This is a genomic window from Shimia abyssi (genome assembly GCF_003014475.1).
Lineage (GTDB): Bacteria > Pseudomonadota > Alphaproteobacteria > Rhodobacterales > Rhodobacteraceae > Shimia > Shimia abyssi.
The window spans coordinates 1-111,085 of the sequence record NZ_PYGJ01000003.1; the positions used below are offsets into that span (position 1 = coordinate 1).

Here is a 111,085-nt window from a genome sequence, read left to right on the forward strand (position 1 = left end):
GACCCTCGATAAATTGCGTCATCAACAACCTCCGTACCAAATACAGAAATTATACCATCAGTCCGGTCAGAATGGGGGAGTTTTCACACAGCCTCTCCGCCTAATAGTCTTCTGTGACAAGTGCGACGAATGGCAGGACTGAGCGCATAATGACGGATGCTGTAAAGCGCACTAATTGGCAGCTGTGGGCGGACAGCAGACCTCCGGTGCAATCTGACTGAATGGCCAAGTGCATCCTTGTTGGTCGCCAACATCCAAGCCTAAACTCTCACAGTAATCTTGAAGGATAGAATGGCTATTCACCGCTGATCCGCATCGTTGTTGATGGCAACTCTCCGAACATATTGTGGTAGTCTTGAGCGAATTGTCCTAGGTGCCAAAAACCCCAGCGGTTGGCGATGTCGGAAATATTGTAGTGATTGGCTTTATGGATCAGATCGGAGCGCACCCGATTTAGGCGTAATCGATGGTAGTATTTCTTTGGTCCGATACCAAACTTTTCGAGAAAGGAACGATCTAAAGTGCGCCATGAAACACCGACCTCCTTGCAAATTTTGCTGATCGGAACATTTTCGCCCAAGAGCGCAAGCATCAATTCTGTAGTCTTCGACACGGTCCGAGACCGGATCAAAGGTGTGCTTTTGTCTTCGTGTTGATCATATGAATTTGCTACCAATAGGAGGTTAGCAACAATCTCCTCTTGGACGTTTTCAGTCATTGGCTGATCGTGACCGTCCGTAAGCTGTTCAGAGAGTTGCCGTATTGCAGCCAGACGTTTGTGATGCACATAAATTGCGGGCGTCGCGGAAGTGCGCAAGCTTTCGGGTATGTTCAGGCCCAACGCGTCAGCCAAATGCTCGATATCGTGCTCTCTGATGGAAACTGTTGTTCCGCAAAAGCGCGTGGCGCTCACGCCGTCAAACGGATCAGAACTACCAAAAGACAGCAGTTCTGATGCCGATGTGTCCTGGCCTTGCCAGACTTGAACTTCGTTTCGCCGAATGATCCCAAACGTAAGCAACCCCTTTGGCGAAACACCGGTTTGATGTACTGCGCGGGACATTGAAATGTTCAACAGTGTTAGGATGCTTCCGGCCCTGACTGTTACCTTGGTTTCCATTGGACCAGCCTCGATCTGTCGGAAATCGATTTCCCACGGAGAGAAGCTGTTTATGTCATTTGGCTCAGGCAACATCATCACAACCGGTGGTTCAGACCCGGGCAAGTTTGGCGAATTTTTGATGTGGTCCATTTCCGGCCTCAAGTAGTTTGCTGGCAATGTTAACCCCCAGATGAGTGTCTGAGCAAGTTGACCCTCGTGGCACGAAGAGAATGTAAATCGGCTTCAACGGGACACCCGCCGCTCCCAAAGGGCGAACAACGTTCAGAACGCATAGGCACGCTTCTGACGCAGGAAGAACGTTTAGAACTGGCTCAGCCGCCTGTCGCTACTTCTCAATCACTATCTGCTTAGATCCATCGGCTGATCTCTGATGGCCTGAAGAACCAAACCGACTCAAACAAGGAAGCCAGACCATGAAACAACAACGAACGGCGGGCGCAATTGCGACCCTTGCGGCGCTCGCGACAAGTGCAATTTCGCAGGAAAACACAATCGTTCATGATGCCGAGTATTACATTCTGGAAGCGCAGTACGGTAAGGTCTGGGCCGTTGAGGACGGCGAGTTGGATGGGAAGCTGGCGGCCCTGAGAGAGCAATACGATGCGCCTCCAAATATCGTTCATTATATGTGGGATGACCAGCCCCCAATGGCTTTCGGTGATCCGATTTATCAGCAAATACGAGGCTATTCGACACCGAATCTGAACCGGCTTGCCGAAGAAGGAATGCAGTTTTCGCGCATGTATACCGAGCCAGGATGTACACCAAGCCGTGCCGCTGTGCTAACAGGCCAGAACGCAATCCGCACAGGTACTTGGGAAATCGGGTTTCCAATTGAATATACTGGACTGGCTGCCGAAAATGTAACCTTGGCCGAAGTGCTGTCTGCCCAAGGCTATGCAACCGGGTTCTTCGGAAAGCAGCATCTGGGGGATACGGAGGAATCCTATCCGATCAACCAGGGTTTTGATGTAGCGTTCTGGGCGCTCTACAATCAGGTCACAAGCCTATACAATGCAACGGGCGAGGGTGCCAACGCGATTGTTGGGATGAAAGAGGAGCTGCTTGCTGACAATCCCTATCAGCGCGACCACAGTTTCGTTCAGGACGAAGGGTTTGTCTTTTACATGGAAGGCAACAAAGGGGAACAGGCAGCCGAATGGCGCAACGGCTCACAAGAGGTTCAGGACTACAATGATTTCGACATTGAGAGCCGGAAGCGTGCGATCGACTTCATTCGCCAAAGCGCCGAAGCGGACAAGCCATTCTACGTCGCATGGTGGCCGCTCTGGATGTCTTTCATTCCTAATCCTCAGAAAGTGACCTTGCAGCGCGGCATGGTGGGCGAAAGTTATCAGCGCGTCATTGAACCTGACATAGCCCTTCTTCGGGAAACTCTGGCAGAATTGGGAATTGCAGAAAACACGCTGATTGTTGCCATGGCCGACAATGGCCCGATGACACACAACCCACCTGCCGGTGCCGGCCTGGGTGAAGGCTTGTTTCGTGGTGGCAAAGGTGACTTTACAGAAGGTGGTGTTCGGGTGCCTGCAGCAGCTCTTTGGCCGGGTGTGATAGAGCCAGGCACTTATGCTGCTGATATGATCCACGAAACCGATCTGTTCACGACATTTGCACGGTTGGCAGGAGCCACCCAACATATTCCCACCGACCGTATCATCGACGGCATTGATCAAACGGCGCTGCTGCTTAACGGGGATACCCATGGTCGGCGCGACCATGTGTTCATCTATCAAGGGCCTGACCTGGCAGCTACAGTCAAAGATCACTACAAAATCCACTGGACATCAGATGATCCGGGGCAAGCCAAGTCCGGGCTTACTGCGGTCTATGACCTTTACAACGACCATCGTGAAGCCAATCCAATCGTCGTCGGTGGTTTCCACTTCAAAGAGCCGTTCAAGCGGATGCGTGCTCGGCATGAATTGTGGAAGCAGAAATATCCGGATCGCGAACACAACCGTGGGCGAGCATATACAAACCTGTCCAATGCACGAACGGCCACCTTGGCCATCTCAAACCCGCCAGCAGATTTTGATGATCTTCCGTTTGATCCACTGGAATTCATAGAGCATCTCGATCAATTGCCGTACGAATTGGGTGAACCGGGATACGGTGAATAGCGGTATCTGAGAATTGCCGTCCCGGCGGCGGTTCTCCTACTATATCACGACGACCAGCTGAAACGGATTGTTTGAAGTCCGGCTAACTTGACCGGTCTTTCGCTGCAATGGCGGTGATTGACCGGTTTGGTGCGCAAAATCGCCGGGCAGGATCGCGACCGGGTCTGGACGATGGCAATGGGATGAGTCGCAAAATTTCTTTTCGAAAAATAGCGTCCCTTCCGGAACTGACCTTTGATGCTAAGGACCGCAAAACCAGCCTTAGAATCGATCAGATTGACGCTTACAATTGTAAGACTGACGGTGTTTCAGATCGGAAGAATAACAAAATTCTACTTTTTAGCGTTTTCAAAATTTGCAGCGCATCCACTTTGCGACACGACCCTAAATTTTGTTGAGCCTGTGCTTTTCCAGCAGGCCAACAATCAGTTTCTTGGCGTTTTGGCGGTGCCTTTTGTGAATCAAGGACGCACGCTCACCGTCACCTGATTTGATGGCTTCAAAGACTTGTCTGTGATCTTCATTAGATTTCAAAGGCAGGGGGCGCATAAAAAGTGTGATAGAGCGCGCGCGGCGGACCTGATCATTCATCATCGAGACAATGGACTTAATGCGTGAATTTCCAGCCAGATTGACCAGTTCCTGATGAAAAAGATCATCAGCATTGGCCCAGTCTTCCAATGCGCCCGAGACAAGTGCATTTTCCATGTCTTCAATCGATTTGGCCAATGGTGTCAGGGCGATCGAATTCAGGTTTCTTTCTGCGGCGCGCCGGGCTGAAAGACTCTCCAGTTCCGTAAGTACGTCGTATATTTCGACCATATCCTCGACTGAGACCGGCAAGATCCGGACACCTTTTCGCGGGCGCAGTTCCAGTAATCCCTGGCCCTCAAGTGTGAGGGCCGCTTCACGAATGGGGGTGCGGGACATGTTCAGGCGCGTCGCTAACTCACTTTCCAAGTGATCCGAACCTGCCGGCAAATCTCCGGAGAAAATCAGTTCGCGCAACTCATGAATGGCGCGTTGCGTGTTTGAAAGAGGCTTGGCGGTCTGATGTTTCAAAGCTACTCCAAAGATACTTTTTGTCCCGTTGCCGCCGAGGAATATATCGCGTCTTCGATATCAATCACTCTTAAGTACTCCCGCGCGGAGTTTTCTAGTGGCGTATTGTCCAAAAGGCCCGAAATTACATGCTTTTGCAACCCATGGACACAGTCGCCACCAAACCCGTTCCAGGTATCCGGCGCCAACAGGTTGGTTTCTTCGGTTGCCCCGAATTGCCTGAGCCGGAGTGAACCATCGCCACGCAGGGTAATTGTTCCGCTTGTACCTTCCACCAGTGCTTCGCCCATTGTGCGGCGGTGATTGTCCGAGGCGTGATCCAGGTGGCGGTTTCCATCAAAAACTGATCGCCTCCCGTTGGCGTGATCAAACAGAATATATCCGGCGTCTTCACCCGAAATCACCGGATTCATTTTGCGAAGGTCTGCATATACGGCGATGGGGTTCCCCAGCAAATACCGAAATGTATCCACCCAATGCACGGCGGTTTCATGCACCAAGAACCGATCCATCTTTTGAAAATAGGGCTGCCGGTCAAGATAGGCATCTGGTCCCTGGCCGTCTCCGGGGCGCAATCGGAACGTCAGCTGGTGCACATCCCCAATCCGCTGCGCCTCTATTGCGGACTTCAGGGCCCTGTACCATGGCTGGAAGCGAAAGTTTTCATGAACAATGATCCGGGCGCCCGCAGCTTCCGCCTCGGTAGTCACGGCCTCGGCCTCGGCCTTGTTCTGGCAAAAGGGTTTTTGGCAGATTAGTGTCTTGATGCCCGCATCCAAGGCGACTCGGATCATCTGTGCATGCACAATTGGCGGCAGAATGATGTCCAACAAGTCGGGCTGTGTATGTTCGATCATCTTGCGCAGGTCATCAAAGGCGGGCAGGCCAGTCGCCTGCGCTCTGCTGATATCGCGATTGCAGGACCCGACAAGCTCTACACGTTCAATACGTGACCAGCTTTCATAGTGAAACTGGCTGAAATATCCCGCCCCAACACAGGCGACCCGAACCAGAGAGGTCATAGGGTTTCCAATGCCTTTGCGACAGCCTCTGCTGCCTGGGCTGTTCCGGCGCGCCCGCCAAGATCCTGTGTGAGGACGCGGCCCTCGGAAACAACGGTTTCGACGGCGTGTCGCAAGCGCGCTCCGTCCGCCGCCAGGGCGTCATTGCCGTGTTTGATACCCAGCCAGTCAAGCATCATCGCGGCTGAGAGGATCATTGCAAACGGGTTGGCAATACCTTGTCCGGCGATGTCCGGTGCAGAGCCGTGACAGGGTTGGAACACGGCATGCTCAAGCCCGATGTCCGCAGAGGGCGCGAGCCCCAGCCCGCCCATCAGCCCCGCGCCGAGGTCTGAGAGAATGTCGCCAAACATATTCTCGGTGACCAAAACATCAAACTCCCACGGTTTCTGCACCATCAAAAGTGCAGCCGCGTCGACATAGGCGTGATCCGCCGTCAGGTCGGGGTGTTTTTTTGCTTCTGCGTCGAAAATCTCGCGGAAAAAGGCAAATGCCCGGAACACATTGGCCTTGTCGACACAGGTGACCTGCCCCGGGCCACGTTTGGACTTCTTTCGATTGGCGGCCAGCTCAAAGGTGAACCGAAACAGCTTTTCAGAGATTTCGCGCGTAATCAGAAGAGTTTCGCGGGCCTCATCCTTTGTCAGCTCACCGCACCCTTGCGTATGAAACAACCCTTCGGTGCTTTCCCGTATCAGAACAAAGTCGATTTCTTTGCCCGCCGGAATTTTTAAGGGGCTTTCCTGGCCCGCGCGGACCGTGACAGGGCGTACGCCGGCAAAGAGTGTAAGGGCTTTTCGCAGATCAATTTGCGGCGAAATTTCGGTCCCGTCGGCGTAACGAACATCTGGCAATCCCATCGCAGATAACAGAATCGCATCCGCGTTTCGGGCAATTTCCATGGAGCTGGGGGGTAGGGCTTCGCCCGTGCTTGCGTAATGGGCGGCACCGGCTGGAGCAACACCAAATGAGAGTGCGTACTCGTCTGAGGCCGAAGACAGGCTCTGTAGGATTTTCAACGTTGGATCAGTGATTTCCGGCCCGATGCCATCCCCTCCAAACACCGCAATATTAAGATTCAGCGTCATTTCCGGTGCCCCTTTCGCGTTTCTTTGATGGCATGTTCTGTCCCGCTCTGCAGTAAAAATGTTGACAATGCATTCATTAATGCATACGCAAATAAATGCAACAATAAACGCACAGTCTGGGAGGACGACACAAAATGAAATTTGGCATTGCAAAACTTGCAGGCGCCGCAGTGGTGATCACAGGATTGGCAACCAGCGCGTTCGCGCAGGAGTATCCATACCGCGACATCACAACCGCTGTTGTGTGGGGCGCTGGTGGAGGAACAGATTCGATCAACCGCATGATTATGGCCGAAATGGAAAAGCATCTGCCGGTGTCCATCAACGTGACCAACCAGACTGGTGGTGTCGCGGGGTCCAACGGCATGGTTTACGTGATGAATCAGCCAGATGACGGTTACACGCTTGTTGGATTGTCGGAATCCAATGTGACCGCAGCGGTTCAGGGTGGTTGGGACAAAAAATTCGACTATTGGTACCCGTTTATCGTGGGTGGCTCGCCGGATCTGATCTCGGTGCCGGCCAACAGCCCATACAATTCCCTGCAAGACCTCGTAGATGCGGCCAAAGCAGCGCCGGGCACCATTCCGGCGGCGGCATCAGGCGCGGGTTCTATCCATCACCTCAACCTTCTAGCCATTCAAAACGGGGCAGGGGCCGAGTTTAAGTTTATCCCTTACAAAGGCTCTGCCCCCGGACAGGAGGCCGCCATCGCCGGTGAAGTCGCTCTTGTCGTGACCTCTCTGGCTGAACAAGCCGCACTTATCGAAGGTGGTATGCTCAAACCTCTGGCCATGCTGACACCGGATGCGGTTGAGATTGGTGGCAACGCTGTGCCATCTGCGTTTTCGATTTATGATGGTCTGGACAAGTATCTGCCGCTCAAACAGGCGATTGGCTTTGCGGTGCACAACTCGGCATCCGACGATGTGAAAGCAGCCCTTGGCGGTGCCTTTGAAAAAGCGATTGCTTCGGACATCGTGGCCGAATGGGCGACGGCCAATAACTATGATGTCGGCGGCCAGTATGGCGTTGAGGCACAGGCGTTGTTCGCAACTCTGGAAAGCACCTTTGCCTACACGCTGAAAGAACTTGGCGCGACAACGGTTGATCCGATTTCGCTGGGTATCGAAAAGCCCTGATCCGCAATTTCAGATAAACCTGAAGGGCGCGAGAGGTTCGCGCTCTTTGACTGCATGGTGGAGAGTTCACAGTGAACAATTCTGACGAGCTGGTCATTCTGAGGGCCCGTGATTTCTGGACCTCACTGGTCCTGATGGCCGCATCGGTGTTTTTCATCTGGCGCAGCTCATTCATTCCTTTGTTTGGTGGAAATCGAGCAGGTGTCAGTGGCGCAGACTGGTACAATTCCGCAGCCATTGTCCCGCTTGGGATATTCGGCTGCCTTTTAGTTCTGTCATTTGTGTTGTTGTTCATTGCCGTGCGTTCCGGAGGAGCGAAAACAGCGTTGTCCGCCGCAGGTGTCGGCTGGAACAGGGCCGAGGCACGGCGGTTCTCAACCATCGGGGTAATCTTGTTTTTCTATGTCGCGGGCCTGGTGCCACGCGTGGACTTTGTCATTTGTTCCGGCCTGCTGATCACTGCCTTGATCTATGGGTTTCATCTGGGCAAACCGCAGCGGATGTTGTTGTCAGCCGCAATTGTGGCCGTTGCTGGCGCCTATGCGATGGCGGCGCACCTGCCACGATCAGAGTGGGCGCAGCATGATGATGATCTGCTGGCGCTGGTCCTTTGGATTTCATTTACGGTCTGGGTGGTTCTACAAAACCGTGGCACCCGTCTGGCCTGGGTTATTCCCACAATTGCGCTGACCGCGCCATTGGTTCTGGTCTGCGCGATGGCCTTTGGCTTTCGCCAGAACGTACCGAACCGTGGTGGGCTGATCTTTAAGCAGATCGAATACCACTATTTCGTCTCGTTAAAGCCGCTCTGGAGCCGCTGACATGGAATTCGTTTTTTCCCAACTTTCCGGCTTTGGCGAGGCCTTTGTCGCGCTGGTCGTTGATCCGCTGACCTATGTCTATCTGATCACTTCGGTCTTTCTGGGCATCACTTTCGGCGCGCTGCCAGGGCTGACGGCCACTCTGGCGGTGACCATCCTGACCGGGTTTTTTGGCAATAAGATCCCGCTGGATTACTCGCTCATTGCGCTGCTCGGAGCTTACGTTGGTGCCATTTACGGCGGCTCTTATCCTTCGATCCTCCTCAACATCCCCGGCACCGCGGCAAGTGCGGCGACCGCGATGGATGGCTATCCGTTGGCCAGGTCCGGCCGCGGCGGCGAGGCCTTGGGCCTTACAACAACTGCCAGCTTTATTGGCACGCTGATTGGCACCGTTGCGTTGCTGATTTTTGTCTGGGTGCTGTTGCTGATCTCCAAAAATATTGCCAGCCCGGAAAAGGCGCTGTTGGCGCTCTTTGGGATTCTCCTGTCCGGTACTCTGATGAGCGAGGATCTGGTGATTAAAGGCTGGATCGCCGGGCTGATCGGACTGGCTATGGCGATGGTCGGCATGGATCCCCTGTTGTCTGAGCCACGCTACACCTTTGGCTGGTCTTACATGCTGTCCGGCTTTCAGGTGGTTCCGGTGCTGATGGGGGCCTTTGCGGTGCCGCAGATCATCGAAGGGCTGCGCCATGTTGAGGCTGCCAAAATGCTGAAGCTTCAGGGTCGGATATTGCCAAACATGATAGCCATCCGGCGTCACATGCCAACAATCACACGATCCGGTGTCATTGGCACAGGCGTCGGTGCTTTGCCAGGCGTTGGCGAAGACGTGGCCGGTTGGGTCAGCTACGGTGTTGGAAAATCCGTCTCTAAAGACGGCAAAAACTTTGGCAAAGGCTCAATCGAAGGGCTGCTGTCGTCGGAAACCGCCAACAACGCCTGTATTGGTGGCGCGCTCATTCCGCTGCTGGTTCTGGGGATTCCGGGCTCACCCCCTGCGGCGGCACTGATGGGGGCGTTCAAGATCAACAATGTTATTCCCGGGCCAACGATTGATCCGGAAATCATTCTGCGTGTCGTCGCCATCATGGTGCTGGCATCCTTCACCATGTTCGTCCTTGGCCTGTTCACCGCCAGGGTCTTCATCCACATTCTGCGCATTCCACAGACTGTCTTTCTGCCCGTTGTCATGGTTCTGACCACCATTGGATCCTTCAGCGTCGGGGGCGGTATCAACGATCTCTATCTGATGTTGGGTGTGGGGTTCGTCGCCTATTTCATGACATTGCTGAAGTATCCGATTGCTCCGCTTGTCATTGGTGTCATTCTGGGCGGGTTGTTCGACGAAACCTTCCGTCGTTCGTTGCTGATTTCGGATGGTGATCTTTCGGTCTTTGTTTCCCGCCCCGGCGCTGCCATTCTGCTGACGTTGAATGTGACACTGATCCTTGCGCAGGTGCCGGCTGTTCGCCGGACTTTCCAGGCTCTGAAACAGAGAGTTATCTGATGTATGCCGTAACCGTAACTTTTGTGGTCAAGCCAGAAATGATGCCGTCCTTCCTGCCGCTGATGGCCCGGAATGCGCGCATTTCGCGCAAGGTTGAAACGGGCTGTCAGCATTTCGATGTGTGCCGGGATGGAGACATCGTATTTCTCTACGAGGTCTACGATGATCGCACGGCCTTTGATGCACATCTGGCCAGCGCCCATTTTCAAGAATTCGATGCCGCCGTGTCCAGTATGATCCAGGAAAAACAGGTCCGGCTTTTTAACGAGGTGATCCGATGAGCGACTGGGAAGTTCATGCGGTCAAATACGCGGATCGCAATGCGCGTACACGCGCGGACAGTTTTATCTTTGACGACAATCACGACGCCCCGCATGCCATGGATTATTACATGTGGTTGCTGCGAAATGGCGATCGGGTCATTCTGGTTGACACTGGATATGATGAGGACGAGGCCAGCTCTCGCGGACGCCCTATTCGTCTTAATCCGGTTGAAGCGCTTGCGCCGCTGGGGCTCACTCCAGAAAATGTGACCGAGGTGATCGTGACCCACCTCCACTATGACCACGCTGGTGGACTGGCCTTGTTCCCGAGTGCTCACCTGCATCTACAGGCTGCTGAATTGGCTTTTGCCACGGGGCCATGCATGTGTCACGACACACTTCGGATGCCGTTTACGGCGGGCCATGTCTGTGAAGCGATCAAACGGCTCTATCAGGGCAAATTGACGTTTCATGACGGCGATGCCGAGATTGCGGATGGTGTGACAGTGCACTGCATTGGCGGACACTCGCGGGGCCTCCAGGCTGTTCGTATTCGAACGCAGGCAGGGTGGATGGTTCTGGCCTCGGATGCGGCACATTTCTATGAAAACCTGTGGTTGCGAAAACCCTTTCCAATCGTGGTCGATCTGGAGAACATGTTGACGGGATTTGATCGTCTTGAAACGTTAGCCACGCGGCGCGAGTTAATTGTGCCAGGTCACGACCCGATTGTGCGTCGCGCATTTGCCCAAGGGGCTTCGGATCACATTTTCAGGCTGGATACCGGCCCCATTGCAGAGATCAACTTATGAAAATTGGTGTCATCGCGGATGATTTTACCGGGGCTTCAGATATTGCCCTGACGTTGGCCGAAGGCGGAATGTCCGTCGCGCAGTTTATAGGCGTTCCGGACCGTCCGGCTGACGCCACGCTTGAGGCGGGTGTTGTTGCGTTGAAATCCCGGACGGCGCGGGTTGGTCAGGCCGTTCACGACAGTCTGGCGGCCTGTGACTGGTTATTGGCGCAGGGCGCGGAACAGATCGTTTTCAAAGTGTGCTCGACGTTTGATAGCACTGCCGAGGGCAATATCGGCCCCGTTTTGGAGGCCTTGGCCGCCAAACTTGGCGCGCAGCACGTGATCACTTGCCCTGCATTTCCTGAGAATGGCCGCAGCGTGTATCAGGGGCATCTTTTTGTCTCAGACAGGCTGCTGAACGAAAGCGGTATGCAAAACCATCCGCTGACACCGATGACCGACCCCGACCTGCGGCGGGTTCTGGGTGAGCAGACCAGCTGGCCGGTGTCGCACATAAACGCCCAGACAGTGACCCATGGGCCAGACGCCGTGCGTGCCGCCTTACCAGACGGTCCCGCCATGGTGATCGTTGACGCCATTCACGACGCCGATCTTTTGACGATTGGCCAAGCGGCGAAAGGGGAGGTTCTTTTGTGCGGCGGCTCCGGGATTGCGATTGGCTTGCCCGCAAATTTTGGTGCGCAGGCGGCAACACCCCATTGGGAATCTGTTACAGGAAGGGCCGTGGTCATTTCCGGGTCCTGTTCAATTGCAACTCGGGGGCAGGTGGATCAATATCGTAAGATCGCCCCGTCGAAAGAGATTTCGGCTGAAGACGCTGTTTCCGGGGCCGTTACGGCCAGTACTTTGGCTGACTGGGTTCAGGCCCAACCGGGCAGCCCGTTGGTTTTTTCGTCCGCCGATCCGAAAGTCGTTCAAGAAGCCCAGCTCAGATTCGGCCGCGATACAGCTGCAAGGGCCATTGAAACCTTGTTTTCTGATCTGGCTGCTTGTCTTGTCCAACGCGGCTTTGCGCGGTTCGTCATTGCCGGTGGCGAAACGTCTGGGTCGGTGGTGTCGGGTCTGAAGGCGACGGAACTCACCATCGGGCCGCGGATTGCACCGGGTGTTCCTGTGGTGCGCATTGGCGGTACAGATGTGGGATTGGCCCTGAAGTCGGGTAATTTTGGCGACCGGGATTTCTTTGAAACATCCCTGAAAGTGATGGAGACGAGTTCTTGAGTGAGCAGGCCCGGGCGCGAGAGGATATCTGCAGAATCGCGAAATCCATGTTTGACCGTGGACTGACCTGTGGCGCATCCGGCAACATCTCGGTGCGCTTGTCTGATGGTACTTTGCTGGTGACCCCAACAGGCAGCTCGATGGGGTTCCTTGATCCGGCAAAGATCAGTCAGCTGGATCAAAACCTGCGACATTTAAGCGGCGACAAGCCCACCAAAGAAATCCCGCTTCACAGTGCGTTCTATGACACCCGTGCCCAAACCGGCGCTGTCGTTCATTTGCATTCCACACATTCTGTTGCCCTGTCGATGCTGCCTGATACGGACCCTGAGAATATCCTTCCAAATCTGACACCCTATTCGATCATGCGACTGGGGCGCGTTAAACTGCTGCCTTTCTTTCTCCCTGGCGATGCGGGCATGAGCACAGCTGTCCGGGGTTTAGCCGGCAAAAGGTCTGCTGTTTTGCTTGCAAATCATGGACCTGTCGTGGCTGGTAAGGATGTGTGGGCCGCGACCTATGCTATTGAGGAATTAGAAGAAACAGCAAAGCTAGCACTGCTGACCCGTGGGATGTCTCCGACAGCGTTATCGCCTGAACAGGTCCAAAGTATCATCAGAACATTTGATGTGGACTGGTAGCAACCTGGGTGGCGAAGGCAAAGGTTAGTCCGCGAAGATTTTGATTTGCTTGTTGTGGGTTGCGACAATGCGCAATGTGATCCTTGCCGATAAATCGAGTGCGTTTCAGATCGATTTCCTTCAAAAGTAGCCAAATTCCTAAGGATATTACTTTGCACGCCATGTATTTCTATTTGCGTTATGGCGTTTTCTTACGCGATCTAGAAGAAATTTTGGCTGAATGAGGTGTCGTTGTTTACCACGCGGCATTGAACAGGTGGGGCGTCAAACACTCACCTCAGGTCGCGTTGAGAGCGCAACCATCCAAATGCACGTCGAACCGATGGTGGCGTTTGGATGAGACTTATAGCCGCGACCGCACAGGCCGCTTTGTCCCGCAATGTGTGAACTAGTTCGACGTGCCGCGAAGGTCTGAAGAGCGGGACGATACGGACATTCGCTACGTGAGGTTCCAATGACCACTTTGCGGTCGTTCGCTGTGCCGTGCCTGGATGACCGCTCTGCAGAACAGAGCGACCACTTAGAAAGCCATCAGGTCAGCGCGAAAAGCCGCTGATCTGAGGAAAATACGTTGGTGAGAACGGTGCTAGCCCTTCCTTCAGATCGTCGCCTGCCGGCCCATAAACCACGACTGACGTTATAGTGAAGGTTCCGAGGAACTCTTCAGCGAAATTAGCACCAAAATTCCCCATGTGCGTCATCGCCGCAGCGTTGTCAGCATAGCGTTCGTAAATGTGCACTTGGTCGCCTTCACCCATGTAATCGTAGGTTAATGCGCCCGGCTCGTTGGCCTGCGTAGCGGAGACCATCCGGTCTAGAAGCGGTTTAACTGCATCTGCCTTCCCGGAGTTGACTGTCATCGTAATGTGCCAGTGGACATCATCTGCGCTATGACCGTCAGCCAGGGCGGATCCTGCGAAAAGAAAGGTGGCTCCAATAAGTTGCAAATATTTCATGGTTTTAATCTCCTGTTAGAATTTACATCTGCTCAAGCTAGCACAATCTCGTCTTCGACATTGAATTTTCTGAAGCCAAGTATGTCCCTGCTAACCTAACAGTGCATGGGAAGTCCTGAGAAATGGATCAACGTGAGCATTTCCAAATTCTTTTCCACCATTACCAATGCTGAGGCCTTGACGATGTCTGCTTCGGGCTCCGACCCGTCATACGCCGCAGGGCTCTTAAAGGTCTGCTATGGGCTCGTTCCAGCCGTTCGCCGTAATTTGAACTAAGGTCCGTTGAGCGGGACCGAACTGTCATTGGTGACCGCTTGGCAGATGGCCGCCTCCGGCAGCTATCTGCACTGCGGATGATTTTTGGGAAGCGGTCCATGGGGTCCTGTATCATCAACGTTATTGGCGACGAACATATTTAGTCACCGGTGGTCCCGACGACTTCTAAAAACCTTTCAATAGCGGCAGAGTTTCCGGTTTTCCGAAATGCAACGTACAAGTCGATTGGGTTGCTGCATGGTTCAAATGGAACGAAGGTGACCCCTGGGGGAGCAATGTTCCGGACCCAAGCTGGTGCCAGTGCGATCCCGAGCTCTTGAGCTACGAATTGCAATAGTGTGGACTTGTCGATGATCTCGCAAACAATGTTCGGCTGTGCACCAATCTGTCGGAAACCGCTCCAAAGTACCTCATGCAAAATTGGTCGCGCGTGTTTTGGATAACCTACGATCGGTTGGTTTGCGATTTCAGATGCGGAAAGGGACGCAGAACCAGAAAGAGGGTTGGTATCGGCAAGGACCACCACGACAGGCTGACTGTGCAGCAGCTTACTGGTTATAAAGTTTTCTTCCAGAGGCGTTCGTACGAAAGCCACATCGGTGCGATGGCTGATCAACTCTTGAGCATGCTGCTCGGAGGACGAAATTTCCAGAACCTGGACATGGACGTTTGGATCGGTTTCGCGGAATGAGAGTAGCACTTTGGGCAACAGCATCGAGATCGCCTCATCAACACCGCTCACGCGAATGTGGCGCAGGTCGGACTCGGCGGTGTGGCGAACATTGGAGACCGACCTTTCGATATCGGCAAGAATCCTTTTGGCATCCTGAGGGAACTCCGACCCGGCTTGGGTCATGCTGACTTGTCGGGTCGTCCTGAAGAACAGCCGGACTCCAAGTTCGTGCTCCAACGCCGCAATCCGTTCAGAGAGGGCGGATTGGCTCAGCCCCAAACGTTCGCCCGCGCGTCGGAAGTGAAGTTCTTCCGCGACGGCGACGAAGCATTCCAGTTGTCTGATGTTCAATCCGTATTCCTTTGATCGTTTACTTGATGACGCTAATTCGCATTCCATCGCTTAATCCGGCCTCGAAATCGCGGATTGCGCCTGCATATTCGAGCGAGTCCAACGTATCATCGCGGCCTCGGATCAGCGATGTTCGTGTGGCATCGTCCATCTCGAAAGGTACGGAGGTTTCGCCCGCCGTTATTGTACGGCTATTTAGGTCAATCGATATCTCGGCGCCGCTAGGGTTGCTGGCGAATTGCAAGAGGGCGTCCCGTGCTGCGGGGGAAACAACCGGCAGTGCAAGACCATTTTTCCGGGCATTGTCGTAGAAAATCCCGGCAAAACCTGTCCCGATGCAGGCGCTGATCCCCAACTGCCTCATACCCCAGACAGCATGTTCCCGGCTAGACCCACACCCAAAATTGTCGCCGACAACCAATATCGTCGCTTTAGTCCAAGGCGCTTGGTTCAGAGTGAATTCCGGGCGGTGTTGCCCCGCGTTGTCAAAGCGCAGATCGGCAAAAGTACCGTCTGCCAACCCTTCGCGGGTGATCGTGATCAAAAATCGTTTGGGCATGATCACATCGGTATCGACATTGGCCAGCGGCAAGGGGGCGGCGATCCCTTTGATCGTCTTGGTCATCAGTTTGCCTTTCATTTGAAATCACGCACGTCAACGAGGTGCCCAGACACGGCGGCTGCCGCGACCATTGCAGGGGACATTAAATGGGTGCGCGCGCCACGGCCCTGACGTCCTTCGAAATTTCTGTTGGTTGATGAAGCGACCCGCTCGCCATCCATGGCAATGTCGTCATTCATCGCCAGACACATCGAACAACCAGCTTCAGGCCGCCATTCAAATCCGGCGGTCTCGAAGATTGCGCGAAGGCCTTCGGCTTCGGCCTTAAGACGTGTCATGGCAGAGCCGGGCACTACGATTGCTTCGACGCCTGTCGCCACATGCCGACCTTCCAGTATTTTGGCCGCCTCTCGTAAATCTTCGATACGGCTATTCGTACAAGAGCCGATGAATGCTGTGTCGATTTCTATCGACTGGGCTGATTGCCCCTCGGACAATCCCATGTACTGCAATGAACGTTCCAAAGCCGCCTTGGCCTTGGGAGAGACGTAGTCTGCCGCGACCGGCACATTTGCAGTGATTGGTATGGATTGATCCGGGCTGGTACCCCAGGTGATCAAGGGTTCGATGTCGGCGCCTGAGATCACAAATTCCTTGTCAAATTCGGCTTCGGGGTCGCTGACCCAGCTTTCACCTTTGAATTCAAAACGACCACTATGAGGGTGCCCCAGCAACGCGGCATCGGTGATGTCATCTGCCGCAATCAATGCTGCACGAGCGCCCAGCTCGACCGCCATATTGCAGACGGTCATACGTCCGGCCATATCAAGCCCGCGAATGGCAGAGCCAGAAAATTCTACGGCATGCCCATTCGCACCACCCGCCCCGACGACCTGCACGATCTTCATGATAATGTCCTTTGCTGTCACGCCGGGGGCAGTGCCGCCTTCGACGGTGACGCGCATGGTTTTCATACGCTTGTAGCGCAGCGTCTGGGTGGCCAGCACATGTTCCACCTCCGAAGTGCCGATGCCAAACCCTAACGCGCCAAAGGCGCCATAGGTGGTGGTATGGCTGTCACCGCAAGCGATCAGCATGCCGGGCGCGACCAACCCCTGTTCCGGCACCACGACGTGTTCGATGCCCTGCCGTGGGTCGCCCAAACCATAAAACGCGATACCGTGTTTGGTGCAGTTTGCCTCTAGATTGTCGATAAGCAGTTTTGATGCTGCATCATGCGGCTCGCTGCTTCGGGTTGCGTTCACATGGTCGACCACCGCCAAATGCGCCTCGGGTCGCCAAACGCCCAATTGCTTTGTATCGAGCCCGGAAAAGGCCTGCGGGCTGGTGTATTCGTTCATGATGTGGAAATCGACATAGATAAGCATGTCGCCATCGGGCAGATCGCAGACCTTATGGGCGTCGACCAACTTGTCATAAAGGGTCCGGTTCATTTGGATGCCTCTGCGTGGATAGGGTTGCGGGCAAAGTAACCGGACATACGCGCGGCTATTTTGTTGGGGATTTCTTCAGCCATGTAATGCGTCGCATCAAGCGCTTCACCTTCGACCATTTCGGCACGCTGGCGCCAAAGCGAAAGTGCATCGAAACAGGTCTCGATCACACCATGTTTGGCCCAAAGGACCTGGACCGGCACGGGCAGCTTGCGACCTTGATCAGCGTCATCATGCTCAATGTCGATGGTGGCGGCGGCGCGGTAGTCTTCACAACTTGCGTGAATGGCGTCGGGGCACGAAAAGGCATTCAGGTATTCGTCCAGCGCCGCATCGGCAAACGGATTGTCACCACGGGCTTGATTGAAGCACTTCAATTTCCAGAACCCTTCGGGGTCGGCACCGATCAAATGTTCAGGCAACGGGTACTTCTGGATCAGAAAAAACCAATGCCAATACATCTCGGCAAATCTGGCAGATGTATTGGCATACATCTCTCGCGTCGGCGCGATATCCAGCAAAGACATGGCGGCAACATGTTTCGGATGATCAAGCCCCAGACGATGCGCTACGCGAGCGCCCCGATCATGGGCACCGACCAGATACCGGTCATGCCCGAGCCGCGCCATCACCGCGTGGATATCCCTTGCCATTGACCGCTTGGAATACGGGAAATGCGAAACGCTGGAGGGCGGTTTGTCGGATCGCCCATAGCCCCGCAGGTCCGGGCAAATCACCTGAAAGTCCCGTGCCAGAACCGGCGCCACCCTATGCCACATGGCCGAGGTCTGCGGGTAGCCGTGTATCAGAACGACCGGTGGCGCGCCCACAGGACCTGCGCGACGGACAAACAAGGTTGCACCATCTCCTTCGATCCGTTCCTCCACGAATTCCTCAAACATTTCGACCTCCTCGGGAAGTTTTCTTTCCCTCGTTATCTCAGATTAATTGGGAATTACTAATCGGAAAAACTAATTAGTTTTGCCAACTAATTCTCCCTCAAATCGTCTCTATGGTCGAACGCCATGAGGGGCGCTTGGGTGAAGGAGATCCGGACACAGGGCCCTGCAAATCAATGGAGGATACAATGAAATTTCTGCTGAGCACTGCTTTTACAATGACCATGGCCTTGGGTGCATCTACTGCAATCGCGGCCTGTGATGACGGAGAGGTCGTTATTAAATTCAGCCATGTCACTAACACGGACAAACACCCAAAAGGCATCGCTGCAACCTTGTTGGCCAACCGTGTGAACGACGAGATGAACGGCAAAGCCTGCATGGAAGTCTTCCCGAACTCGACACTATACAATGACAACAAGGTTCTGGAAGCCATGTTGCAGGGTGACGTGCATCTGGCGGCACCTTCGCTGTCGAAATTCGAGAAGTTTACCAAGCAATTCCGTATCTTCGACCTGCCATTCATGTTTGAGGATATCGAGGCCGTCGACGCCTTTCAGGCCTCTGATTCTGGCCAGGCCCTGCTCGACAGCATGCAGCGTCGTGGTCTTCAAGGGCTGACATTCTGGCACAATGGCATGAAGCAGATGTCAGCTAATGTGCCGTTAATGTCACCTGCGGACGCTGAAGGGCTGAAATTCCGAGTGATGTCTTCTGACGTGCTGGTGGCGCAAATGGAGGCGATCGGGGGCACCCCACAGAAGATGGCTTTCTCTGAAGTATATGGCGCATTACAGCAAGGCGTGGTCGACGGTCAGGAAAACGTTTGGTCCAATATTTACGGCAAGAAATTCTTCGAAGTGCAGGACGGCATCACCGAGACCAACCACGGGGTGATCGACTATCTGGTCGTAACATCAGTTGACTGGCTCGACAGCCTGGATGCCGATGTGCGCGATCAGTTCCTGACCATCCTTGGCGAGGTCACTGCGCTTCGGAACTCCGAATCCTTTGCCGTCAACCAGGCCAACCGTCAGGCCATCATCGACGCCGGTGCCGAGGTGCGCACGCTGACGACTGACGAGCGACAAGCCTGGGTAGACGCCATGAAACCGGTTTGGGATCAGTTCTCTGACGATGTTGGTCAGGACATGATCGACGCAGCACAAGCGATCAACGAAGGCAGCTAATCGCCTGAGGCTATTTAGAGAAACACGCGCGGGTCATTACACGAATGGCCCGCCCGTTTTCTTAAGCGGTGAAAACACCGCAGGAGGGAACAATGCAAACGAAGCATAGCTTTGTGGACCAGATCGAGGAGACGCTGATTGCGCTTCTCTTGGGGCTGATGACGGTGGTGACCTTTGCCAACGTGATTGCCCGGTTCGGGTTCAACTCTAATATTTTATGGGCGCTGGAACTGACAGTGTTCATGTTTGGCTGGCTGGTGCTGCTTGGCGCCTCTTATGCGGTCAAGAAACACAGCCATCTGGGGGTCGATGCGATCCTGAACATGGTGTCACCGGGCGCGGCGCGGGTGATGGGGATCATCTCGGTCGGGTGCTGTCTGGTGTTTTCGCTGCTGCTGCTGAAGGGCGCGTATGATTACTGGGCGGTGTTTGCCGATCTGCCGCCCACATCGGGGCGCTGGTTCCCGACCGGATTTGCCGACAAGTTCCGCAGCCAGAGTTTCTATGAGGTACAGGATGTGCCGATGGTTGGTTTTTTGCGGTTTTTGGAAGACCTGATCAACTACGGAGACGAATACGAGAAGCTGCCCAAGGTGGTGCCATATCTGGTGTTGCCGGTGTCGATGCTGTTGCTGGTATTGCGCTTTGCGCAGGCGGCGATGCAGATCTGGCGCGGTGAAACCGACCGTCTGGTGGCCAGCCACGAGGTGGAAGACGAGATCGAAGAAGTACGTGCACAGCAGGGGGAGCAGGGCTGATGGAAGTTGTTCTTCTCTTTGCGATGGTGATTGGTTTGTTGCTGATCGGGGTGCCGATTGCAGTGTCTCTGGGCCTCAGTTCAATCATGTTCCTGCTGTTGTTCTCGGACGCCACGCTGGCGTCGGTCGCGGGCACATTGTTCGAGGCCTTTGAGGGGCATTTCACCCTTTTGGCGATCCCGTTCTTTATCCTTGCGTCGTCGTTCATGACAACGGGTGGTGTGGCGCGGCGGATTATCCGGTTCTCGATTGCTTGCGTGGGGCATTTGCCCGGTGGTCTGGCAATTGCCGGTGTGTTTGCCTGTATGATGTTTGCGGCCCTGTCCGGGTCGTCGCCTGCGACGGTTGTGGCGATTGGGTCTATCGTGATCGCGGGCATGCGTCAGGTAGGGTATTCCAAGGAATTTGCCGCTGGTGTGATCTGTAACGCGGGCACGCTGGGTATTCTCATTCCGCCCTCAATTGTGATGGTGGTCTATGCCGCCGCTGTTGAGGTGTCGGTTGGTCGTATGTTCCTTGCCGGGGTCATTCCGGGCCTGATGGCGGGCATCATGTTGATGGTGACGATCTATGTCATGGCCAAGGTTAAGAACCTGCCCAAAGGCGACTGGCAGGGGTGGGGAGAGATCTTTACCGCCGGGCGCGAAGCCGGGTGGGGCCTGTTCCTGATCGTGATCATTCTGGGCGGGATTTATGGGGGTATCTTTACCCCAACCGAAGCCGCCGCTGTGGCCGCTGTCTATTCGTTCCTGATTGCGTCGTTCATCTACAAGGACATGGGGCCACTCTCGGAGGAGGCCAATGGCGGCACCAAGAGCAGCCTGTTGAAAAAGCCTCTGTCGATTGTGACGGCGTTCTTTCACGGTGATACCAAACACACGTTGTTTGAGGCCGGTAAGCTAACGGTCACACTGTTGTTTGTGATCGCCAATGCGTTGATCCTGAAGCATGTTTTGACGGAACAGCAGGTGCCACAGCATATCGCAGGCGCAATGCTGGATGCCGGGTTTGGTCCGATCATGTTCCTGGTGGTGGTCAATGTGATCCTGTTGATCGGTGGTCAGTTCATGGAGCCATCGGGCCTGTTGGTGATTGTTGCACCGCTGGTGTTCCCAATTGCTATTCAGCTGGGTATTGATCCGATCCATCTGGGCATCATCATGGTGGTGAACATGGAAATCGGGATGATCACGCCGCCTGTGGGTCTCAACCTGTTTGTGACTTCGGGCGTGGCCGGAATGCCGATGATGAGCGTCGTGCGCGCGGCGCTGCCGTTCCTCGCGGTGCTGTTCGTGTTCCTGATCATGATTACCTATATTCCGGCAATTTCAACCTTCTTGCCCAATACATTTATGGGGCCGGAGATCATTACAAATTGATCCGAGTGAATTGAGAAAAAACGGCCCCGTACCAAGGTGCGGGGCCGTTTTGCGTTTCTGATATGAGTCAATGTGTGAGTTTGGAGTGAATGGTAAAACGTTCCGAATTGAAATCTTGCCGCTCGCCTGGTTGGCCCCAGATATATCGACGGCCATTCTGGAAGGTCGCCCGCCAGAGCATCTTACGGCAAAGCTTCTTCGTAACCTTCCAGAGCTGCCACTGGATTGGGAACAACAGCGGGAGGTTCTTGGGTTCCAACAGACCTGAAGCCACCGTTAGGCCTCAAGACCTCACGCGAACCTTGCTCACTGAGACTTTCTCCGAAAACACCCGCAAAATGCTCTGATCGGAACTAAAACTTGAGGCCTCTGATGTCTGAATTGCCTGTAAACTATTGAAATTAAATCGCTATTGGTTGCGCTTGGAATAGTTCAGGTTCGAGGGAAAGAAAGTGGTGGGCGACCCTGGAATCGAACCAGGCGTGCGTCTCCGCGAGGGAGTTACAGTCCCCTGCCACACCTTGCGGCCTGTCGCCCACTTTCCTCGGTCATTCGACCGTGGTGTGAGGCGCTGATTACTGTGCCTTGTCTGGGGCGTCAACAAGAAAATCTCTTGCACCTCGTGCTTTGGCGGCGCATTGGTAAACCCTCGTGAATTCGTGGGGTTCGAAGATGAAAAAGCCCAAGTGGGTCGTTGAAAAAGAACAGGCTAAACGCAAGGCTGCTGCGGAAACGTTGTGGTTGTTTGGTTTGCACGCTGTACGCGATGCGCTGGACAATCCGGCGCGCGAAAAACTGCGGCTGATGGTGACAAAAAACGCCGCTGACAAGCTGTCGGAAGCCATTGATATGTCTGATATCGAGCCTGAAATCATTGACCCACGCAAATTCAACCCACCGATTGATTCTCAGTCTGTGCATCAGGGCGCAGCCCTTGAAGTGAAGCCGTTGAACTGGGGGCGCCTTGAGGATTGCGCGTTGGGTGACGGCGAACGACCGCCGCGCCTGTTGTTGCTTGATAAGGTGACGGACCCACATAACGTCGGTGCGATTTTGCGCTCGGCTGAGGTGTTTGGTGCGCAAGCGGTGATTGGCACGCGCCACGGATCAGCACCCGAAACCGGGGCGCTGGCCAAGACAGCCAGCGGAGCCTTAGAACGCCAACCGTATCTGCGTGAACGCAATTTGGCTGACACCATCGTCGCGTTGCAGGGCATGGGGTATATCGTGCTGGGGCTGGATGGCGAGGCAGACGAGACCATCGAAACAGTGCTGGACGGCAAACGCGATCGCGCCGTGGCACTGGTTTTGGGGGCCGAGGGGCCGGGGCTGCGCCAAAAAACCAAAGAGACGGTGGACCACCTGGTGAAGATCGATTTTGCTGGCGCCTTTGGTTCACTCAATGTCTCAAATGCCGCTGCGGTGGCGCTTTACGCATCCCAGCTGCGCTGACACTTCTTCATTTCGCCAAAAATACTTCCGCCGGAGGCTCCCGAAGTTGGGTCATGCGCCCTACATTACAGGCTAGATCCAGTCAGACCGGAGCAGACCAATTCCACAGACGTCAAAAATTGCCACGTGTTGTTACTGCGGCACCCGCGCCGCGCTGATTTTGCGCGGCCGCGAACGCCACGAGTTGGCCTGTTCCTCCTGTGGTGCTCCGCTGCATAATCTTAAACACATGCCGGTTGACGCCAAACGATCAGATCGGCGCGTTCAGGATCGCCCGAGGGCGACAGGGTATATTCCCGAGGTACACGGGAAACCCAGAAAGTCGCACAAGAAAAAACGCAAATCCAAGCGCAAGGATTGGTTTGAGGACATCTTTGAAGTGATTGAAGATATCTTTGATTGACCACGGCGGGCTGATCGCGCGGTTGTAACGTGGTGTTCACATGTTTTTGACATCCTCTTTTATTATGGTGGTGCATAACTACATCAATCGGGCAAGCACGGAGCTGGAACTTCTGTGTTTGACTTCACTGTCCCTCGTTCCGTACCTGGCGCCCAAGATTTCTTGGGCGCTTTTTTCTTGGATACGATCAGGGGTGTTCAAGAGGGGCAATATCAGTAGCGTGTCGGTATGAGCTATTCAGACGATGTCTTAAAAACGATTCTGCGCCGTACCAAGGTGGTTGCCGTCGTGGGTGTTTCGATGAACCCGGTACGTCCCAGTTATTACGTGGCGCGCTATTTAAACCTCAAAGGGTATCAGGTGATTCCGGTCAATCCGGGCCATGCGGGCAAGACGTTATTTGGGGAAACGGTTCGGGCCGATTTGAGTGAAATCGACGTTCCTGTTGATATGGTGGATGTTTTTCGCCGCTCCGAGGCTGTGCCGCCGATCGTAGAAGCGGCACTGGCGCAGTTTCCAAAGCTCCAGACGATCTGGATGCAGATTGGGGTGGAGCACGCAGAGGCTGCGGCAAAAGCTGAGGCGCGCGGCGTAGATGTGATTATGAACCGTTGTCCCAAAATCGAATACCAGCGCCTGTTTGGCGAACTACGCATGGGTGGGTTTGCGACTGGAGTGATTTCATCAAAGCTCTAGCTGCATTCGCCTAGGCTTAGCGGTTTTGCCGCTGACGTCGCTCTTCAAAAACCGTTTGGCGCGCGACCCAGTCATAGCGCTCGTCCTGCAATGTCGGGGACCAGAATAGGTAGCCGCCATAGCGCCAAGGATCGAGTACGACGCCGTCATTCATCCCTTTGCCCTTGGCAGCAATAATGACGGTTGAGTGTTGGATGCGGATATTGGTGGCGTTGGCGATGGCGCGGTGAAAGGTAAGGGTCTGAAAGTTTTCCTGCCAGAGTCGCGCCTCGAGGTCATCGGCCCAGTGCCAGCACAGCCCTCGCGGGCGCAGGCCCTGATTAACCTTGGCATTGTGAACCAGCGGGGAGTCGGTGACGTTGTAGGTGCGTTTCAGCTCGAGCGGATACGTGTAAGCTATACGCGCCGCGCGCGCGGCTTCCTCTGGGTCGACATCAGGATTGAGCGCCGTGATCTGGGCTGTGAGGCCGGGAACATCGGCGCGCGTGACCTCTTCGGGAACGCTGGCGCAGGCGGCGAGTGTGAGGGCCGTGAAGACGGCGGCGAGAAAGCGCAACATGAAAACTCCGGTGCCGGTGGGCAAATCGGGTTTACTATAGGCATTGCGACGGGCAGGAAAAGGCGGATTTGTTAACCTTATCGCGAGGCTTTTTCGGCAATGCCGCTGGTGCCTTGGCGGCGGTCAAGTTCGGCCAGCACATCATCGAGCGCGACGCCACGCGATTGCAGCATGACCAGCAAGTGAAACAGCACATCTGCCGCCTCGTAGGTGAGCTGTTCGCGGTCGCCCTTGACCGCTTCTATCACGGCCTCGATCGCTTCTTCGCCGAATTTTTCGGCACATTTCTCAGGGCCTTTGGCGAGCAGTTTTGCCGTCCAGCTGCTGTCGGGATCAGCGCTGGCACGCATGGCAATGGTAGAGGCGAGAGTGGAAAGCGTGGTCATACGATCCTCATGGGGATACCTGCGGCGATCATGTGTTGCTTGGCTTCCTGCACAGTGAATTCGCCAAAATGGAAGATCGAGGCGGCGAGCACAGCGCTGGCGCCGCCTTTGGTGACGCCTTCGACGAGGTGGTCAAGTGTGCCGACCCCGCCTGATGCGATCACCGGAACGTCGACCGCATCCGAGATGGCGCGGGTGAGCGGCAGGTTAAAGCCGGATTTGGTGCCGTCGCGGTCCATCGAGGTAAGCAGGATTTCACCAGCACCTTTGGCGACAACCAGTTTGGCAAACTCGACCGCGTCGATGCCGGTGGATTTGCGCCCGCCATGAGTGAAGATTTCCCATTTGCCGGGTGAGACGGTTTTGGCGTCGATGGCGACCACGATACACTGGCTGCCAAACTGGGCGGACGCCTCTGCCACGACGTCGGGGTTGGCCACGGCGGCGGAATTGAACGAAACCTTATCGGCACCGGCAAGCAGCAAGCGGCGCACATCGTGCACGGTACGCACACCACCGCCAACAGTGAGTGGGACAAAACATTGCTCGGCGCACCGGCGCACCATGTCGATCATCACGCCGCGATTGTCATGGGTCGCATGGATGTCGAGGAAACAGATTTCGTCAGCGCCCGCTGCATCATAAGCGCGGGCAGCCTCAACCGGGTCGCCCGCATCGCGCAGGCCGACAAAGTTGACACCTTTGACCACGCGGCCATCGGCGACATCGAGACAGGGGATCAGGCGGGTTTTTAACATGGGCGTGTTATGGGCTTTTTTGTTGGGTTGGGGAAGGGGGCTTTGCCCCCTCTTGGCCGATGGCCAATTCACCCCCAGGATATTTTGAGCGAAAGGAAAATCAGGATTTCAGGACCGTAAGCGCGTCTGTCAGATTGATGGCCCCGTCATAAAGCGCGCGGCCAGAGATGGCGCCATTGAGCGGTGCGCCGCAGGATTTGAGCGCCTTGAGGTCGTCAATCGAAGAGACGCCGCCCGAGGCAATGACGGGGATGGAAACAGCGTTGGCAAGATCGGCGGTGGCGGTCACATTGGGCCCCTTCATCGCGCCGTCGCGCAGGATGTCGGTGTAGATAATGGCGGCAACACCGACATCTTCGAAGGATTTAGCGAGATCGGTGACACGCACGTCGGTCTCTTCGGCCCAGCCCTTGGTGGCGACAAAGCCGTTACGGGCGTCAATCCCTACGGCGACCTTGCCGGGAAAGGCGCGGGCGGCGTCGCGTACGAGATCGGGGTTTTCCACGGCAACGGTGCCAAGGATCACACGGGCGAGCCCCTTGTCGATCCAGCGTTCAATGGTAGCCATGTCACGGATACCGCCGCCGAGCTGAGCAGGGACGTTGGTTTGTTTGAGAATTTCTTCAACTGGGGCGGCGTTTACGGGTTCACCTGCAAAGGCGCCGTTGAGGTCAACGAGGTGCAACCATTCGCACCCAGCATGGACGAACTCCATCGCCTGAGCGGCGGGGTTTTCATTGAACACGGTTTCCTGGTCCATGTCGCCATGCACGAGGCGCACGGCGTTGCCGTCCTTGAGGTCGATGGCGGGATAGAGGATCATGGGCGGCACCTGCGGCAAAGGGAATTTTGAGCGCGGTTTGGCATGACGCCCGGTGAATTGCAACGTTACGGGGGGTCATTCTTGATTGCTTAAGGTTGCTGGCTCAGTCTTGGGCGCAACAGAAGATCAGGGAGGATTTGGTATGAAACAGATGATGATGGCAGCGGCGATGGTTTTGGCGGGCGGTGCCGCGATGGCCGATCCCGCAGAGGGCGTATGGAAGACAGCGCCAGGTGACAGCGGCGGATATCTGCATGTGGCGATTTCTGCCTGTGGTGCAGCACTGTGTGGAACCATAAAGGAGGCGATTGCCGCGGATGGCGCGAACACCGGCGACTATGAGCACCTCGGCAAAAAGATGCTGTGGGACATGAAGGCCAATGGCGGTGGGAAATATAGCGGCGGCAAAATCTGGGCGCCGGATACAGACAAGACCTATAAGTCGAAAATGACGCTGAACGGCAATACGTTAAGTGTTCGCGGGTTTGTGGGTGTTTCGGCCTTTGGGAGAAGTCAGGATTGGACCCGCATTCAATAGCCTTTTTGGCGCCCCGCTTGAGCAGGGCGCCTGACGTCTCAGACCGCGCCGGTATATTCGCCGCGCGCCGGGTAGCTGTTGGCAATCGCAAAATCAAGCGCTCCCACCAGTTCCGAGAAATGTGGGCGGACAAACGGCATGGTCTGGACCGAGCCGTAATAGAGTGACTGGTCCGGGCTAACCATAAATAGGCCGGGTTCTGAGAACAGAGCGGGTTCTTCGATGCCAATGGACGTCTTGCCACGCGAGGTTGAGATATAGAGACCCCATTCCTTGGCAACGGCCAGTGGCAGATCATAGCCAAACCGAAGGCTTTTGGCTTCGATCTTGTCCGCCATGGCCCGAGTGCGCTCTTCTCCGTCCGAGGATATGGCGATGCAGTTCACGCCGCGCTCGGCAAAATCGGCAACGCGCTTTTCCAGCTCTTTGAGGTAGTTAGCGCAGATCGGGCAGTGCAGGCCGCGATAGAAACAGATGACGGTGCCGCGCTCAGAGGTCTCAGAGGCGAGATCAAAGGGGCCATTGTCCAAGGTGGAGACCGAGAGGTTCGGAGTTTTTTGACGGGGAATCAGCATTGCATGTCCTTTCAATTGTGCTTGATTGCACTGATACAGGGGTTTAATGTCAAATAATTCCGATTAACCATGCAGAAAGACCGATTTCCCATGGATCGCCTCACGACGCTTGTTGAACGTTTTCGCTTGGAAGTGCGCCTAGCTAAACAGGATGATGCGAACCTTTTGGTTTTGGGGGGCGTGAATTTGCCGGAAAAAGTGCTGTTTTTCACACGCGGTCAAGGTGTGCAGGAGCAGGCCGGCGCGTTGCTTTTGGTGCATGTATCGTGGGCGGGACAGAATAATCCGTTGCTTGCCGCTTTGCCGGACGTGGTAGATTTCGATTTGGCGGGACAGGCCGATACTCAGGCACTGGTCAGAGTGATGCTGGCCGAAGTTCGGGGCAATCGCTGTGGCGCGCAATCTGTGGCAAACCGGTTGGGCGAAGCGCTGATGGTGCGGTTGCTGCGGGACCAGATCGAGCGTGGCGCAACCGAGGCCGGTCTGTTGGCGGGCATGGCCGATCCGCGCATCAGCCGAGCGATTGTGTCGATGCATGACCATCCGGGGCGGGTTTGGAAAAATTCAGATCTGGCAATGGTTGCCGGGTTGTCGCTGTCGCGGTTTGTGGAACTGTTCGGCACAATCGTAGGTGAAACGCCAATGGGTTATCTCAGGCGCTGGCGGTTAATTCTCGCACGGCAGGACGCCGAACAGGGCGACCGGATCGACGCCATCGCGCGCCGATATGCCTATGGCAGCACCGAGAGCTTTACCCGTGCCTTTCGCCGCGCACATGGTGTAGCACCATCCTCGCTACGCACGCCCTGATCTTCATCTTGCCAAAAATACTTTGGGGGAATCGCAGCTTAGCTGTGAAGGGGGCAAAGCCCCCCTCTGCTCAGGGTCGCCAGCGCAGGAAATTGCCAATCATGCGCAACCCAACGTCCTGGCTTTTCTCAGGGTGGAACTGCATCCCCAGCATTGTATCGCGCCCAATGATGGCCGTTACATCTCCGGCATAATCGACATGGGCGATGCGTTCGGCTGGGTTTGTCACGTGGAATTGATAGGAGTGCACAAAATAGGTGTGATCGCCGGTCTGCACACCGTCCAGCACCGGGTGAGGGTGGTCGATGACAAGGTCATTCCATCCCATGTGCGGCACTTTCAGAACGGGATCAGTCGGGGTGATCTTCTCTACATCGCCAGCGATCCAGTTGAGACCAGCGGTCTCTTGGTATTCGTGGCCGGTTGTGGCCATAAGCTGCATGCCAACACAAATTCCGAGAAAGGGACGGCCCCTTTGCTCGACCGCTTCGACCATGGCGTCATAGATGCCTTTGTGGCCACGCAATTCGCTTGCACAAGCAGGAAATGCACCGTCACCGGGTAAAACGAGACGGTCCGCGCAAGCCACTATTTCAGCGTCATAGGTGACAACCACCTCGCCGCCGTCAACTTCGCGGGCCATGCGCTGAAACGCCTTTTCGGCGGAGTGAAGATTGCCGGATTCGTAGTCTATAATGGCGGTCAACATTGGAGCGTCCTGAAACAGCGGTGTTCTGGTCCAGTTCAAGTGGCCTTAATTGCGCACGGGGTCAAGAGGATGACGTGTCGCCGATCCGATCGAGAAGTGCCATGACCTGATCAAAGGGGCCATCCCCAAGGTTTTTTGGATGCAGACAGCCAAGTCGCCCGGAGACAAAGAGCATGGTGTAGCCATGCACAAGGGACCAGACTTGAAATTCGATGACTTCTTTTTGGGTGTCGGGCGGCACAAACGGCGCACAGGTGTCGCGCAGGATTTGGTAAGCATCGGAATCGCCCGGATCAATCCGCTCGCGCAGCAAGCTTTCTGCGTCCAAGCCAAACATGGTTTCCAAGAGCGCGCGGTGGGTAAGGCCGAATTGAACATAGCCCCGGCAGATACCACGCAAACGGTCACGTGGTGACGGGCCTTCCGCGTTTGCGGCATCCATCATGTGGCGCGAAAACAATCGGAACGCCTCTTGGGCGACGGCGCTCTTGAGACCAGCCAGCCCGTCGAAATGATGCGCAGGAGCGGCGTGGGAGACTCCGGCGCGTGCGGCGCATTTGCGCAGTGTAAGGGCGGCAATGCCACCTTCATCAAGCAGGGAAATTCCTGCCTTTATCAACGCGTTGCGCAAATCGCCGTGATGATGGGCGGGTTTGGTCGGAGTTTGGGTCATGCAGGGATGATCCAATGGTATCTTGACAGTGTCAAGAAGCGCCCTATGTTGCTTGCAACTTTACAGTGTCAAGTTCGATGATGAAGGAGTGACATGGCTGCGATTGCATGGAGAATTTGGATTTGGGTTTTTTGGGTTCTGAGCGTTAGCGTTGCGCTGGTATCGCTACGCTTTATGCCGCTGGGTGTGGCGGAGTCGATGACATTCATGTTGCATCATGCGCTCGAACGCGAGGTTGCCTTTTACGCGCATGTGACACTTGCACCCCTAGCGCTATTGCTGTCCCCATTTCAGTTCAGTGCCAGGTTGCGCAGCGCGCGGCCGGGTTTGCATCGCTGGATGGGACGATTCTATGTGGTGTCGATCCTGCTGTCCGGGCTCGCCGGGCTGAAACTTGCGTTGAATTCTGACGCGGGTCCTGTGGCGGCTTGGGGGTTTGGACTTCTTGCTGTGATTTGGATTGGTGTAACGGCCTATGCGGTGGCGTTGGCCATGCGCGGAGAGATCGCACATCATCGGCTTTGGATGATCCGCAGCGCGGCGCTGACTTGGGCGGCCGTGACCTTGAGGCTCGAGTTGCCAATACTTACGGCTATGCTTGGCTTTGAAACAGGCTATCCGCTGGTTGCGTGGACATGTTGGGTGCCCAACCTGCTAATCGCGGAGTGGCTTGTGCGCCGCCGGGCCATGCCAGCGGCGCAAGTCGCTTAGAGCGCGCCTTTTGTGGATGGGATCGCGTCAGCTTTGCGCGGGTCGGTTTCGATTGCTTCGCGCAGTGCGCGGGCCACGGCCTTAAAGGTGGCCTCGGCGATGTGGTGGCTGTTAAACCCGTGCAGCTGATCCACATGCAGGGTGATGCCGCCATGTGTTGCAAAGCCCTGAAAGAACTCGCGCACCAGTTCTGTGTCAAATGTGCCAATTTTCTGGGTGGGCATGTCCACGTTCCAGATCAGATAGGGGCGTGCGGAAAGATCCAGTGCGGCGCGCACCTGTGCATCATCCATGGGCAAGTGACAGGAGGCGTAACGGCGGATGCCCTTTTTGTCGCCAAGGGCCTGCGTGAGTGCCTGACCCAGCGAGATGCCGGTGTCTTCGACTGTGTGGTGATCATCGATATGATAGTCACCTTTGGCGCGGATGGTCATATCGATTAGCGAATGGCGCGACAGTTGGTCCAGCATGTGGTCAAAGAATCCGACGCCCGTCTGGTTGTCGTAGATACCTGTGCCATCGAGGTTGATCTCGACGGTGATTTCGGTCTCGGCGGTTTGCCGCGTGATGGTTGCCGTGCGCATGGGGGCTGGTCCTTTGCCTCTGATTGCGAGCTCCTTATAGGGAGCGGTGGGGCGAGGGGGAAGGGGCGGGTTTTTGAGATTGTGTCTCGGGTGGCTTTTGTGCCAGCTTTGGATGGCATATTGTGAGGGCAACCATGACCACCTGCGTCTTTATCCAGATCCGCTGCAAACCCGGCACCACCTATCGCGTAGCCGAAGAAATTGCGCTGAAAGAAATCCATTCGGAGCTGCATTCGACAAGTGGCGAATATGATCTGTTGATGAAGCTCTATGTGCCGTCGGGCGAGGATGTGGGTAAGTATATTAATGACCGATTGCTGGATATTCCCGAGATTGAACGCACGTTGACGACGCTGACGTTCAAGGCGTTTTGAGGGGTTTGACCTGATGGCGCACGCCTTCGGTGCGCACAGGATATCTCGGGTTTGGCTGATGGCCAAACCTTCGGGATTTGCGCCTGCGGCGCGGGTATTTGGAGAACATTGAGATGCAGGAATGGCCAGCTGGATATGGACGGCGCGTGTTGGCTGAGGTGGACAGTACCAATGCAGAAGCTGCGCGGATTGCGCCTGAGCTACCAGGGCCTGAGTGGATATTGGGATTGCGCCAGACGGCGGGGCGTGGGCGCCGCGGCCGAGCATGGGCTGATCCGGAGGGGAATTTTGCCGCAACTTTGATAATGCGTCCGACCGAGAGCCCGGACAGGGTGGCGCTGCGGTCGTTTGTGGCTGCATTGGCGTTGTTTGAGGCGTTTGTCGCGGTGACCGGGCGGTCGCAGGGGTTGTCCTTGAAGTGGCCAAATGACGTGTTGCTGAATGGCGGCAAAGTTGCGGGTATTTTGCTGGAAAGCGCGGGTATGGTTGGTGGCGGTGTGAGCCATATTGCCATTGGTATTGGTGTGAACCTGCGCCATGCGCCGGGAGTGGAGCAGGTTGAAGAGGGGGCAATGCGGCCTGTTTCGCTTTTGTCGGAGACGGGCGCGTTGGTCACGCCTGAGGAGTTTCTGGACGCGCTGGCGGCGGCCTATGCGCAGGCTGAGGCGCAGTTTACCGCCTATGGGTTCGAACCGATCCGCACGGCATGGTTGGACCGGGCGGCGCGGCTGGGGCAAGTGATCACGGCGCGTACGGCGCGTCACGAGACCACGGGCACGTTTGAAACGGTGGACTTACAGGGCAATCTGGTGTTGAAGACCGCGAAGGGCCGTGTCGCCATCCCGGCGGCAGATATCTTTTTCTGAACCAGCCGGGGGGGGACCTCTCATGCTATTGGCAATTGATTGCGGGAACACTAACACTGTGTTCTCGATCTGGGACGGTAAAACGTTCCTGTGCACGCTACGCACGTCGACCCATCATGCACGCACGGCGGATGCGTATTTTACGTGGTTTTCGACGTTGATCCAGCATTATCAGATCGAACTGAACATAACGGACGTGATCATCAGCTCGACTGTGCCGCGGGTTGTCTTCAATTTGCGGGTCTTCGCGGATCGCTTTTTTGGCTGTCGCCCTTTGGTCGTGGGCAAGCCTGACTGTCGCTTGCCGACTGATGCGCGGGTGGATGAGGGCACAAGCGTGGGGCCCGACCGGCTTGTCAATGCGGCGGGCGCGTTTGATCGCCATGGTGGTGACCTGATTGTTGTGGATTTTGGCACGGCGACAACATTTGATGTTGTCGCGCCGGATGGGGCCTATATTGGTGGGGTTATTGCGCCGGGCGTGAACCTGAGCCTTGAGGCGCTGCACAATGCAGCCGCCGCGTTGCCGCATGTGGATGTTGCAAAGCCGCAAGGGGTTATCGGAACGAATACAGTGGCTTGTATCCAGTCGGGCGTGTTTTGGGGCTATGTCGGATTGGTGCGCGAGATATGCGCACGCATCAAGGCAGAGCGGGATCGGCCAATGAAGATAATTTCAACGGGCGGACTTGCCCCGTTGTTCCAGCAATCCGGACAGCTGTTTGATGTGTTCGAAGACGATCTGACGATGCACGGGTTGACCGTGATTCATGAATTTAACAAGGATAATGCCGCGTGAGCCGTGAGAGATTGATTTACCTGCCATTGGGCGGGTCAGGTGAAATTGGCATGAACGCCTATGTCTATGGATATGGGCCGGAGGATCGCGAACGTTTGATTCTGGTCGATCTGGGTGTCGCGTTTTCGGATATGGACACCAGTCCGGGTGTGGATCTGATTTTTGCCGATATCAGCTGGCTGGCTGAGAATAAGGATCGACTAGAAGCGGTGTTTATCACCCATGGTCACGAGGACCACGTCGGCGCGGTTGGGCATTATTGGGAGCGTCTTGGCGTGCCGGTTTACGCACGCACATTTACTGCGAACCTGGCTCGGCACAAGATGGCCGATCGGGGTCAACCCGAAGAAATGGTGCGCACGGTTTCCGCTTGGCCAGAGATGACCGAAGCGGGGCCATTCAAAGTGGGGTTCTTGCCGGTGAGCCACTCGATCCCGGAGAGTGCGGCACTGGTGATCGACAGCCCGGCAGGGCGGGTGATCCATTCGGGCGATTTCAAACTGGATGAGACCCCGTTGGTGGGGGAACCGTTTGATCCGGAGCTTTGGACGGATGTGTCCAAGGACGGTGTGCAGGCGCTGATCTGTGACAGTACAAACGTGTTCTCGCCACATGCCGGACGGTCGGAAGCCAGCGTTGGCCCGGAGATCGAAGCGCTGGTGAGTGGGGCGCCCAATATGGTTGTCGCCACGACATTTGCGTCCAACGTGGCACGGGTCAAGACACTGGCGGAGGCGGGCGAGCGCGCTGGCCGCTCGATCTGCCTGATGGGGCGGGCCATGCGCCGGATGGTCGAAGCGGCCACAACGACAGGTGTGTTGACCAGCTTTCCCAAGGTGGTGAGCCCGGAAGAAGCAGCCATGATACCGCGTGAAAACCTGATGTTGCTGGTAACGGGCAGTCAGGGAGAGCGGCGTGCGGCCAGTGCGCAGCTGGCAAATGGCAAATATAACGGCATAACCCTCAAGGAAGGGGATATGTTCCTGTTTTCCTCAAAGACCATTCCGGGTAACGAGCGTGGCGTGATCCGGATTATCAACCAGTTCTCGGAAATGGGCGTGGATGTAGTGGATGACAGCACCGGCAAATATCACGTGTCTGGCCACGCGAACCGACCTGATTTGCAACGGTTGCATGAGATTGTGAACCCGGCGATGGTCATCCCAAATCATGGCGAACATCGGCATTTGCGCGAGCATGCAAAGCTGGCAGGCGAGAGCGGGCGGGCGTCTATTGTGGCTGTCAACGGAACGATGCTGGACTTGAGTGGCAAAGCCCCGCGCGTGGTGCAGCATGTGGAAACCGGGCGCACGTATCTTGATGGATCCGTGCAGATTGGCGCGCTTGACGGTATCGTGCGTGATCGGATTCGCATGGCGCTGAATGGTAAGGTCGTGGTGACGGTGATCCTGGACGAAGATGACGAACCGCTGGGTGAAGCATGGTGCGAGACCATGGGTTTGCCCGAACTTGGGCGGTCGGATGCGCCGCTGTTGGATGTCATCGAAGAGGATCTGACACAGTTTCTGCGGCGTGCCGGTGCCAAGACGTTGGCCAATGACGACAAGCTGGAAAACGAGCTGCGCCGGATTGCGCGCAATACTTGCCGCGAAGAAATTGGCAAGAAACCGGAAACGACAGTGATTATTAGTCGTTTGCGCTAAGGGTTTCAGACATTTGGGCAAAAAAAGGGTCGGACAATTTTGTCCGACCTACTTTTTTGCGTAAGCGAGCGCTGTTAGCTGGCTTTACGTTCTTCGAAGCTGAGCGCGATGAACGAGGGCATGTGATCGCCCATGCCAACAACTTTCTTGTCGTCGCGACCATAGTCCCGTCCGGAATTGCGCCCACGCGAACGGCCACGGTTACCAGATTTTTCAGACGGCCGGTTGGGTGTCTCTTTTTCCGGAGCGACAAATGGCGCGGGTTCTGGTGCTGCCTCGGTCTTGGCGCGGCGGTCTTTGCGCTCAGAAGATTTGGACTGTGAGGATTTGGTCTCTGATTGTTTGCGTTCTTCGGGTTTGGAAGGGTATTCGACGCGCGTGATCTCTTTCTGGATCAGCTTTTCGACCGCATCAAATGCCTTTTCGTCCCGCGGTGTGCAGATGGTAAACGCTTTGCCCTCGCGGCCCGCACGCCCGGTGCGGCCAATACGGTGCACGTAATCTTCGGCATGGCCGGGGACGTCAAAGTTGAACACGTGGCTGACAGAGGGCACATCAAGGCCGCGTGCCGCTACATCCGAAGCCACAAGAATGCGCAGCTCGTTATTGCGGAACGATTCCAAAGTGCGCGTGCGCTGGGACTGATCCAGATCGCCGTGGATTGGTGCAGCGTCGTAGCCGTATTTCTTAAGCGATTTCGCGGTAATATCCACATCCGTCTTGCGGTTGCAGAAGATGATCGCGTTGGTGCAGGCGTCGCCCTCGCTGTCGATGATCGCGCGCAGGACACGGCGTTTTTCACTGCCTTCGCGGTCGCGGCGCGATGCTTTGAACATGACAACGCCTTGCTCAATGGTTTCGGACGCAGTGGCCTGACGGGCCACTTCGACACGGGCCGGAGCGGAGAGGAATTCGGATGTGATCCGTTCGATCTCGGGTGCCATCGTTGCAGAGAAGAAGAAAGTCTGACGCGTAAAGGGCGTAAGTTTGAAGATGCGCTCGATATCGGGGATGAAACCCATGTCGAGCATCCGGTCAGCCTCGTCCACAACCATGACCTGAACGCCGGTCAGCAACAGCTTGCCGCGCTCGAAATGGTCGAGCAGGCGACCCGGTGTGGCAATCAGCACGTCGACGCCACGGTCAATCAGGATGTCCTGTTCCTTGAAGCTGACGCCACCGATCAAAAGCGCCTTGGTCAGTTTCAGATGTTTGGAATAGGTGTCGAAATTCTCGGCCACCTGTGCCGCCAATTCGCGGGTTGGGCAGAGCACAAGGCTGCGCGGCATACGTGCGCGGGCACGGCCTCGGGCCAGAAGCGACAGCATCGGCAGCGTAAAACTGGCCGTTTTGCCGGTGCCGGTCTGAGCGATGCCCAACACGTCACGCCCCTCGAGCGCTGGAGGAATGGCTCCTGCCTGAATCGGTGTTGGTGTTTCATAGCCCGCTTCGCTGATCGCTTTCAGCACCTTCGGGTTGAGGTTCAAATCGGAAAATTTGGTCATGTGTATCCGTTGCTTACGGACACTTTCCCGGCCCGTACATATGGTGTGGTGTCAGGCCCGTTTGGCCTCGCTTGGCAGCGTGAGAGCGACCCACGCGCGCCTTGTATCTGAAGGTGGCGTTCGGGTCAACAAAGGCGCCTTGGGCGCCTAAGATTGTTGCTTACTCTACCACAATTTACGAAAATTCGGGGAAATGTTTCCGTCTTTTTGTGTCAAGATCGAGATGAAAGACGCTAAGCAGGTCGTGGTGGCGCAACTGTTTGATTAGCTCAGGGCGCGCGAGGCAAACTTCTTCGAAGAAGTTGCGCAAGGCAGCTTCGCCGCCATCGTCGATCAGAAATGTGAAAAGGTCATGCAGCGACATGCCACCAAGTCCGAGTTTGCGATCGGACTTAAGCGAGCTGCGGTACGACCCTTTGGTCAAGCGATAGTCGAAGATCTTTTGCCAGTCGTCCCAGCTTTTGATGTGCATGTGACAAAGTTCGATGTGTTCAAGGACTTGGCGGGGCCCGATTTCGACGTTGTCCTGTGTGCCGCGATGTATGCGAAAACGCAGATTGGGCAGGCCAGCGCGGATAAAGATTTTGCCGACACTATGGCTGACAAAGCCGCTGCGGCGGATACCGCCAAAATTTGGATAGAAGGTGCGCTCAAGCTCGATACGACTGTGTTCGGTGCCGATCCAGCGCTTGCAATATGTGGCAGTTGGGTCCAGTCCGTCGACTCCGTCGGTGCTCAGCGCCTCGGCTGGGCGCACGCGTGCACAGACGACATCCGTTGGCAAGGCACTCAGAAGGTCGCGGACGGGTTGGGTTGGGCAGAGATATTCGTCGACATCTATGTGCGCCAGCCAATCGAGACCATGATCCAAAGCATAGGCATGGCTGGCGTTGATGGTTTGGCGGGGTTGATGGGCGTCGGGTTTCTTTTTGCCGATACTGCGCCAATAATCGCCATTTGTGCGTGTGACGGTGACTTGAGGGTGGTCGCGTAAGGCACTGAGGGCCTTTTTGTTTTCGTTGTCGAGATAGATGAAAATGTGGTCCGCGCCCAGATCGAGGTGATAGGCGACAAAGGCGAGGACGTCGCGGGCGGGTGCCTTGATGGTTGAAGCAATGCCCCAGCGCGTCATTTATCGGCCCGTCGGCGTTCGAGTTTATCGCGCATAATCTTGAGCCGACGGAACACACCGCCGCTTTCGCTATTGAGTTCGTTCAAAAGATGGCAGGCCAGCGGTCCGACAACTGGTTCCTGTTCCGCCATTTCCCAAATCGGTGCAATAAGATTGATGTCTAAGCCCCCGTTTCGCAACGCAAATGGCTGCATATCAAGTGGCAAGCGGGCTTTAGTGCGGCCCCCAAGGCCAAAGTCCTTGCCTGGCTTGTGGCCACTATAGGTGCGTTCGAATTCGTAGAGCTTCATAACGCCAAACAACATGCGCAGGGCGTGGCCAATTTCGCGTTGTTGGAGAGTGTCGCCATGATCGGCAAAGGTTTGAACGGACGAAACGAGCCAGCGCAAGTTTAGATTCGGGATCAGATGATTGGCTTCTTCGGCCCAGAGGCGCCGGAACAGCGCTGGGGTTTGGCGCGGGAAGTCGCGTTTGCGCAGGTTAGAAATCAGCTGCGCGTTGAGAAAGGTGAGCTCTGTATTGCCGACAAATTCGCGCGCGATTTCGCGGCGTTTCCTTGACCATGACGTATTAGGCTCGCCCTTTTGTCTTTCTGTTGCGCTCTCAGAGACTTGGGAGTCCTTCATCATGTGAAGATCGCAGTCGAGCGCTGGGAGATCCTCTGGGCCGAAATCGAAAGGTGCGCGCCGCCCTTCGTAGCGGTCCAATAGGGCTGGCAAGCCGCCGGGATAGGTCAGGTTCTGGTTCGTCATGGGCGCATGATTGCATGGGGGTCTACCCCATGCAATTGCTGTTCTGATCAGACCATCATTTCCTTGGTTGCGGTGAGTTTTACGTCCGGGTAATCCCGGTCGACCCGGTCGATGTCCCATTGCAAGCGGGTAAGGAACACAACGTCGCCGTCATGGTCGTACGAGATATGCTGTTTGTTGGTATTCACAAACTTATCAATGGCTTGCTGGTCGCCGTTCACCCATCGTGCCGAGGTGAATTGCGACTGCTCAAAGCGCACAGGCAGACCGTATTCCATCTCGATCCGGCTGGCGAGCACCTCGAACTGAAGCTGGCCGACAACGCCGACGATAAAGCCAGACCCGATCATCGGTTTGAACACCTTGGCCGCGCCTTCTTCGGCGAATTGCATCAGCGCTTTTTCGAGGTGCTTAGCCTTCATCGGATCACCTGCGCGGATGCCTTGCAGCAATTCGGGCGCAAAGCTGGGGATGCCTGAGACGCGCAGGGCCTCGCCTTCGGTCAATGTGTCACCGATGCGCAATTGCCCATGGTTGGGAATGCCGATGATATCGCCCGCCCAGGCCTCTTCTGCCAGTTCGCGATCAGACGCGAGGAAGAGGACAGGGTTGGAGATGGCCATGGGTTTCTTGGTGCGTACATGGGTCAGCTTCATGCCGCGTTTGAAATGCCCTGACGCCATACGCACAAAGGCAACTCGATCGCGGTGTTTCGGATCCATGTTCGCCTGAACCTTGAAGACAAAGCCGGAAACTTTTGTTTCCTCTGGTGAAATCTCGCGTGGCAGGGCCTTTTGCACCTGTGGTTCCGGGCCGAAATCGCCGATGCCGTCCATCAACTCCTTGACGCCAAACGAGTTGATCGCTGAGCCGAACCAGATTGGGGTCATGTGCCCTTCGAGTACGGATTGCGTGTTGAGCGTTGGCAAAAGCTCGCGGGCCATCTCGATCTCTTCGAGCAGTTTCTCGAGCAGATGCTCGGGGACGTGCTCGGCCAGCTTGGGATCGTCAAGGCCCTGAATTTGCACGGTTTCTGCTATGACGTTCCGATCGGCACGATCCATCAGTTCAAGGCGGTCGTTCAATAGGTCGTAGCACCCCATGAATTCGCGCCCGACACCGATGGGCCAACTGGCGGGGGTGACATCAATGGCGAGGTTTTCTTGGATTTCGTCAATGATATCAAATGTGTCCCGACTCTCGCGGTCCATTTTGTTACAGAAAGTCAGAATCGGAAGGTCGCGTAGGCGGCAGACTTCGAACAGTTTCTGGGTTTGGCTTTCCACACCTTTGGCGCCGTCGATCACCATGACAGCTGCATCAACTGCGGTCAGCGTGCGATAGGTATCCTCGGAAAAATCCGAGTGGCCCGGCGTGTCGACCAGATTGTAGCGAAATTTGCCAAAATCAAAGGACATGGCGGAGGCTGAGACCGAGATACCGCGATCTTTTTCCATCTGCATGAAATCTGAGCGGGTGCGGCGGGCTTCGCCTTTGGCGCGCACCTGACCGGCCATCTGAATGGCACCGCCATAAAGAAGGAATTTTTCGGTCAATGTCGTCTTGCCAGCGTCGGGGTGCGAAATGATCGCAAAGGTCCGGCGACGGGCGATTTCAGGCGGCAATTCCGGGCGGTTTGATGCAGTGTCCAACATGAGCGCGCGTATAGGGTGCGGAACGCGAATTCGCAAGGAAAAGCGGGTCAGGTGATTGGACGCAATTGCACCGAGAATTGCCAGTTGCCGTTCGGTTCGCTTATTTGGAGGAGGCCCGCTTGAGCAATGCGGCGGCGTCTGGTCGATCAAGCAGGCTCTTGTGCACTTCGTATTCATGGTGACGACGGCGTTGATGACCGGGCATGGGCTCTGACATTCTTTTCTGAAGATCTGCTGGCAAGACGGCCTGTGTGCGCATGTCAATTTGCATGGTTTCGGCAGAGATACCTTCGGCAAAAATAATCTGGTGACTGTCAAACATCAGCTGGAAATAATCGACAAAGCCGCCGTCTTGCACTTGGACGGTGTCGTCATTCACAAGGTGGCGCGCCTTGACCATCAGCTCAGAGCGCCCTGCACCGATGTGATCGTGGCGTTGGTAGATGAACAGGCGGTGGTCCGGGCTGACCATAAGGTCGCCCGCATTGTTCAGGGTTCCGGCGGAGATCCGGATGGGGGCAAACACACCTACGGCGCGTTGGGTCGACGTACCAATCCAACGAATTTCCTGTGGTCCGTCATCACGGGTCAGGACAAGATCACCGGCAGAAAGGGACTCGACCGGCTTTTGTTCACCGGTTGCCATCGTGATACAGGTGCCGCGTGTAAAGCTGACGCAGGCCAGTTGCGCCAGCCGGTGCTTAGCGGTTTGTTGATCAGTGCCAACAAGGACGTAGTTGGTTTTTGGATAAAGCGGGGCCAGCGGGGCGCCGAAGATATTGGCAACATTGCCGTCCTCGTCCACCTCGACCAGAATAAGCACTTCGATTGTGTCGCCAGACGGGGGCATAAAGGTTGCCACGCAATCCAGAAACACCCGTGCGCCGGGTGTTCCTACTGCCGACTCGCTGGCGGTGTGAAGCTGGCCATTTTTGTCGGCGCTAAAGGAAAATGGCACGACATCCGCATCGACTGTCAGTGAATAAATGTCGTCAGGGACCATATCGTCTGCAAAGGAAAGCTCATCACCCAGGTTGGCGCCATCGGTCACTTTGAGCATCGACGCCGGATATACCGGTAGGCTCTGGGAGGGATTTGAATTGGTTTGTTGCGTAGACATTTGAATAAGCTCTCTTGCTCGTATCAAGTATGCAAGACCTAGCACCAGAATATGGCAGCATCGCGCCCGCTCACAGGCAATATGCTGGCATCGGATGTGGTTTTCGGGTTTTGTTCGAGCAAGGAAAAGGGGAATCGCATGGATTTTGGAATCAAAGGTAAGCGCGCGCTGGTTTGCGCCTCGTCCAAGGGGCTTGGATTGGGATGCGCACGGGCGCTAGCGGGTGAGGGCGTAGATCTGGTAATGAACGCTCGTGGTACAGACGCGCTTGAGGCCAGTGCTGCGGCTATTCGGGACGAGTTTGGTGTAAACGTGACGACTGTGGCCTGTGATGGAACCTCGCCCGAGGGGCAGAATAAGTTGATCGAGGCGGCGCAGGGCGTTGATATCCTTGTGAATAATGCTGGGGGGCCGCCTCCAGGCATGTGGACTGATTGGGAGCGGGATGATTTTATCAAGGCGCTGGATGCCAATATGTTGACGCCCATTGCGCTGATCAAAGCGCTGGTGCCGGATATGATGGACCGCGGTTGGGGTCGCGTGGTTAACATCACATCGCAATCTGTAAAAGCACCGATTGCCATTTTGGGCCTGTCCAATTCGGCGCGGGCGGGTTTGACCGGCTATGTCGCGGGCACGTCGCGGCAGGTGGCTGGGTCTGGCGTGACCATCAACAACCTGCTGCCGGGCATTCACGCCACTGATCGTGCGATTGCACTGGACACAGGCGTGGCGACGCAAAATGATATCTCTCTGGAAGAGGCACGTGATCGGCGGTTTGCCACAATCCCGGCAGGGCGGTACGGCACCATTGACGAATTTGGCGCGGCCTGCGCATTTTTGTGCTCGCAATACGCCGGGTTTATCGTGGGTCAGAACCTGTTGCTGGATGGCGGCGGGATCAACGCGACGATGTAGCGCATGAGCTCATTTTCACTGAAGGATCAGCTGTTTAACGCAGATAGTTTGGGTGACTTGGCGGCGGAATTTGCTGCTGGGGTGCCTGATTTTGACGGCGCGGATTTTCTGGCCGAAGTGGTGCCGGGACTGCAAGGGCGCGAGTTGCTGGAGCGGCTTGAATGGATTGCGGATTGCGTTGCCGCGCGGCTGTCTGGCGATTTTGCCCAGATGGCGGATCAGATTGAGGCGGTGATGCCCGCGCCGCTGGACCCGTCGCTGCGGGACGATGATTTTGGCCGGTTCATTCACGCGGTTCCGGGTATTCTAGCGGTGCGGCATGGCTTGGAGGATCACCGCGAGCGGGCGCTGGATTTGCTGTATGAAGCCACGCAACGTTTCTCGATGGAGTTTTACATTCGCCCGTTCCTGAACCGATGGCCCCAAGAGACATTTGCGCGGCTTGAGACATGGGCGGGCGATGAGAATTACCATGTGCGCCGCTTGGTCAGCGAGGGCACACGGCCAAAACTACCCTGGGCCAAGAAGGTGGAGATTGATCCGCTTTCACCATTGCCGCTATTGGACCGGTTGCACGGCGACAAGACACGTTATGTCACTCGGTCGGTGGCAAACCACCTGAATGACATTGCCAAAATTGCTCCGGACGTGGTCACGGATCGGTTGCAGGCATGGCATGGCGCAGGCGTTCAGGCGGCGAAAGAGCTGGACTGGATGACGCGCCATTCCTTGCGCACATTGGTCAAGACTGGCGATGCGAAGGCGCTGGCGTTACTGGGGTTTCACGCGGATGCGCCGGTGACTTTGGCCAGTTTGTCGGTAGTTTCGCCGCAAGTGGCGATTGGCGATGCACTGGAGTTTGACGTGATCTTGGAAACGGACGCTAATGCAGATGTGCCTGTTGTGGTGGATTACGTTTTAACATTTGCGCGACCGGGTGGGCGCTCCGGTCAAAAGGTATTCAAGCTGAAACAGGCCAAGGTGCCTGTTGGCGGGCGATTGGCGTTGCAGAAGCGGCATGTGTTGAAGGCGAATGCCACAACGTTCACCTGGCATCCCGGCGCGCATCGGGTGGCGGTGCAGGTCAATGGACGCGTTTTAGGTGATGTCGAGGTTGAGGTGGTCGCGGGCTGAGCAGCTGTTGCAAAGCTTTGACATTCCTTCACGATTGCGTTGAGCGCGTGGTGCGTGCGCTCAACTATTGCTAACCCCGTGAGACAGATTTTGCATCTTGGGGACAGTTATGCAGACAACCGTTGTAATTGCGGCATTCGCGTTGATTGTGGCGCTGAGCGTTGCCGTGGCACCACGTCGGGGTACCGTTGAAGGGTTTTTTGGCGGGACGGGCGAGAGCGGCGGTCAACCGGGTTTGTGGACGCTGATCCTTAGCCAGGTGACGACGTGGATTTTTGCCCGCTCGCTGATGAACGCGGCAATTCTGGGGTTCTATTATGGGATCGCGGGTGTTCTGGCCTATGCAGCCTATTACGGGTCGTTTCTGACTGGCGGTTATATCGTCGGGCGAATGCGTGCGGATGGCGCGATGTCGGTGCAGGACTGGCTGGGCGCGCGGTTCGGGGCGGTTGGCAACACTTGTTACAATGTGGTGATCGGGTTGCGGCTGCTGTCAGAAGTGTTTGCCAATCTGCTGGTTGTGGGCCTGATCTTTGCCGCCGCCTTACCTGAGTTCGGTATGGCGCGAGAGGCGTCAATCCTATTGGTGGGTTCGCTGGCGCTGGCCTATTCGGCGTGGGGTGGGCTGTCGGCAGCACTGCGTACGGATGTGGCGCAGATGCTGGTGTTTCTGGCGGTGTTTGGCGTTGCCTTTGTCGCCCTGTTGACACGGCCCGGATTTGATTTGGGCGCGGTGCTGACGGCCGGGGGTGCGTCGGGGGCGTATAATGGTTGGGTTTTATTGATCGTCGCATTTTTGCAGGTGTTTTCCTATCCAGTGCATGATCCAGTAATGATGGATCGCGGGTTCCTGAGTGACCGGGATACAACGCGCAAAAGCTTTCTCCACGCGTTCTGGATTTCTAGTCTGTGCATTATCGGGTTTGGGTTCTTCGGCATTCAGGCGGCCTTGGAAGGCGCGGCTGTCGAAGGTCAGTTGATTGGGACATGGGCGGCGATGCTGCCCGGTTGGGTCTATGTCGCGTTGTTGTTGTCGCTGTTGGTGTCCGCGCTGTCGACGCTGGATTCGGCGTTGAGTTCGTCAGCGAGGCTGGCTGTTGAAGAGCTGGAGCTGGCGCCGCGCACGTTGGCGGGGGGGCGATTGGCAATGCTAGTCTTTGCATTGGCGGGCGGGGCTTTGACGCTTTGGGGGAACCAAACGCTTTTTGACGCGGTGGCCGTGTCGGGAACGGCATCGATGTTCCTGACACCTGTGCTGGTGGCGGGGTTGATTGGGCGGCGTAAAGTGCCGTTGTGGGTGTTTCTGGCGAGCTTTGTGGCCGCAATTACTGGCGCGGCGGTTTATGCGTTGCGGGATCACGCGATATTCAAGGCGGTGCTTTTCGAGGGGCACAAATACGAGCAGCTGTTGCAGATCTGTATTTTGGTGCTGTTGGTCGGCTTTGCCGCTGTCTGGATTGGAACACGCAGGGTTGAAGAGGTGCGGGGGGGCTGATACATCTCGGCGAAATCCGATGGTTTCTCTCGGAGATTGCAAGAGGCTTAGGTGCAGTCGCAGACCATAGACATTCCCACGCCGCGTTTGGAAATCCGCAACATGCGTCGCAGTTTTGGCGATAGGCGGGTGGTGGACGACGTTTCGTTGACGATCCAGCCCGGTCAGGTGCTGTGCCTGCTGGGGCCGTCGGGCTGCGGCAAGTCGACGACATTGCGCATGATTGCGGGCGTGGACATGCAGGACAGCGGCGAGATCTATGTCGATGGCGCCCTGATTTGTGACACGGTGTTTCGCATCCCGCCAGAACGTCGCCAGATCGGGTTGATGTTTCAGGATTTTGCGCTGTTTCCGCATCTGAGTGTGGCTGACAATGTGGCCTTTGGCCTGAAGGGCAGCAAGGACGAAAAGCGTGCGCGAGTGGTCGAATTGCTGGACAAGGTGAACTTGTCCTGGGCGATTGACCAATTTCCGCATCGATTGTCCGGCGGTGAGCAGCAACGGATCGCACTTGCGCGTGCCCTTGCGCCGAGGCCACGGATCATGCTGATGGATGAGCCGTTTTCGGGGTTGGACAACCGGTTGCGCGACGAGATTCGCGACCATACGCTGAGCTTGCTTAAGGAAGAAGATACAGCTGTGATGCTGGTCACGCATGAACCGGAAGAGGCCATGCGGATGGCCGATGAAATTGCGCTCATGCGCGATGGCCGCATTGTGCAACAGGGCGCGCCTTATAATGTTTATAACAAGCCGGTTGACCGAGAGGCCGTGGCGTTTTTCAGCGACGTCAACGTGATCAAGGGCGTCAGCAACGGTGCGCTGACGGACACGCCTTTCGGACAGTTTCTGACGCCGGGATTGGCGGATGGCGCAGCGGTGGATATCGTGATCCGCCCACAGCATCTGAAACTGGATTTTGACCGAAAGGGCAAGGGACCACTGCCCACGGCCAGCGATGGCGTGGCGGCACGAGGCCGGGTCAAACGAGCGCGTTTTATGGGCAATGAGAGCCTTGTTGAATTTGTCATGTATTATGACGGGTCAGAGCTGAAGGTGACAGTTCCAAACGTGTTCTTGCCCAAAGAAGGCACGACCTTGTGGCTGACCATGCGACGGGATCGGTGTTTCGTTTTTCCGGCAAAAGGGTAAGCCTAAGCTGTTTTTTTGGAAGAGAATTCAGGCTATTTTCCAGCATTTTAATCCCGGTTCTTAAAGTCCTTTAGCCGCTTTCCCGGCTCATCAACAAACAAACCCGGCAAAATCGAAACTTCGTCAATCTGATCCACACGCAGGTTTTCGAAATCGCCCAGTGTCTCGTTCCAGACAATACAGGTCCAGACGCGGCCCCAGTAATCCATTTTGAGCGGTCGCACGTCGCTGGTTTGCGCATTTGCCATTTTCAGGCGCAGCTTTTGGCGTGCGCGGATGGCCGTGCGCAATGGGGTCAGATGGCGAAACCCGTGGGCGGCATCGGCAAAGGGGTAGACGGCAAATCCAAAGCTTTTGGGGGCCTCGCGGCTGTCTTCGGGCAGGACCGCGTCAATCTTGGCCGAAAGGGTTTCAGCTGCGTCGCGCAACTCGCCCTCCATACCCATGCCCACCGCAGCAAGGCCCACATGCAGAGCCTCAAGCTCGGTCTCGGTCAGGTTCAGCGGGGGCAGGGTGATCGCTGCGCGCGCGGAATAGCCATGGCCGCGCTCACCCTCGACTGGAATGCCGCTGGCGGCGAGCGTTTCCATGTCGCGGTAGATGGTGCGCATAGAGACTTCTAATCGCTTTGCCATGTCTTCGGCCCGGTGCAGGCGACCGTCCTTGAGAATCTCGATGAGGGCATAGAGCCGGTCGGCGCGTTTCATGGGGGTGATTCTCTGCTCAACTGACAAAAAACTGGCAACTGACAGAATAATGTCAAAATGTGGCGAGAAACAGCCCCGATCAACGCATTATTGAGTGGTTTGGTGCTTTTGTGTCCGCAGGCAAACCGCTAGGAATTAAGCCAATGGTTAAGGGGCGCATGCCGTCCGATGTTAGGAGAAACATCATGGGAATTGGAAATATTGGTTTGCCAGGCATTCTGTTGATTGCGGTTGTTGTTCTGGTTCTGTTTGGCCGGGGCAAGATCAGCGGCCTGATGGGCGAAGTGGGTAAGGGCATCACATCGTTCAAAAAGGGCATCAACGAAGGCGAAAAAGAGCTGGAAGAAGAAGTGGCAGAGACGGCCAAAGACGTCACGCCCGAAGACGACAAAGACAAAGTCTGATCTGGGGCTGACGGTTTATGTTTGATCTGGGATTACCGGAACTTCTCGTGATTGGGATCGTGGCATTGATTGTTGTCGGTCCCAAGGATTTGCCGGTTATGTTCCGGACAGTGGGCCGGTTCGTTGGCAAAGCCAAGGGGATGGCCCGCGAGTTTTCGTCGGCAATGAACCAGGCAGCGGATCAGGCAGGTGTCAAAGATGTGACCGACACGCTGAAAGGGGCTACGGACGGGTTGAACAAGGTGTCCAACCCGATGAAGGCGGCCTCGGACGCGGTTAAAGACACCGCAAAGTCGATGACAGATCTGAACCTGAACCCCGATAGTGAAACCGCGAAACTGGCCGCAAAACGGGCCGAAGACGCCCAGAAGATCCGCGACGCGCACGCCGCCAAGGCGCAGGACCGGCTGGAAGCAGAGGCAGACGCGGCCGAAGCGGCGGCGGTGGAAGCGCGGGCCAAGGCGGATGCTGTGCGCGCAGCACATGATGCTTCGGGGGATAAAACATGAGCAGTTCAGACGATATTGAAGAAAGCTCTGCCCCGCTGATTGAACATTTGGCGGAGTTGCGCACCCGACTTATCCGGTCGGTGCTGGCGCTGTTTGTCGGGATATGTATCTGTTTCATCCCGATTAGTGGCGATTTTATAGCGGTTCATATTTTGAACTTCCTGTTGCAGCCGATCGAGGAATCGTTGCGTGCGCTGGGAGATCCATCTCCGACACTGCAATACACGTCACCACAGGAATACCTGTTCACGCTGTTCCGTATTTCGATGGTGTTCGGGTTCGCGATGGCGTTTCCGGTGATCGCATTTCAGATGTGGCGGTTTGTGGCGCCCGGCCTGTACAAAAACGAAAAGGGCGCGTTCCTGCCGTTTATGTTGGCCTCGCCGTTTATGTTTCTGTTGGGGGCGACATTTGCACATCTGGTTGTGACACCGCTGGCGATGGCGTTTTTCCTTGGGTTTGCGGATGTCAGTTCGATCTTTGCCAATCTGATGTCGGGTGCGACACCAGATGTGCCGGGCGAGGTGGTTGCCGTGCCTGAAACCAACGAAGGAATTAGGGTCACGTTTTTTGGTAAAGTTAACGAGAGCCTTGATATCACGTTGAAATTTATCATGGCCTTTGGGCTGTGTTTTCAGCTTCCGGTGCTTTTGACGTTGATGGGCAAGGCTGGTCTGGTCAGCGCCGAGGGGTTGGGCGCGGTGCGGAAATACGCGATGGTAGGCATTCTGGTGCTGGCCGCCGTGGTGACACCACCCGATGTTGTAACCCAGTTGATCCTGTTCACGGTCGTATATGGCCTATATGAGATTTCGATCTTCCTTGTGCGCCGCGTCGAGAAAAAACGCGAAGCCAAGCTGCGCGCCGAAGGTGTGTGGTTTGACGATGACGAGGAAGCGGCGGATGATCCAGTGGCCGAAGAGTTCGGTGGGGACGAGGCTAAGGATAAGTAAGCAGGTTTGCTTGAATTGAGAAAGGCGCGTCAGCAGAGGGTGGCGCGCCTTTTTCACATGGCGAGGGCTCTTGTCGTTTTGGGCGTAACGTGGTCTCTGAGCGTGTCGAAACGGAAGAGGCCCGCCATGGATAACGCAACCCTGACCCGAATTGCCGATGCGCTGGAGCGCATGTCACCAGCCCCGTTGGCGGCGCCGGATTTTGACGCGGCAGATGGATTCGTGTGGCATGTAGAGCCAGATCGGCTGGAGCCGGTGTTGGCGATCAACCGGGTTGATATTGGGCTTTTGATCGGTGTGGATCGCTCGCGCAATACGCTGCTGGAGAATACCGTTCAGTTTGCGCGTGGGTTGCCTGCGAACAACGCGTTGTTGTGGGGCGCACGTGGGATGGGCAAATCATCGCTGGTTAAAGCGGTGCATGCCGAAGTGCTGGCGCAGGGGTTGCCGCTCAAGATCGTGGAACTGCAACGAGAAGATTTGCCGAGTGTGTCGCGGTTGCTGAACCTGCTGCGCGGGCGCAAGGAGCGGTTCCTGCTGTTTTGCGATGACCTGTCGTTTAGCCATGACGACCAGCATTACAAGTCTTTGAAGGCGGTTCTGGATGGCGGGATCGAGGGACGGCCTGAAAACGTGGTATTTTATGCAACGTCAAACCGGCGTCATCTGATGCCGCGAGACATGATTGAGAACGAACGTTCCAGTGCGATCAACCCTTCGGAAGCGGTGGAGGAAAAAGTATCGCTGTCAGATCGGTTTGGATTGTGGCTGGGCTTTCACCCCTGTTCGCAGGATGAGTATCTGGACATGATCCGCGGCTATTGCGACGCGCATGGTGTTGAGATTGATGCCGAGACCCTGAGGGCCGAAGCCATTGAGTGGCAAGCCACCCGCGGCGCGCGCTCTGGCAGGGTGGCGTGGCAGTATTTCACCGATCTGGCGGGGCGGCGCGGCATTCAGGTTTGACCCGAGGGCGTTGCCCCCAATCGCAGCTAAGCTGCGATTCCCCCAAAGTATATCTGGCAAGATGAAGATATGGGCCGGGCTGATAGGTTATTTCAGGTAGGGTGTGGGATCGACGCTGTCGAACCCTTTGCGGACCTCAAAATGCACAAAGCTGTCTTTGGCGGGCAGCTTGGCAATTTTCTGGCCGCGTTTGACGCTGGCGCCTTTTTTCACGCTAACCGCGTCGACGTTATAGTAGACAGTCATCAGGTTGTCGGCGTGGCGCACGACGAGGATTTTGATGTCGTCGGCATCTGTGGTGATCGCGGCCACTTTGCCGTCGGCGGCGGCCTGAACCGGTGCGCCGGCGGGGGCGGAAATGTCGATGCCGTTGTTTTTGCCCTTGGAGTAGGGGCGGATGATTTTGCCATCCACCGGGTAGGACATTTGCGCGGTTGAGGCGCTTTGGGATTTTCCCAAATCGGGGGATTCAGGCGTTTCGACTTTGACGACGCTGTCATCTTCGGGGAGCGGCTGGGACGCGCTGGGAGGGGTTGGGGTCGGCGAGCCTTCGCCGGGCAGGGTGGTGGCAGCGGCTCCTGTCGCGGCGGCTGCTGCGGGCGCGCGGCTTGAGGATTTCGCGGCTTCGGGATCGGCTGGCGGGATCAGGAGGATCTGGTTCTCGCGGATTGTGAAATCGCTACCCAGCCCATTCCAGTCGGCCAAAGCGCGTACAGAAACGTTATAAAGCCGCGAGATGGTAAAGGCGGTTTCACCACGTTTCACTTTGTGTCGGATAGGTTCAAATCCGGTCTGGGTATTTGATTTGGCCGCAGGTTTTGGAGCAGGTTGCAATGTTTCGGTTGTGACGGCAGGTTCGGCATTGTCGATTGCGCTGCCTGCGATGGCGGTAATGTCGACATCACTTTGGGGGGGCTGGATCACGCCGGTGCCTCCAGTGGCGGCGGAGGGTTCTGCGACCTTGTAGGGCAGGGCGACAATCTCGCCGTCCCGAAGGCTCGCGGTTTCTTCTATGCCGTTGTATTTGGCCAGTTCGGATGCAGGCACGCCGACACGGCCAGAGACATCTGCCAATGTGTCGCCGCGCTTGGCCACGGCCACCTGATAGCCGGGATAAGAGATAATGCCACGGTTGTCAGGTTTGGGACGCTGCGCGGTGGCGGTTTTGGCAGCGGTGGTCGTGTCCAGACCGCCACCGAGGCCGCCGCGCAGGTCGACGTCAAACCCGTCTTCACAGGCCGCGCCCAAAGCGAGGGCGGAAATCGCCATCACGATACGGGCCGAAGGGATCGGAAAAACTGCCATCTCGATGTCCTCTCGCGGTGCCGATTGTTATTTCTTTTGGCGGCAACGCCGTTTGCTCTTTTTTACTCTTTATTGTCGACAACCCCTGGAATGGGCCGTCGACGTCTTACTTTAAATGTCGCGGGCGATGCCTTCGATCAAGGGCACGAAACGCACCGGGCGCAATTCGTCATAGTCAAAACCGGTCTCTGTGCGCCGGACACGGATCAGGCTTTGAACCGTGTCCGACTGGCCAACCGGTAACACCATGATACCGCCGATCTTGAGTTGCGCCAAGAGGGGGCCGGGTGGGTCCTCGGCGGCAGCTGTCACGATGATGCGATCAAAGGGCGCCTGATCGGGCAAGCCAAAGCTGCCATCGGAGGTAAAGGCGGTTATATTCACAAGATCCATCGCCTCAAAAACTTCGCGTGCTTCGCGCACGAGGCGCTTGTGGCGGTCGACCGTATAGACCCGGCGCGCCAACTGGGACAGGATCGCGGCCTGATAACCAGAACCTGTGCCGACCTCGAGCACTTTGTCGCGTGGGCTGACCTCGAGCGCCTGTGTCATCAGGCCGACAACAGAAGGCTGCGAGATGGTCTGGCCGCAGGCAATGGGCAGAGGGGTGTCTTCGTAGGCGCGTTCGGAAAACAAGCCTTTGACAAACTGGCCGCGATCGACGCGCTCCATCGCCGTGAGGACAGTGCTGTCCATCACGCCTTTGGAGCGCAGGGCAAAGAGGAACTGCATTTTGCGTTCGGCGAGGGCGTCTTCAGAGTCGGTCATTCGATGGACTTTAGTGCCTCTAGCGTGTCGTGGGCGGTCAGGTCGGCGCGCATAGGTGTGACCGAAATATAGCCGTCGAGATTGGCCCCGGCATCGCTGCCAGGGGAGGTGTCAATTTTCTGGTCGCCACCACGCGCCCACAAAAAATTGCGACCGGTGGGGGAGAGTTGGGGTTCAACCGTAAAATATGTGTTCGGCCGGCGCCCCTGGACGGCGACGCGGGTGCCTTTTACCGCGTCGGCGGTGACGGGGGGGAAGTTAATATTGTAAAACAGGTGATAGGCATCGGTGTTGGCTGGTGCCGCAGCGAGGATTTTCTGGACCACCTCTGCGCCATAGCGGGCGGCACCTTCGAATGGGTTTTCGGCATTGGCATTGCCGGGACCGTAATACTGGGACAAAGCCATTGAGGGAATACCCTGAAGCGCGCCTTCCATTGCGGCGCCCAAAGTGCCGGAATAGAGCGCGTTTTCGGCTGAGTTGTTGCCACGGTTTACACCTGAAAGGATTAGGTCTGGACGGTTGTCTTTCATCACATGATGCACCCCGGCCAGCACACAATCGGCAGGCGATCCTTCGGCGGCAAAGCGGCGTTCGCTCATTTTGGCGATCATTGTGGGGTGTGTATAGCTGATGCAGTGGGCAACACCAGATTGCTCAAACGCAGGCGCAACTGTCCACACTTCGCCATCGGGCCCAGCAACCCTTGCCGCGATTTCGCTGAGAACGGCCAATCCGGGCGCATTAATACCGTCGTCATTGGTGATGAGAATACGCATGTTGGCCCCTTTACTGCTCGGCACCTGAATAGGATGTCATACCGGTTTGAGCAAGAACTCAAAGGGGATTAGGGGCGTCGTGCCGTGTATCCGCAACTCGTGCGGGCTGGTGGGCCCTTGGCATGAGGGTGGGTGTTGACGTTTGTGAAGCCGGCTTGCGATAGAAGGCCGCTTACAGCGTCAGGTCGGTACGCGGCGTTGCCCCAGCGCAAGCGCAGTATTGCGGTGCACCAATGAGGGCGCGAGACGGCCAGTATCAGCTGACCGCCCGGACGGAGACGGTCAAAAAGCCACTCAATCTGAGCCAGCGGGTCAGGTCCGTGTTCGATGACATGCCCGCAAAGGACGCGATCATAGGCGTTTGCAGGTATGTCTGCTCCTCCTATCGGGCCCAGATAGGATGTTCTGGCGCGCGGCACGGCCTGGCGCGCGGCGCGCAGCATTTCAGCAGAAAGATCCATCAGGTCGATTTGTGAATCGCAGAACACAGATTTTTGCATTGCAAGCGCCATCGCCCCTGAACCGGTGCCGACATCCAGAATGGCTTCGCCAGACGATGCAGGCAGTTCGGTTGTCGCGCAACGGGCCAATGCGTTGTAAGCGGCTGGATAGCCAAGCGCGTTCAGCCCGTCTTGCCAGCGGTCAGCGGCCGCGTCGTAGGCGCGTTGCAACCGGTCGGTGCCGGTGATCCTTCGATAAAACGCAAAGTGACGCATGTTGGTCGCCCCGATAACTGCAGTGAGGCTATGCCAGCGTCAAGTGGCGGTCAAACGATCTGGTTGAGCAGGCGTGCGGCCTCATCATGGGGATTGGCAAGCGCGTCGCGATCCTGCCCTGGATGAAAGCGCGCGCGCATTCCGGTGGGCATAGCGCGTGGTTCCAGAATGGAAACCCTCGGACCAGTGTTGGTGGTTTCCGCCTGCCAGCTACGCGCCAAAGCAATCTGGCCTGTTTTGGTCGCACCGTAGCTACCGTAAAATTTTTCGCCGCCATGTGGATCGTCAAAGAAGACCGCATGTCCGGTATCGCCGAGCAGGGGTTTGAGGAAAGGGATCAATTGGCCGGTGGCTTCGAGATTGATGGCGATGGAGCGGGACCAGTCTTTGGCGTCGATGTGATCAGCCGGTGAGAGTGGTGCACCGTGAATAGCGGTATGCACCCACAGGTCGACCTTGCCCCAGCGATCATGGATTGAGCGGCAGAGCTGGGCCATGGCGTCAACATTGGTGATGTCCATCGGGGCGAGAGTGCTTTTGCCGCCTCTGGCCTGAATGCGATCATCGAGATCCTCTAGCCCGCCAGTGGTGCGCGCGACGGCGACGACATGGTAGGCGGGCGTCAACGCTTCGGCCAGCGCCGCACCTAGGCCTCGGGATGCGCCGGTCACGAGCGCGATTTTTTCGGATGTGGTCGTGTTGGTCATGGAGATCATCTGCGACCATTCGGGGCAGAGGTCAAGAGTGAAGGCGCGGCTGTGGCAAACCGGCCCACATGGGGGTGGTTAATCAGGCATGGTAAGGCGGGTGTTTTTCTGGCCCGATTGCAACACAATCGAGACCTGATCGATACCAACAACCCGTCCACCTGGCGTCTTGTCGCCAAGGGTGACTTTGATCGTGCGCCCTGATGTGGTCATCAACAAGGCCGAGGGGGCTTCGGCGGTGCCCATCAACCCGATCAGTGTGACACGACCACGGTTCTTCAACGCGCCAGAGCGCGTGGCCTTGGCGGCCACGGCGGCAGGTGTTTCGCTATTCATGGATAATCTCGTAAGGCAGCTATGGTGCACCAGATATGGGGTGCAGCAGGCCAGCTACCAGAGCGATTACCAAGAGAAAAGGCCCATGCGGGGCTGGATCGGCGGAAAAATGCCGCAGTGCGGCAACAGGGCCGTTTATTCCGCCGCCTTCATCTCAAAACCCTTTTCCAGCATGTCACTGGGGATTACCGGGTATTCGCCAGAGAAACACGCATCGCAATATTGCGGACAGTCCTTGTCGCGCCCTTTGTCCTCGCCAACGGCGCGGTAAAGGCCATCGAGCGAGATGAACTTGAGGCTGTCCACTGCCAGATGCGCGGCCATTTCGTCTTCGGACATGGTTGCGGCAAGCAGTTTCTCGCGTTGGGGTGTGTCGACGCCATAAAAGCAGGGCCATGCCGTGGGCGGCGAGGCGATGCGGAAGTGTACTTCCTTGGCACCGGCATCAAGTATCATCTCCTTGATCTTGCGGCTGGTGGTGCCGCGCACAACCGAGTCATCCACGAGGATCACACGTTTGCCTTTGATCAGCGAACGGTTCACATTGAGCTTGAGACGGACGCCCATATTTCGGATCTGTTCGGTCGGTTCAATAAATGTGCGGCCCATATATTGGTTGCGGATGATGCCCATTGCAAAGGGAATGCCGCTTTCCTGACTGAAACCAATGGCCGCTGGCGTGCCGCTGTCGGGCACAGCGCAGACGAGATCTGCGTCGACCGGGTTTTCGCGGGCCAGTTCCACGCCGATCTGGCGGCGGGTTTCATAGACCGAGCGCCCGCCAATGATGCTGTCAGGGCGTGAGAAGTAGACGTGTTCGAACACGCAGAATTTAGACGGTTGCGGGCGGAACGGGAAGGACGATTCAACACCGTTTTCCTCGGTGATGACCACCATTTCGCCCGGCTCAATCTCACGTACATATTCGGCGCCGATGATGTCGAGGCCGCAGGTCTCTGACGACAGTGCCCAGCCATCGCCAAGACGACCAAGAACCAACGGGCGCACACCCAGCGGGTCGCGAACTCCGATCAGTTTGGTCCGGGTCATGGCGACAATCGAAAACGCACCTTCGACACGACGCAGAGCGTCTTCCATACGTTCGGGGATGTTGCGTTGCAGCGATCGCGCCATCAGATGGATGATGCATTCGCTGTCCGAAGAAGACTGAAAGATCGAGCCGCGCTCGATCAGCTCTTTGCGCAGAGCGTCGGCGTTGGTGATGTTGCCGTTATGGGCAATGGCCGCACCGCCCATAGAAAATTCGCCAAAGAACGGCTGAACATCGCGGATCACGGCACCTTTGGACCCAGCTGTGGAATAGCGTACGTGTCCGATCGAGAGCGGGCCAGGCAGTGTTTCCATCAGCGACGCTTTGGTAAAGTTGTCGCGAACATAGCCAAATCGGCGGGCCGAATTGAACCCGTGTTCCGGATGATGACAGACGATGCCACCGGCCTCTTGGCCGCGGTGTTGCAGTGCGTGAAGGCCGAGGGCGACAAAATTAGCTGCATCGGTTACACCGACAACGCCGAATACGCCGCACTCCTCTCGCAGTTTGTCATCGTCAAAGGGGTGGGCGGCTGGCATTGGCTTGGACAAGGCGAGGGGCTCCGAATCCGTGTGAGCAGGCTTGCGCCCCTCTTAAGGGGTCGCGCGCCGTATGTCACGAAAGGATCACAATCGTAAACCCACAACTCGCAATGTGTGGGTGAAAATAGACGTGAATACCTGGTTGGAAATGGCTGTGCCCATCAACGCCCGGTCTGACGGCGCGCGTTGATTCGACTGCGTACAAGGTCGATGTGCAAACGCGCCTGATATGCGGCCTGACGATAAGCGGCGGGCAGGCGCAGGCGCGAAATGCGTTCGTCCATCTCGACCAGTTCACGATCCATTTCCATGAGGTTCTCATCGTCCTGCTGGCGTTCCAGGTCGTCTTCGATATCGCGGATCTGGGGATAATGCTGCCAGACCCGCCAGCCCATAAAATAGGCATAAAGGGACGGAAGGATGCGGAATAAGGGCACAAAGATAAGAAGAACCGGGAGTATCAGCAACAGCATCCGGTTTAGCTGGGCGGCAAGCCAATAGGGCAACCATTGATTCCACGTCGAAGGACCAACCTCGATCAGCTGACGCGCAACAGTGTTGATGTCCATGTCGGTGCCATCAACCGTTGGAAACGTGTCCCGCTCGGTGATGATGTCGCGTTGGGTGTGCAGTTCTTTGGCGGCAAGGGTCAGGCGGTTGATCAACGCAGGGTGCAGGTCCGGTTCTATCGCCAGACGTGCCTCAAGCGCGAGCACTTCAAGCGGGCGGGCGGGAATCACCGGGTGCAGCGAAATGGCCCCGCTGGGCACGGTGGTGACTGTGGCGTAAGACAGGCGGCGGGAAATGGCGTCGACGTAGTCGAGCGGCAAAAGGCTGATCTCGGGCGAGGCATAAGCCTGTTCGAGATAAGGTGAATCCACCGTTGTGATAAAAGCCGCGACGTGCACATCGCCTTGCAACAGCGCGTCGATGGCTTCGCTATATGGCAGGCCAAGGTGGAAATTGCGTTCCGGGTCCAGGCCAACGGCCTGCTGGAAATCCTCAAAAGCGGCGGCAGTGCCGGAGCCGGGTGTGCCGCTGGTGATGCGCAGATTGCGCCAGTGTGCAGGGTTTTTAGGAATGTTTTCGGCGGTGCGCACCATGAACATCATCGGCTCAAAAAAGATACCGCCAATCGCCTCGGCGGTGCCGCCGGGAACGTCGATCCCACCCTGAAGGATAGCCACATCTGCCTCCCCGGACGCGAGCAACCGGGCGTTGTCGCCCGACCCATTGGTGTGAATGATTTCGACCTCGATATCGTCACGCGCCAATATTTCGCGATACCTGTCGGCAAAGGCGGCATAAGCGCCACCCTGTGGACCAGCGGCAAAGGTTAATTCCTTGGGGGGCACCAACAGGACAAACACCGAGATGACGAAGGCCACCAGCAAGGCCGTGGTCAGCCCAATCCACATCCGCATGTCCAGAGTTCCCGTTTGCCGCCTATCTCTGCAATACGCTAGCCGTGGATGATACCCCGGACAAGGGCGCAATTTGGTGTTGGAAAAATTGGTGACAACAGATTGCATCGTCGTAAGCTTGTCTGGCGAGAGAGGGAGCATGACATGAGATTTATGAAACTGTCGGGCCTGCTGCTGGTCATGACCTGCGCGGCAAATGCGGGCTTGTCCGAAACACCAAGGTTGATTGTTCAGATCACAGTGGATGGGTTGCGCGGGGATCTGATCAGCCGGTACATGGACAGCTTTGGCGATGATGGGTTTCGCCGATTGATCGCCAATGGGGTGTGGTACCGCGATGCACACCATGCCCACGCCAACACGGAAACCATTGTCGGGCACGCCACCTTGGCGACCGGCGCGCATCCGTCCGAGCATGGTATGATCGGCAACGCATGGTTTGATCGGGTTGATGGGCGTTTGGTCTATAATATCGAAGACCCGGACTATCCGCTGTTACCCGTGCCGGGGTTCGGCGGAGAGGTTGAACAGTTAGACCCCACGCAAGAGGCGGCGGTCTCGGACGGGCGTTCGCCGCTCAACATTTTGGCGTCGACTTTTGGAGATGAACTCTTCAAGTCCAGCAACGGGCGTTCCAAGGTGATTGGCATATCAGGCAAGGACCGCTCGGCGGTGGCGATGGCGGGGCATGCGGGCAAAGCTTATTGGTTCTCGGCCTCTACCGGCGCGTTTGAGACCAGCGCGTTTTATCATGATGACTATCCTGCGTGGGTTCAGGAATGGAACAAGGCACGGCCTGCGGATGCGCTTGTGGGAAAGGCGTGGGAACTGAACGCGCCAATCGAGAGCTATTTATTTGGAGCGCAGGATGATCGGCATTTCGAGACGGACCTAAAGGGATTTGGACGCACCTTTCCGCACGCCTATGGGCGACCCGAGCATGGGCTGTATTACACGCAGGTTTTGCTGAGTCCCTATGGCGACGAGCTGACAGCCGGGTTCGCTATGGCGGCGATCACGGCCGAGGGGCTGGGGCAGGATGCTGCGCCTGACTTGCTGTCGGTCAGTTTTTCAGGTGTAGACGCGACCAACCATTTCTTTGGCCCGTCCAGTCTGGAAAGCGAAGAAATGGTGCGGACGTTGGACGTAACATTGGCCGAGTTCATGGCGTTCACGGACGAAACTGTTGGGGCAGAACGCGTGCTTTATGTCCTGAGTGCGGATCACGGGATGCCGGAGGCGGTGGAGTTGATGCACGAGCACGGCCGCGCGGTGGAGCGAAATTACAATGAAGCACTGCAAGACGAACTGAACGAACTCGTGGTCAATGCGCTGGGGGTGACCGGGGCGATCAAAGCGTTTTTCCGACCTTATATTTATCTCGACCATCAGGCGATTGGCGATGCTGGCGTCGATGCACGTGACGTCGAGCGTTTGATTGTGGATGACCTGAACGGGCGGATCGGGATTGCAATGGCCATGCCCAAAGTGCCGTTTGGCGAACAGCGCGGTGATTTCCTTGAAAAACCGATCCGCCGTAATTTTCACCCGGAAAGATCAGGTGATATCTATGTCGCGCAAGCGCCGTATTCATTTCTAATGGACGAGGGGCCAATTGCCATCATGCATGGCTCTCCTTGGCGCTATGACACACATGTGCCGATCATTTTTGCCGGGTCCGGGATTGAACCGGCGCAGGTGATGCGGTCGGTGGAAACCGTGGATGTGGCGCGGACGTTGGCCTTGATGTTCGGGACAACAATGCCCAGCGGAGCGTCAGGGGAGGCATTATACGAGGTGTTTGAGTGATGGTGCAGGGATCAAAAACGGAAAAAGCCCGCGAGGATGTCGCGGGCTTTTGTGTGTGACGTATCAGTCGTTTACTCGCCGCAGGTGCCAACCAGCTCTTCGTACTGAGTGGTGATCCACCCCAGCGCAGCCTCTGGGTCACGATCCTCGATCTGTTGCGTCATGCGCGAGAACACCTGCGCCGAACGGCTGTCATCCACCATGGCAATGCTTTGGCTGGTGATGACAGTTTCGTAGACAAAAAAGGCGATTGCCACGAGCAAAATGCCGCGCAGGACACCAAAGATAAAGCCAAGCCCCTGATCCAGCCCGCCAAGGGCAGAACGCTGCACCAGCGACGAAAACAGGGGAGTAAACAATGAGACAATCACCAGCGACAGCGCAAACACAACCGCAAAGGCGGCGATGATGGCCAATTCGCAACTGTCGGCGAGGTATTCACCCACAACCGGAATTTCGCGCACGAGCGGTTCGACCTGTGGGGCAAACATAAAGGCAAGGATCGCGGCAGCAATCCAACCTGCGATGGCCATGGCTTCGCGCACGAAACCGCGGCTATAGGCCAGCAGCGCCGAGATGATGATGACGCCCGCAACGACGCCGTCGATGATGGTGAAACCTTCCATGTATTTCCGTTCCCTCTGGCCCGTTTCCGGCGGCTATGGGCAGGTTAACCTGCTCCGAATGTCTCTGCCACAAAGCTGGCCAGGTCGGTCTGACGTTTGAGCGTAATGCCCTCTACCGTCAGCGCCTTGCCGCCCTTCGGAGCAATTGCGGATGAGAAACCAAGTTTTTGGGCTTCTTTCAACCTGTTTTCTGTCTGACCGACGGTTCTAAGGGCCCCTGAGAGGGCGATTTCGCCAAAAACCACCGTATCAGCGGGCAAAGCAGCGTCTTCGCGGGCGGAAAGCAAGGCGGTGGCGACGGCGAGGTCGGCGGCGGGTTCGGAGATTTTCATGCCACCGGCGACGTTGAGATAGACGTCGAGGCCCGTAAAGGGGATGCCGACACGTGCTTCGAGCACGGCGAGAATCATTGCCAGACGTCCACTATCCCAGCCCACGACCGTGCGGCGCGGCTGGCTGTGGGGCGAGGGTGCAACGAGGGCTTGAAGTTCGATCAAAACCGGGCGGGTGCCTTCGATCCCGGCAAAAACTACGCTGCCGGGGCTGGGCTGGCCGCGATCCGAAAGGAACAGCGCCGAGGGGTTGCTAACCTCGGCCAAGCCTTTGCCGGTCATCTCGAAAACGCCGATTTCGTCCGCTGGACCGAAACGGTTTTTGACGGCGCGCAGGATGCGGAACTGGTGGCCGCGCTCGCCCTCGAAATAGAGCACGGTGTCGACCATGTGTTCCACCACTCGGGGACCGGCGATCTGGCCCTCTTTGGTGACGTGACCCACGAGGATCACTGCGATGCCGTTGCGCTTGGCAAATGCCGTCAGCTCATGGGCGGCGGCGCGTACCTGAGAGACCGAACCGGGCGCAGAGCCGACACTGTCGGACCACATGGTCTGGATCGAATCGATGATCACAAGCTGGGGTTTTTCGGCGTCCAACGTGGTAAGGATGTCGCGCAGATTTGTCTCTGCGGCAAGCTGGACCGGGCTGTGGGTGAGCCCAAGGCGTTGAGCGCGCATCCGCACCTGAGCGTTGGCTTCTTCGCCGGAAACATAGATTGTTTTCAGTCCCATACGGGAAAATCGTGCGGCGGCTTGCAAGAGAAGTGTGGACTTACCAATGCCCGGATCGCCGCCCACAAGTGTGGCCGAGGCAGGCACAAGACCACCGCCCAGAACGCGATCAAGTTCAGCCACGCCCGAGACGGTACGCGGCGGTGGGGCCTCTTCGGTGGTGAGGTCCGTTAGTTCGATCCGGCGACCGCGCGCAGTGCCCAGTGAGGCAGCGGAGGGGCCGGTGGAGATCGGCTTATCCTCGACGATGGTGTTCCATTCGCCGCAGGCTTCGCAGCGCCCCGCCCATTTGGTGGAAACATCACCGCAGGCGGTGCAGGAGAACTGGGTTTTTGACTTTGCCATGTTCTCGTTTTGGACCACTAACGGCGGCGCGTCAAATGGCTAATCACAAGAGAGGCAAGAATACAGGCGGTAAAGAGATAAAGACCCCAACCGGTTTCAACGGTCACATAACCCGCGCCTTTCACGACGACCACGTAAAGCGCGATGAGAAACACGTCAGCCATGGCGAGTTTTCCCAGAATTTCCAATGCTGGCAATACCTTGCGCCGCATTTGTCCGAACTGGATCAAAGCAATCCCGATGACCTTCATGTAGGGCGCGAAGATCGCAAGGAATGTCACGAGCAGGGCAAGGGCTACGTCACTGGACCAAAGTGATTGCAGGCCAGAAACGATGGAAATTTCCGACAGACCAAAGATGGGCAGGACACCGGCCCGCAGGAGCGGGGCAAACCATGCGATGGGAAAAAGGACCAGCAGGGTGAGATTTGCGAGGCGTAAAATCATGGAAAGAGAGCTAGGCGCGGGGCGGTTCCGGCGCAACCCCTGTAGTGTTGGTTAACGGGGGGGAGCTGCGAAAAGGCGACGTCGGTATCACGTCGGTATTCTGTCGGTATTGCGTCGGTGCGAATGTTTGGGCGCGCGATTATCGGCATCATAAATACCGCGCGCGATGTTACGGCACAAGGCGCAACACATTCGACGGCAGAATCACCGGACACCTGCGCGGGGTTACAGGCGAGGTGAAAGTATGTGGTAGGGTTACCAGGAGACAGTCATGTTTGAAGGGGAAGGAAGATGGCATTTGTTTCATATCGCGGAGTAGTTGACCCGGCAGATTGTGATTTTCTGGGGCACATGAATGTATCACGATATTTCGCTGCCTGTTCGGACGCTGTTTTTGCCATTCAGGCCGAAATGGGGCTGACGGCGTAAGACATGCGGCAGGGGCGCCGCCTGTCATTTGCGGTTGTACATGCGGAGAGCGATTTCCTGTCGGAACTGGCGGCTGGTGATGCCGTTTTTATGGAAACGGAAGTGCTTGGGATTGGTCGCAAGTCCATGACATTCCGACATCGGCTTTTTCGCAGCGCGGACGGAATGAAAACGTTTGAAACGATGTTCAAATGCGTTCTGTTGGGACTGGAGGCGCGACGGGCGGAAATGGTACCGGAAGATGTCCGCGAAAAGGCCGAGGCGTTTGTGGCGGATGTTTCGTAGGTCGGACAAATTTGTCCGACCTACCAGACGGCTCAGGACTTGGCGCGGGCGTCTTGCCAGGCGCGCGGGTCATTGAGGAAGGTTTCAACTTCGGCCAATGTTTCGGCTGAAAACGCGTTTTGGGCGCGGGCCTCGGCCAGAACATCCCACCATGTGCAGAGATAGTGCAACGCGACCCCGTGATCGCCTAGAGTTTTGGTGGTCTCGGGGAAGATGTCGTAATAGAAGATTACAGCCGTATGTCCGCAGGTTGCGCCGGTTTCACGGATGGCATCCACAAAAGACAGTTTAGAGCCGCCATCGGTGGTCAGGTCCTCGACCAGAAGGACGCGCTCACCTTCCGACATCGCGCCTTCTATGCGGGCGTTTTTGCCGTAGCCTTTGGGTTTTTTGCGCACATAGGTCATGGGCAATGCCATGCGTTCGGCCACCAGCGCGGCAAAGGGGATACCGGCGGTTTCGCCGCCTGCGATATTGTCGAACGCCTCAAAACCTGCATCGCGCATCACGGTGACGGTCATGAAATCCATGAGCGTCGCCCGGATGCGCGGGAAAGATATCAGCTTGCGGCAGTCGATGTAGCTGGGAGACGGCAGGCCGGAGGCCAGCGTATAGGGCTCGTCCGTGTTGAAGTTTACCGCGCCGATTTCCAGCAACATGCGAGCGGTCAGGCGGGCGATTTCCTCTTTTGGGGGGAAGGCAGTAGGGATCATGTCTTTATCCTTTGGGCGCGGCGCCGAGGGCAGTTTCGGTATGCCCCCGGGCGGAAGTGTTTGGAGAACAAGGAAAAACAGCGGCCTAGCGGGCCACCGACCAATGTATCGGGAAGCCGGGATCAAACACGGTCACAGTGTCTTCTCCTGCTTCGAGTTTTGTTGGGAATTCGGTAACGGCGTCCGATTTGGTGAGGGTCAGCGTGTCGGAATTGACCGGAAGGCGGTAAAAGGCGGGGCCGTGGCGAGAGGCGAAGCCTTCGAGCTTGTCCAACGCGTTTTCTTCCTCAAAGACATGCGCGAGTAGGGGCATGGTGTTGGTTGCGGTAAAACAACCGGCACAGCCACAGGGGTGTTCTTTTAGAGCATCTGTGTGTGGGGCACTGTCTGTGCCAAGGAAGAAACGCGCATCGCCCGAGGTGGCCGCAGCGCGCAGGGCGAGACGGTGTTCTTCGCGTTTGGCGACTGGCAGGCAATAATAATGCGGCTTGATCCCGCCCGCGAGAATGTGGTTGCGGTTGATGATCAGGTGGTGGGTTGTGATCGTCGCGCCCAGATCGGTGTCGTTGGCTTTGACATAGTCGACGCCGTTTGACGTCGTGATGTGTTCCATGATCACGCGCAGTCCCGGAGTTGCACGGCGGATCGGATCAAGCACGCGGTCGATAAAGACGGCTTCGCGATCGAAGATGTCGATGTCGTGGTCGGTGACTTCGCCATGGACACACATCGGCAGGCCAATCTCTGCCATTTTTTCAAGGCAGGCGCGGACATTGCTGAAGTTGGAGACACCGGAGGAGGAGTTGGTGGTGGCCCCGGCCGGGTAGAGTTTGACCGCGTTGATCAAGCCGCTGGCATGGGCGGCCTCCATATCGGCTGGGTCGGTGTCTTCGGTCAGGTAGAGGGTCATCAGCGGTGTGAAGTCCATACCTTCGGGCAGGGCGGCGAGGATGCGGTCGCGATAGGCGGTGGCCTGCGCGCCGGTGACAACGGGCGGCACGAGGTTGGGCATGATGATCGCGCGAGCAAAATCGCGGGCGGTTTCAGGCAGGACGGCGTTCAGCATTGCGCCGTCGCGCAAATGCAGGTGCCAGTCATCGGGGCGGGCGATTGTGAGGCTTTGGGTCATGGGCGCGGCTTACACAAAAGCGGAGCTGCAATCCAGTGCGGAGTGAACGGGAAACGGGTTTGATGGATGGGGCGCGGCGTGTGATGGCCCTGTGGCAAGAGATGTGGCGAACAGATGCCTGGGATGGGTGGGAAATGCGGGCTTGCAGATTGTAACTTTATTACATAACAATTTCGAGAATGGTGAGTCGCAAGCCGAGGCTTGTAGTGCTGCTTGCGCCAAATGGGGACCGGTCCGGACACCACAATTTTGAATTGCATGATCATGTCGCCATATCTGCGGCGTGACATTTCTTTGAACCTGAGAAAAGGTATGACAATGAAACATTCGCTTCCGATACTTTTGACCATGATGGCGGTCCCTGCGTTGGCCGAAGAGACGCGAGAACTTGACGCGCACGAGCACGGCGTGGGTGAATTGAACATTGCTGTGGATGGTGAAACGGTGGCGATCGAGTTTCATGCGCCGGGGGCAGACATTGTTGGCTTTGAATATGAAGCCACTAATGAAGAAGACCTTGCGGCCATTGAAACGGCAACTTCGATTTTATCCAACCCATTGGATTTGTTTGTGTTCCCGGATACTGCTGGGTGTAGTGTTGTATCGGCCAGCGCGGAATTGGACACTGAGGAAGATGGGCACGATGACCACGATGATCATGCAGATGAGCATCATGACGAACACAGTGATGATCACGATGAACATGGCGATGATCATGCGCATAAAGAGCATAAAGACGAGCACGCCGATGAGCATCATGACGAACACGACCACGAGCATGCGCATGATGAGCATGCTGATGAGGCGGGCCACACAGAGTTCCACGCGGAATACATGCTGACCTGTGCAACGCCCAGTGCCATTTCTGCAATCGAGCTGGCGTATTTCGCGACCTTCCCAAATGCGCGTGAGCTGGTGGTTCAGGTGGTTGGCGCGAATGGCGCGTCTGCTTTTGAAGTTGAGCGGGATGCACCGACGTTGGATGTAAGCGGGTTGTTCTGAACGTGAACGAAAAAGCACCGATTCTTGAATTACAGGACGTCCGGTTTCGCTGGCCGGGACGGGTTGTGTTTGAGATGTCGGTGCCGGATTTCTCGGTTGCACCCGGCGAAACCGTGCTGCTGTTGGGCGAAAGCGGGTCGGGTAAGTCGACGCTGTTGTCGCTGATCTGTGGCACGGTGCTGGCCCAGGCGGGCCGGGTATCTGTCGCGGGCACCGCGCTGGATGAATTGTCGGGTGGCAAGCGCGATCGCTTTCGCGGTGAACATGTGGGTGTGGTGTTTCAACAGTTTAATCTGCTGCCCTTTGGCTCGGTTCTGGAGAATATTCGCCTGCCATTGCGGTTTGCGCCTGAGCGGCGCGCACGTGTCGCGGACGAAGCGCAAGAGGCGGCACGGCTGTGCAATGCGCTTGGGTTGCCGGAAGCAGTGCTGGGATCGCGAGCCGCTGCGCTGAGTGTGGGGCAACAGCAACGGGTGGCCGTGGCGCGGGCGCTGATCGGGCAACCGCCGATTCTGTTGGCGGATGAACCGACATCGGCGCTGGACGAAGAGAGCCAGTCAGCCTTTCTGGATTTGATGTTCAAACAGGTGCGCGCCAGCGGTGCGACTCTGCTGATGGTCAGCCATGATCCGCGCCTGAGCACTCGGTTTGACCGGGTGGTGCGCATGTCTGACATTGCACATGTTGAAAGGCAGGCGGCATGATCCTGCGGCTGGCGATAGCATCGTTATTTGCCCGAGCGTTGACGGTGGGCATGACCGTGTTGGCGATAGGGTTGTCGGTGATGCTGTTTCTGGGCGTGGAAAAAGTACGCACCGGTGCCAAGGCAAGTTTTGCCGACACGATTTCGGGAACAGACCTGATTGTGGGCGCGCGATCCGGATCCGTGCAGTTGCTGCTTTATTCGGTGTTCCGGATTGGAAATGCCACCAACAACGTCACATGGCAGAGCTATCAGGACATCGCCGCGTGGCCCGAGGTGGAGTGGATTGTGCCAATCTCGCTGGGCGACAGCCATCGCCAGTTTCGCGTGATGGGCACAACGCCGGCGTTTTTTGAGCGGTACAAATATCGGCGGGATCGTGGGCTGAGCGTGGCGGACGGCGTGTTGATGGACGATCTGTTTGATGCGGTCATTGGCGCGGATGTGGCGAACGCACTGGGCTATCGGGTGGATGACCCGATCGTGGTTGCACATGGGCTTGCGTCGTTTCTGCATCACGATGATCAACCGTTTCGCGTGGCTGGCATTCTGGAGAAAACCGGCACACCGGTGGACCGAACTGTGATTGTGAGCCTTGCCGCAATTGAGGCCATCCATGTGGATTGGAAAAGCGGTGCACGCGCACCGGGCGCAGGCACCCCCGAAGAAGTGATTCGTCAGATGGACCTGACGCCCAATGCGATCACAGCGGCCTTAGTTGGAGTCGAAAGCCCAATCCAGATTTTTGGCCTGCAACGCGCAATTAATGAGTATTCAGAGGAACCGTTGCTGGCGATTTTGCCCGGGGTTGCCTTGCAAGAGCTATGGGCGATTGTGGGGGTGGCCGAAACCGCGCTATTGGCGGTGTCGGCGATGGTGGTTGTGACAGCGCTGATCGGGATGATGGCGACCATATTTTCCAGCCTGAACGAGCGGAGACGCGAGATGGCGATATTCCGCGCGATGGGCGCGCGCCCCCGCGTGATCGTGGCCATGTTGGTGCTGGAGGCGGTGCTGACCGCGGCGCTGGGCGGAGCTCTGGGGCTGGGGCTTTTGTATTTCGGGTTGATTGTCGCGCAGCCGATTGTCGACAGCGCCTTTGGCCTGTGGTTGCCCATCGAAGCCCCGGCACTGCGCGAGCTGTGGGTGTTGATCGGGGTGATTGTAGCAGGCGCGGTGGTCAGCCTTGTGCCCGCGCTGCGCGCCTATCGGTTGTCGCTGGCCGATGGGATGATGGTGCGCACCTGAGACGCGCACTTGGCTGGCGATTTTACCACCCTCAGCTGCCTGTACCAGCAAATTGAGCTTGCGCATATAGCGCGGCTCTTTGAGACGGCGGGCCACATTCGCACAGAGCAACGCCTTGATATAAGGCCGTTTTTGACGCTCTATCTCTTGCAATATGGCATCAAGGTATGGCGTGTAGATCCGGCGTGCGCGCCATAGGCGCGAGAGGGCGTGTGCAGAGAGCTTGCCCGCGCCGGCCTTGGCCAGAATGCGGAACAGGATCTGCATCTCATGTAAATGAGATTCGATATCGCCCCCCAGTCGCGGCATTTGAAATGGCGTGACATTGGCCCGGTTGAACAGCGTGGCATGCATCGCATCCTCGGCTATAAGCGGGTCATACAAAATGAATGCATCGTCGGCGGCATCGAGCATATCGGGCGCATAGCTGTAACGGTCGCCAAAATCGATGCGGCGTGCCTTGGGGAAGCGGCGATCCCATGGGGTCAGGTCTGGGGCAAGCGTGGCTTGCGGTGTCAGCGCGACCACTGTTGCACCGGGGGCGGCAACAGAAAACGCAGCCGCCGCATAGCCACATGGGCCCGAACCATAAAACACGATGCGTTCGAATTCGTCGAAAAATCCGTCGTCGGCCAAGCGATCGAAATAGGCGTATACAGCAGGATCGCGGAACCATGAGTCGCCGTCTGACAGAATGCACAGATGCGACCAGCCCAGTTCACGTACCAGTTCCCAGCCCAGGGGCTGGCCAGTGTCACCGCGGCTCTGGATGGATTGCATGGTTTCAAACGTGATCAACAGGATCGGTTTGTCTTCGGTCAGCGTGGCGCAATGGCGCTCGCCCAATGGTTGGAAATGGCCATGTTCTTCAGCGATCTCTTCGAGCTTTTCAAGCCAGTCGGCCCGGCTCAATCCAAGCATCGGCGTGTCAAACCCGTTTGGCGAATCCTGCATCTACTCTGTCCTCTGGCACTCGTAATCCCGGTACGGCGCGGTTTTTTACGCTCTTGCAAGGCAGTGTATTTCCGATTTGCGGCAAAAATTGGGAATGCGGGGGCGGGTCTACAACTTTTGTCGCGGGGTGGGGCGGTTGACGCTCTGGAATGGCCCGTGCAGCGTGGGTAGATCACGTGAGGGAGCGGAACATGGGCAAAATTGACAGTATCGACGCAGTGCAAGAGATGCTGGCAGCGCAGGATTATGTCTGTGGGCGGGCGCTGGCGACGGTGGTCTTTCTGAGCTTGCGTCTGGGACGACCGATCTTTTTGGAAGGCGAGGCCGGGGTTGGCAAAACTGAAATTGCCAAGGCGATTGCCGCCGGGCTGGGGCGCAACCTGATCCGGTTGCAATGCTATGAGGGGCTGGATACGTCGAGCGCGGTTTACGAGTGGAACTTTGCGGCGCAAATGGTGGCCATCCGCACGGCAGAGGCAGGGGGCGGAGCGGATCGCGCCGCACTACAGGCAGAGTTATTTGGCCCGAACTATCTGGTCGAGCGCCCCTTGCTCAAGGCGATGCGCGCCGATCCACGCGGCGCACCGGTGCTGTTGATTGATGAACTGGACCGCACCGACGAACCGTTTGAAGCGTTCCTGCTCGAGGCGCTGAGTGATTTTCAAATCACGATTCCCGAGATTGGCACGATCAAGGCACCAGAGCCGCCGATTGTGATTATTACCTCAAACCGCACCCGCGAAGTGCATGACGCGCTCAAACGGCGGTGTCTCTACCATTGGGTCGACTATCCTGATTTTGAGCGAGAACTGGCCATCCTCAAGGCGCGCGCACCCCAAGCGGCTGAGGCGCTCAGCCGCGAGGTGGTGGCGCTTGTGCAAAAACTGCGCAGTCAGGATTTGTTCAAGAAACCCGGTGTCGCCGAAACCATCGATTGGGCAAAATGCCTGCTGGCGCTGGATGTTGTCGAATTGTCACCAGAGGTGATCGCAGACACATTAGGCGCCATTCTGAAATATCAGGACGACATAGCAAAGCTGCAAGGATCCGAAGCCAAGCGGCTTTTGGATGATGCCCGCGCCAGCATGGAACCGGCATGATCCTTCATCTTGCCAGAAATACTTCGGGGGGTGCGGGGGGCTGGCCCCCCGCCTGCGAAACGTAATCCGATGTCCGAACATCCGTCGCTGGACATCCCGGAAACGCCGCGCCTGACGCAAAACATCACGTGGTTCGCCCGTGCGCTGCGCAAAGCGGGTTTGCCAATCGGGCCGGGGCGTGTGATTGATGCAATCCGGGCTGTCGAGGCCGCCGGATTTACCGATAGGCAAGATTTCTATTGGACACTACATGCCTGTTTTGTCTCGCGCCCTGAACATCGTGCGGTATTTGCACAGGTCTTCCGGCTCTATTGGCGTGATCCTCAATTCATGGAGCATATGATGTCGATGCTGCTGCCAATGGTGCGTGGCGTGCAGGAGGACCGTGCGGCGCACGCGGCAGAAAAGCGGGCTGCGGAGGCGTTGTTGGACGGGGTAGAGCGCGCCATACCCGAGCTAGAACAGGAAGAAGAGGGGACGGAGATCGAGGTGGATGCCTCGATGACCGTGTCGAGCGAAGAACGGCTGCGTAGTCTGGACTTTGAGCAGATGAGCACCGAAGAAGTGGCGGCCGCTAAGCGCATGCTGGCGCGGTTGAACCTACCGGTAAAACCGCTGAAATCCCGGCGCACGAAACCCGATTTGCTGGGCGCGCAAGCAGACTGGCGCGCCACAATGCGACAGGCGATGCGTCATGGCGGCGAGGTGAACACGCTTGTGCGCAAAAGCCCGCGTATCCGCTGGCCGAACCTTGTCGTGCTTTGCGATATTTCGGGTTCGATGAGTCATTACAGTCGCATGGTTTTGCATTTTCTCCATGCTGTGGCGAACCAAAAGGGTGCGGGCTGGTCCAAGGTGTACGGGTTCACATTTGGCACGCGGCTGACCAATATCAGCCGTCATCTGGCCACGCGCGACGTGGATGTGGCACTTGCCGCCGCGGGGTCAGAGGCGCAGGACTGGGAGGGTGGAACGCGGATTGGCGAGTGTTTGCATGACTTTAACCGCGACTGGTCACGCCGGGTTATGGGGCAGGGCGCAGTGGTTCTGCTGATCACTGACGGGCTGGATCGGGGGGCGCCTGACGATCTGGCTCATGAAATGCAGCGGTTGCATCTGTCGGCGCGGCGGTTGATTTGGCTGAATCCGTTGCTGCGATGGGACGGTTTTGCCCCTAGGGCGCAGGGCATTCGCGCGATGTTGCCACATGTGGACAGTTTCCGCGCAGGTCATTCGATTGCCAGTCTGGAAGAATTGGCACTGGCCTTGTCCCGTCCGGATGACATGGGCGAAAAGGCGCGGTTGATGCGGCTGATCGAGGCGTGAGCGTGGTTGCAGACGCTTGATAGAGCGACCATGTTGAAGCAAAGCCCGGAGACGGGCATGGGGGGATTGAATATGAGTGCTTTGACAGGTGCGCCGGAATTGGCGCTGGACTGGCACCGGGCGGGGCGTGGTGCGGTTTTGGCGACGGTGGTCGAAACATGGGGCTCGGCGCCACGACGAGTGGGATCGCAGATGGTGGTGTCCGGGGACGGGCAAATAGAAGGCTCCGTCTCGGGCGGGTGCGTCGAAGGCGCTGTGATGATGGAAGCCATAGATGCGCTGGAGGCGTGCAAAGGTACGTTGCTTGAATATGGTGTCAGCGACGGGGATGCATTTGCCGTTGGGCTCGCCTGTGGTGGCACGATCCGCGTGCTTGTGGAACCAGTTGGCCCGGTGTTGGACGAAGACGTTTTGGCGGAACTGGTCGCAGCGCGCAGTGCGCGGCAGGCTGTGGCCTATGTGTGCGACGGCAAAACCGGTGGCGGGCATTTGGTGCGCGAGGGCTTTGACACACGATTCCGGATGGATCGGTCCGGTGTGGAAGAAGACGGGCGGTTTGTGGCCATTCACAACCCGCCCTTGCGGTTGGTGATCGTGGGCGCGGTGCATATCGCGCAGAATCTGGTGCCGATGGCGCGGCTTGCCGGGTTTGACCCCATTATAGTCGATCCGCGCGCCGCCTTTGGCAGCGAGGCGCGGTTTCCGGGCGAAACCATCGTGGATGAGTGGCCGGATGAGGCCATGGCGCAGATTGGTCTGGATGCGCGCACGGCGCTGGTGTTGCTGACGCATGATCCAAAGCTGGATGATCCGGCGCTGCATGTGGCGCTGAAATCGGACGTGTTTTATATTGGCGCGCTGGGATCAAAACGGACCCACGCGGGCCGTGTGGAGCGGCTGAGCGAAGCGGGGTATTCGCAAGACGACATCGCGCGCATTCACGGGCCGATTGGATTGAACATCGGAGCGGCAGGGCCGTCGGAGATTGCAGTGTCAGTTCTGGCCGAGATGGTTCAGGTGTTGCGGGTGGGCGCATGATTTTCGGCGAAGTCAGCGCGGCGGATGCGCTCGGCGCGATTTTGGCGCATTCGGTGCAGGCGGGGCCCAGAAAGCTGCGCAAGGGTATGACGCTGGAGGCGGAGCATGTGGCGGCGTTGGAGGCGGCGGGAATTGCTGCTGTGACGGTAGCACGGCTTGAGCCGGGTGACGTGCATGAGGATAGCGCGGCAGATACGTTGGCCGGGGCGCTGGTGCCAGATCCGAGTGCTGCGCGATTGCGGTTAACCAAGGCGTTTACCGGGCGTGTCAATCTGGTGGCGGACTGCCCCGGTGTGGCGGTGATGGATGTCGCGGCGCTGACGCAGCTGAACCTGGTTGATCCGATGGTCACGCTGGCCACGGTGCCGCCTTTTCAGCAGATGGGCACGGGCCAGATGGTGGGGACGGTCAAGATTATCTCTTACGGCGTTGCGGGTGCAGACATTGAGCGCGCTTGCGAAGTCGCGCGCGGTGCAATCCGGCTGGCACCTGTGGTGCATAGGACCGCGTCCTTGATTATCACCGATATCGAGGGAGGCGCGGGCGACAAGGGGCGCGAGGCGATTGCAGCACGGGTTGAGGCGTTGGGCATGGAGTTGAGCGAGGTGGTGATGGTGCCGCATCGCATTGACGCGCTGGCCAATGCAATGGCGGCGGCCAAGGGGGATATGGTGATGATACTGACCGCCTCGGCCACGTCCGATCCGATGGATGTCGCGCCTGAGGCCGTGCGCCGTGCCGGGGGACAGGTGGAGCGGTTTGGGATGCCGGTCGATCCGGGGAACCTGTTGTTTATCGGGGCGTTGCGTCAAAAACCGGTGATTGGCCTGCCGGGCTGCGCGCGGGCTCCGGCGCTGAATGGTGCGGATTGGGTTTTAGCGCGCGTGGCATGTGGCATAAAGGTGAGCCATGGCGACATTGCGGGTATGGGGGTGGGGGGATTGCTCAAAGAGATACCGACACGTCCAATGCCACGTGAGCGGCGGCGGTAAGATGCCGTCGGCAGCATGATACGACCAATGTATAGGGCGCTTTGCCGTGGCCCGCGAACTAACGTTCTTTCAGAGCGTACGGCCTACGCGTAAGTTTGGGTCGACACACATGACAACAAAATGGGAGGAGCCAATGTCACAAGTCACCATGACTGTGAATGGCAAGGAAATGTCCGGCGATGCCGAAGGGCGCACCTTGCTTAGCCAATTCTTGCGGGAGGAGCTGGACCTGACCGGCACCCATGTGGGGTGCGACACCAGCCAATGCGGCGCCTGCGTGGTGCATGTGAACGGCAAGGCCATCAAGAGCTGTACCATGTTGGCAATGGAAGCGGATGGTGCCTCGGTGGAAACCATTGAAGGACAGGCAGAGGCGGACGGATCGCTGAACACCATTCAACAGGCGTTTCAGGATCACCATGGTCTGCAATGCGGGTTCTGCACGCCGGGCATGGTGATGACTGCGGCGGCGCTCTTGAAAGAGAACCCGACACCAAGTGAAGCGGAAATTCGCGACTACCTGGAGGGCAATATCTGTCGGTGCACGGGTTACCACAATATCGTCAAGGCGATCATGGCCGCGTCTGGTCAGGATGTGGGGGCCATTGCCGCCGAGTGATGCTTGGCGTCGCGTCGGAGGAGGGCGCGGCGGTTTGTGAGTATTTTGAGAACAATGAAAGGGTGTGGTGTGCCAAATGGCCCGCATCCGATCAATGGGAGGATAACATGCCAAAAGATCACGGTATTGGCGCCAGCCCGAAGCGGCGCGAAGATGTCCGGTTTTTAACCGGTGCAGGAAACTATACGGATGATATCAATCAGCGTGGCCAGACATTTGCAGCGTTTGCGCGTTCGAATGTAGCCAATGGAGCGATCCGGTCCGTAAACACGTCAGTTGCCGAGGCGATGCCTGGTGTTGTCGCAGTGTTCACGGGCGAAGATTTTGTCGACGTTGGCGGAAACCCGGCTGGTTGGTATATCGAGAGCCGCGACGGCACGCCGATGAAGGAACCCAAACGCCCGGTTCTGGCACATGGCAAGGTGCGCCATGTCGGAGATGCCTATGCGGCTGTGATTGCCGAAACGCTGGATCAGGCCCGTGACGCGGTGGAGGCGATCGAAGCGGATATCGAAGAATTGCCGGCTGTGGCCACATGTGCGGCCGCGCTGGCAGACGGTGCGTCATTGGTTCACGACGAGATTGAGACCAACATGGTGTTCGACTGGGGCTGGATTGAGGACAATCGCGCCGCCACGGATGAAGCCATCAAGAACGCGCCGCATGTAACGACGCTTGAGCTGGTCAATAACCGGCTGGTGCCTAATGCCATGGAGCCGCGCGCCTCGATCGGGGATTACAATCGGGGTACCGGGGATTACACTCTGCACACCACGTCGCAGAACCCGCATCTGACGCGGTTGCTGATCTCGGCCTTTGTAATGGGCATTCCCGAAAACAAGCTGACGGTGATTGCACCGGATGTTGGTGGTGGGTTTGGATCAAAGATTTATCATTATGGCGAAGAGGCCTTGGTTCTGGCAGCTGCGAAAAAGCTGGGGCGGCCGGTCAAGTGGACTGCGGATCGCTCGGAGAGCTTTTTGACCGACGCACATGGGCGTGATCATGTGACCAAGATTGAGCTGGCGACGGAAGAAGACGGCACATTCATTGCCATTCGCACGGAAACGCTGGCCAATGTGGGGGCATATCTGTCGAATTTTGCCACTGTGACACCGACGTTCTTGCATGGCACATTGATGGCGGGCAACTATACGGTGCCCAATGTCTATGTGAATCTGAAGGCGGTATTGACCAACACCGCACCGGTGGATGCCTATCGCGGGGCCGGGCGGCCCGAGGCAACCTATTCCATTGAGCGTGTGATCGACAAATGTGCTCGTGAGTTGAAGATAGACCCGATTGCGCTGCGCCGAAAAAACTTTATCAAGCCGGACCAGTTTCCATATACCACGCCAGTGGCGCTTGAATATGACATTGGCAATTATGACGCTGTGATGGACAAGCTTGAAGAGATTGGTGATCTGGCCGGGTTCGCAGCGCGACGTGCTGAGAGTGAGGCGCGGGGCAAGCTGCGTGGTTTGGGTGTGAACAGCTATATCGAAGCGTGTGGCATTGCGCCGTCAAACCTTGTCGGAGTGCTGGGCGCGCGCGTCGGGCTGTATGATGCTGCAACTGTGCGTGTGAATGCCACCGGGTCTCTGGCGGTGATGGTTGGGGCGCATAGCCATGGGCAGGGGCATGAAACGGCCTTTCCTCAGGTGGTGGCGGAGATGCTGGGCATAGATGAAGGCCAGATCGAGATCGTGCATGGTGACACCTCGAAAATCCCGTTTGGGATGGGCACCTATGGGTCGCGATCATTGGCCGTGTGCGGATCGGCCGTGGTGCGTGCCACCGAAAAGATCATCAACAAGGCCAAGAAGATCGCGGCCCATATGATGGAAGCCGCAGAGGCCGATATCGAGTTGAAGGATGGTACGTTTTCGGTTGCAGGAACGGATAAATCCGTCGCCTGGGGCGAGGTGGCGCTAAAAGCCTATGTGCCGCATCAGTTCCCGATTGAGGATATTGAGCCGGGTCTTGAAGAGACGGCGTTCTATGATCCGGCCAATTTTACCTATCCGTCAGGGGCCTATGCCTGTGAGGTTGAGGTGGATCCGGAGACCGGAAAGGTGACGGTGGAGCGTTTTGCTGCGGCGGATGATTTTGGCAATGTTATCAACCCGATGATTGTCGAAGGTCAGGTGCATGGCGGGCTTGGTCAGGGTATTGGTCAGGCGTTGCTGGAGAACTGTATCTATGATGATGACGGTCAGTTACTGAGCGCGTCTTATATGGATTATGCGATGCCGCGCGCCGACGATGTGCCGTTTTACGCGGTGGATCACAGTGCCAAGACACCGTGTACTCATAACCCGCTTGGGGTGAAGGGCTGTGGCGAAGCCGGCGCAATTGGCTCTCCTCCGTCGGTGGTGAATGCGGTGGTTGATGCGTTGCAGTCTGGTGGGCATGATGTGACGCATATCGACATGCCGGTGTCGCCGTCCCGCGTGTGGGCCGCAATGCAGAAGTGATGTGAAACCGAGGGAGCCGGGGCGCTGCCCCGGACCCCGGGATATTTTTTGGCGAAAGGAAGTTGGGCGTAGCCGGCTTGCTGGAAAGGAACCAAAGAGATGTATAATTTTGAGTTTGAAAAGCCCGGCTCGATTGCAGACGCAGTTGCGGCATTGGGGTCTGAGGACGCACAGGCGCTGGGCGGGGGGCAGACGTTGATCCCGACGCTGAAGCAGCGGCTGGCGGCGCCCAGCAAGCTGGTGAGTTTGACCGGCATTGCCGAGATGCAGGGCGTGTGCATGGATGATGACGGACGCATGTGTATTGGGGCTGTCACGTCGCATGAAGATGTGGCCGCTCAAGGGGCAAGTTATGCTGCGTTGGCAGACCTTGCCGGCAATATCGGGGATCCTGCTGTGCGCGCGAGGGGGACAATAGGCGGATCGCTCGCCAATAATGACCCATCGGCCTGTTATCCCGCAGGCGCGTTGGCCTCTGGGGCAACGATTGTGACAAACAGCCGAGAGATTGCGGCGGATGACTACTTTCAGGGCATGTTCACCACGGCGCTGGAAGAGGGCGAGATTATCACCGACGTGAAATTTCCGGTGCCTGAGGCGGCAAATTATCAGAAGTTTGAGCAGCCTGCATCGCGTTTTGCGCTGGTGGGTGTGTTTGTGGCGAAATTTGCCGATGGGGTTCGTGTCGCTGTGACAGGGGCATCCGAAGAGGGTGTGCATCGTTGGGCGGCTGCTGAAGAGGCATTGTCTGCTAATTTCTCGGCCGATGCGGTGCCGGATGCGCCGGATGCGGATGGGATGATTGCCGATCTGCATGGCACTTCGGCGTATCGCGCGCATCTTGTGGCGGTGCTGACCAGGCGGGCGGTGGCGGCCTGCGGCTGACGCGCACGTCCTTGTGGCACGACGAGAGGTTAAGGAGCGCTGGGTTGAACCGGCGCTCTTTTTTGATTTTGGCGGTGTGCTCTGGGCGTTTTAGGGGCCGATTAGAGAGGCTTGCGGGCGATGAAGTCGATCAGGGCAGACATGCCCGAATGCCCGCGGCCTTCCTGAACCTCGCGCTCATAGGCGTGGCAGGTGACAATCTTCCAACCGACAAAGGCGGCGCGCAGGATCGCGTCGGTATACATGTTCTCTTTGAAAGGCGGGCCGCCGGTGCCGTGTTCAAGCTGTTTTGGTGTGTAGCCATGCAGCATAACGAGACCACCGGGTTTGGTTGCCTGTTTCATGCCGTTGAATTGAAGGCGACGTCCGTCGGGGCCGACAAACTGGATGAAGATACCGGCGACAATGTCAAAACGGTCCTGCTCCCATGTGCGGGTCAGGACGTCTTCCTCTTTGAAAGTGAGTGAGACATTTTTGTCCGCCGCCAGGCGGTTGGCGCGGGCGAGGGCGGTTGGGGCGAATTCAAGCGCGGTGACGTCAAGGCCGCATTGCGCCATGTAGACCGAGTTGCGTCCTTCGCCGTCGGCGACGGCGAGGGCGGATGCGCCCGGCGTCACGTGGGTTTGGTGGTCCAGTAGGAATTGCGCCGGTGCGGTGCCAAAGACGTAGTCGGCGGAACCGGCGTAACGTTCTTCCCACATGGGGGCCTCATTGGTCTGGAAAAGAAAACCCCCGTCCAGGCGGGCGGGGGTTTGAAGGGTTACTTGGGAAGGGGGCCGATCATCATGATCATCTGGCGGCCTTCCATTTTGGGCATGTTTTCGACCTTGCCCAGTTCTTTGATATCCTCAGCGACGCGTTCGAGCAGTTCACGACCCAGATTCTGGTGGGCCATTTCGCGCCCTCGGAAACGCAGAGTCACCTTGACCTTATCGCCGGATTCCAGAAAGCGATACACGTTGCGCATTTTGACTTCGTAGTCATGGGTGTCCGTGTTCGGGCGGAACTTAACCTCTTTGACCTCGATAGTCTTTTGCTTTTTGCGTGCCTCGGATTCGCGTTTCTGCTGTTCATATTTGAACTTGCCGTAATCCATGATCTTGCAGACCGGAGGATTCGCATTGGGCGAAATTTCGACCAGGTCCAGTCCGGCCTCCTCGGCGAGCGCCATACCCCTGGCAGGAGTGACAACCCCAACATTTTCACCTTCCGCCCCGATCAGGCGGATTTCGTTAGAGCGGATGCGGTCATTGACGCGAGGGCCGGTATCGCGCTGCGGAGGCGCGTTATGAGGTCTGCGGGCTATGGTTTTGTTCCTTCAATAGCTGTCGTCTTTCAAGGCGCTAATTTATTCGCGGATTCGTGCCGTTACAACCGCCAATGAGCGGTAGATGGCGTATTGGTGTGATTTGGGCTTTGATTTTGCGCCAAGACATGGCTGATTGACCGCATGACGCCGCACATATTGTTGGTGTTGTTAGTTTTTAGAGGAGTCGGCGACATGAGAATGGTTGCTTGGGTTGTTATTTTGGGTGCGTTCTGTGTAGGCGCATATTTTCTAATATTCGCATCACCAGAGGTTTCGGAGGCACCGGACTCGACCAGTGAGGCCGTTCAGGATGCGGTGAATGATGCCGTTGAGGCGGTTGGCGATGCTGTTGAAGAGGTGTCGGACGCTGTTGACGAGGCGGTTGATGATGCGGCAGCTGCGGTAGAAGAGGCGTCGGACGCCGTTGACGAAGCCGTAGATGAGGCTGTTGAGAATACGGCGGCTGCAGCAGAAGAAGCCGCCGAACAAGTTGAGGAAATGGCGGATGACGCGGCACAGGCGGTTGAGGATGCAATTGACGATGCGTCAGAGATCGACCCAGATGCAGTGGCTGAATTCCTGACCGTTGACGGGTTTGACAAGGACAAGGTTCTTGAGCTGATTGATAACTCGTCGCTGGATCCGATCAAGAAAACGGCGCTGTCTAACGCGGTTGAACAGGCGGCCCAATCGCCCGAAACGCTGAAGATTGCGCTGGATCAGTTGAAGGCGGAATTGGGACTGTAAGAGCCTGATCCCAAAAACGCAAAACGCGCCCGGCGATAAGTCGGGCGCGTTTTTTATTGGTTTGGGTCCAGTGTGGATCAATCTAGGAAGGCTTTTTCCACTACATATTGCGCTGGTTTGGAATTGGCGCCTTCTTCGAGGCCTGCTTTTTCCAGCATGTCCTTGAGTTCAAGGTTAAAGGCGAGGTTTCCGCAGATCATGGCGCGGTCGCTTTCGGGGTTCAACGGCGCGACACCGAGGTCGGCATATGCTTCGCCGGAATTGATCAGGTCAGTGATGCGACCCATCTTAGCACTCTCTTCGCGAGTGGTTGTCGGGTAGTACTTGATTTTTTTCCAGAACCCTTCGCCGATCACTTCGTTCAGAAGTTCGTCATTTTTGAGCGCCTCGATCAATTCGCGGCCATATGTCAATTCGCCCACGGTGCGGCAGGTATGTGTGATGATGACTTCGTCGTAATCCTCATAAGTCTGCGGTTCGCGCAAGAGCGAGGCAAAGGGCGCAAAGCCGGTGCCGGTGGCAAAGAACCAGATGCGTTTGCCGGGGATCAGAGCGTCATGCACGAGGGTGCCGACCGGTTTTGGGCGCAGGATCACTTCGTCGCCGGGCTTGATGTGCTGAAGCTTGGACGTGAGCGGGCCATCTTCAACCTTGATCGAATAGAACTCCATCTCTTCGTCCCAGCTGGGCGAGGCGATGGAATAAGCGCGCAGCAGTGGCTTTTGCTTGCCGGTTTCGGGATGGGGGTCGCCCATCAGGCCGATCATGACAAACTCGCCCGAGCGAAAACGCAGCGACGCAGGGCGCGTGCAACGGAACCGGAACAGGCGGTCGGTGTAGTGCTGCACCTCGGTCACGGTCTGAGCGTCGGGCAGGGCGGGTACTTTAACGGCTTTGGCTTCGGTCACGGGTGTTTGCTCGGTCATATCAACAACAGGCGGGAATGCCCGTCTCCATCTATCATGTCATGGCAGGAATTGAAGGTGAATTTGCGACAGGTCTTTGACATATCGCAAATATACGATCTGTTTTACAGTTCGGCCGCTGCGCTACGCGTCAGAGCGCATACGGGCCTGATAATCGTGGGCCTTCCAGTCGGCACGGAAGACCCAGTCTTCCTGAGGTTGGCGGGCGGCGTGCTCGTCAGAGATTTCGACCTCGTCAAAGCCGCAGCGGCGCGCCATGGCGTATTGGTCAGAGATGACGTGACCTTTGGCGCGCAGACGGCCGGTATAACCTGAGAGGCGCAAGTGACGGGCGATGGTAAAACCACGACCATCGGCAAAGGAGGGAAAGTCGACACGCACCATTTCGACGCCGATCAGTTTGTCTGCCAATGTGGCAGGGTCGGTGTCTGAGGGAATGTCCAGCGAGACCACATCATTGGCGGCGTCGCTGAGCGCGACGTAGCCCTGCGTCCAGTCGTCTGTTCCAAAACCTGTATCGGTTACAAGTACACTCATGTTTTCTCTCCAACTCGCACCATTTTGCCGTTTACAAAATGGATGCCGCATTCCTCTTTGTCCTGTCCACGCCAGCGGCCTGAACGGGGGTCTTCGCCTTCGGCCACTTTGGACGTGCAGGGGGCACAGCCGATAGACGGGTAGCCCTGCGCCACCAGAGGGTGACGGGGCAGGCGGTTTTCTTCCATATAGGCGCGCACGTCTTCGGGTGCCCAATGCGCCAGCGGGTTGACCTTGATCCGACCGGTAAAGTCTTCGACCTCAAAAAAGTCAAGCGCGGCGCGGGTGCCTGATTGGAACCGCTTGCGCCCGGTGATCCAGCCATCATAGCCGCGTAGCGCCTTTTGCAAGGGGCGGGTTTTGCGCAGGGCACAGCAGGCGTCGGTGTCGGCGCGGTGCAAGAGCCCGTCGGGGTCTTCGGCTTTGAGCGTGGCTTGGGACGCGCGGATGACCTGAACGTTCTTCAGGTTCAAGCGCTCGGCCAGTTCCTGTTGATAGACCAGCGTTTCGGTGAACAGCATTTCGGTATCGACAAAGATCACCGGAGCGTTGCGGTCGGCGATGGCGGCCATGTGCAACAGCACAACGGATTCCGCGCCAAAGGACGAAACCAGAGCCAGTTTCCCGGCCTGCGGATCGCGCAATGCGGCCTCGACCACCGAGGTCGCCGAGTGGTGGCGATAGCGGGCATTAAGCGCGTCAACCTTGGCCTGAAGTGGGTCAGGGGGCAGGTCATCACGCGCCGATCCTGTCGCGCCGCTGTTCAGCGGCGAGACAAGAGGGGTGAAATTATCATGCGGCATTGGCCTGCGCCTCTGGGTAGAGATAAGCCTTGAATGGCGCCATGCCGAGGCGCTTGTAGGCGGCAAGGAATGTTTCGGACGCGTCCGTGCGCAATTCAAGATAGCCCAGAACCAGACGTTCGATGGCCGGGACAATCTCGTCATAGGCAAAGCCGGGGCCTGCACGCTGGCCAATGGCCGCGTCAAAGGTGGCATCACCGCCCAGCGTGATCTGGTAGTTTTCCACACCCGCGCGGTCGAGGCCCAGAATGCCTATATGGCCGACATGGTGATGCCCACAGGCGTTGATGCAGCCCGAGATCTTGATTTGCAGGTGGCCGATATCATGCTCCAGCTTCAACTCATCAAAGCGGGTGGCAATCTGTTGGGCGACCGGGATCGAACGGGCTGTGGCCAGCGCGCAGTAGTCCATACCGGGGCAGGCGATGATGTCCGACACCAGACCGATATTGGCAGTGTGCAGATCAGCGTCGCGCAGGGCGGCGTAGATCGCGGGCAGGTCTGATTTGTGCACATGCGGCAGGATCACGTTCTGCTCGTGGCTGATGCGCAGTTCGTCATGGCCGTACTGGCGGGCCAGATCGGCCATCACGCGCATCTGATCAGCGGTTGCATCGCCCGGTGTGTCGCCGTGCTTTTTGATCGAGATTGTCACGATTGCATAGCCCGGTGCACGGTGGTCGGATAGGTTGGTGTCCGCCCAGCTACGGAAAGCGGGGTTGGCGTCATATGCGCTGTCGAACTCGGTTGTTGGCGCGTTGCGGAAGGCAGGCGCAGCAAAATGCTCTTCGATCTCCTTGAGCAGCACCTGATCGTAGCCGCCAAAGGTTTTCTTGACCAAGGCAAAGCGCTCTTCGACGCGGGCGCGGATGTCGTCAATCCCATGTTCATGCACAGTAGTCTTGATGCGTGCTTTGTATTTGTTGTCGCGCCGTCCAATCTGGTTCCAGACCGAGACGGTGGCCTCGATGTATGGCAGCAGGTCTTCTTTGCTGACAAAGTCGCTGAGAACCTTGCCGATCATCGGGGTGCGCCCCAGTCCGCCGCCGACCAGCACCTGATAGCCAATCTCGCCCGCGTCGTTTTTGACCATACGCACGGCAAGGTCATGTGCCTTGAGCACGGCGCGGTCATTTTCGGCGCCCGAAACGGCGATTTTGAATTTGCGGCCCATGAACTGGAATTCGGGGTGGTCGGTAGACCACTGGCGGATCAGTTCAGCAATTGGGCGCGGGTCGACCAGTTCGTCCGCGGCGGCACCGGCAAAGTGGTCGGCGGTCACGTTACGGATGGTATTGCCCGATGTCTGGATCGCGTGCAGGTTCACTTCGGCCAGCGCATCAAGCATGTCAGGCACGTCGGCCAGTTTGGGCCAGTTATACTGGATGTTCTGACGCGTGGTGAAGTGGCCATAGCCCTTGTCCCACTTTTCGGCCAGCAGGGCGAGCTTGTCCATCTGCGCCGAGCTGAGCGTGCCATAGGGAATGGCGACGCGCAGCATGTAGGCGTGCAGTTGGAGGTAAAGACCGTTCATCAGGCGCAGGGGCTTGAACTCGTCCTCGGTCAACGCGCCCGAGATGCGGCGGTTGACCTGTCCGCGGAACTGGCGATTGCGCTCGGCAAGGAAGGCGGCGTCGAAATCGTTATACTGATACATGGCTTGCGTCCTTTGCGAAGTCCCGGATTACACCGACGACGGGCTGAGTTCTTGTTTGCCGTGGAAATAGTTCGAGGGTCCGGTGCGGCGGAACTCCTCGCGGAAGTGAGTTGGCTCAGGGCCGTTTTCACCCGCAACCGCGTCAGCGAGGTAGACACCAACCACAAGGTCGACCTGTTTTGCGGCGTCGAGCAGGCGCAGCTGGGCGTCGGCCTCGTCGGTGAGCAGCGCGGCCTCGGAAAGATCGCGGGTCCACGTGTCCTGGGCTGTGAGGTAGATCACGTCCCCTTCGAGCAGGGCGTTTGCGGTGATCACTTTTGGCGTAAATGCGCGGGGCATCAGGCGAGCTCCTGTGAGAGTAGGGGTGATTGGGTCGTGTGGCGTGAAATGGCAGTATCGCGCGGGGCGAGGCCGAAGAGCGTGAGCGCCGGTGCGCCGCTGGTCAGGGTTTGCAGTGCGTCGGGCAGGTTGGCGAGCGAGGTCACGATCACACGTTCATCGGGGCGCGAGGCGTTTTCGACGATGGTAACAGGTGTGTCCGGGTTTGCGCCGTGCATGATCATACGCCCTTGGATAAAGCGCGCGGCCTTGAGGCCCATATAGATTGCGGCAACTTCGCCGGGGCGGGCCAGTGCCTGCCAGTCCTGATCTGCAAAACCTTTGGTATCGTGACCGGTCAAGAGACGTACCGAGGCGTTTCGGCCGCGTTTGGTCAGCGCCTGCCCGATGCTGGCCACAGCCGACGAGGCGGCGGTGATGCCGGGGATGATCGTGTAGGGCAAATCGGCGGCATCAAGTGCGTCGATCTCTTCGTCCAGACGGGCGAAAAGCGCGCAATCGCCGCCCTTGATCCGCGCCACGCGCAGGCTCGCGCGGGCATGGCGGACGATCAGAGCGTTGATGTGCTCTTGGTCGGTGGATGGGCCAAAACCCTGTTTGCCGACATTTATTAACTGCGCAGATGGATTGGCCAGCGCCAGAACATCAGCGCCAACAAGGCGGTCATGGATCACGACGTCAGCGTTCTGCAACGCACGCAGCGCTTTCAGCGTCAACAACTCAACGTCACCGGGGCCCGCACCGACAAAGACCACCTGTCCCGGAGTGGGCAGGGTGGCGGCGCCGTTTGCTGGTATTGTGATCGTGGACGAGGCCATGAAAGTGCTCCGTGTGTTTGACTTAAGCTGCAATATAGGAAATATTCCCCCATATCCGCTAGATATTGGCGAAAATAGAAACATACGTTCTGGTTGATTGGCCGAGGGGCACGGTTGTTCTAGAATCCGAGGGAAATTGGGATGTCATTGCGAATAGACGAGATGGACAAGAAAATCCTTGGCGAGTTGCAACGTGATGCGGCGCAATCGTTGGATGAAATTGCCAAGCGCGTGGGGTCGTCAAAGACGCCAGTGTGGAACCGGATTCGCAAGCTGCGCGAGGCGGGCGTGATCCGACAGCAGACGGTTTTACTGGATGCTGAGGCGCTGGGTTTTGAGGCCTGTTTCTTCGTGTTGATCCGCACATCTGAGCATGAAGCGGATTGGCAGGCTAAGTTTTTGAAAGCATTGCGTGAACGCCCCGAAGTGTTGGAGGCGCACAGATTGGCTGGGGATATCGACTATATCCTGAAAGTGCAGGTGCAGAATGCGCGGGCCTATGACACGTTTTATCAGGCGCTGATTTCAGAGGTGAAAGTGCACAATGTAACCGCATTGCTGTCGATGGAAGAAATCAAGTCGACAACGATGTTGCCGCTTTAGATTTGGAACAATTCGATCGGGTTATGGACGCAGCGAATGGGGTGTTGTCCGATGCTCTGGCCAAGTTGCGGCGCGTGTTCGGCTACATGAGAAGTAAACAAAGCCTTATGCCCTAGGGTCTTGCACAGACCTTGTAAGCGACTGGCGATGTTCACGGGCGGCCCAACCACGGTGTAGTCGAGCCGGTCGGGACTGCCTATATTGCCGAAAGTGAGCCGGCCGAAATCGGCGCTAAGGACAAAGTCGATCTGTTCGCGGTTCTCCTTGGTGGCGCTTTGGTTGAACTTTGCCAGCCGATCCAGCGAGTCACGGGAGGCGGCCACGGCGGCTGCACACGCCTGTGCAGCGGACTCTTGGGCAAAGATGGCCAGCACGCCATCCCCCATGAATTTCAGAACGTCGCCCCCATTTGCGCGCACAGCATCGACGATGATTTCAAAGTAATCTCCCATGTGGTTCAAAAGTTTAGCTTCGGGCCAGGATTCAGATTTGGCGGTAAAGCCGCGAAGATCGGCGACAAGGATGGCGGCCGAGACCGAGCGATGCTCGCCCCGCCGGATATGTCCGTGGCCGATTTCGGTGGCCGGAGCCTCGCCCAGATAGGTGCGCAACAGGCTTTGACGGGATTCACGCATGGAAATCGGCTCCATCGCGGCGGCCAGAGCGTGGCGGGTGCCTTCGACAAGGTCGAGTTGATCGTCGGTAAACCCGGTGGCGCAATTGGTGGTAAGGCTCGCGCCCTGAACGGTGCCGTTGCTGTATCTGAGAGGAATGACAAAGAAATCGGTTGCACCATCTTCGGCCAGTTCGGAATAAAGGCTATGTTCCTGAGAAAGATCTAGATCCATGATGCGTTTTCGCAGTGACGTGCCCTTGGTCGAGATGTGCTCGAATGGGCTGCCTTTCCAAGCCGAGGTATTGAGGACCGTGGCGCGGATTACGTATTTGTGAGTTGTTTCCGGTGTCCAGATAATGCCCCATGCGCTGAGAATGGGGTTTGAGTAGGACTGTGCCACCCGAACCCGTACCAGAGGCACACCCATGATGACCAGCCGCTCACAGTATTCTCGAACGACGGCCTCGGGATCACCAATCAGGCGTCCTTCGGTAATGAGCCAAGTGTTCAGGTCGTGTTGTGACAGGGATTTAGCATTCATTGAGCTAGTGTCAGTGCCTAAAAATATGAATTCAACCCCTTGGTGACGTATCCGAGAACACTTCTAACCGAGAAAGGCCATGAAAGTGGTAGGTGTTGGCGTAGGCTGGAGGTTGGGTCAAGCGTAGATTTGGGCAGCGGTCAAACAGGATGGGCAGGGCGATCTGCATTTCGAGGCGCGCAAGCGGCGCACCGACGCAGAAATGGATGCCGCCGCCAAAGCTGGTGTTGGTGACGATGGGGCGGTTTGGGCGGAACTGGTCCGGTTCGTCCCAGACGCCGGGGTCGCGATTGGCCGCGCCCAGCAGCAAGGCGACCTGATCGCCGCGTCTGAAAGTATGACCGGCGACCTCGATATCCTCATAAGCGTAGCGGGTGAACATGTGCAGCGGCGGGTCGTAGCGCAGGATTTCTTCGACCGTTGTGTCGATGGCATTTGGCAGAAGGCAGGAGAGGTCGGAGCCCTGTTCGAGCAGGGTTTTCACGCCGTTGCCCAGCGAGTGCACCGTGGCCTCGTGCCCGGCGTTTAGCACAAGTATGCAGGTCGTGATCAGTTCGGGTGTTGAGAGCTTTTCGCCCTCTTCCTCGGCTTCGATCAGACGGGTGATCAGGTCGTCACGCGGCGTTTTGCGGCGGGTATTGATATAGTCGGTCAGGAAGGTGGAGAATTCGGATGCAGCTGCCGCGGCAGCGTCTTCATCTGCGCGGGTGCGGCTGGCCATATACATGGCGACCATCGCATGGGACCATCGCAGGAATTGCGGCGCCATGTCATCAGGCACACCCAGCAGGCGTGCAATTGTAATTACGGGCACCTGATCGCAGTAGGTTGCAAGGAGATTGTGAGGCTGATCCGGAAAGGCGTCGATCAGGGAGTGGCACAATGTTTCGATACCGGGGCGCAAATCGGTGATGGCGCGGCTGGTGAAGGCGCGCAACACAAGGGAGCGCAGCCGTTTGTGGCGCGGCCCCTCGAGTTCGAGCATGGAGTGATTTTCCACGGCATAGAAAGGTTCGAGATGCTGCGGGATCGGCTTGGCCAGCTCGGGCGGAACCTCGCGCCCAAAACGACGATCCTTGAAGATCATATTGACCATCGCATGCGACAGCACGGCAGGCATGTCGTAATCCTGCCAGTGAAACAGTTTTGTCTGTGTGCGGGCCTGTTCATAGAAACTGTAAGGATTTTGGACAAAGGCCGGGTCGGTCGGGGATTGGTGCAACGTGATCATGCGGCGCAGTTTCTACGGCAAGCGGGGAAAGGCAAGGGGGCGTGATCCAATTGTGCGCTACCGCGCGCAGATTCGAGTTTGATGTTGGGTGACGTATTTGATGCGAGGGTGTTTTTGCGTGGAGATGCCATGATCGCGGCTCGCAGTAAGGCGATGTTGGGTTTAGGGTGTTCTAGATGAGGACTTGGATACGACATCGGGGCGCGATCTTTGCGCTGTTTTTATTGGCGCTTGCGGTGGTGGCCGGGGGGGTCTGGCGCGTGGGATATGGTCAGGCGCTGGACCAGTTGGCACAACGTGGCGAAGCTGATCTGGCGCTGGAGGCGGATCGGTTGACGGCGCAGTTGCGGCGCTATCAGGAGCTGGCTGTGTTGATGGCCGAACATCCCACGCTGGCGGCTTTGGTTCAGGGGGAGGGGAATACGGCGGCGGCTGAGGCATTGCTGTTGGATGCGGCAGACAAGACTGCGGCGCTGGATCTGGTGTTTGCGCGGGCAGATGGCGCGGTGATTGTATCGGCCCACGGTGCGGCTGTACCGGCGCGTGATTTGCTGAACACACCGTATTTTGAGCGCGCTTTGCACGGCGCTTTGGGGACGCATCATGCGGTGGTGACGCAGGACGGGCAGCGGGCGTTTTACTTTGCGTCGCCCAGTTTTGGGCCTGACGGGCGCGTGGTGGCGGTGCTGGTGGTGATCGTCGACATTGAGATTGTCGAAGAGAATTGGCGCGGCGATGGGCCGGCAGTTTATTTTGTGGACCTGGTGGGCGAAGTTTTCATTTCCAACCGATCCGAGCTGTTGTTGTGGCAGCGACGCGGCGGCGACAGTGGCCTTGTGCCCCCGGTCGGGGCCGCCCCGCCGTTTCGCGAGTTTTATCGCTCGGGGCACGAGCTGTGGCGTGTCGATTGGGGGCCGTATATTCCAGCGCGGGCATTACATATCGTGCAGGATTTGCCGCTGATCGAAATGCAGGGAGAGGCGCTTGTGGACGTGGCCCCGGCATTGCGGCTGGCGGGGTTGCAGGCTGCATTTGTTGCGGCGGTCGCGATGGTGCTGGGGCTGTTCCTGTGGCAGGCGGTGGAACGCCGCAGGGTCTTGGCAGAGGCAAATGTGGAGCTGGAAGAGCGGGTTGCGGCGCGCACCAAGGCGCTCAGCGACACGAACATTGCCCTGCGCCGCGAGATTTTGGAGCGTCAAGATGCCGAAGCCGCGTTGAAGCGCGCACAGGCGGATCTGGTGCAGGCAGGTAAGCTGAGCGCACTGGGGCAGATGAGTGCGGGGATCAGTCATGAGTTGAATCAGCCGTTGATGGCGATCCAGAGCTTTGCAGAGAATGGTGAGCGATTTCTGGACAAGGGGCGCACCGAGAAGGCTGGAGAGAACCTTGGACGGATTGCGCAGATGGCCACGCGTATGGCGCGTATCATCAAGAACCTGCGCGCCTTTGCCCGCAATGAGAGTGAGCCTATGGGGCGTGTAGATTTGCGCGCTGTGATCGGGCAAGCGGTTGAACTGACCGAAGCGCGGTTGCGTCAGGATGACATTACCCTCAGTTGGAATGCCAAGGGCACGCCGGTTTATGCGTTGGGGGGGGAGGTTCGCTTGGGGCAGGTGTTTGTGAACCTGATCAACAACGCCGCCGATGCCATGGTGGATGCGCCGAAAAAGGCGATTACGATTGATCTGGAGGCGGGCCCGCGGCTTTGTGTAGTGGTACGCGACACGGGGCCGGGTATTGCCGAGCCGGATCGGATATTTGATCCGTTTTACACCACGAGAGAGGTGGGTAGTTCTGAGGGTATGGGGCTGGGCCTGTCGATTTCCTATGGTCTGGTGCAGAGTTTTGGGGGAAACATTCGCGGGACAAATGCAGAGGATGGTGGTGCGGTGTTCACGGTAGAGCTTGAGTATTGGCAAGAGGATCAGGTGGCATGAGCGCGCCGGTTTTGGTGGTGGATGACGACCCGATGGTGCGCGAGGCGCTGACGCAGACGCTGGAGCTGGAAGAGTTTGACGTGATCGCGGCGGGATCGTTTGTGGAGGCCAAGGACCATATCACGCGCGAGTTTGCCGGGGTGATCCTGTCGGATATGCGAATGCCAGGACGGGATGGGTTTCATCTGTTGGAGTTTACTCAAGGCACGGACGCAGCCTTGCCTGTGATACTGTTGACGGGCGAAGGTGACATTCCGATGGCGGTTCGGGCGATGGCGATGGGGGCATTTGGGTTTCTGGAAAAGCCCTGCGCGCCAGCGGAATTGGTCGGGGTGATCAACAGGGCGGTGTCAGCGCGAGATATGGCGCTGGAAAATCGGCGACTCAAGGAACAACTGGAGACTGGGGACGCGGCGGCGCGGATGCTGTTTGGCGACAGCGCGTTGGCCAATGGGTTGCGCGATACAGTGCGGAGGGTGGCGCGGATTGGAGCGGAGGTGCTGGTCACGGGTGCACCGGGGACCGGGATTTCCAAGGTGGCCGAGGTCATCCATCTTTGTTCCGCGCAAGGCAAAGGCCCGTTTGGCAAACATACAGCCGCTGGCATGACGTCAGGACGGTTGCACGAGGTTGTTGCCGATGCGACGGGAGGGAGCCTGTTTCTGGATGAGATCCAGGCGATGCCAATGGAAACGCAATTTACGCTGATGTCGATCATGGAACAAGGCACGCACCCTCGGATGATCTTTGGGTCAGCGGCACAGCTGCAGGAAGCGGTGCAGGCCGGTCGGCTGCATGGTGATCTGTATTACCGGCTGGATGCATTGCAGGTGCGTATTCCGTCTGTATCCGAACGGCCCGAAGATATTCCGGTGCTGTTTCGCCACTACGTGGCGCAGGCCGCGGAACAATCTGGTGTGATTGCCCCAGAAGTGACACCCGAGGTGGTGTCCGGGTTGATGGCGCGGGACTGGCCGGGCAATGCGCGCGCGCTGATGAGCGTGGCGATGCGGTTTGTTCTCGGCTTATCTGGCGAAGAGACGCAAGGTGGCGGGCTTGGGCTGGCCGAGCAGATGGCGCAGGTTGAACGGTCATTGCTGGTCGAGGCGCTGCGGCGGCATGGCGGCCGGGCGGCTGTGGCCGCAGAGGCACTGAAGCTGCCGCGCAAAACTATGTATGACAAGTTGGCAAAATATGGACTGAAGCCGGAGGAGTTTCGCTGACACGACGGATATCCCGGCGCGGTGCGTAGAAGTGCCATTGCAACAATGGAGGTGCGCCATGCGTATCATTGGAATATGCGTGATTGCGCTGGGCTTGGGGGGCGGGGCGGCGACAGCAGAGACGTTTCGTGCCGATGTCTGGGCGGACAATTGGTTTCAGTTCAACGTAAATGGCGAAATGGTTGCTCAGGACAGTGTGCCGATAACCACAGAGCGTTCGTTTAACGCTGAAAGCTTTGGGTTTGAGGCAGAACGGCCCTTTGTGATTGGGCTGATTGCCAAGGATTTCAAGGAGAACGACAGCGGGCTGGAGTACATCGGCACCCGCCGTCAGCAAATGGGTGATGGCGGGGTGATCCTGCAAGTGCTGAGCGCCGGGGGCGATGTTGCGGCGGTGAGCGATGCAAGCTGGCAGTGTCTGGTCATCCACAAAGCGCCGTTGGACAAAACCTGTGCGCGTGGCAGCGCGCCCGTTGCAGGGCAAGGGGCTTGTACGTTTGAGGCAAAAGAAGCGCCTGATGGCTGGGACCGCCCGAATTTTGACGCGTCCGGGTGGGCAGCAGCGAAAGAGTATTCTGTACGCGATGTACGCCCCAAAGATGGGTATGACCGGATCAACTGGGACCAGAGTGCTGCGCTGATCTGGGGGCCTGATCTGGAAACGGACAACACGATACTGTGTCGGTTGGTTGTGAAGTAGGGGGAGGCGCGGCCTGGAGCAGGAGGCGTTTTGACCGAACAAAGCTGTGCCGGCTTGTTCGCTTACCGCCTGGAGGTGCCTGTCTGTGTTAGGCGGCGGTGTGCGATTTCTTCGCTTGGGGCATCAGTGACGCGATTCGCTAAGGTAAGAAGATCGAATCAGGTCATTCATGCCAGACCTGTCGGATGGCAGCACTGCGTTTGCGAAGATTGTGCGAAAATCCGCACAAGGCTGCTGTTTGGGCGTGCGGAATTCCGCACGACTGGCAAGGTTATGTTTCAGTTCACACACAAGGTTATCGCGTATTTATTTGAATATGCTCGAAAAATACGCGATTTGGCGAATTGCAAAACAATTTGTTGAGAGGTCGCCTCTCTGAGTGGAGAGTTGGGTAGCGACGTTCCGATATTCAAGAGGCGCGTCCAGGGATTCAATTATCGGGGAGGAGAACCCATGAAATTTCTAGCAACTGCCGCAACTGCGCTTGCATTGGCCGTCACCGGCGGCACCGCCGCTCAGGCGGCCTGTGACGAGGGCGAAATCATTATCAAGTTCAGCCACGTGACCAACACGGACAAACACCCCAAGGGGATTGCGGCGTCTTTGCTGTCACAGCGCGTGAACGACGAGATGAACGGCAAGGCCTGCATGGAGGTGTTCCCAAACTCGACCCTCTACAATGACAACAAGGTTCTGGAAGCCATGTTGCAGGGCGACGTTCAGCTGGCGGCACCTTCGCTGTCCAAGTTTGAAAAATTCACCAAGCAATTCCGCATTTTTGATCTGCCCTTTATGTTCAAAGACGTGGACGCGGTGGATGCATTTCAGGCGTCGGATGCCGGTCAGGGCCTGCTCAACAGCATGCAGCGCCGCGGCCTTCAGGGGCTGGGGTATTGGCACAATGGCATGAAACAGATGTCAGCCAATGTACCGCTGGTTTCACCAAGTGATGCGGATGGTCTGAAATTCCGCGTTCAGTCGTCGGATGTTCTGGTGGCGCAAATGGAAGCGATCGGCGGATCGCCTCAGAAAATGGCGTTCTCGGAAGTTTACGGCGCGTTGCAGCAAGGTGTTGTCGACGGTCAGGAAAACACCTGGTCCAACATCTATGGCAAGAAGTTCTTTGAAGTGCAGGACGGCATCACCGAGACCAACCACGGCATCATCGATTATCTGGTTGTAACCAGCGTTGACTGGTTGGAGAGCCTTGAGCCGGAAGTGCGTGATCAGTTCCTGATCATTCTGGCCGAAGTGACCCACACACGGAACATGGAATCTACCGCTGTGAACAACTCAGCGAAGCAGGCGATCATCGATGCAGGCGGCACCATCCGTTCGCTGACACCGGAACAGCGTCTGGAGTGGGTCGAAACCATGCGTCCGGTTTGGGACAAGTTCTCTAAGGACGTTGGTCAAGACAACATCGATGCAGCACAAGCGATTAACGCTGCGGGCTAAGTCCTTAATGTAATTATACTTTACGGGATAGTGAAGGCGGGCGGGCCGCGAATGGTCCGCCCGTTTTGTATCTAAAGCCACGATCAGAAACACCCGGTTGGGACAAGATTTTTGACGGGGCACAGACGGGACACGGGAACAATGCAAACGAAGCATAGCTTTGTGGACCAGATCGAGGAGACGCTGATTGCGCTTCTCTTGGGGCTGATGACGGTGGTGACCTTTGCCAACGTGATTGCCCGGTTCGGGTTCAACTCTAATATTTTATGGGCGCTGGAACTGACAGTGTTCATGTTTGGCTGGCTGGTGCTGCTTGGCGCCTCTTATGCGGTCAAGAAACACAGCCATCTGGGGGTCGATGCGATCCTGAACATGGTGTCACCGGGCGCGGCGCGGGTGATGGGGATCATCTCGGTCGGGTGCTGTCTGGTGTTTTCGCTGCTGCTGCTGAAGGGCGCGTATGATTACTGGGCGGTGTTTGCCGATCTGCCGCCCACATCGGGGCGCTGGTTCCCGACCGGATTTGCCGACAAGTTCCGCAGCCAGAGTTTCTATGAGGTACAGGATGTGCCGATGGTTGGTTTTTTGCGGTTTTTGGAAGACCTGATCAACTACGGAGACGAATACGAGAAGCTGCCCAAGGTGGTGCCATATCTGGTGTTGCCGGTGTCGATGCTGTTGCTGGTATTGCGCTTTGCGCAGGCGGCGATGCAGATCTGGCGCGGTGAAACCGACCGTCTGGTGGCCAGCCACGAGGTGGAAGACGAGATCGAAGAAGTACGTGCACAGCAGGGGGAGCAGGGCTGATGGAAGTTGTTCTTCTCTTTGCGATGGTGATTGGTTTGTTGCTGATCGGGGTGCCGATTGCAGTGTCTCTGGGCCTCAGTTCAATCATGTTCCTGCTGTTGTTCTCGGACGCCACGCTGGCGTCGGTCGCGGGCACATTGTTCGAGGCCTTTGAGGGGCATTTCACCCTTTTGGCGATCCCGTTCTTTATCCTTGCGTCGTCGTTCATGACAACGGGTGGTGTGGCGCGGCGGATTATCCGGTTCTCGATTGCTTGCGTGGGGCATTTGCCCGGTGGTCTGGCAATTGCCGGTGTGTTTGCCTGTATGATGTTTGCGGCCCTGTCCGGGTCGTCGCCTGCGACGGTTGTGGCGATTGGGTCTATCGTGATCGCGGGCATGCGTCAGGTAGGGTATTCCAAGGAATTTGCCGCTGGTGTGATCTGTAACGCGGGCACGCTGGGTATTCTCATTCCGCCCTCAATTGTGATGGTGGTCTATGCCGCCGCTGTTGAGGTGTCGGTTGGTCGTATGTTCCTTGCCGGGGTCATTCCGGGCCTGATGGCGGGCATCATGTTGATGGTGACGATCTATGTCATGGCCAAGGTTAAGAACCTGCCCAAAGGCGACTGGCAGGGGTGGGGAGAGATCTTTACCGCCGGGCGCGAAGCCGGGTGGGGCCTGTTCCTGATCGTGATCATTCTGGGCGGGATTTATGGGGGTATCTTTACCCCAACCGAAGCCGCCGCTGTGGCCGCTGTCTATTCGTTCCTGATTGCGTCGTTCATCTACAAGGACATGGGGCCACTCTCGGAGGAGGCCAATGGCGGCACCAAGAGCAGCCTGTTGAAAAAGCCTCTGTCGATTGTGACGGCGTTCTTTCACGGTGATACCAAACACACGTTGTTTGAGGCCGGTAAGCTAACGGTCACACTGTTGTTTGTGATCGCCAATGCGTTGATCCTGAAGCATGTTTTGACGGAACAGCAGGTGCCACAGCATATCGCAGGCGCAATGCTGGATGCCGGGTTTGGTCCGATCATGTTCCTGGTGGTGGTCAATGTGATCCTGTTGATCGGTGGTCAGTTCATGGAGCCATCGGGCCTGTTGGTGATTGTTGCACCGCTGGTGTTCCCAATTGCTATTCAGCTGGGTATTGATCCGATCCATCTGGGCATCATCATGGTGGTGAACATGGAAATCGGGATGATCACGCCGCCTGTGGGTCTCAACCTGTTTGTGACTTCGGGCGTGGCCGGAATGCCGATGATGAGCGTCGTGCGCGCGGCGCTGCCGTTCCTCGCGGTGCTGTTCGTGTTCCTGATCATGATTACCTATATTCCGGCAATTTCAACCTTCTTGCCCAATACATTTATGGGGCCGGAGATCATTACAAATTGATCCGAGTGAATTGAGAAAAAACGGCCCCGTACCAAGGTGCGGGGCCGTTTTGCGTTTCTGATATGAGTCAATGTGTGAGTTTGGAGTGAATGGTAAAACGTTCCGAATTGAAATCTTGCCGGAGGGTCGGATGCCACTTACCAAACGCAAATTCCTATTCGTTACAGCGGCGGTTCTGTTGCCGGGGCAGGCGCTTACCTTTTCTGGGAGCGCGCCATCGGATAGCCCGTTGCCGGGGTTGGACGTGACCTTGACCCGCGAAGTACCTGCAGGCGAGCCGATTGAGCCGATTCATATTGACGGCGAGCATGGAAAGGCGCTGGTGAAAATGGGGCCGAAACAGGCATCGACCCTTTTGGCCAACATTCTTGCACCCAAGCTGGAGAATCTGTCGGGGATATCCGGCAAGACGTGGTATTGGGTGCTGAGCAATCATCTGACCGAAGACGTGATCCTGGCTGTTTTCAAAGGCGGGGCGTCGGAGCTGACAGGACTGCAATTTGCCGATGACAATGGCGCTACAACCTGGGGATTGAAGATCGCGTCGGTGGCGAATTAAGGGGGCGGTACCCCCTCGCTGCGAGGCAGCAAATCCCCCAAGTATTTTGGAACATTGAGAAATGCGAGGCCGCCCGCTAGGGCGACGGAGCGCGCGCTCAGGCCATGCTGAGGGCGTCTATGATGCCGGAAAAATCACTTGCCTTGAGGCTGGCACCTCCGACAAGCGCGCCGTCTACATTGGGGACGGCAAAGATTTCCGCGGCATTTGAAGGCTTTACCGAGCCGCCGTATAGCAGGCGGACAGAGCGGCCAACGCCAGGACCAAAGCGGCGTTCAAGACGGGCGCGGATGAAATCATGCACGTCGCCGATTTGCGCGGTGGTTGGAACTTTGCCTGTACCGATGGCCCAGATCGGTTCATATGCGACCACAAGGTTTTCTCCGGTGGCGGCGTCGGGGATGGATCCGGCAAGTTGGCCGCCGATGATGTCGAGGGTGTTGTCCGCTTCGCGTTCCTGAAGGCTTTCACCGACGCAGATCACGGCGGTGAGACCCGCTTCCCAGGCGGCGCGGGCTTTGGCGCGCACGTCTTCGTCGTGTTCGTCATGGTCGGCGCGGCGCTCGGAGTGGCCGAGGATGACAGAGGTGGCGCCCGCGTCGCGCAGCATCTCGGCGGAGAGGTCGCCGGTGTGGGCGCCGGTTGCGTTGGCGTGGCAGTCCTGGCCGCCGATCGCGACGTGGCCAGCAACCTCAGCGGCGCGACTGAGCAGGGTTGCGGGCGGGCAGATCAGGATGTCAGTATTGTCTGGCACGGGTGTAGTGGCGAGGGTGCGCAGCTCTTCGAGGGCGGCACCCAAGCCGTTCATTTTCCAGTTTCCGGCGGCCAGTTTGCGACGCATGTATCCATCCCTGTTCATTCAATGAGTGAAGTATAGGACGTTTTTCTGCGGTCGCGGCTGCAAGGTCAAGGGGGGATTGCAGATCAGGCGAGCTTGGGTGGTGCGTCCGCGGCCCGTTCCTCGGTCAGCTCTTCTACATCCTTGAATTTAATGGATTCTCCGCAGCCGCAGGCGTCTGCGACGTTGGGGTTGTTGAATTTGAAACCGGATTCAAGCAGGGATACTTCGTAGTCGATCTCGGTGCCAAACAGGAACATCTGGGCCATTGGAGCGATCATCACACGGGCGCCATCCTGTTCAACCACCTCGTCATGGGGGTCTGTGTCGGTCACGTAGTCCATGGTGTATTCCATGCCCGCGCAGCCGCCTTTTTTGACGCCGATGCGCAGGCCAGCATGACCCTCGCGGGCCATGAGTTTGGAGATTTGAGTCGCGGCGGCCGGGGTGATGCTCACCGCGTTTTTGCCGGGGATGCCAAACATTAGCTTCGCTCCTTAACCCGTTGGGGTATTACATGAAACCCAGCTCGAGCCGGGCCTCGTCGGACATCATTTCCATGCCCCATGGCGGGGACCAGACCAGCTCGACGCCGACATTGCGCACGCCGCCAACACCGGCAATCGCCTCTTGCACCCAGCCGGGCATTTCACCTGCGACCGGACAGCCGGGCGCGGTGAGGGTCATGATTACGCTGACATCATTTTCTTCTGTGATATCAATGGTATAGATTAGCCCGAGGTCATAGATATTGACCGGGATTTCGGGGTCATAGACCGAACGGCATGCCTCGACCGCCTGCTCGTGCAGGGGGTGATCGGTGCTGGAGGGGGCGATAAGGGGCGCGCCTTCCATAGCGTTTGCGGCGGGGTCTGGTGCCTGGGTCATTTCAAGTCCTGCGTCATTCCTGAGTTTTTCATATAGGAAATCTGAACGGCGGCGTAAAGTGGGGCAAAGGTCGCAAAATGGCACGTCGGTATAACGTCGGTATTGTGTCGGTATCGCGTCGGTGCGGTTTTTGGGTCAGTTGGCATCGGTTGCGATGGGGTCGGTGTGCCACGTGCAACCGGCGGGAGGCGGGATGAGCGGGACCTTGTGGTATTCGGGTGAGGCGAGGATGGGCCAACTGCGGTCGTCCCAGCCTGGATCGAGTGTGAGCCAACCGCGCCATTGGCCAAAGAATTTTTCGTCGCTGAGCGGCTCTGGGTTTTGGTAAAATCGGTCCAAAAGGCAGGGTTGGCCGATTTGGGCGCGCATGGAATCGGGAACAATGACCGAGGTATCAAAGAAGGCATTGCGCCAATCTGTTTGTGCGTCGATTTGCGCGCTGCTAAAATCAACAAATCTCAGCGCGCCGCCATTGTTTGTGCTCGCGCTGAGATTAGTTGATAGTGACACAAGCAGCGCTTGATCACGGCCTGTCAACAACGCGCCGAAGAGGTATGCCCCCTGCATTTGCGCGTAGATGAGGTCTATCCCCTGCATTTGCGCGTGGTTGAGAGTCACGCCGGGCAGAAACGTATTGCCAAGCTGTGCGTCTCTGAAATCTGGGCGGTGTGCGCCGACCCCGGTTCAAGAAGGTTTTTTGAGCAGGGCGATTTCTGTACTGCGGCGGGTTTTCCATTCGGCTTCGAATGTTACTGGGGGGGCTTCGCTTGCCACACAGGTGTTCATTGCGCGTTTACACCATGTGTCAAGATATTCGGCGCGCGCGATGTCGTAGGGACGCCAGTTGGTGGGGGGGTCGACGATGTCCTGGCCGGTGAGATCGATGGGGGCTAGAAAAATGCCGAAAATGGGTTCAGTTGTACGGGCATAGGTGACAGTGAGTGCGGACGGAACGGCAATCGCGATTGCTGCGATCATGTGGGGAGATCGGAAAAGGCGTGCAGGTGAATCCGACATGTCGCCGTTCATTCGGTACCACATGACGCGCAGGCTGGCATAAGCGCTGAGCGCGGCAGCGAGGAGGCTGATCGCGGCGATCAGAGTCATAACTAGGTTTCGGGCGGTCATGGACTCGATCCAGAGCCATGTCAGGATGAAGAGGCCGAAGCCCCATGCCAGCAGGATGTTGAGCAACATGGCCGCGCCTTCCAAAGCGCGGGGTGTGGTGCAATTGTCGCCGCGCAGGCGATTGCGCAGGTGCAGGGCCGCGTCGGTGACGAGCCACGGGGCGATGGCATTGCCAAGGAGGTAGCCATCGGGGCGCGAGGGGGCCTCGCCCAAGGCGTCCCAGAGGCGGATCAGGTAGAGGTGGAAATAGCCGTAGATGGCGGCGGTGAGCACGGGGGCTGCGTAAAAGAACAGCGGCGTGGGCACGGAGACGTTGATCAGGGGCAGGTCGGTGGCGCGGTTGACACCGTAGAAGTCGATATGTTCGACCCCCATGAGGGTGATGCCGACAAACAAGAGCGCCGAGAGCAGGCCGAACCATGTGCTGCGGGCGTTTCGGGTGAGGGCGTCGATGCGCTCGACATGTGTCATGGGGAAGGCCCCTGTCGCCAGAATTGCGTTAATCAATGGCGACAGGGCTGCAGGGGATTGGCGCGACGCCAATGGGCGTCAGGTCAGTCGTTGATGTCGTGGTTGAAAGTTTTTACCTGTCCGTGCGGTAGCGCAAAGATGCGGCGCAGGATGAGCCATGCGGCTAAGGACAGGGCGGCAAAAATCAACAGGAGCACCGGGATGGAGGCCGGTGCGAAAGGGGTGAGCATCAGGAGACCAACCACGGCCGCGCCAATGGCGAAGCCGAGGAAGATGAAGCCGGGCAGGAGCATTTCGACAATGGCCAGCACCAGCGCGGCGGCGAACCAGACCCACCAGATGGTCAGGAGTTCGGCCATCACTTACCTCCTTTGAGCAGCTTAAAGGCATCTCCGAAGGCGTCGAGCGCGGCGGCGGGCAGGACAACGGTTTGGTTGCCTTCGCTGGTGCCCAGGGCGCTGAGGGCTTCGACCTGTTTGAGTGCGACCTGGTATTGCGCGGCGGCAAGCCCGTTTTCCTTGATTGCGGCGGCGACGACAGAGGTGGCGTAGGCCTCGGCATCTGCGGACACGCGGCGGGCCTTGGCGGTTTGCTCGGCGGCGTAAAGCTCGGCGTCGGCGTTGAGTTCGACGGCGCGTTTGGCGCCTTCGGCCTCGGTCACCTGCGCACGGCGGGCGCGTTCTGCGTTAAGCTGTTGCAGCATCGCTTCGCGGGTGGCGAGATCAAGGTTCACGTCAAGGATTTCGGCGCGGGTGACTTCGATGCCCCAATCGTCCACTGCGTCTTCGACGGCGGTTTTGATTGTGGTGATCAGTTGCGAGCGGTTGGACTGCACCTCGTCCAGATCCATCTTGCCGATCTCAGCGCGAACAATCCCGGCCACAGTGGTGGCGATGGCGGCGTCGGCGTCGCGGATGCGGTACACGGTCTTCTCTGGCTCGGTGATGCGGTAGAACACGGAGGTTTCGACCTGAACCAGCACGTTATCCTTAGTGATTGCGTCCTGCGAGGCTGTAGGGAGCTGGCGTTCCAGGATCGAGATTTTGTGGCGGGCGACATCGAGGAAGGGCACGATAAAGTTTATGCCAGGTCCGAGCACGGCGTGCAGACGGCCAAATCGTTCGATCACGAATTTCTCGGATTGGGGCACGATGCGAATGCCCTTGAGGATGATGATCACGAGGAAAATCGCCGCAAGGACCAGAACAAGATTGGCGGATAACAGGTCTAGGATGAAGTCTTCCGACATCAAAAGCTCCGTTTTAGTATACTACAGTATACAAATTGTGGTTGAATCGCTTATTTTCAAGTCTGGTATGTCGCGAAATGGCCGGGCTGTCTTGTAGAATCTTACGGTAAGGCTGGACTATTTGTTGGGTCAGGGGCTTTGGGTTTGGCCGCGTCTGCGGCGTAGCCAGTTCAGGTATTCATGGGTTAAAGCGCCGAGAGCATAGAGCGCGGCGATGCAGGTAAAGGCGAGGGACGGACCGGCCTGAGTGATCAGGATCAGAAGGATCGGGGTGCCCAGAAGGTTGCCAATATTGCCCATCTGAGCCAGTGCGCCATTGGCCAGTGCACGGGTTTCAAGTGATGAGTTGAGCTGTGGAACGGCGGCGAAGGTTGCGCCCTGAACCAACCCAAGTGTCGCAAAGAGTGCAACGGCGACCACGCCGACCGGCATGCCAAGCGGCAACAGGCAAAGCACCAGCACGGAGAGGCAAAAGCCGAGGGAGACCACGCGGACAGCTGTGATGCGGGTCAGCAAGAGGGGGACGCAGACGAGGGAAACGAGGATACTGGCCAGCGGCATTGCGCCGACAATTGCGGTGCGGGTATCGGTGGGTAGGAGCGGGGGCAACAAGGTGAGGAGCGAGACAAATGTCAGCGTGTAAAACACCCACCCCAGCGACGCCGCAGACACATAGGGCGAGCTGTAGGACTGAACGTGTTGGCGCGAGATGTTGCGAACGGACAGCGGAGGGCGGTCCGCGCCCTGCACTTTTCCGGCGTGAAGCGGCGCACCTTTTAGGATCAGGAACAGAGCGATGGCGAGCGCGGCCATGGCGCTGGCATGAGACAGGAACAGGGCTTCAAGCCCCGACGATTGTGTCAGCGGCAAGCCGAGCCAAGCTGTTAAGGCGAAGCTGACGCCGAAGAAGGTGCTCCAAAGGGAAAGCGCCGCGCCGCGCAGGCGATCCGGGCTGATCTGGGCGATCAGTGTCGGTGCGGCGACGACGATACCAAGATGAGACAGACCTTCGATCAGGCGAGCGAGCATCATCAGAGGCAGCGCAGGCAGCGTGGCCTGCCAAAGCGAACAGGCCGCCCCCAGACAGAGCGCGGCGATAAGGATGCGAAAGCTGCCAATGTGACCCGCCAAGGTACCCGCGACCATACCAAACACGGCCCCAAGCGCGCTGATCAGGGTCAGGAGCCATCCGATAGAGGCCCCTGCATTTGGGTAGGTGGCCTGAACAAGATCAAAGGGTACTGCGATTTTGGAAAACTGCGCAGCGGCTGTCAGCCCTGCGATCCACAGCAGGAAGATGGCAAACAGAGACATTTTGTACGAAAGGCGCATGGTGCCAGTGTTAGAGGAGAAAACGGAACGCCACCATGGCCGTTTGAACCGTTAACGCGCGGGCAGGTCGTGAAATTGATGGCGCGGGCTTGGCAAGGGACAGCAATTGGCGCAAAAGGCTGCGATCAGCAAAAACTGCGGGATACTATGGGCATGTCGAGTAAGGTTTCCTTTGAGCTAAAGGCAACAGATGGTGCTGCGCGCACGGGCGTTATCAATACGCCACGCGGAGATATTTGCACGCCGGCGTTTATGCCCGTTGGGACAGCGGCGACAGTAAAAGCGATGATGCCCGAAAGCGTGCGCGCCACGGGCGCAGATATTTTGCTGGGCAATACGTATCATTTGATGCTGCGCCCGACGGCGGAGCGGATTGACCGGCTGGGTGGCTTGCACAAGTTCATGAACTGGGAGCGGCCCATTCTGACGGATTCGGGCGGGTTTCAGGTGATGTCGCTGGCGGGTTTGCGCAAGCTGACCGAAGAAGGCGTGACGTTCAAAAGTCATATCGACGGGTCCAAACACGCGCTGACACCAGAGCGCTCGATGGAGATACAGCGGCTGCTGGGCAGTGACATCGTGATGTGCTTTGACGAATGCCCCGCGCTGCCTGCTGATCGGGCGCGGATAGCTGAATCGATGCGGTTGAGTATGCGGTGGGCCAAACGATCAAAGGACGCGTTTGGCGACCGGCCCGGACATGCGCTGTTTGGGATCATGCAGGGTGGGCTTGAGTCGGATCTGCGCGAAGAGAGCGCGGAGGCGCTGAAAGAGATCGGGTTTGATGGCTATGCCGTGGGTGGTCTGGCCGTGGGCGAGGGGCAGGAGGCGATGTTCGATTGTCTTGACTATGCACCCGGCTACCTGCCAGAGGACAAGCCGCGCTATTTGATGGGGGTTGGCAAACCGGATGACATCGTGGGCGCGGTCAAGCGCGGCATTGATATGATGGATTGCGTATTGCCGTCGCGATCTGGCCGCACGGGACAGGTGTTTACCCGGCACGGTGTGGTCAACATCAAAAACGCGCGGCACTCGGATGATCCGCGGCCATTAGACGAGGCGTGCAATTGCCCGGCCTGTACCAATTATAGCCGGGCCTATCTGCATCATGTGTTCCGCTCTAACGAGATGATCTCGGGGATGCTGTTGACGTGGCATAACCTGCACTATTTCCAAGAAATCATGGACGGTATGCGCACCGCGATTGCGGCAGGTTCCTTTGCGGCATGGGAGGCTGATTTCCATGCTGGACGCGCATCGGGCGATATTGAGCCAGTTTAATTGCGTGTCACATGACCCGATCAAACTGATGCGCGCGGTATATTAAGGGATTGTTGATGCACTCTGCTGGTCAACCAACGCGCCGTGGATTGCTGTTCCCCAGTGTCGGCCTGTTTCTGGGCGGCGCGATGTGGGGTGCGATCTGGATACCCATACGCGCCATTGAACACGCAGGCCCACAATCGGCTTGGCCCGGCTTCCTTTTATATGTGTGTACGGCGGTTTTGCTGCTGCCTGTCCTCGTTCGGAGCTGGTCGCAGATCCGGCAGAATTTCTGGGCGGTTGCATCCTGTGGATTGCTGACGGGCATGGCCTTTAGTTTTTATGCCACCAGCCTGCTTTTGACGGATGTGGTGCGGGCCATCCTGTTGTTTTATCTGACGCCGATCTGGGGCACGATTCTGGGCGTGGCGGTATTGAGCGAGCGGTTGACGCTGTGGCGGGCTCTGGCGTTGGTGGCCGGGTTGGGCGGTTTGCTGGCGGTCTTGTGGGACGGTGGCGGGGTGCCGTGGCCGCGCAATACCGGGGATTGGCTCGCGTTGGCATCGGGTGTGGCCTGGGCTGCGGGGACGCTGCAACTACATCGCAATCCGTCGATTTCCGTGGGGTCGCAGGTGGTGGCTTTTGCTTGGGGCAGCCTTGTCGTGACTGGTGGATTGATTGTTGTAACTGGCGACGCCTTAGGCGCGGTGCCGATGCGTTCCGAACTTGGCGCAGCGTTTCCGCTGGTGCTTGCGACGTCGCTGTATATGGTTCCCATGCTGTTTCTGACGATCTGGCCTGCGCGTTTGTTAACACCGGGGCGCGTTGGGCTTTTGCTGATGAGCGAAGTGATCGTGGCGGTCGGGACGGCGTTCTGGTTGAGCGGTGAGCCGTTTGGGATGCGCGAAGCGATTGGAACTGTGCTTATCCTGTCATCGGCGTTGATTGAGGTTTTGGGGCCGGTTTTTGGCCAGCGTAAGCGCAGGGTTCAATAAATTTTTGCGTTTCGAGGGCGCCGGTTGAGGGCCAAGTTTTAGGCAATACAAATACGTGTCAGCGTCAAAAAGTTATGAATTGGCAAGAAACCGTTAACTGGACCTGAAAGGCCGCTTGCACCCCGCCGCGCGCAAAGGCATGGTAAGCGCCACCATCGGAGCAGGTTGAAATTGGCGCGTTGCGTCCCCAACTCAAGTCTCCGGGAAACGGAAACGGCCATTGGTTGCCTCAAGCGGGACCAGCGCCGTTTTGCCAAGAACAAGGAAAGAGCATGCAAGAGCCTCTTAACACATCCTATCCTGTCCTGCCGCTGCGCGACATTGTCGTGTTTCCGCATATGATCGTGCCGCTGTTTGTCGGGCGAGAAAAATCGGTACGTGCGCTGGAAGAAGTGATGGCGGATGACAAGCAAATCCTGCTGTCCAGCCAGATTGATCCCAGCGAGGATGATCCGGCTGAAGACGGAATTTATCGATCTGGCGTTTTGGCCAATGTGTTGCAGCTGTTGAAACTGCCCGACGGCACCGTAAAGGTGCTGGTTGAGGGTCAGAGCCGCGTCAAGATCACAGAGTTCATTGAAAACGAAGAGTTTTTCGAGGCAAGCGCCGAATATGTGAACGAGATGCCGGGCGACGCGGCCACCATTGAAGCGCTGTTGCGCACGGTGGCGGACGAGTTTGAGCGCTATGCTAAAGTGAAGAAAAACATCCCCGAGGAAGCTATGTCAGCCGTCGCCGAGAGCGAAGAATCCGCCCGTTTGGCGGATCTTGTTGCGGGGCATCTGGGCATTGAAGTGGCGCAGAAGCAGGAGCTGCTCGAAACGCTGTCTGTCAGCGAGCGTCTGGAGAAGGTTTATGGCCTGATGCAGGGCGAGATGAGCGTTTTGCAGGTCGAGAAAAAGATCAAGACGCGCGTCAAATCTCAGATGGAGAAGACCCAGCGCGAATATTATCTGAATGAGCAGATGAAGGCCATTCAGAAGGAGCTGGGTGACGGCGAAGAGGGCGAAGGCGAGATTGCTGAGCTGGAAGAAAAGATCGGTAAGACCAAGCTGAGCAAAGAAGCGCAGGAAAAGGCCGAAGCCGAGCTGAAAAAGCTCAAGAACATGTCACCAATGAGCGCCGAAGCCACCGTGGTGCGCAACTATCTGGATTGGATGCTGTCCATTCCATGGAACAAGAAGGGCCGGGTCAAGAAAGACCTGAACAAAGCCCAGCTTGTGCTGGATGACGATCACTTTGGTCTGGAAAAGGTCAAGGAACGCATTGTTGAGTACCTGGCTGTGCAACAGCGGTCAGCCAAACTCAAGGGACCGATCCTGTGCCTTGTGGGTCCTCCGGGTGTGGGTAAGACCAGCTTGGGCAAATCGGTTGCCAAGGCAACGGGGCGTGAATTTATCCGCATCTCGCTGGGGGGCGTGCGTGACGAGAGCGAAATTCGCGGACACCGTCGGACCTATATCGGGTCGATGCCGGGCAAGATCATTCAAGCTTTGAAAAAGGCCAAGACGACAAACCCGCTCATCCTGCTCGATGAGATCGACAAGATGGGGCAGGATTTCCGGGGTGATCCGGCATCTGCGATGCTGGAAGTTCTGGATCCAGAACAGAACGGCACGTTTGTGGATCACTATCTGGAGGTCGAATATGACCTGAGCAACGTGATGTTCCTAACCACGGCGAACAGCTATAACATGCCGGGTCCGTTGCTGGACCGGATGGAGATCATACCGCTGGCGGGTTACACCGAGGACGAAAAACGCGAGATTGCCAAGCAGCATCTGATCGACAAACAGATCAAGAACCACGGCCTGAAAAAGGGCGAATTCTCGATTGATGACGAGGCGTTGCAGGAAATGATCCGCACCTATACTCGCGAGGCGGGAGTGCGGAACCTTGAGCGTGAGCTGGCCAAGCTGACCCGTAAGGCGGTCACGCAGATCGTGCGGGGCGCGGCGGAAACGGTCGAGGTGAACGCGGACAATCTTGATGATTTTCTGGGTGTGAAGAAGTTCCGGTATGGGCTTGCCGAACAGGACGATCAGGTGGGTGTTGTCACCGGCCTCGCGTGGACCAGCGTTGGCGGTGATCTGCTGCATATCGAGGCGCTGAAGCTGCCCGGTAAAGGGCGGATGAAGACCACCGGTAAGTTGGGCGATGTGATGAAGGAGTCGATTGATGCGGCGTCTTCTTATGTACGCTCGATTTCGCCAAAGATCGGAGTAAAGCCGCCGAAATTTGACAAGATCGATATCCACGTGCACGTGCCCGACGGCGCAACACCCAAGGACGGACCGAGTGCTGGTCTGGCGATGGTGACGTCGATTGTGTCTGTGCTGACCGGAATTCCGGTGCGCAAGGATATCGCGATGACCGGCGAGGTTTCCTTGCGCGGGAATGCGATGCCGATTGGCGGCCTGAAGGAAAAACTGCTTGCGGCGCTGCGCGGTGGAATCAAGACGGTTCTGATCCCGCAAGAGAACGAAAAGGATCTCGCTGAGATCCCTGACAATGTGAAAGAAGGGCTGGACATCATCCCGGTCACACATGTGTCCGAAGTTCTCAAGCTGGCGCTCGTGGCTGAGCCAGAGGCAATCGATTGGGACGAAGCCGCCGAGGAAGCAGCAGCGGCAGCTGCGCTGACAGCGGATAAATCGACCGGTGCAACCGCGCACTGATCTGGTTTCGAACTTGAGTTTGGCACGCCCCGGCATTGTCTGGGGCGTGCTTGTTTTTGGCGCTGCATATTGTGGCTGAGGGTGCCGTATCTCCGAGATTTTGTAGAAGAAACTGGTATTTTTGGGGTTTGCCTGCTAAGTTGAAAAAAACAAAGCAGATCGAGAGGGCCCCATGTCGAGCACCACAAAGACGTCAAAAGTCCGAAAGGCGACGACGAGTCCAAAAGCGGCTTCTTTGGCAAGCAGGAGCGCGAGCGCGAAGTCGGTCGATACGGCGGTTGTCGTGTCTGAAACGGTAGATGTGGTCGCCGGCCCTGAATTGAAGAAGCCGGAGCTGATTGATCTGGTGGTGGAACGGTCCGGCATCAAGAAACGGTTTGCCAAGCCAACCATCGAAGCGGCGCTGGCCGTTTTGGGAGAAGCGCTGGCGGAAGGGCGCACGCTGAACCTCAAGCCGATGGGAAAAGCCAAGGTGCAGAAAAGCAAGGAAATTGCCCGTGGGCGGGTGTTGTCTTTACGGATGCGTCAGCAAAATGCCGCGGGAACAGAAAGCGATAGTGACCCTCTTGCAGAGGCTGCGGAGTAGCGCTAGATAGCGCCTCACCGGGTGATTAGCTCAGTGGTAGAGCGCTTCGTTCACATCGAAGATGTCAGGAGTTCAAATCTCTTATCACCCACCATTTTCTTCTCGTTCGAAATCAAAGAGTTGATCTTTGTTCGGTTGATCCGCGCAGTTCGCTGTAAACCGGTTCCGCTGCAAATCCGCTGCACTGATTGCCCGCCAACCAGCGGAGAAGGCACCAGTGGCAAGTATCTTGAGGCGTCCAAGCGGAAAGTGGCAGGCGCAAGTACGTGCAAACGGCACCAGCATTTCAAAGACATTCACCACGAAGAAGGACGCGACGACATGGGCGCGCGACGTCGAGACACAAGCGGAACGGATCAGATACAAGAGTTACTTTCGGAGCATTGGGAGAGATTTCGGGAAGAACGTGGTCGAAAAGAAGAAGAGCTTGTGTATCGGCGAATTCGCGTCGCTCAGAAGATTGTAAAGCGAGCTGAGCGTCTCCTGATCAAAGAACACTTGCGGCCGTTTCGCGACAATTTCATCGCCCACAATCTCGCGGAAAGCGCTCGCGGCGGTAGGAAGATCAAGATCTTTCTCGGTATGGAAGATCGCGCAATCCAACACGCAAAATGCGCAGTTGACCTGTTACATCTTGTGTTGAACGGCACCAGCTTCGCTTGGGATGACTTGGAAAAACAACAGAGCCGAAATGCGCTCGAGTTTTGGAGCAATCTCAAATACACCCATACGTAGCGCCCATCGTCGACCCCAATTGCGTGTGCAAGCATCCTGGCGAGTATTTGCGTGGGCATCGCGAGATTTTTGGGGTCTTGGTGACGCTCAGTGACCTTTGTGCGCGATACAGAAACGCCTTTGCGTAGTCGCCAGCAAAAACGTGTGACAGAGTTGTCTGCGCGTGACCCGCAAAGTTGAGGAAATGGGAGAATTCGAGTGACCGCGTTTGTTGAAGGGCATCTCTACTCAAGAGTTCGCGACATCCATGAGGTGTTTGGAGGCCAAAGACAGGGTGGTATCTCGACACCTGCCGGCCAACCATTTGTTTTCATCTTCACCGGCAAGAGCGGAGCGCAGCACGGTTACCAAGATGGTTGGCGAGACGACGGGGTGTTCCTTTACACAGGTGAAGGTCAACGCGGAGACATGACCTTTCGAGCAGGAAATGCAGCTGTCCGAGACCACGACCATTCGGGAAAAGAGTTGCTCATGTTCGAGGCGCTTGGTCACGGCAAACCGGTAAAATTTGTTGGGCGGTTTGCTTGCCAGTCTTGGGATACGTTTCGCGGTCCTGACAGCGAAGGAAAAGAACGCGAATGCATTCAGTTTCATTTGGTGCGAGCGGAGACAGCTCTTTCATCCGAAGTGGGTACAGACGCCGGCACAGACACCCTTGAGCCATTGGACGTACTGCGCAAACGTGCGTTTGAAGCGTCCAAACCTTCGCAGTCGAAGACATGGTCGAACGCACCGCAATCGTACAGGGCTCGAAGCAAGGCAGTGAGAGACTACGTACTCAAGCGCGCAAACGGAGTATGCGAACTGACAGGAAGAACGGCGCCGTTTCGAACAAGGTCCGGCGAACCGTATTTGGAAGTGCACCATGTACGGCGCCTGTCCGACGACGGCCCCGACGATCCTCGATGGTGTGCCGCGATTGACCCGACGGTGCACCGTGAGATCCATTTTGGAGTGCACGGTGAGGCACTCAATGAACAACTCGTAGAGAAGCTGAAGTTGATCGAGCCGCGGTAGTAATGCACCTGGGTCTTCGCGGTTCTCTTTCAGGTCTGGTCATCATTCTGTGCAATCCAAAGACCGACTGCGAGACCAATCGCCATTGCCAAGACGCCGATCAAGTCGGCTGTGAAGCCAACAACCAACCAAGAAAAGACTGCAATCAAAACGCTGGCTCCGCCCCAAAAGGCGCCGGCGGAGATTGCCGCGATCTGTTTGTTCGCCGCGGGGAAGAAGTACTTTGTAGCAAGTAGCGCAACCGAGCCGGCTACCATGCCTCGCAGCAACTCAGGAAACCAGATCAACGCAACTTCGTTGACGAAATCTGGATACCAGGTCGGGCCGGACAGTATGGAGCCGAGAAAGGAAGTGTAGACAATTACGAGCAGTGCTGCGGGAATGAGCGCTGGAATGACGGCAACTGTTGCGAGGCATGACGCAAGCAGCGTCTGTTTGTGTATTGATGTCATTTGAATTCTCGAGATTTTGCAGGTGCCGAGTTGTGTTCACTTCGGCATCTGTTCTTCAAAGGATTTTGGGTTGTTGCGGGTATCCGCATGGGGCGAAACTTCTTGAAGATTCGCCGTTCAACATCATGATCGGTCAGCCAATGGTATCCGGTGAGCTCAGCTGTGGGCTCGACCAAATCCGGGAACTCTCGTAGCATCGGCTCGCAAGTGCGAACCCAAGTTGCCAGCCAAAGCTCCCTCTTACGCTCGTCCATTGCAGCGATTTCCTGCTAAGGAGCTTGAACTTCATCGCCCATCAGAGCATCGGCTTCTGGATCTGCCAAGTACGAGGCCAGCAGCATCGCAACAGTCGCGTTCTCTTGGCTTACTTCGTAGTAGTGGTTGAGAGAGGCGATCGCTGCATACCAATACGATCTGAGAACGGCCCGCTCATTCGCGGTCAACTCAGTCCAATCTGCTTCCGCCAAGGCTGCATGCTGTTCTGCTGTAATTGGGTGTGTCAGCTTTCTCACGGGCGTTCCCCGCAAAGCCTGTGTAAAACGCGAAAAAACTCCCATGAATGCAATACTCCAGCACTTGTTGTTTGACTACGCCGTACATCCGGACGGCTCAGCGAGATGCGTTTCGCTTGACTGTTCGGCCATTGGGCCATGTATCTCGCACTTCGCTTTCCGCTTGGTGTAGATGTGGCTGTAATTCCTCCTGCATGCTTTCGCGGATCGGCCAATTTCTTTCGTTTCTGTGCCAACCATGCTCTCCGACGTAAGACAAGATCCGCTCAGGTTGATTTTTTGGGGTACGACCGACATCCCACCGACAGGCGCGTTCAACTCATACCGGCGTTTTGCTTTTGGGCGGGGGGGATCGCGCGCAATGGCTGGATACTGCTCGAACAGCAAACCATCTCACGCACCTGATGACACTGTCAGTAGTCAGCGACATCGACATGTGTTTGTTCACTCATGGCATGAGTTGCGCTGCAAATCCGCTGCAATTGCTCAGCAAAAAGAGATGCAGCGCGCATCTTCCACATCTCTGTTCTTGTGTAGCCATACGCATTGTGTGACAATGTAGGCCAATGAAATCATTGGGTATTCTGTGCTCGCTGATTGTAGTGAAGAATGAACAGTCGTATGGTGGCGTTGGGTAGAGCGCTTCGTTCACATCGAAGATGTCAGGAGTTCAAATCTCTTATCACCCACCACTCTACCCCTTTGGAATCAAATAATAACTTTGCAAACAAGGGCTTCTGTCCGTTTCATGGTTACAACTCTGGTTGCAAATGGTGTTCTCACGGCAGGCAAGATTCGCCACTTAGTGAATCGCAACGGGCGTTATCACGCGCGACTTGTGGTCCCAAAAGATTTGCGTGAAATCATTGGAAGGTCTGAGCTGCGCACCGCTTTGGGTGGCGACTACCGACAAGCGTTGAAGAAGCTGCCGGGTGAAGTCGCCAGATTGCAAAATCAGATAGCCACTGCGGAGCGATAAGCCGTCACCGGGAAAGCCATGAACACCCCGCCACGCTATCCTTTGTGACCTGATCAGTTGGCCCATAGTCTCACCCTGTCTGATCTGGTCGAAGTCAAGCAAACAGTACATTCTCGCTGTTTCTCTGCTGCTATCTGGCGGTCATGTAGCTCAAGTGTCAAAAAGGCTTAACCCCAGTTTGCCAGTTCGCTCATAGACCAAGCCAATTGCGATAACGGAGAGCACACAATATGGACCCAGGCTGGCACTGAACCATGCATTTGGATCTCGGAAACCAGCAAACAGGGCGAAGTTTGAAGCCAGATTGAATGTCAGATGGATCAAAACTGCTGGCAGGATTGAGCCGCCCGAAATTGTGTAGGCGCCGCCAATGACAATGGAGTAGCAGATCACATGGCCCGCAAAGAGGGAAATTGCGATCTCTGAATGGGGGGACTCGATCATCCAAAGCGGCAAGTGCCAAACGAACCAAATGGCGCCAATCAAAAGGGAAGCCTCTAGCCACCCTATTTCGCGGTTCAGGCGGTCTTGAAAGAAACCTCTCCAACCCAATTCTTCGCCCAACGGCCCGAGTATCAGATTGAAGGCGATCATTGAGACCAAAAGACCTGTCTCGAGGGGTTGGGTCTCTTCTGGGGCAAATGGTCGAAGGATCGCCAACAGCAATATTGGCGCGAGCACGAGAAACCAGGCGGCTGGCGGAACCGTTGAGACTCTTACAACGCGGATGAGAAGGTCCACAAGTTGCCCGTCGCGCAAGCTCAGCACTATGGCTGCCAAAGATGGCCCCCAAACCATTACCAGCCAGACAGGCAGACCCGCTGCGGTTTCCGGGGACCGGGCGGCGGGGAAAAACAAGATGCAGACAAATCCAGTAAGTGAAATCCCGAATGTTAACATGAGAAACGGAAGATGAGTCATTATGAATGCGCCTTCGCCTGAAGCTCTTTGATGATCTGATCAAGGCCCGATGGTGCCTTCAGCAGCGGGCACAGAGCACGAAGTGATGTGGCCGCGAAGCTTGCCGATTCAGACGGCGACCACTCGCCCAAAATCTCGCGTAGGTTGATATGCCCATTAATGATCAGGAAAAGCTCAGCCACGTGATCTGCGTTAACGCCTTCTACAACTGATCCAACGAGACGCGTTGCCAGTGGTTGTCTGAGCAATGCTGTAAAGGCCCTTTCAAGTGCAGAAAGATACTCCAACTTTTCGGCAGTAGATTGGAACGCCGCACGTAAACTTTGACCTTCGTTCAGATGGTTCGAGCCCGCGTATATCAATGCAGAGATAGGTGAGTCGCCATCTGCCAATACTGGGACAAGCGCCGAAACCTCCTGCATCACAAGCGCATCAAGCACCGCCCGTTTGTTCGAAAAGTGATGGTAAAGTCCGCCGCGCGATATCCCGCATGCTAAGCGGATTTCCTCCATCTCAGACTCAGCAAACCCGCGCGTTGTGAACAACAGTTGCGCGTGATTTAGGATGTCCAATCGCCGTTCGGATTTTGATAGTCGCGTTCGCATAGAACACCACTACCAACACGTGTCGGTAAGTGCAAACACGAAATTGAGACGCGAGGAGAACGCCGAAGTTATCCGCCAGATCGACAGGATTACTGGCCCCCATAGAGCCATAGAGGCGCAAAAGAGGTCGATCACAAACGATCGAAAAACCCTGAAAGGAATGACAAAAAAGCGCAAAGATCGGAGCCCAAATCGATGAGAAATCAGTCGAGCATGAGGACCGTCAAATGTCCTTTTTCGGAGCGAAGAAACGTAGCCCCAATGCGCGGGATGAGCGATCTCGGG

115 protein-coding genes, 2 tRNA genes and 2 pseudogenes are annotated in these 111,085 nt (G+C 57.0%); 59 read left to right on the top strand and 60 right to left on the bottom strand.

The window, feature by feature from the left end:
- Window positions 1–295: 295 nt before the first annotated feature.
- On the bottom strand, window positions 296–1,120 hold the full coding sequence (locus tag CLV88_RS06530; protein WP_165798823.1) for a helix-turn-helix domain-containing protein: 825 nt from the start codon (window positions 1,118–1,120) through the stop codon (window positions 296–298).
- A gap of 416 nt (window positions 1,121–1,536) precedes the next feature.
- Here CLV88_RS06530 and CLV88_RS06535 point away from each other — a divergent pair, with 416 nt between their 5' ends.
- Entirely contained in the window at window positions 1,537–3,267 is a 1,731-nt protein-coding gene (locus tag CLV88_RS06535; protein WP_106607605.1) for a sulfatase-like hydrolase/transferase, read from the top strand.
- Between the two features lie 384 nt (window positions 3,268–3,651).
- On the opposite strand, the gene CLV88_RS06545 is transcribed toward CLV88_RS06535, so the two are convergent.
- From CLV88_RS06545 to CLV88_RS06555, 3 genes are read right to left on the bottom strand one after another with little or no spacing between them, the layout of a single operon-like run.
- Entirely contained in the window at window positions 3,652–4,329 is a 678-nt protein-coding gene (locus CLV88_RS06545; RefSeq protein ID WP_106607607.1) for a GntR family transcriptional regulator, read from the bottom strand.
- Window positions 4,330–4,331: 2 nt separating this feature from the next.
- On the bottom strand, window positions 4,332–5,351 hold the full coding sequence (locus tag CLV88_RS06550) for a Gfo/Idh/MocA family protein (RefSeq protein ID WP_106607608.1): 1,020 nt from the start codon (window positions 5,349–5,351) through the stop codon (window positions 4,332–4,334).
- Complete coding sequence (locus CLV88_RS06555; RefSeq protein WP_106607609.1) at window positions 5,348–6,439, bottom strand: isocitrate/isopropylmalate dehydrogenase family protein; 1,092 nt, start codon at window positions 6,437–6,439, stop codon at window positions 5,348–5,350. Before CLV88_RS06555 ends, CLV88_RS06550 begins: the two co-directional genes overlap by 4 nt.
- 134 nt (window positions 6,440–6,573) lie before the next feature.
- On the opposite strand from CLV88_RS06555, the gene CLV88_RS06560 reads away from it, so the two are divergent.
- The 7 genes from CLV88_RS06560 (at window position 6,574) to otnC (ending at window position 12,857) form a co-directional block, all read left to right on the top strand.
- Window positions 6,574–7,581: a Bug family tripartite tricarboxylate transporter substrate binding protein gene (locus CLV88_RS06560; RefSeq protein ID WP_106607610.1), complete on the top strand. Its 1,008-nt coding sequence runs from the start codon at window positions 6,574–6,576 to the stop codon at window positions 7,579–7,581.
- Window positions 7,582–7,652: 71 nt separating this feature from the next.
- Window positions 7,653–8,402 carry a hypothetical protein gene (locus CLV88_RS06565; protein WP_243403587.1) on the top strand — a complete coding sequence of 250 codons (750 nt, stop codon included), beginning with the start codon at window positions 7,653–7,655 and terminating at the stop codon, window positions 8,400–8,402.
- A gap of 1 nt (window position 8,403) precedes the next feature.
- Window positions 8,404–9,915, top strand: a complete 1,512-nt coding sequence (locus tag CLV88_RS06570; RefSeq protein WP_106607611.1) for a tripartite tricarboxylate transporter permease — start codon at window positions 8,404–8,406, stop codon at window positions 9,913–9,915.
- Window positions 9,915–10,196 (top strand): putative quinol monooxygenase, encoded by a 282-nt coding sequence (locus CLV88_RS06575; RefSeq protein ID WP_106607612.1) that lies wholly within the window; start codon window positions 9,915–9,917, stop codon window positions 10,194–10,196. The genes CLV88_RS06570 and CLV88_RS06575 overlap by 1 nt, the downstream gene beginning before the upstream one ends.
- The gene (locus tag CLV88_RS06580) at window positions 10,193–10,990 is read left to right on the top strand and encodes an N-acyl homoserine lactonase family protein (RefSeq protein ID WP_106607613.1); all 798 of its coding nucleotides are present in this window, start codon (window positions 10,193–10,195) and stop codon (window positions 10,988–10,990) included. The genes CLV88_RS06575 and CLV88_RS06580 overlap by 4 nt, the downstream gene beginning before the upstream one ends.
- Window positions 10,987–12,216 carry a 3-oxo-tetronate kinase gene (gene otnK / locus CLV88_RS06585; RefSeq protein WP_106607614.1) on the top strand — a complete coding sequence of 410 codons (1,230 nt, stop codon included), beginning with the start codon at window positions 10,987–10,989 and terminating at the stop codon, window positions 12,214–12,216. The genes CLV88_RS06580 and otnK overlap by 4 nt, the downstream gene beginning before the upstream one ends.
- The gene (gene otnC / locus CLV88_RS06590; protein WP_106607615.1) at window positions 12,213–12,857 is read left to right on the top strand and encodes a 3-oxo-tetronate 4-phosphate decarboxylase; all 645 of its coding nucleotides are present in this window, start codon (window positions 12,213–12,215) and stop codon (window positions 12,855–12,857) included. The genes otnK and otnC overlap by 4 nt, the downstream gene beginning before the upstream one ends.
- A 536-nt stretch (window positions 12,858–13,393) precedes the next feature.
- Here the strand turns inward: otnC and CLV88_RS06595 are convergent.
- The 5 genes from CLV88_RS06595 to CLV88_RS06615 form a co-directional block, all read right to left on the bottom strand.
- Window positions 13,394–13,813, bottom strand: coding sequence for a putative quinol monooxygenase (locus tag CLV88_RS06595; RefSeq protein WP_106607616.1), 420 nt, complete (start codon window positions 13,811–13,813; stop codon window positions 13,394–13,396).
- Between the two features lie 415 nt (window positions 13,814–14,228).
- Window positions 14,229–15,113, bottom strand: a complete 885-nt coding sequence (locus CLV88_RS06600; protein WP_106607617.1) for a LysR family transcriptional regulator — start codon at window positions 15,111–15,113, stop codon at window positions 14,229–14,231.
- A 19-nt stretch (window positions 15,114–15,132) separates the two neighbouring features.
- Window positions 15,133–15,738, bottom strand: a complete 606-nt coding sequence (gene leuD, locus CLV88_RS06605; RefSeq protein ID WP_243403588.1) for a 3-isopropylmalate dehydratase small subunit — start codon at window positions 15,736–15,738, stop codon at window positions 15,133–15,135.
- An 11-nt stretch (window positions 15,739–15,749) separates the two neighbouring features.
- Entirely contained in the window at window positions 15,750–17,135 is a 1,386-nt protein-coding gene (gene leuC, locus CLV88_RS06610) for a 3-isopropylmalate dehydratase large subunit (protein WP_207797032.1), read from the bottom strand.
- The gene (locus tag CLV88_RS06615) at window positions 17,126–18,031 is read right to left on the bottom strand and encodes an alpha/beta fold hydrolase (protein ID WP_106607620.1); all 906 of its coding nucleotides are present in this window, start codon (window positions 18,029–18,031) and stop codon (window positions 17,126–17,128) included. Before CLV88_RS06615 ends, leuC begins: the two co-directional genes overlap by 10 nt.
- A gap of 185 nt (window positions 18,032–18,216) precedes the next feature.
- On the opposite strand from CLV88_RS06615, the gene CLV88_RS06620 reads away from it, so the two are divergent.
- From CLV88_RS06620 to CLV88_RS06630, 3 genes are all read left to right on the top strand, one after another.
- On the top strand, window positions 18,217–19,218 hold the full coding sequence (locus CLV88_RS06620; protein WP_106607933.1) for a DctP family TRAP transporter solute-binding subunit: 1,002 nt from the start codon (window positions 18,217–18,219) through the stop codon (window positions 19,216–19,218).
- Window positions 19,219–19,310: 92 nt separating this feature from the next.
- The gene (locus CLV88_RS06625) at window positions 19,311–19,976 is read left to right on the top strand and encodes a TRAP transporter small permease (protein ID WP_106607621.1); all 666 of its coding nucleotides are present in this window, start codon (window positions 19,311–19,313) and stop codon (window positions 19,974–19,976) included.
- Window positions 19,976–21,355: a TRAP transporter large permease gene (locus CLV88_RS06630; protein WP_106607622.1), complete on the top strand. Its 1,380-nt coding sequence runs from the start codon at window positions 19,976–19,978 to the stop codon at window positions 21,353–21,355. Before CLV88_RS06625 ends, CLV88_RS06630 begins: the two co-directional genes overlap by 1 nt.
- A gap of 453 nt (window positions 21,356–21,808) precedes the next feature.
- On the opposite strand, the gene CLV88_RS22970 is transcribed toward CLV88_RS06630, so the two are convergent.
- Window positions 21,809–21,892: transfer RNA gene (locus tag CLV88_RS22970), tRNA-Tyr, on the bottom strand.
- Window positions 21,893–22,027: 135 nt separating this feature from the next.
- On the opposite strand from CLV88_RS22970, the gene rlmB reads away from it, so the two are divergent.
- Window positions 22,028–22,807 (top strand): 23S rRNA (guanosine(2251)-2'-O)-methyltransferase RlmB, encoded by a 780-nt coding sequence (gene rlmB / locus CLV88_RS06640; protein ID WP_106607624.1) that lies wholly within the window; start codon window positions 22,028–22,030, stop codon window positions 22,805–22,807.
- Between the two features lie 631 nt (window positions 22,808–23,438).
- A complete protein-coding gene (locus CLV88_RS06650; protein ID WP_106607626.1) occupies window positions 23,439–23,906 on the top strand; it encodes a CoA-binding protein in 468 nt (155 codons plus the stop codon).
- Between the two features lie 16 nt (window positions 23,907–23,922).
- On the opposite strand, the gene CLV88_RS06655 is transcribed toward CLV88_RS06650, so the two are convergent.
- From CLV88_RS06655 to hisA, 4 genes are all read right to left on the bottom strand, one after another.
- Complete coding sequence (locus tag CLV88_RS06655) at window positions 23,923–24,465, bottom strand: hypothetical protein (protein WP_106607627.1); 543 nt, start codon at window positions 24,463–24,465, stop codon at window positions 23,923–23,925.
- Between the two features lie 77 nt (window positions 24,466–24,542).
- Complete coding sequence (locus CLV88_RS06660) at window positions 24,543–24,851, bottom strand: phosphoribosyl-ATP diphosphatase (protein ID WP_106607628.1); 309 nt, start codon at window positions 24,849–24,851, stop codon at window positions 24,543–24,545.
- Window positions 24,848–25,609 carry an imidazole glycerol phosphate synthase subunit HisF gene (gene hisF, locus CLV88_RS06665; RefSeq protein WP_106607629.1) on the bottom strand — a complete coding sequence of 254 codons (762 nt, stop codon included), beginning with the start codon at window positions 25,607–25,609 and terminating at the stop codon, window positions 24,848–24,850. Before hisF ends, CLV88_RS06660 begins: the two co-directional genes overlap by 4 nt.
- 100 nt (window positions 25,610–25,709) lie before the next feature.
- Window positions 25,710–26,432, bottom strand: a complete 723-nt coding sequence (gene hisA / locus CLV88_RS06670) for a 1-(5-phosphoribosyl)-5-[(5-phosphoribosylamino)methylideneamino]imidazole-4-carboxamide isomerase (RefSeq protein ID WP_106607934.1) — start codon at window positions 26,430–26,432, stop codon at window positions 25,710–25,712.
- 142 nt (window positions 26,433–26,574) lie between these two features.
- Between hisA and CLV88_RS06675 the strand changes: the two genes are divergently transcribed.
- The gene (locus CLV88_RS06675) at window positions 26,575–26,970 is read left to right on the top strand and encodes a DUF2147 domain-containing protein (protein ID WP_106607630.1); all 396 of its coding nucleotides are present in this window, start codon (window positions 26,575–26,577) and stop codon (window positions 26,968–26,970) included.
- Window positions 26,971–27,008: 38 nt separating this feature from the next.
- Here CLV88_RS06675 and CLV88_RS06680 read toward each other — a convergent pair whose 3' ends face one another.
- A complete protein-coding gene (locus CLV88_RS06680; RefSeq protein ID WP_106607631.1) occupies window positions 27,009–27,545 on the bottom strand; it encodes a peroxiredoxin-like family protein in 537 nt (178 codons plus the stop codon).
- Between the two features lie 90 nt (window positions 27,546–27,635).
- Between CLV88_RS06680 and CLV88_RS06685 the strand changes: the two genes are divergently transcribed.
- Window positions 27,636–28,355 (top strand): helix-turn-helix domain-containing protein, encoded by a 720-nt coding sequence (locus CLV88_RS06685; protein WP_106607632.1) that lies wholly within the window; start codon window positions 27,636–27,638, stop codon window positions 28,353–28,355.
- A gap of 70 nt (window positions 28,356–28,425) precedes the next feature.
- On the opposite strand, the gene hisH is transcribed toward CLV88_RS06685, so the two are convergent.
- Window positions 28,426–29,064 carry an imidazole glycerol phosphate synthase subunit HisH gene (gene hisH, locus CLV88_RS06690; protein WP_106607633.1) on the bottom strand — a complete coding sequence of 213 codons (639 nt, stop codon included), beginning with the start codon at window positions 29,062–29,064 and terminating at the stop codon, window positions 28,426–28,428.
- A gap of 61 nt (window positions 29,065–29,125) precedes the next feature.
- The gene (locus CLV88_RS06695; protein ID WP_106607634.1) at window positions 29,126–29,737 is read right to left on the bottom strand and encodes a TetR/AcrR family transcriptional regulator; all 612 of its coding nucleotides are present in this window, start codon (window positions 29,735–29,737) and stop codon (window positions 29,126–29,128) included.
- A gap of 93 nt (window positions 29,738–29,830) precedes the next feature.
- On the opposite strand from CLV88_RS06695, the gene CLV88_RS06700 reads away from it, so the two are divergent.
- On the top strand, window positions 29,831–30,448 hold the full coding sequence (locus CLV88_RS06700) for a DUF2306 domain-containing protein (RefSeq protein WP_106607635.1): 618 nt from the start codon (window positions 29,831–29,833) through the stop codon (window positions 30,446–30,448).
- On the opposite strand, the gene hisB is transcribed toward CLV88_RS06700, so the two are convergent.
- Entirely contained in the window at window positions 30,445–31,032 is a 588-nt protein-coding gene (hisB, locus tag CLV88_RS06705; protein WP_106607636.1) for an imidazoleglycerol-phosphate dehydratase HisB, read from the bottom strand. The genes CLV88_RS06700 and hisB overlap by 4 nt on opposite strands.
- A 134-nt stretch (window positions 31,033–31,166) precedes the next feature.
- On the opposite strand from hisB, the gene CLV88_RS06710 reads away from it, so the two are divergent.
- From CLV88_RS06710 to CLV88_RS06725, 4 genes are all read left to right on the top strand, one after another.
- Entirely contained in the window at window positions 31,167–31,406 is a 240-nt protein-coding gene (locus CLV88_RS06710; protein WP_106607637.1) for an Lrp/AsnC family transcriptional regulator, read from the top strand.
- 113 nt (window positions 31,407–31,519) lie between these two features.
- Window positions 31,520–32,272, top strand: coding sequence for a biotin--[acetyl-CoA-carboxylase] ligase (locus CLV88_RS06715; RefSeq protein WP_106607638.1), 753 nt, complete (start codon window positions 31,520–31,522; stop codon window positions 32,270–32,272).
- A gap of 22 nt (window positions 32,273–32,294) precedes the next feature.
- The gene (locus CLV88_RS06720) at window positions 32,295–33,071 is read left to right on the top strand and encodes a type III pantothenate kinase (RefSeq protein WP_106607639.1); all 777 of its coding nucleotides are present in this window, start codon (window positions 32,295–32,297) and stop codon (window positions 33,069–33,071) included.
- On the top strand, window positions 33,068–34,735 hold the full coding sequence (locus CLV88_RS06725) for a ribonuclease J (RefSeq protein WP_106607640.1): 1,668 nt from the start codon (window positions 33,068–33,070) through the stop codon (window positions 34,733–34,735). Before CLV88_RS06720 ends, CLV88_RS06725 begins: the two co-directional genes overlap by 4 nt.
- A 74-nt stretch (window positions 34,736–34,809) precedes the next feature.
- Here the strand turns inward: CLV88_RS06725 and CLV88_RS06730 are convergent, their stop codons facing one another.
- The 5 genes from CLV88_RS06730 to CLV88_RS06750 all read right to left on the bottom strand — a co-directional run bounded on the left by CLV88_RS06730 (window position 34,810) and on the right by CLV88_RS06750 (window position 40,899).
- Window positions 34,810–36,240 carry a DEAD/DEAH box helicase gene (locus CLV88_RS06730; protein ID WP_106607641.1) on the bottom strand — a complete coding sequence of 477 codons (1,431 nt, stop codon included), beginning with the start codon at window positions 36,238–36,240 and terminating at the stop codon, window positions 34,810–34,812.
- A gap of 175 nt (window positions 36,241–36,415) precedes the next feature.
- Window positions 36,416–37,372 carry a glycosyltransferase family 2 protein gene (locus CLV88_RS06735; protein ID WP_106607642.1) on the bottom strand — a complete coding sequence of 319 codons (957 nt, stop codon included), beginning with the start codon at window positions 37,370–37,372 and terminating at the stop codon, window positions 36,416–36,418.
- Window positions 37,369–38,124: a hypothetical protein gene (locus CLV88_RS06740; protein ID WP_106607643.1), complete on the bottom strand. Its 756-nt coding sequence runs from the start codon at window positions 38,122–38,124 to the stop codon at window positions 37,369–37,371. Before CLV88_RS06740 ends, CLV88_RS06735 begins: the two co-directional genes overlap by 4 nt.
- A gap of 47 nt (window positions 38,125–38,171) precedes the next feature.
- Window positions 38,172–39,779 (bottom strand): peptide chain release factor 3, encoded by a 1,608-nt coding sequence (locus CLV88_RS06745; RefSeq protein WP_106607644.1) that lies wholly within the window; start codon window positions 39,777–39,779, stop codon window positions 38,172–38,174.
- Between the two features lie 100 nt (window positions 39,780–39,879).
- On the bottom strand, window positions 39,880–40,899 hold the full coding sequence (locus CLV88_RS06750) for a Hint domain-containing protein (protein WP_106607645.1): 1,020 nt from the start codon (window positions 40,897–40,899) through the stop codon (window positions 39,880–39,882).
- 138 nt (window positions 40,900–41,037) lie between these two features.
- Here CLV88_RS06750 and CLV88_RS06755 point away from each other — a divergent pair, with 138 nt between their 5' ends.
- From CLV88_RS06755 to CLV88_RS06770, 4 genes are all read left to right on the top strand, one after another.
- On the top strand, window positions 41,038–41,817 hold the full coding sequence (locus CLV88_RS06755; protein ID WP_106607935.1) for an SDR family oxidoreductase: 780 nt from the start codon (window positions 41,038–41,040) through the stop codon (window positions 41,815–41,817).
- Window positions 41,818–41,820: 3 nt separating this feature from the next.
- A complete protein-coding gene (locus tag CLV88_RS06760) occupies window positions 41,821–42,951 on the top strand; it encodes a hypothetical protein (protein ID WP_106607646.1) in 1,131 nt (376 codons plus the stop codon).
- Between the two features lie 109 nt (window positions 42,952–43,060).
- Complete coding sequence (locus CLV88_RS06765; protein ID WP_106607647.1) at window positions 43,061–44,446, top strand: SLC5/6 family protein; 1,386 nt, start codon at window positions 43,061–43,063, stop codon at window positions 44,444–44,446.
- Window positions 44,447–44,548: 102 nt separating this feature from the next.
- Window positions 44,549–45,598 carry an ABC transporter ATP-binding protein gene (locus CLV88_RS06770; protein ID WP_106607936.1) on the top strand — a complete coding sequence of 350 codons (1,050 nt, stop codon included), beginning with the start codon at window positions 44,549–44,551 and terminating at the stop codon, window positions 45,596–45,598.
- Window positions 45,599–45,645: 47 nt separating this feature from the next.
- On the opposite strand, the gene CLV88_RS06775 is transcribed toward CLV88_RS06770, so the two are convergent.
- On the bottom strand, window positions 45,646–46,305 hold the full coding sequence (locus CLV88_RS06775) for a helix-turn-helix transcriptional regulator (RefSeq protein ID WP_106607648.1): 660 nt from the start codon (window positions 46,303–46,305) through the stop codon (window positions 45,646–45,648).
- A 185-nt stretch (window positions 46,306–46,490) separates the two neighbouring features.
- Between CLV88_RS06775 and CLV88_RS06780 the strand changes: the two genes are divergently transcribed.
- The 4 genes from CLV88_RS06780 (at window position 46,491) to CLV88_RS06795 (ending at window position 49,137) form a co-directional block, all read left to right on the top strand.
- Entirely contained in the window at window positions 46,491–46,709 is a 219-nt protein-coding gene (locus tag CLV88_RS06780) for a twin-arginine translocase TatA/TatE family subunit (protein ID WP_106607649.1), read from the top strand.
- A 17-nt stretch (window positions 46,710–46,726) separates the two neighbouring features.
- Window positions 46,727–47,218 (top strand): Sec-independent protein translocase protein TatB, encoded by a 492-nt coding sequence (tatB, locus tag CLV88_RS06785; RefSeq protein ID WP_106607650.1) that lies wholly within the window; start codon window positions 46,727–46,729, stop codon window positions 47,216–47,218.
- Window positions 47,215–48,171 carry a twin-arginine translocase subunit TatC gene (tatC, locus tag CLV88_RS06790; RefSeq protein ID WP_106607651.1) on the top strand — a complete coding sequence of 319 codons (957 nt, stop codon included), beginning with the start codon at window positions 47,215–47,217 and terminating at the stop codon, window positions 48,169–48,171. The genes tatB and tatC overlap by 4 nt, the downstream gene beginning before the upstream one ends.
- Window positions 48,172–48,297: 126 nt before the next feature.
- Window positions 48,298–49,137 carry an ATP-binding protein gene (locus CLV88_RS06795; RefSeq protein ID WP_106607652.1) on the top strand — a complete coding sequence of 280 codons (840 nt, stop codon included), beginning with the start codon at window positions 48,298–48,300 and terminating at the stop codon, window positions 49,135–49,137.
- Window positions 49,138–49,224: 87 nt separating this feature from the next.
- Here CLV88_RS06795 and CLV88_RS06800 read toward each other — a convergent pair whose 3' ends face one another.
- The 8 genes from CLV88_RS06800 to CLV88_RS06835 form a co-directional block, all read right to left on the bottom strand.
- A complete protein-coding gene (locus CLV88_RS06800; protein WP_106607653.1) occupies window positions 49,225–50,442 on the bottom strand; it encodes a LysM peptidoglycan-binding domain-containing M23 family metallopeptidase in 1,218 nt (405 codons plus the stop codon).
- Between the two features lie 111 nt (window positions 50,443–50,553).
- Window positions 50,554–51,210 (bottom strand): protein-L-isoaspartate(D-aspartate) O-methyltransferase, encoded by a 657-nt coding sequence (locus CLV88_RS06805; protein ID WP_106607654.1) that lies wholly within the window; start codon window positions 51,208–51,210, stop codon window positions 50,554–50,556.
- The gene (surE, locus tag CLV88_RS06810) at window positions 51,207–51,989 is read right to left on the bottom strand and encodes a 5'/3'-nucleotidase SurE (protein ID WP_106607655.1); all 783 of its coding nucleotides are present in this window, start codon (window positions 51,987–51,989) and stop codon (window positions 51,207–51,209) included. The genes CLV88_RS06805 and surE overlap by 4 nt, the downstream gene beginning before the upstream one ends.
- Before the next feature lie 68 nt (window positions 51,990–52,057).
- Window positions 52,058–52,705 (bottom strand): class I SAM-dependent methyltransferase, encoded by a 648-nt coding sequence (locus CLV88_RS06815; protein WP_106607656.1) that lies wholly within the window; start codon window positions 52,703–52,705, stop codon window positions 52,058–52,060.
- A gap of 50 nt (window positions 52,706–52,755) precedes the next feature.
- A complete protein-coding gene (locus CLV88_RS06820) occupies window positions 52,756–53,412 on the bottom strand; it encodes an SDR family NAD(P)-dependent oxidoreductase (protein WP_106607657.1) in 657 nt (218 codons plus the stop codon).
- A gap of 78 nt (window positions 53,413–53,490) precedes the next feature.
- A complete protein-coding gene (locus tag CLV88_RS06825; RefSeq protein WP_106607658.1) occupies window positions 53,491–53,748 on the bottom strand; it encodes an amidophosphoribosyltransferase in 258 nt (85 codons plus the stop codon).
- A 135-nt stretch (window positions 53,749–53,883) separates the two neighbouring features.
- Window positions 53,884–55,338, bottom strand: a complete 1,455-nt coding sequence (gene purF, locus CLV88_RS06830) for an amidophosphoribosyltransferase (RefSeq protein WP_106607659.1) — start codon at window positions 55,336–55,338, stop codon at window positions 53,884–53,886.
- A 164-nt stretch (window positions 55,339–55,502) separates the two neighbouring features.
- Window positions 55,503–56,765, bottom strand: a complete 1,263-nt coding sequence (locus CLV88_RS06835; protein ID WP_165798824.1) for a TAXI family TRAP transporter solute-binding subunit — start codon at window positions 56,763–56,765, stop codon at window positions 55,503–55,505.
- Window positions 56,766–56,909: 144 nt separating this feature from the next.
- On the opposite strand from CLV88_RS06835, the gene CLV88_RS06840 reads away from it, so the two are divergent.
- Window positions 56,910–58,574, top strand: a complete 1,665-nt coding sequence (locus CLV88_RS06840) for an alkaline phosphatase family protein (protein WP_165798825.1) — start codon at window positions 56,910–56,912, stop codon at window positions 58,572–58,574.
- A gap of 71 nt (window positions 58,575–58,645) precedes the next feature.
- Here CLV88_RS06840 and CLV88_RS06845 read toward each other — a convergent pair whose 3' ends face one another.
- The 3 genes from CLV88_RS06845 to CLV88_RS06855 are packed head-to-tail and all read right to left on the bottom strand — an operon-like array spanning window position 58,646 to window position 61,055.
- Window positions 58,646–59,200, bottom strand: a complete 555-nt coding sequence (locus CLV88_RS06845; protein WP_106607662.1) for a CvpA family protein — start codon at window positions 59,198–59,200, stop codon at window positions 58,646–58,648.
- A gap of 44 nt (window positions 59,201–59,244) precedes the next feature.
- A complete protein-coding gene (gene radA, locus CLV88_RS06850) occupies window positions 59,245–60,612 on the bottom strand; it encodes a DNA repair protein RadA (RefSeq protein WP_106607663.1) in 1,368 nt (455 codons plus the stop codon).
- A 17-nt stretch (window positions 60,613–60,629) separates the two neighbouring features.
- Window positions 60,630–61,055 carry a paraquat-inducible protein A gene (locus CLV88_RS06855; protein WP_165798841.1) on the bottom strand — a complete coding sequence of 142 codons (426 nt, stop codon included), beginning with the start codon at window positions 61,053–61,055 and terminating at the stop codon, window positions 60,630–60,632.
- 294 nt (window positions 61,056–61,349) lie between these two features.
- Here CLV88_RS06855 and CLV88_RS06860 point away from each other — a divergent pair.
- Window positions 61,350–61,772 (top strand): annotated as a pseudogene (locus tag CLV88_RS06860) (acyl-CoA thioesterase).
- Window positions 61,773–61,804: 32 nt separating this feature from the next.
- Here CLV88_RS06860 and CLV88_RS06865 read toward each other — a convergent pair.
- Together CLV88_RS06865 and pyrC are read right to left on the bottom strand one after the other, a co-directional pair.
- Window positions 61,805–62,485 carry an orotate phosphoribosyltransferase gene (locus tag CLV88_RS06865; RefSeq protein ID WP_106607666.1) on the bottom strand — a complete coding sequence of 227 codons (681 nt, stop codon included), beginning with the start codon at window positions 62,483–62,485 and terminating at the stop codon, window positions 61,805–61,807.
- 85 nt (window positions 62,486–62,570) lie between these two features.
- Window positions 62,571–63,614: a dihydroorotase gene (pyrC, locus tag CLV88_RS06870; RefSeq protein WP_106607667.1), complete on the bottom strand. Its 1,044-nt coding sequence runs from the start codon at window positions 63,612–63,614 to the stop codon at window positions 62,571–62,573.
- A gap of 318 nt (window positions 63,615–63,932) precedes the next feature.
- Between pyrC and zrgA the strand changes: the two genes are divergently transcribed.
- The 12 genes from zrgA (at window position 63,933) to CLV88_RS06925 (ending at window position 75,958) form a co-directional block, all read left to right on the top strand.
- The gene (zrgA, locus tag CLV88_RS06875) at window positions 63,933–64,616 is read left to right on the top strand and encodes a zinc uptake protein ZrgA (RefSeq protein WP_106607937.1); all 684 of its coding nucleotides are present in this window, start codon (window positions 63,933–63,935) and stop codon (window positions 64,614–64,616) included.
- 2 nt (window positions 64,617–64,618) lie between these two features.
- The gene (locus tag CLV88_RS06880; protein WP_243403589.1) at window positions 64,619–65,320 is read left to right on the top strand and encodes an ABC transporter ATP-binding protein; all 702 of its coding nucleotides are present in this window, start codon (window positions 64,619–64,621) and stop codon (window positions 65,318–65,320) included.
- The gene (locus tag CLV88_RS06885) at window positions 65,317–66,567 is read left to right on the top strand and encodes an ABC transporter permease (protein WP_106607668.1); all 1,251 of its coding nucleotides are present in this window, start codon (window positions 65,317–65,319) and stop codon (window positions 66,565–66,567) included. Before CLV88_RS06880 ends, CLV88_RS06885 begins: the two co-directional genes overlap by 4 nt.
- Window positions 66,568–66,843: 276 nt before the next feature.
- Window positions 66,844–67,245: a hypothetical protein gene (locus CLV88_RS22980; protein WP_165798827.1), complete on the top strand. Its 402-nt coding sequence runs from the start codon at window positions 66,844–66,846 to the stop codon at window positions 67,243–67,245.
- A 24-nt stretch (window positions 67,246–67,269) separates the two neighbouring features.
- Entirely contained in the window at window positions 67,270–67,692 is a 423-nt protein-coding gene (locus CLV88_RS22985) for a hypothetical protein (RefSeq protein ID WP_165798828.1), read from the top strand.
- 20 nt (window positions 67,693–67,712) lie between these two features.
- A complete protein-coding gene (locus CLV88_RS06895) occupies window positions 67,713–68,621 on the top strand; it encodes an AAA family ATPase (protein ID WP_106607669.1) in 909 nt (302 codons plus the stop codon).
- 69 nt (window positions 68,622–68,690) lie between these two features.
- A complete protein-coding gene (locus tag CLV88_RS06900) occupies window positions 68,691–69,947 on the top strand; it encodes a vWA domain-containing protein (RefSeq protein WP_106607670.1) in 1,257 nt (418 codons plus the stop codon).
- A 72-nt stretch (window positions 69,948–70,019) separates the two neighbouring features.
- Entirely contained in the window at window positions 70,020–70,985 is a 966-nt protein-coding gene (locus CLV88_RS06905) for an XdhC family protein (RefSeq protein WP_106607939.1), read from the top strand.
- Window positions 70,982–71,977: a molybdopterin-binding protein gene (locus CLV88_RS06910; RefSeq protein WP_106607671.1), complete on the top strand. Its 996-nt coding sequence runs from the start codon at window positions 70,982–70,984 to the stop codon at window positions 71,975–71,977. Before CLV88_RS06905 ends, CLV88_RS06910 begins: the two co-directional genes overlap by 4 nt.
- A 133-nt stretch (window positions 71,978–72,110) precedes the next feature.
- Window positions 72,111–72,596 carry a (2Fe-2S)-binding protein gene (locus tag CLV88_RS06915; protein WP_106607672.1) on the top strand — a complete coding sequence of 162 codons (486 nt, stop codon included), beginning with the start codon at window positions 72,111–72,113 and terminating at the stop codon, window positions 72,594–72,596.
- A gap of 107 nt (window positions 72,597–72,703) precedes the next feature.
- Window positions 72,704–75,073, top strand: a complete 2,370-nt coding sequence (locus CLV88_RS06920; protein ID WP_106607940.1) for a xanthine dehydrogenase family protein molybdopterin-binding subunit — start codon at window positions 72,704–72,706, stop codon at window positions 75,071–75,073.
- 99 nt (window positions 75,074–75,172) lie between these two features.
- Window positions 75,173–75,958: an FAD binding domain-containing protein gene (locus CLV88_RS06925; protein ID WP_106607673.1), complete on the top strand. Its 786-nt coding sequence runs from the start codon at window positions 75,173–75,175 to the stop codon at window positions 75,956–75,958.
- A gap of 101 nt (window positions 75,959–76,059) precedes the next feature.
- Here the strand turns inward: CLV88_RS06925 and CLV88_RS06930 are convergent, their stop codons facing one another.
- Both CLV88_RS06930 and infC read right to left on the bottom strand, forming a co-directional pair.
- A complete protein-coding gene (locus CLV88_RS06930) occupies window positions 76,060–76,659 on the bottom strand; it encodes a class I SAM-dependent methyltransferase (RefSeq protein WP_106607674.1) in 600 nt (199 codons plus the stop codon).
- Between the two features lie 59 nt (window positions 76,660–76,718).
- Window positions 76,719–77,264, bottom strand: coding sequence for a translation initiation factor IF-3 (gene infC, locus CLV88_RS06935; RefSeq protein WP_106607675.1), 546 nt, complete (start codon window positions 77,262–77,264; stop codon window positions 76,719–76,721).
- A 195-nt stretch (window positions 77,265–77,459) separates the two neighbouring features.
- Between infC and CLV88_RS06940 the strand changes: the two genes are divergently transcribed.
- Window positions 77,460–78,014, top strand: coding sequence for a hypothetical protein (locus tag CLV88_RS06940; RefSeq protein WP_133169919.1), 555 nt, complete (start codon window positions 77,460–77,462; stop codon window positions 78,012–78,014).
- A gap of 77 nt (window positions 78,015–78,091) precedes the next feature.
- Here the strand turns inward: CLV88_RS06940 and CLV88_RS06945 are convergent, their stop codons facing one another.
- The 6 genes from CLV88_RS06945 to cobA form a co-directional block, all read right to left on the bottom strand.
- Window positions 78,092–78,940, bottom strand: coding sequence for a ferredoxin--NADP reductase (locus CLV88_RS06945; protein WP_106607677.1), 849 nt, complete (start codon window positions 78,938–78,940; stop codon window positions 78,092–78,094).
- A gap of 123 nt (window positions 78,941–79,063) precedes the next feature.
- The gene (locus tag CLV88_RS06950; RefSeq protein ID WP_106607678.1) at window positions 79,064–79,477 is read right to left on the bottom strand and encodes a DUF934 domain-containing protein; all 414 of its coding nucleotides are present in this window, start codon (window positions 79,475–79,477) and stop codon (window positions 79,064–79,066) included.
- Window positions 79,474–80,280: a phosphoadenylyl-sulfate reductase gene (locus CLV88_RS06955; protein ID WP_106607679.1), complete on the bottom strand. Its 807-nt coding sequence runs from the start codon at window positions 80,278–80,280 to the stop codon at window positions 79,474–79,476. The genes CLV88_RS06950 and CLV88_RS06955 overlap by 4 nt, the downstream gene beginning before the upstream one ends.
- Window positions 80,270–81,937: a nitrite/sulfite reductase gene (locus CLV88_RS06960; RefSeq protein WP_106607680.1), complete on the bottom strand. Its 1,668-nt coding sequence runs from the start codon at window positions 81,935–81,937 to the stop codon at window positions 80,270–80,272. Before CLV88_RS06960 ends, CLV88_RS06955 begins: the two co-directional genes overlap by 11 nt.
- A 27-nt stretch (window positions 81,938–81,964) precedes the next feature.
- A complete protein-coding gene (locus tag CLV88_RS06965) occupies window positions 81,965–82,276 on the bottom strand; it encodes a DUF2849 domain-containing protein (RefSeq protein ID WP_106607681.1) in 312 nt (103 codons plus the stop codon).
- Entirely contained in the window at window positions 82,276–83,094 is an 819-nt protein-coding gene (cobA, locus tag CLV88_RS06970) for a uroporphyrinogen-III C-methyltransferase (protein ID WP_341477146.1), read from the bottom strand. The genes CLV88_RS06965 and cobA overlap by 1 nt, the downstream gene beginning before the upstream one ends.
- A 141-nt stretch (window positions 83,095–83,235) precedes the next feature.
- Between cobA and CLV88_RS06975 the strand changes: the two genes are divergently transcribed.
- On the top strand, window positions 83,236–83,697 hold the full coding sequence (locus CLV88_RS06975; RefSeq protein WP_106607683.1) for an Lrp/AsnC family transcriptional regulator: 462 nt from the start codon (window positions 83,236–83,238) through the stop codon (window positions 83,695–83,697).
- On the opposite strand, the gene CLV88_RS06980 is transcribed toward CLV88_RS06975, so the two are convergent.
- Window positions 83,694–84,854 (bottom strand): adenylate/guanylate cyclase domain-containing protein, encoded by a 1,161-nt coding sequence (locus CLV88_RS06980; protein WP_106607684.1) that lies wholly within the window; start codon window positions 84,852–84,854, stop codon window positions 83,694–83,696. The genes CLV88_RS06975 and CLV88_RS06980 overlap by 4 nt on opposite strands.
- Window positions 84,855–84,885: 31 nt before the next feature.
- Complete coding sequence (locus tag CLV88_RS06985; RefSeq protein ID WP_106607685.1) at window positions 84,886–86,085, bottom strand: cytochrome P450; 1,200 nt, start codon at window positions 86,083–86,085, stop codon at window positions 84,886–84,888.
- Between the two features lie 176 nt (window positions 86,086–86,261).
- Here CLV88_RS06985 and CLV88_RS06990 point away from each other — a divergent pair, with 176 nt between their 5' ends.
- From CLV88_RS06990 to CLV88_RS07020, 7 genes are all read left to right on the top strand, one after another.
- Window positions 86,262–88,022, top strand: a complete 1,761-nt coding sequence (locus tag CLV88_RS06990; protein WP_106607686.1) for a sensor histidine kinase — start codon at window positions 86,262–86,264, stop codon at window positions 88,020–88,022.
- The gene (locus CLV88_RS06995) at window positions 88,019–89,245 is read left to right on the top strand and encodes a sigma-54-dependent transcriptional regulator (protein WP_106607687.1); all 1,227 of its coding nucleotides are present in this window, start codon (window positions 88,019–88,021) and stop codon (window positions 89,243–89,245) included. The genes CLV88_RS06990 and CLV88_RS06995 overlap by 4 nt, the downstream gene beginning before the upstream one ends.
- 58 nt (window positions 89,246–89,303) lie before the next feature.
- Window positions 89,304–89,945 (top strand): PEBP family protein, encoded by a 642-nt coding sequence (locus tag CLV88_RS07000; protein ID WP_106607688.1) that lies wholly within the window; start codon window positions 89,304–89,306, stop codon window positions 89,943–89,945.
- Window positions 89,946–90,398: 453 nt separating this feature from the next.
- Window positions 90,399–91,403: a DctP family TRAP transporter solute-binding subunit gene (locus CLV88_RS07005; protein ID WP_106607689.1), complete on the top strand. Its 1,005-nt coding sequence runs from the start codon at window positions 90,399–90,401 to the stop codon at window positions 91,401–91,403.
- Between the two features lie 141 nt (window positions 91,404–91,544).
- Entirely contained in the window at window positions 91,545–92,210 is a 666-nt protein-coding gene (locus tag CLV88_RS07010; RefSeq protein WP_106607621.1) for a TRAP transporter small permease, read from the top strand.
- A complete protein-coding gene (locus tag CLV88_RS07015; RefSeq protein ID WP_106607622.1) occupies window positions 92,210–93,589 on the top strand; it encodes a TRAP transporter large permease in 1,380 nt (459 codons plus the stop codon). Before CLV88_RS07010 ends, CLV88_RS07015 begins: the two co-directional genes overlap by 1 nt.
- Window positions 93,590–93,719: 130 nt before the next feature.
- Window positions 93,720–94,148 carry a hypothetical protein gene (locus CLV88_RS07020; RefSeq protein WP_106607690.1) on the top strand — a complete coding sequence of 143 codons (429 nt, stop codon included), beginning with the start codon at window positions 93,720–93,722 and terminating at the stop codon, window positions 94,146–94,148.
- A 97-nt stretch (window positions 94,149–94,245) separates the two neighbouring features.
- On the opposite strand, the gene tpiA is transcribed toward CLV88_RS07020, so the two are convergent.
- The 9 genes and pseudogenes from tpiA to CLV88_RS07060 form a co-directional block, all read right to left on the bottom strand.
- Window positions 94,246–94,989, bottom strand: a complete 744-nt coding sequence (tpiA, locus tag CLV88_RS07025; RefSeq protein WP_106607691.1) for a triose-phosphate isomerase — start codon at window positions 94,987–94,989, stop codon at window positions 94,246–94,248.
- An 83-nt stretch (window positions 94,990–95,072) separates the two neighbouring features.
- Window positions 95,073–95,471 (bottom strand): HesB/IscA family protein, encoded by a 399-nt coding sequence (locus CLV88_RS07030; protein WP_106607692.1) that lies wholly within the window; start codon window positions 95,469–95,471, stop codon window positions 95,073–95,075.
- A 28-nt stretch (window positions 95,472–95,499) separates the two neighbouring features.
- Window positions 95,500–95,874, bottom strand: a complete 375-nt coding sequence (locus CLV88_RS07035) for an SUF system Fe-S cluster assembly protein (protein ID WP_106607693.1) — start codon at window positions 95,872–95,874, stop codon at window positions 95,500–95,502.
- A 135-nt stretch (window positions 95,875–96,009) separates the two neighbouring features.
- Complete coding sequence (locus CLV88_RS07040) at window positions 96,010–96,384, bottom strand: hypothetical protein (protein ID WP_243403590.1); 375 nt, start codon at window positions 96,382–96,384, stop codon at window positions 96,010–96,012.
- A 30-nt stretch (window positions 96,385–96,414) separates the two neighbouring features.
- Window positions 96,415–96,492: pseudogene (locus tag CLV88_RS23745) on the bottom strand (hypothetical protein); the annotation flags it as partial.
- Between the two features lie 66 nt (window positions 96,493–96,558).
- Window positions 96,559–97,473: a hypothetical protein gene (locus tag CLV88_RS07045; RefSeq protein WP_106607695.1), complete on the bottom strand. Its 915-nt coding sequence runs from the start codon at window positions 97,471–97,473 to the stop codon at window positions 96,559–96,561.
- A gap of 83 nt (window positions 97,474–97,556) precedes the next feature.
- Window positions 97,557–97,832: an NfeD family protein gene (locus tag CLV88_RS07050; RefSeq protein ID WP_106607696.1), complete on the bottom strand. Its 276-nt coding sequence runs from the start codon at window positions 97,830–97,832 to the stop codon at window positions 97,557–97,559.
- Window positions 97,832–98,722, bottom strand: coding sequence for an SPFH domain-containing protein (locus CLV88_RS07055; protein ID WP_106607697.1), 891 nt, complete (start codon window positions 98,720–98,722; stop codon window positions 97,832–97,834). Before CLV88_RS07055 ends, CLV88_RS07050 begins: the two co-directional genes overlap by 1 nt.
- A 129-nt stretch (window positions 98,723–98,851) precedes the next feature.
- The gene (locus CLV88_RS07060; RefSeq protein WP_106607698.1) at window positions 98,852–100,054 is read right to left on the bottom strand and encodes an MFS transporter; all 1,203 of its coding nucleotides are present in this window, start codon (window positions 100,052–100,054) and stop codon (window positions 98,852–98,854) included.
- Window positions 100,055–100,207: 153 nt separating this feature from the next.
- Between CLV88_RS07060 and tgt the strand changes: the two genes are divergently transcribed.
- The 7 genes from tgt (at window position 100,208) to CLV88_RS07095 (ending at window position 107,331) form a co-directional block, all read left to right on the top strand.
- The gene (tgt, locus tag CLV88_RS07065) at window positions 100,208–101,338 is read left to right on the top strand and encodes a tRNA guanosine(34) transglycosylase Tgt (RefSeq protein WP_106607941.1); all 1,131 of its coding nucleotides are present in this window, start codon (window positions 100,208–100,210) and stop codon (window positions 101,336–101,338) included.
- A gap of 56 nt (window positions 101,339–101,394) precedes the next feature.
- The gene (locus CLV88_RS07070) at window positions 101,395–102,315 is read left to right on the top strand and encodes a DMT family transporter (protein ID WP_106607699.1); all 921 of its coding nucleotides are present in this window, start codon (window positions 101,395–101,397) and stop codon (window positions 102,313–102,315) included.
- A gap of 272 nt (window positions 102,316–102,587) precedes the next feature.
- Entirely contained in the window at window positions 102,588–104,993 is a 2,406-nt protein-coding gene (lon, locus tag CLV88_RS07075) for an endopeptidase La (RefSeq protein ID WP_106607700.1), read from the top strand.
- Window positions 104,994–105,276: 283 nt separating this feature from the next.
- On the top strand, window positions 105,277–105,579 hold the full coding sequence (locus CLV88_RS07080) for an HU family DNA-binding protein (RefSeq protein ID WP_243403591.1): 303 nt from the start codon (window positions 105,277–105,279) through the stop codon (window positions 105,577–105,579).
- Between the two features lie 19 nt (window positions 105,580–105,598).
- A tRNA-Val gene (locus CLV88_RS07085) sits at window positions 105,599–105,673 on the top strand.
- Between the two features lie 227 nt (window positions 105,674–105,900).
- On the top strand, window positions 105,901–106,314 hold the full coding sequence (locus CLV88_RS07090) for an AbiU2 domain-containing protein (protein WP_133169920.1): 414 nt from the start codon (window positions 105,901–105,903) through the stop codon (window positions 106,312–106,314).
- A 198-nt stretch (window positions 106,315–106,512) separates the two neighbouring features.
- The gene (locus CLV88_RS07095; protein ID WP_207797030.1) at window positions 106,513–107,331 is read left to right on the top strand and encodes an HNH endonuclease signature motif containing protein; all 819 of its coding nucleotides are present in this window, start codon (window positions 106,513–106,515) and stop codon (window positions 107,329–107,331) included.
- Window positions 107,332–107,360: 29 nt separating this feature from the next.
- Here CLV88_RS07095 and CLV88_RS07100 read toward each other — a convergent pair whose 3' ends face one another.
- Both CLV88_RS07100 and CLV88_RS07110 read right to left on the bottom strand, forming a co-directional pair.
- Window positions 107,361–107,783, bottom strand: coding sequence for a hypothetical protein (locus tag CLV88_RS07100; RefSeq protein ID WP_106607704.1), 423 nt, complete (start codon window positions 107,781–107,783; stop codon window positions 107,361–107,363).
- Between the two features lie 269 nt (window positions 107,784–108,052).
- Complete coding sequence (locus tag CLV88_RS07110; RefSeq protein ID WP_133169921.1) at window positions 108,053–108,295, bottom strand: hypothetical protein; 243 nt, start codon at window positions 108,293–108,295, stop codon at window positions 108,053–108,055.
- Between the two features lie 748 nt (window positions 108,296–109,043).
- On the opposite strand from CLV88_RS07110, the gene CLV88_RS23660 reads away from it, so the two are divergent.
- Window positions 109,044–109,274, top strand: a complete 231-nt coding sequence (locus CLV88_RS23660; RefSeq protein ID WP_341477147.1) for a DUF6538 domain-containing protein — start codon at window positions 109,044–109,046, stop codon at window positions 109,272–109,274.
- A 150-nt stretch (window positions 109,275–109,424) separates the two neighbouring features.
- Here the strand turns inward: CLV88_RS23660 and CLV88_RS07125 are convergent, their stop codons facing one another.
- Window positions 109,425–110,195 (bottom strand): CPBP family intramembrane glutamic endopeptidase, encoded by a 771-nt coding sequence (locus tag CLV88_RS07125; protein ID WP_106607707.1) that lies wholly within the window; start codon window positions 110,193–110,195, stop codon window positions 109,425–109,427.
- Entirely contained in the window at window positions 110,195–110,800 is a 606-nt protein-coding gene (locus CLV88_RS07130) for a TetR/AcrR family transcriptional regulator (RefSeq protein ID WP_106607708.1), read from the bottom strand. The genes CLV88_RS07125 and CLV88_RS07130 overlap by 1 nt, the downstream gene beginning before the upstream one ends.
- Window positions 110,801–111,085 lie beyond the last annotated feature (285 nt).

What these genes read in the sequence shown, in the direction of transcription:
- CLV88_RS06530 (WP_165798823.1), bottom strand. Translation starts at nt 1,120, where the DNA reads ATGGAAACCAAGGTAACAGTCAGGGCCGGAAGCATCCTAACACTGTTG.
- CLV88_RS06535 (WP_106607605.1), top strand. Translation starts at nt 1,537, where the DNA reads ATGAAACAACAACGAACGGCGGGCGCAATTGCGACCCTTGCGGCGCTC.
- CLV88_RS06550 (WP_106607608.1), bottom strand. Translation starts at nt 5,351, where the DNA reads ATGACCTCTCTGGTTCGGGTCGCCTGTGTTGGGGCGGGATATTTCAGC.
- CLV88_RS06555 (WP_106607609.1), bottom strand. Translation starts at nt 6,439, where the DNA reads ATGACGCTGAATCTTAATATTGCGGTGTTTGGAGGGGATGGCATCGGG.
- CLV88_RS06560 (WP_106607610.1), top strand. Translation starts at nt 6,574, where the DNA reads ATGAAATTTGGCATTGCAAAACTTGCAGGCGCCGCAGTGGTGATCACA.
- CLV88_RS06570 (WP_106607611.1), top strand. Translation starts at nt 8,404, where the DNA reads ATGGAATTCGTTTTTTCCCAACTTTCCGGCTTTGGCGAGGCCTTTGTC.
- CLV88_RS06575 (WP_106607612.1), top strand. Translation starts at nt 9,915, where the DNA reads ATGTATGCCGTAACCGTAACTTTTGTGGTCAAGCCAGAAATGATGCCG.
- CLV88_RS06580 (WP_106607613.1), top strand. Translation starts at nt 10,193, where the DNA reads ATGAGCGACTGGGAAGTTCATGCGGTCAAATACGCGGATCGCAATGCG.
- otnK (WP_106607614.1), top strand. Translation starts at nt 10,987, where the DNA reads ATGAAAATTGGTGTCATCGCGGATGATTTTACCGGGGCTTCAGATATT.
- CLV88_RS06595 (WP_106607616.1), bottom strand. Translation starts at nt 13,813, where the DNA reads ATGAAATATTTGCAACTTATTGGAGCCACCTTTCTTTTCGCAGGATCC.
- leuD (WP_243403588.1), bottom strand. Translation starts at nt 15,738, where the DNA reads ATGACCAAGACGATCAAAGGGATCGCCGCCCCCTTGCCGCTGGCCAAT.
- CLV88_RS06615 (WP_106607620.1), bottom strand. Translation starts at nt 18,031, where the DNA reads ATGTTTGAGGAATTCGTGGAGGAACGGATCGAAGGAGATGGTGCAACC.
- CLV88_RS06620 (WP_106607933.1), top strand. Translation starts at nt 18,217, where the DNA reads ATGAAATTTCTGCTGAGCACTGCTTTTACAATGACCATGGCCTTGGGT.
- CLV88_RS06625 (WP_106607621.1), top strand. Translation starts at nt 19,311, where the DNA reads ATGCAAACGAAGCATAGCTTTGTGGACCAGATCGAGGAGACGCTGATT.
- CLV88_RS06630 (WP_106607622.1), top strand. Translation starts at nt 19,976, where the DNA reads ATGGAAGTTGTTCTTCTCTTTGCGATGGTGATTGGTTTGTTGCTGATC.
- rlmB (WP_106607624.1), top strand. Translation starts at nt 22,028, where the DNA reads ATGAAAAAGCCCAAGTGGGTCGTTGAAAAAGAACAGGCTAAACGCAAG.
- CLV88_RS06650 (WP_106607626.1), top strand. Translation starts at nt 23,439, where the DNA reads ATGAGCTATTCAGACGATGTCTTAAAAACGATTCTGCGCCGTACCAAG.
- CLV88_RS06655 (WP_106607627.1), bottom strand. Translation starts at nt 24,465, where the DNA reads ATGTTGCGCTTTCTCGCCGCCGTCTTCACGGCCCTCACACTCGCCGCC.
- CLV88_RS06660 (WP_106607628.1), bottom strand. Translation starts at nt 24,851, where the DNA reads ATGACCACGCTTTCCACTCTCGCCTCTACCATTGCCATGCGTGCCAGC.
- hisF (WP_106607629.1), bottom strand. Translation starts at nt 25,609, where the DNA reads ATGTTAAAAACCCGCCTGATCCCCTGTCTCGATGTCGCCGATGGCCGC.
- hisA (WP_106607934.1), bottom strand. Translation starts at nt 26,432, where the DNA reads ATGATCCTCTATCCCGCCATCGACCTCAAGGACGGCAACGCCGTGCGC.
- CLV88_RS06675 (WP_106607630.1), top strand. Translation starts at nt 26,575, where the DNA reads ATGAAACAGATGATGATGGCAGCGGCGATGGTTTTGGCGGGCGGTGCC.
- CLV88_RS06680 (WP_106607631.1), bottom strand. Translation starts at nt 27,545, where the DNA reads ATGCTGATTCCCCGTCAAAAAACTCCGAACCTCTCGGTCTCCACCTTG.
- CLV88_RS06685 (WP_106607632.1), top strand. Translation starts at nt 27,636, where the DNA reads ATGGATCGCCTCACGACGCTTGTTGAACGTTTTCGCTTGGAAGTGCGC.
- hisH (WP_106607633.1), bottom strand. Translation starts at nt 29,064, where the DNA reads ATGTTGACCGCCATTATAGACTACGAATCCGGCAATCTTCACTCCGCC.
- CLV88_RS06695 (WP_106607634.1), bottom strand. Translation starts at nt 29,737, where the DNA reads ATGACCCAAACTCCGACCAAACCCGCCCATCATCACGGCGATTTGCGC.
- CLV88_RS06700 (WP_106607635.1), top strand. Translation starts at nt 29,831, where the DNA reads ATGGCTGCGATTGCATGGAGAATTTGGATTTGGGTTTTTTGGGTTCTG.
- hisB (WP_106607636.1), bottom strand. Translation starts at nt 31,032, where the DNA reads ATGCGCACGGCAACCATCACGCGGCAAACCGCCGAGACCGAAATCACC.
- CLV88_RS06710 (WP_106607637.1), top strand. Translation starts at nt 31,167, where the DNA reads ATGACCACCTGCGTCTTTATCCAGATCCGCTGCAAACCCGGCACCACC.
- CLV88_RS06715 (WP_106607638.1), top strand. Translation starts at nt 31,520, where the DNA reads ATGCAGGAATGGCCAGCTGGATATGGACGGCGCGTGTTGGCTGAGGTG.
- CLV88_RS06720 (WP_106607639.1), top strand. Translation starts at nt 32,295, where the DNA reads ATGCTATTGGCAATTGATTGCGGGAACACTAACACTGTGTTCTCGATC.
- CLV88_RS06730 (WP_106607641.1), bottom strand. Translation starts at nt 36,240, where the DNA reads ATGACCAAATTTTCCGATTTGAACCTCAACCCGAAGGTGCTGAAAGCG.
- CLV88_RS06735 (WP_106607642.1), bottom strand. Translation starts at nt 37,372, where the DNA reads ATGACGCGCTGGGGCATTGCTTCAACCATCAAGGCACCCGCCCGCGAC.
- CLV88_RS06740 (WP_106607643.1), bottom strand. Translation starts at nt 38,124, where the DNA reads ATGACGAACCAGAACCTGACCTATCCCGGCGGCTTGCCAGCCCTATTG.
- CLV88_RS06745 (WP_106607644.1), bottom strand. Translation starts at nt 39,779, where the DNA reads ATGTTGGACACTGCATCAAACCGCCCGGAATTGCCGCCTGAAATCGCC.
- CLV88_RS06750 (WP_106607645.1), bottom strand. Translation starts at nt 40,899, where the DNA reads ATGTCTACGCAACAAACCAATTCAAATCCCTCCCAGAGCCTACCGGTA.
- CLV88_RS06755 (WP_106607935.1), top strand. Translation starts at nt 41,038, where the DNA reads ATGGATTTTGGAATCAAAGGTAAGCGCGCGCTGGTTTGCGCCTCGTCC.
- CLV88_RS06760 (WP_106607646.1), top strand. Translation starts at nt 41,821, where the DNA reads ATGAGCTCATTTTCACTGAAGGATCAGCTGTTTAACGCAGATAGTTTG.
- CLV88_RS06765 (WP_106607647.1), top strand. Translation starts at nt 43,061, where the DNA reads ATGCAGACAACCGTTGTAATTGCGGCATTCGCGTTGATTGTGGCGCTG.
- CLV88_RS06770 (WP_106607936.1), top strand. Translation starts at nt 44,549, where the DNA reads ATGCGTCGCAGTTTTGGCGATAGGCGGGTGGTGGACGACGTTTCGTTG.
- CLV88_RS06775 (WP_106607648.1), bottom strand. Translation starts at nt 46,305, where the DNA reads ATGAAACGCGCCGACCGGCTCTATGCCCTCATCGAGATTCTCAAGGAC.
- CLV88_RS06780 (WP_106607649.1), top strand. Translation starts at nt 46,491, where the DNA reads ATGGGAATTGGAAATATTGGTTTGCCAGGCATTCTGTTGATTGCGGTT.
- tatB (WP_106607650.1), top strand. Translation starts at nt 46,727, where the DNA reads ATGTTTGATCTGGGATTACCGGAACTTCTCGTGATTGGGATCGTGGCA.
- tatC (WP_106607651.1), top strand. Translation starts at nt 47,215, where the DNA reads ATGAGCAGTTCAGACGATATTGAAGAAAGCTCTGCCCCGCTGATTGAA.
- CLV88_RS06795 (WP_106607652.1), top strand. Translation starts at nt 48,298, where the DNA reads ATGGATAACGCAACCCTGACCCGAATTGCCGATGCGCTGGAGCGCATG.
- CLV88_RS06800 (WP_106607653.1), bottom strand. Translation starts at nt 50,442, where the DNA reads ATGGCAGTTTTTCCGATCCCTTCGGCCCGTATCGTGATGGCGATTTCC.
- CLV88_RS06805 (WP_106607654.1), bottom strand. Translation starts at nt 51,210, where the DNA reads ATGACCGACTCTGAAGACGCCCTCGCCGAACGCAAAATGCAGTTCCTC.
- surE (WP_106607655.1), bottom strand. Translation starts at nt 51,989, where the DNA reads ATGCGTATTCTCATCACCAATGACGACGGTATTAATGCGCCCGGATTG.
- CLV88_RS06815 (WP_106607656.1), bottom strand. Translation starts at nt 52,705, where the DNA reads ATGCGTCACTTTGCGTTTTATCGAAGGATCACCGGCACCGACCGGTTG.
- CLV88_RS06820 (WP_106607657.1), bottom strand. Translation starts at nt 53,412, where the DNA reads ATGACCAACACGACCACATCCGAAAAAATCGCGCTCGTGACCGGCGCA.
- CLV88_RS06825 (WP_106607658.1), bottom strand. Translation starts at nt 53,748, where the DNA reads ATGAATAGCGAAACACCTGCCGCCGTGGCCGCCAAGGCCACGCGCTCT.
- purF (WP_106607659.1), bottom strand. Translation starts at nt 55,338, where the DNA reads ATGCCAGCCGCCCACCCCTTTGACGATGACAAACTGCGAGAGGAGTGC.
- CLV88_RS06835 (WP_165798824.1), bottom strand. Translation starts at nt 56,765, where the DNA reads ATGCGGATGTGGATTGGGCTGACCACGGCCTTGCTGGTGGCCTTCGTC.
- CLV88_RS06840 (WP_165798825.1), top strand. Translation starts at nt 56,910, where the DNA reads ATGAGATTTATGAAACTGTCGGGCCTGCTGCTGGTCATGACCTGCGCG.
- CLV88_RS06845 (WP_106607662.1), bottom strand. Translation starts at nt 59,200, where the DNA reads ATGGAAGGTTTCACCATCATCGACGGCGTCGTTGCGGGCGTCATCATC.
- radA (WP_106607663.1), bottom strand. Translation starts at nt 60,612, where the DNA reads ATGGCAAAGTCAAAAACCCAGTTCTCCTGCACCGCCTGCGGTGATGTT.
- CLV88_RS06865 (WP_106607666.1), bottom strand. Translation starts at nt 62,485, where the DNA reads ATGATCCCTACTGCCTTCCCCCCAAAAGAGGAAATCGCCCGCCTGACC.
- pyrC (WP_106607667.1), bottom strand. Translation starts at nt 63,614, where the DNA reads ATGACCCAAAGCCTCACAATCGCCCGCCCCGATGACTGGCACCTGCAT.
- zrgA (WP_106607937.1), top strand. Translation starts at nt 63,933, where the DNA reads ATGAAACATTCGCTTCCGATACTTTTGACCATGATGGCGGTCCCTGCG.
- CLV88_RS06885 (WP_106607668.1), top strand. Translation starts at nt 65,317, where the DNA reads ATGATCCTGCGGCTGGCGATAGCATCGTTATTTGCCCGAGCGTTGACG.
- CLV88_RS22980 (WP_165798827.1), top strand. Translation starts at nt 66,844, where the DNA reads ATGAGATTCGATATCGCCCCCCAGTCGCGGCATTTGAAATGGCGTGAC.
- CLV88_RS22985 (WP_165798828.1), top strand. Translation starts at nt 67,270, where the DNA reads ATGCGACCAGCCCAGTTCACGTACCAGTTCCCAGCCCAGGGGCTGGCC.
- CLV88_RS06895 (WP_106607669.1), top strand. Translation starts at nt 67,713, where the DNA reads ATGGGCAAAATTGACAGTATCGACGCAGTGCAAGAGATGCTGGCAGCG.
- CLV88_RS06900 (WP_106607670.1), top strand. Translation starts at nt 68,691, where the DNA reads ATGTCCGAACATCCGTCGCTGGACATCCCGGAAACGCCGCGCCTGACG.
- CLV88_RS06905 (WP_106607939.1), top strand. Translation starts at nt 70,020, where the DNA reads ATGAGTGCTTTGACAGGTGCGCCGGAATTGGCGCTGGACTGGCACCGG.
- CLV88_RS06910 (WP_106607671.1), top strand. Translation starts at nt 70,982, where the DNA reads ATGATTTTCGGCGAAGTCAGCGCGGCGGATGCGCTCGGCGCGATTTTG.
- CLV88_RS06915 (WP_106607672.1), top strand. Translation starts at nt 72,111, where the DNA reads ATGTCACAAGTCACCATGACTGTGAATGGCAAGGAAATGTCCGGCGAT.
- CLV88_RS06920 (WP_106607940.1), top strand. Translation starts at nt 72,704, where the DNA reads ATGCCAAAAGATCACGGTATTGGCGCCAGCCCGAAGCGGCGCGAAGAT.
- CLV88_RS06925 (WP_106607673.1), top strand. Translation starts at nt 75,173, where the DNA reads ATGTATAATTTTGAGTTTGAAAAGCCCGGCTCGATTGCAGACGCAGTT.
- CLV88_RS06930 (WP_106607674.1), bottom strand. Translation starts at nt 76,659, where the DNA reads ATGTGGGAAGAACGTTACGCCGGTTCCGCCGACTACGTCTTTGGCACC.
- CLV88_RS06940 (WP_133169919.1), top strand. Translation starts at nt 77,460, where the DNA reads ATGAGAATGGTTGCTTGGGTTGTTATTTTGGGTGCGTTCTGTGTAGGC.
- CLV88_RS06945 (WP_106607677.1), bottom strand. Translation starts at nt 78,940, where the DNA reads ATGACCGAGCAAACACCCGTGACCGAAGCCAAAGCCGTTAAAGTACCC.
- CLV88_RS06950 (WP_106607678.1), bottom strand. Translation starts at nt 79,477, where the DNA reads ATGAGTGTACTTGTAACCGATACAGGTTTTGGAACAGACGACTGGACG.
- CLV88_RS06955 (WP_106607679.1), bottom strand. Translation starts at nt 80,280, where the DNA reads ATGCCGCATGATAATTTCACCCCTCTTGTCTCGCCGCTGAACAGCGGC.
- CLV88_RS06960 (WP_106607680.1), bottom strand. Translation starts at nt 81,937, where the DNA reads ATGTATCAGTATAACGATTTCGACGCCGCCTTCCTTGCCGAGCGCAAT.
- CLV88_RS06965 (WP_106607681.1), bottom strand. Translation starts at nt 82,276, where the DNA reads ATGCCCCGCGCATTTACGCCAAAAGTGATCACCGCAAACGCCCTGCTC.
- cobA (WP_341477146.1), bottom strand. Translation starts at nt 83,094, where the DNA reads ATGGCCTCGTCCACGATCACAATACCAGCAAACGGCGCCGCCACCCTG.
- CLV88_RS06975 (WP_106607683.1), top strand. Translation starts at nt 83,236, where the DNA reads ATGTCATTGCGAATAGACGAGATGGACAAGAAAATCCTTGGCGAGTTG.
- CLV88_RS06980 (WP_106607684.1), bottom strand. Translation starts at nt 84,854, where the DNA reads ATGAATGCTAAATCCCTGTCACAACACGACCTGAACACTTGGCTCATT.
- CLV88_RS06985 (WP_106607685.1), bottom strand. Translation starts at nt 86,085, where the DNA reads ATGATCACGTTGCACCAATCCCCGACCGACCCGGCCTTTGTCCAAAAT.
- CLV88_RS06990 (WP_106607686.1), top strand. Translation starts at nt 86,262, where the DNA reads ATGAGGACTTGGATACGACATCGGGGCGCGATCTTTGCGCTGTTTTTA.
- CLV88_RS06995 (WP_106607687.1), top strand. Translation starts at nt 88,019, where the DNA reads ATGAGCGCGCCGGTTTTGGTGGTGGATGACGACCCGATGGTGCGCGAG.
- CLV88_RS07000 (WP_106607688.1), top strand. Translation starts at nt 89,304, where the DNA reads ATGCGTATCATTGGAATATGCGTGATTGCGCTGGGCTTGGGGGGCGGG.
- CLV88_RS07005 (WP_106607689.1), top strand. Translation starts at nt 90,399, where the DNA reads ATGAAATTTCTAGCAACTGCCGCAACTGCGCTTGCATTGGCCGTCACC.
- CLV88_RS07010 (WP_106607621.1), top strand. Translation starts at nt 91,545, where the DNA reads ATGCAAACGAAGCATAGCTTTGTGGACCAGATCGAGGAGACGCTGATT.
- CLV88_RS07015 (WP_106607622.1), top strand. Translation starts at nt 92,210, where the DNA reads ATGGAAGTTGTTCTTCTCTTTGCGATGGTGATTGGTTTGTTGCTGATC.
- CLV88_RS07020 (WP_106607690.1), top strand. Translation starts at nt 93,720, where the DNA reads ATGCCACTTACCAAACGCAAATTCCTATTCGTTACAGCGGCGGTTCTG.
- tpiA (WP_106607691.1), bottom strand. Translation starts at nt 94,989, where the DNA reads ATGCGTCGCAAACTGGCCGCCGGAAACTGGAAAATGAACGGCTTGGGT.
- CLV88_RS07030 (WP_106607692.1), bottom strand. Translation starts at nt 95,471, where the DNA reads ATGTTTGGCATCCCCGGCAAAAACGCGGTGAGCATCACCCCGGCCGCC.
- CLV88_RS07035 (WP_106607693.1), bottom strand. Translation starts at nt 95,874, where the DNA reads ATGACCCAGGCACCAGACCCCGCCGCAAACGCTATGGAAGGCGCGCCC.
- CLV88_RS07045 (WP_106607695.1), bottom strand. Translation starts at nt 97,473, where the DNA reads ATGACACATGTCGAGCGCATCGACGCCCTCACCCGAAACGCCCGCAGC.
- CLV88_RS07050 (WP_106607696.1), bottom strand. Translation starts at nt 97,832, where the DNA reads ATGGCCGAACTCCTGACCATCTGGTGGGTCTGGTTCGCCGCCGCGCTG.
- CLV88_RS07055 (WP_106607697.1), bottom strand. Translation starts at nt 98,722, where the DNA reads ATGTCGGAAGACTTCATCCTAGACCTGTTATCCGCCAATCTTGTTCTG.
- CLV88_RS07060 (WP_106607698.1), bottom strand. Translation starts at nt 100,054, where the DNA reads ATGCGCCTTTCGTACAAAATGTCTCTGTTTGCCATCTTCCTGCTGTGG.
- tgt (WP_106607941.1), top strand. Translation starts at nt 100,208, where the DNA reads ATGTCGAGTAAGGTTTCCTTTGAGCTAAAGGCAACAGATGGTGCTGCG.
- CLV88_RS07070 (WP_106607699.1), top strand. Translation starts at nt 101,395, where the DNA reads ATGCACTCTGCTGGTCAACCAACGCGCCGTGGATTGCTGTTCCCCAGT.
- lon (WP_106607700.1), top strand. Translation starts at nt 102,588, where the DNA reads ATGCAAGAGCCTCTTAACACATCCTATCCTGTCCTGCCGCTGCGCGAC.
- CLV88_RS07090 (WP_133169920.1), top strand. Translation starts at nt 105,901, where the DNA reads ATGGGCGCGCGACGTCGAGACACAAGCGGAACGGATCAGATACAAGAG.
- CLV88_RS07100 (WP_106607704.1), bottom strand. Translation starts at nt 107,783, where the DNA reads ATGACATCAATACACAAACAGACGCTGCTTGCGTCATGCCTCGCAACA.
- CLV88_RS23660 (WP_341477147.1), top strand. Translation starts at nt 109,044, where the DNA reads ATGGTTACAACTCTGGTTGCAAATGGTGTTCTCACGGCAGGCAAGATT.
- CLV88_RS07125 (WP_106607707.1), bottom strand. Translation starts at nt 110,195, where the DNA reads ATGACTCATCTTCCGTTTCTCATGTTAACATTCGGGATTTCACTTACT.
- CLV88_RS07130 (WP_106607708.1), bottom strand. Translation starts at nt 110,800, where the DNA reads ATGCGAACGCGACTATCAAAATCCGAACGGCGATTGGACATCCTAAAT.